Origin of the sequence: Streptomyces sp. Ag109_O5-10 (genome assembly GCF_900105755.1) — a bacterium.
Lineage (GTDB): Bacteria > Actinomycetota > Actinomycetes > Streptomycetales > Streptomycetaceae > Streptomyces.
Genome location: NZ_FNTQ01000001.1, coordinates 1643413 through 1757778, shown reverse-complemented (window position 1 = coordinate 1757778; position 114366 = coordinate 1643413). Strand labels below are relative to the sequence as shown.

Below are 114366 nucleotides of genomic sequence, written 5' to 3'. Positions count from 1 at the left end.
TACGACTACTCGCACCACGGACGCAGCGGCAACCCCGACACCGAGTTCGTGCCCGACGAGATCGTCGACCGCTTCTGCGTCATCGGCCCGGCGGAGAAGCACATCGAGAAGCTGACCGCCCTGCGCGAGCTGGGCGTCGACCAGTTCGCCGTCTACGACATGCACGACGCACAGGAGGCCACCATCGACGCGTACGGGACGAAGGTCATCCCGGCCGTCAACGGCTGACCCCCTCCTGCCAGTTGGTCTCCCCCTTCCCGCCGTCCCGGGAAGGGGGTCAGGGCGCATCCCACGCGTACCCCCCCGCCCCGCCCCGCCCGCACGGCCTCTCTCCCGTCCCGCCTCACCCGATTGGCCTGCCCATGACCGACACCGCTCCCACGGCCATACCGATGTCCGGCCAAGTGACCACCTCCGACGGGCGCGTCGAGCTCGCCCCGGACTCCCCGCCGCCGAGTGGTCCGTACGCCAACGAGGACCTGCTGCCCGTCCCCGTCGTCAAGCGCACCTGGACCACGTACAACTTCTCCGCCCTCTGGGTCGGCATGGCCCACAACACGGCGTCCTGGACCCTGGCCTCCGGGCTCATCGCGGTCGGCATGGACTGGAAACAGGCCGTGTTCACCATCGCCCTCGCCAACCTGATCGTCCTCGTCCCGATGCTGCTCACCGGGCACGCCGGACCCAAGTACGGCATCCCCTTCCCGGTCTTCGCCCGCGCCTCCTTCGGCGTGCGGGGAGCCAACCTCCCCGCCGTCGTACGGGCGTTGGTGGCCTGCGGCTGGTTCGGCATCCAGACCTGGATCGGCGGCGAGGCCATCTACTTCCTGGCCGGCAAGCTGATCGGCGACAGCTGGGCGAACGCCTCGCACATCGGCGGCTACGCCTGGACCATGTGGCTGTCGTTCGCGCTCTTCTGGGTGCTCCAGGTCGCGATCATCTACCGGGGCATGGAGACGATCCGCCGCTTCGAGAACTGGGCCGCGCCCTTCGTCATCGTCGGCGCCGTCGTGATGCTGATCTGGATGAGCAACAAGGCCGGCGGTCTCGGCCCGCTCTTCGACCAGCCCTCCAAGCTCGGCTGGGGCGGCGGCTTCTGGAAGATCTTCTGGCCGTCCCTGATGGGCATGATCGGCTTCTGGTCGACGCTGTCGCTGAACATCCCCGACTTCACCCGGTACGGCAGGAGCCAGAAGGCGCAGACCTGGGGCCAGGCGCTCGGCCTGCCCACCACCATGACCCTCTTCGCCTTCCTCTCCGTCCTGGTGACCTCCGGCTCGCAGGCCGTCTACGGGCAGCCGATCTGGGACCCGGTCCAGCTGGCCGCCAAGACGGACAACGTGGTCGGCCTGCTCTACGCCCTGGTCACCGTCCTCGTCGCGACCCTCTCCGTGAACATCGCGGCCAACCTGGTCTCGCCCGCCTTCGACTTCTCCAACATCGCGCCCAGGAAAATCAGTTTCCGTACCGGCGCGCTGATCACCTCGGTCCTCGCGGTGCTGATCTTCCCGTGGAAGCTGTACTCCGACCCGCAGGGCTACATCTTCACCTGGCTCGGCCTGGTCGGCGGTCTGCTCGGCACGGTGGCCGGCATCCTCGTCGCCGACTACTGGGTCCTGCGCCGCACCCGCCTCGACCTGACCGACCTGTACCGCACGGGCGGCCGGTACTGGTACGACGGCGGCTGGAACTGGCGGGCCGTCGTGGCCTTCCTCGTCGGCGGCGTCCTCGCGATCGGCGGTGCCAGCTTCAAGCCGCTGATCGACGGCCGGCCCGTCCCGGCCCTGTCCTCGCTCGCCGACTACGGCTGGGCGGTCGGCCTCGGCACGTCCCTGGTGCTGTACCTGGGCCTGACCGTGCTGGTGCGGCCCAAGGAGGCGTGAGCAGGCGGCGCGGCGTGCGTGCGAAGGGCGGCCGGTCCGGCTACCGGCTGCCCTTCAGCGCGGTCACCGCGGCCTTCGCCGCCTGGATGGCGCCCTTGTTGATCACGTCCGTGCTGGGCGCCTTCTTGTTCTCGAAGTCGCTGCCGTTGTAGGTGACGACCACCAGCGCGTTGGAGACCTGGGCCATCACCACGCCCTCGCGGGTCTGCTGCTTGTCCTCGGTGGTGAGGTTCACCACCGAGTAGCCGCTGTCGCCGAGCCCCGGCACGGCCCCGCCGCCGCTCTTCTCCGCGACCCGGTCCTTGTACTCCTTCGCCGCCGCCGCGTTCGTGTCCATGATCTCGAAGGAGACGTCGAGCCAGCGGTAGTCGTAGCCCTTGAGCGCGTTCCACGAGCAGGTGCGGCGCAGCTTGGTGTCGGTGGAGGGGATCTCCTTGCCGGCCGTCTTCGCGCCGGGCACCAGCGACTTGACGGTGGCCACCGGGATGCTGCCGCAGGGTGCGGGAGCGGCGGAGAACGCCTTGGTGGCGTCCGTGGAGGCGGCGGACGTCGACGGGGAGTCGCCCGCCGACTGGCCGGCCCCCTGCTGGGCCGAGGTGTCACCTGAGGTGTTCGTGGACGTCGTCGTGTCCGGGCCCGACGCCATCACCCAGCCCGCACAGGCGAGCACGGCGACCGGCGTCAGGCGCGCGGTGAGGGCGAGCGGCAGTGGAAGAGAACGCAAGTCGCACTTCTCGCTGGGGGACGGTGTGCGGAGTGGTCCGCACGGCGGACGGGACGCCAGTTTCACACGAGTCCCTGTGGGGCGGAAGTGGAATCCGTACCTTGCCTGTGGGCCGGGTACGGCGCGCTGTTGACAGCGGCCGTGGGCCGTCCCCCTACATCCGGAATGTCGCGCGTCCGCGGTCCCTGTACATCCGGAATGTGGTGACTGCATCCGGCCCCGAGGGTGACCGGAGTCACCGTCGGGCCCGTCCGGCACTCAGTCGCGCGAGTTGCCGAACAGCAGCCGGTAGCCGACGAGGAGGACCAGGGAGCCGGCGATCGCGGCGCCCCACGTGTAGAGGTCGAAGAAGTGCCTCTCCACCGGGCGGTCGAGGAAGCGGGAGGAGAGCCAGCCGCCCACGAAGGCGCCCGCGATGCCGATGAGGGTGGTGCCGATCAGGCCACCCGGGTCGCGGCCGGGCAGCAGGACCTTGGCGATGGCTCCGGCGAGGAGGCCCAGGACGATCCAGCCGATGATGCCCACGTTCGTTGTCCTCCGGTACGGGTGCTGCCTGACGGGCGCCGCCCCTCCGTGGGGTGCCGCCCCGCAGAGTTGCGTTGTTGCGCAAGCTTAGGAACGGGGGCGGTCGCCGGTATACGCCTGACGCCGAGCCGTCGATGATCTGTCACGCGCCCATGACAATGCGGAGAACACGTGGCGGACATTGCGGGGAGGCGTTGCGGGGTGCCGTGACCGTACGCCTACACTGAGTGGGCACCTGTGCCGAGGCGGTGAGGGGGAGGGATCGGGCCGTGGGGGAGAACAGCGACGGCTACACGGACCCCTCCGACGGGGTGCTGACGGAGGCGGCCGCGGTGTTCGGGCTGCTCGCCTCACCGGCCAGGCTGCACATCATGTGGGCGCTGTCCCAGGGCGAGAGCGACGTGACGCGCCTCGCCGACCGGGTCGGTGGCGCGCTGCCGGCGGTCAGCCAGCACCTGGCCAAACTCCGGCTGGCCGGTCTGGTGCGGTCCCGCCGCGAGGGTCGCAGGCAGGTCTACTACGTGGATGATCCGGACATCGTGACCGTGGTGCGGGTGACCGTCGGGCAGCTGACCGCGCGCTCCCACCAGGCACCGGTGCCGGTGCGGCGGTTGTACGAGGCCGGCGTCTGACGGAGCGGGCCCGGGCCCGGTGCGCGGGGGCGGACGGCAGGTGTGTCCTGGAGGTTTCATGAGATGCCTCACCTGTGAATTCGGGTGGGGTTTGTGCTGTCGGGGCTTTGGGTTTGTTAGATTGCGCAATCACGCAACCCAAATGGGCCCACCTCGCGGCTGCCCTTGACCCGCCGCGGACGCCCGACCCGCCCGACCGTACCCGCAGACGGACCCGACCGTTCATGGGAGTGGAAGATGACCGACCCGTGGGACGGCCCGGGAGGCCAGGCCACACGCAGCCGCACCGACCGGGTGCCCGGACAGCGTGGGGCCCTGCCGGACGGGACGCGGCCGACCGGCGGCCGGGCCGCCGCCCGGCAGGCGGCGAAGACCCGCGGTGGCAGAGGGGGCTCCCGGCGGGCGAAGCCGACGGGGCGCGGCAGGCGGGTGCTGAAGATCCTGGGCCTGTGCACGGCGGTCCTCGTCCTGGTCACGGCCGGCGCGGGCTGGTGGTTCTACGAGCACCTCAACGGCAACATCAACAGCGTCTCCCTCGACGGCAAGGGCGGCACCGAGAAGGCCGACGCGTTCGGCCGAACCCCGATCAACATCCTGGTGATCGGCTCGGACGGCCGGACCAGCTCGGCCGACTGCAAGCTCGGCGGCGGCTGCAGGCACACCGGCGTCCAGACCGGCAACGGCAACGCCGACGTGGAGATGGTCGTCCACATATCCGCCGACCGCTCCAACGCCACGGTCATGAGCATCCCGCGTGACACCATGGTCGACGTCCCCGCCTGCAAGGACAAATCGGGCGGCGAGTCCACCTCCGGCTACTACGGCCAGGTCAACAGCGCCCTCCAGTACGGCGCGGCCTGCCAGGTCGCCACCGTCCACCAGCTCACCGGCGTCCCCATCGACCACTTCGTCAAGCTGGACTTCTCCGGTGTGGTCAAGATGTCCGACGCGGTCGGCGGAGTCTCCGTCTGCGTCAACAACAACGTGTACGACACCTACTCGCACCTGAAGCTGTCCAAGGGCAGCCACACCCTCAAGGGCGAGGCCGCGCTGGAGTTCGTCCGGTCCCGGCACGGCTTCGGCGACGGCAGCGACCTCGGCCGTACCGTCTCCCAGCACATCTTCCTCAGCGCGATGATCCGCAAGTTCAAGAGCGCGGGCACCCTCACCGACCCCACCGCGGTCTACAGCCTCGCCGACGCGGCCACCAAGGCGCTCACCGTCGACGACGAACTCGACAGCGTCAAGAAGCTGATCTCGCTCGCGGCCGACGTGAACAAGGTCCCCACCAAGCGGATGACGTTCACCACCATGCAGACCGCGCCCGACCCGAACAACAGCAACCGGGTGGTGGTCGGCGCGGGAGCCAAGGACCTGTTCGCCACCATGGCCAACGACCAGTCGCTGACCACCAGCTCGGGCAAGAAGTCGTCGGCGGCCTCCGCGGCCGCGAGCGCGAAGCCGACGCCCACCGCGACCGTGCCCGCCTCCCAGATCGCCGTGACCGTCGAGAACGGCACCGACATCACGGGCCGCGCCTCCGCCATCGCGAACTCCCTGATCTCCCAGGGCTTCAGCACCGGCACCAGCACGGCCAACGCCCCGAACTCCGCGAGCGCGACCACCCTGACCTACGGCAGCGGCGACAAGGCCGAGGCCCAGACCGTCGCCAAGGCCCTGGACATCCCCGCCTCGCACATCAAGTCGGGCTCCGGCACCGGCGTGGTCCTGGTGATCGGCAGCGACTGGAGCAGCGGCACGTCCTACCCGGCCAGCTCCGGAGACACCAAGGCGGCCGTCGCCAACGCCAACGCCTCGACCGCCGACGACACCAAGACCTGTGCCAAGGTCAGCCAGTACAAGACGGTCAGCCTCAACGGGATCCCGATGACTCCGTCCCAGGCGTACGCGGCGGCGAGGAACAAGCCCGACTCGGACAAGTGACGGGGAGAGGCGAGCCCCCGGAGGGGGTTCGCCTCGCCACGGCCGTGAAAGCATGTAACCGCCAGACACCTGGCCCGGCCGTGCGCACAGCGAGGTGACAGATGCAGTTCACCACCCGTCCCACCCTCCAGGGCACCTTCGGCATGGTCTCGTCCACGCACTGGCTGGCCTCCCAGTCGGCGATGGCGGTCCTGGAGAACGGCGGGAACGCGTACGACGCGGCCGTCGCCGGCGCCTTCGTCCTGCACGTGGTCGAGCCGCACCTCAACGGGCCGGCCGGCGAGGTGCCGATCCTGCTCGCCCCGGCCGGCGGCGAGGTGCGGGTGCTGTGCGGACAGGGCGTGGCCCCGGCGGGCGCGGACGTCGCCCATTACCGGAGCCTCGGCCTGGACCTGGTCCCCGGCACCGGGCCGCTGGCCGCGGCCGTACCCGGCGCCTTCGACGCCTGGCTGCTCCTGCTGCGCGACCACGGCAGCAAGCCGCTGGACGAGGTCCTGAGGTACGCCATCGGCTACGCCGAGCACGGGCACCCGGCCGTGGAGAACGTCGGCGCCACGGTGGAGAGCGTCCGCAGGCTGTTCGAGACCGAGTGGACGTCGTCGGCGGAGCTCTACCTGCCCGGCGGCCGCGCACCCCGCCCCGGCGAGCTGCTGCGCAACCCCGCCCTCGCCGACACCTGGAAGCGGCTGCTCGCCGAGACCGCGGGCGCCGGGGACCGCGAGGCACGCATCGACGCGGCCCGCGAGGTGTGGCGCACCGGCTTCATCGCCGAGGCGCTGGTGCGGCAGGCCGCCCGCCCCACCATGGACACCAGCGGCACCCGGCACACCGGCACCCTCACCGCCGCCGACCTGGCCGGCTGGTCCGCGGGCTACGAGAGCCCGGTCTCGTACGACTGGAACGGCTGGACCGTGTGCAAGGCCGGCCCCTGGAGCCAGGGCCCGGCCCTGCTCCAGCAGCTCGCCCTGCTGCCGCCCGAACTGCCCGAGTACGGCTCGGCCGACTACGTCCACCTCCTGATCGAGGGCTGCAAGCTCGCCATGGCCGACCGCGAGGCCTGGTACGGGGACGCGGCCGAGGTACCGCTGGCCGAGCTGCTCTCGGACGCCTACAACGCCGGACGGCGGGAGCTGATCGGCGCCAAGGCCTCCGACGAGCTGCGGCCGGGCAGCCCCGGCGGACGCGCGCCCCGGCTGCCCGGGTACGCGCGCGTGGAGGCCGCGAGGAAAACCGCCTTCGACCCGCTCGGTGCCGGTGAGCCGACGGTCGCGCAGGTCGCCGCCGACGGCACCACCCGGGGCGACACCTGCCATCTGGACGTCGTCGACCGATGGGGCAACATGGTCGCGGCCACGCCGAGCGGCGGCTGGCTCCAGTCCAACCCCGTCGTCCCCGAGCTGGGCTTCCCGCTCGGCACCCGGCTCCAGATGGCCTGGCTGGAGGAGGGACTGCCCAACTCCCTCACGCCCGGCAGGCGCCCCCGAACCACCCTCACCCCGTCGCTCGCCCTGCGCGACGGCGTCCCGGTGCTGGCCTTCGGTACGCCCGGCGGAGACCAGCAGGACCAGTGGCAGCTGCACTTCCTCCTCGCTGTCGCGCTGCGCGGCGAGGTCCGCGGCGGCCTCGACCTCCAGGGCGCGATCGACGCCCCGAACTGGCACAACGACAGCTTCCCGAGCTCCTTCTACCCCCGCGGCCGGCGTCCCGGGAGCGTGACCGTCGAGTCCCGCACGGACGACGAGGTCGTGGCGGAGCTGCGGCGGCGCGGCCACGACGTGACGGTCGGGCCGGGCTGGTCGGAGGGCCGCCTGTGCGCGGTGGCCCGGGACCCGGAGAGCGGGGTGCTGTCGGCGGCGGCCAACCCGCGCGGGATGCAGGGCTACGCGGTGGGACGCTGACGCGGGTCCGCCGGCCCGGTGCGTCCGCCGACGGCCCGCCGATCGTCGGCACCGCCTGTTCGTCCGTATTCCATGTGCCGTACATCCGACGCGTGGGGATTGTTGTCAGTGACGCGTGCTCTCATGGAGGCATGATCGAAGCAACGGAGACCATCGACGAGTTCCTCCTCCAGCACGCCGGTGACGTCGAGGACGTCATCCGCAAGGCCGCCCGGACCGAGATCCTGCCCCGCTGGCGCCGGCTCGCCGACCACGAGGTCGACCAGAAGAGCGGCCCGCACGACCTGGTGACCGACGCCGACCGGCTCGCCGAGCGGTACCTCACCGCGGAGCTCGGCGCCCTCCTGCCCGGCTCCGTCGTGGTCGGCGAGGAAGCGGTGCACGCCGACCCGGAGACCTACGACGCGCTCCAGGGCGACGCGCCGGTGTGGATCGTCGACCCGGTCGACGGCACCCGCCAGTTCGTGCGCGGCGAGGACGGCTTCTGCACCCTGATCGCGCTCGCCCACCGGGGCGTCCTGCTCGCCTCCTGGACCTACGCCCCGGCCCGCGAGCAACTCGCCACCGCGGTACGGGGGAAGGGCGCCTTCCTCGACGGCGAGCGGCTGCTCTCCGGCGCCCCCGCGGGGGACCGGGACCTGCGGATCGCCACCTCCCACCCGGACTACACGACCGACGCGCAGAAGCGCGCGCTCTTCCCGCTGTGGACCGACGGCTTCGCCCCGCGTCCCTGCGGCTCCGCGGGCCTGGAGTACCTCGCCGTCGCCCGGGGCGAGTTGGATGCCACCGCGTTCAGTTGGGAGGCGGCCTGGGACCACGCCGCCGGGCTGCTGCTGGTCGAGGAGGCGGGCGGCGCCCACCTCACGATCGCCGGCGAGCCGTTCCGGATCACCGGTGGCAACGCCCTGCCGTTCACCGCGGCCCGCGACGCCGCCACCGCCCACCGGATCGTGGACCTGCTGCTGAACCCGCACTGGTGACCCGAGCGGGGGGAGTGTCAGTCCCCCGGCATATCCTGAACCCGAGTGGCCATCGGCTGACGAAGGGGTCCGAAGGTGCCGTCGATGCTCGATGCGGTCGTGGTGGGGGCGGGGCCTAACGGGCTGACGGCCGCCGTGGAGCTGGCCCGGCGCGGATTCTCCGTGGCGCTCTTCGAGGCGAAGGACACCGTGGGCGGCGGCGCCCGCACCGAGGAGCTCACCCTTCCCGGCTTCCGGCACGACCCGTGCTCCGCGGCCCACCCGCTCGGCATAAATTCGCCCGCGTTCCGCGCCCTGCCCCTGGAGCGCTACGGCCTGACGTGGCTGCACCCGGACCTGCCGATGGCGCACCCCTTCCCGGACGGGAGCGCGGCCGTCCTGGCCCGCTCCGTCGCCGAGACCGCGGCCTCCTTCGGGCCCCGTGACGCCGGCACCTACCGCAGGCTGGTCGAGCCGTTCCTGCCCAGGTGGGACACCCTGGCCCGGGACTTCATGTCCCTGCCGCTGACCGCGCTGCCCCGCGACCCGGTCACCCTCGCCCGGTTCGGCCTCGCCGGGCTGCCGCCCGCGGCCCTGGTGATGCGCCGCTTCCGCGACGACCGGGCCCGCACCCTCTTCGCCGGACTCGTCGCCCACGTCATGGCCCCGCTCAGCGGCTTCGCCACCGGCGCCGTCGGCCTGGTCTTCGCGCTCGCCGCGCACGCCCGCGGCTGGCCGGTGGCCGCCGGCGGCTCCCAGGCCATCTCCGACGCCCTGGCCGCCTACCTGACGGACCTCGGCGGCGCGATCCACACCGACTACGAGGTCAAGCGCCTCGACGACCTGCCGCCCGCCCGGTCGTACATCTTCGACACCTCGCCCACCGCCCTGGCCCGCATCGCGGGCCTCGGTAACTACTACCGGGACTACCGGTACGGACCCGGTGTCTTCAAGATCGACTACGCGCTGGACGGGCCGGTCCCGTGGACGGCACCCGAGGCCCGCCGCGCCGGGACCGTGCAGATCGGCGCGGACAGCGCGGAGATCGGCACCGCCCTGCGCGCCGCCTCCCGCGAAGGCCGCGCTCCCGACCGGCCGTTCATGATCACCGTGCAGCCGAGTGTCGTGGACCCGACCCGCGCCCCCGGGGACCAGCACGTCTTCTGGGCCTACGCCCACGTGCCGAACGGCTGGAGCGGCGACCTCACCGAGGTGATGGAGCGTCAACTGGAGCGCTTCGCCCCGGGGTTCCGCGACCGCGTGCTGGCCCGCGCCACCGCCGGCCCCGCCGAACTCGCCGCCCGCAACGCCAACTACGTCGGCGGCGACATCGGCACCGGCGCGGTCTCCGGCCTGCAGATCATGCTCCGCCCCAAGCTCTCCCTGTTCCCGTACGCCACCCCGCATCCGGCCGTCTTCATCTGCTCGTCGGCCACCCCGCCGGGACCGGGCGTGCACGGCATGTCGGGGCACAACGCGGCGAAGGCCGTGTGGAGGAGGTTGCGACAGTCATGACCCGTATCACCCTCGTCCAGGGCGACATCACCCGGCAGAGCGTCGACGCCATCGTCAACGCGGCCAACTCCTCCCTGCTCGGCGGCGGAGGCGTCGACGGCGCCATCCACCGCCGCGGGGGCCCCGCCATCCTCGAGGACTGCCGCAGGCTGCGCGCCTCGCACTACGGCAAGGGCCTGCCCACCGGCCAGGCCGTCGCCACCACGGCCGGCGACCTGGACGCCCAGTGGGTCATCCACACCGTCGGCCCGGTCCACTCCCCGAGTCTGGACCGCTCCGAGCTGCTGGTCTCCTGCTACCGCGAGTCCCTCCGGCGCGCCGACGAACTCGGCGCCCGCACCGTCGCGTTCCCCGCCATCTCCACGGGGATCTACGGCTGGCCGATGGACGACGGCGCCCGGATCGCCGTCGAGACGGTCCGGGACGCGGACACGACCGTCGAGGAGGTCCGGTTCGTGCTCTTCGACGAGCGGGCCTACGAGGCGTTCGCCCGGCAGCTGCCCTGACGGCACGGCACGGGGTGCCGTCGCACCGCCCGCCCCGCACCCTGGACGGCAGGGAGGCAGCAGGGAGAGGAGCAGGCGATGCCGGCCAGCGGGCGGAGGCCGCACAACGGGTCCGGAACCAGCGGGTCCGGAACCAGCGGGCCCGGCACCAGCGTGCCCGCCGTGTCCCGGTGGCGCTCGCGGACCGCGCGTCTGGTCGGCGCCGCGCAGGCCGCGCACCGGCGGGCGGAGACCCGCTTCCCGGTCGTCACGCACCTCGCCGAACGGCTGGTGTCCGTGAACATCTTCGACACCGCCACCCGCCTGGCCGCGCAGTGCTTCCTGACCGCCGTCCCGCTGCTCTTCGTCTTCGCCGCCTACGCCCCACCGGTCGTCCGGGACCAGCTGCTGCACTCCCTGCGCTCGGCCTTCGGGCTGTCCGGCCCGGTCGACACCGGAGTCCAGCAGCTGCTGCAGCCGCCGAACGAGGAACTGCGGCAGACCACCGGCGTGATCGGCGGCCTCATGGCGCTGATCTCCGCCACGGCCGTCAGCCGGGCCGTGCAGCGGCTGTGCAAACGCGCCTGGCAGATCCCCCGCGGGGGCACCCGGATCGCCCCGTGGCGCTGGGTGGCCTGGCTCGTCCTGTGGATCGGCGCCCTGCTCCTGGAAGGCGCCCTGCACAACGGCTTCGGCCTGGGCGTCTGGCTGGGCGTCCCGGTCACCCTCGTCTGCCAGACCGGCCTGTGGTGGTGGACGCAGCACCTGCTCCTCGGCGGCCGGATCGGCTGGCGGCCGCTGCTGCCCGGCGCCCTGATCACGGCGGCCGCCCTCACCGCGCTGAGCGCGACCGCCCAGCTGTACCTGCCGCGCGCCCTCGACCGCACCGTCGCCGAGTACGGCTCCCTCGGCTCGGTGTTCGTGCTGCTCTCCTGGCTGATCGTGGTCTGCCTGACCGCCACCGTCAGCGTCAGCACCGGCGCGGTCCTCGCCCAGGAGCCCCTCCTCGCCGACCGCCTCGGCAGCCCGCCGCCCCGCCGGGACCCGGAAGCGCCGGCGTCCTGACGCCCTGCGCGCCGGCCGCAACACTGGGATCCTGATCGTGCGGAGCGCCGACCACGGCCGACCGGACACGGGAGGTGATCTCTGTGGCCGCGAGGGACGACAGCGCACGGGGAGCGGCCCTCGGGTACGCCGACCCCCTGGGGGAGCCGTTTCTGCGCACCCGGTTCGCCGTACCGGCCAGACCCGCCACCTTCGTCCGCAGACCCAGGCTGACCGCACACCTCGACCAGGCCCTCGACACCCCGCTGACCATGGTCAACGGCGCGGCCGGCGCCGGAAAGACCCTCCTCGTCGCCGACTGGGCGGCGCGGCTCGGCCGACCGGTGGCCTGGCTCACCAACGAGGCGGGCGACCAGGGCCCCGGCGTGTTCTGGGCCTATGTCCTGCACGGCCTGTACGGCGCCGGAACACCGCCGCCCGCCGGGACCTTCGGCGCTCCCGGAGGCCCGTGCACGGTGGACCACCGGCTGCTGGCCCGCCTCGCCGACGAGCTGAGCGGACGCGACCGGCCCGCGATCCTGGTCCTCGACGAGTTCGACCGGCAGACCGCCCCGGAGACCGCCGAGCAACTGGAGTTCGTCCTGCACCACGCGGGAGCGGGCCTGCGGCTGATCCTCGTCACCCGCACCGAACCCCTGCTGCCCCTGCACCGCTACCGCGCGGCGGCGGCCATCACCGAGATCAGGAACCAGGAGCTGGCCTTCACCCCCGAGGAGGCGGGCGACCTGCTGGCCCGGCACGGCCTGCGGCTGTCCGCCGACGCCGCCCGCGCCCTGGTCGAGCGCACCCGGGGCTGGGCGGCCGGCCTGCGGCTGAGCGCCATGGCCGCACAGCAGAGGGCCGACCCGGAGACGTACCTCAAGGAGTTCGAGGCCGGCCACGGCACCATCGCCGACTTCCTGCTCGCCGAGGTGGTCGGCCGGCAGCCGCCCGAGACGCAGGACCTGCTGCTGCGGGTCAGCGTCCTGGACCGGTTCGGGCCCGAGCTGGCTCAGGCGCTGACCGGCCGCCCCGACGCCGGTCCGCTGCTGGCCGGGCTGTGCCGGCAGAACGCCTTCGTCGAGGACCTCGGACACTCCTGGTACCGGCTGCATCCGCTGTTCGGGGAGATTCTCCGGGTCCATCTGCGGGCCCGCTCCCCAGGGCTCGAACCCGAACTGCACCGGCGCGCCGCGTGGTGGCTGCGGGCCCACGGAGCCGTACCCGAGGCGCTGGCCCACGGCGCGGCGGCGGGCGACTGGGAGTGCGCCGCCGGCACCCTCGTCGACGACCTGGGGATCGGCCGGCTCCTCACCGGCCCGCGCGCGGACGACCTCACCGGGCTGTTCTCCACGCTGGGCACGGAGGCCACCGGGACGGCCGTGGAGCTGGTACGCGCGGCCCGCGGGCTGGCCGAGTACGACCTCGACCGCGCACTGGCCCACCTCGGCCGTGCGGCGGAGAGCCCCGCCACCGGAGCGGCCGCCGCCCCGGCCCGGCTGAGCCTCGCGCTCCTGGAGTCCCTGGCGGCGAGGCTGACGGGCTCGCCGGACAGGGCCGAGCAGGCGATGGCCGCGGCCGCCCGGCTGCGCCACGAGGTGCCCGCCCGCCTCCTCGCCAGGCATCCCGAACTCACCGCCCTCCTCCACACCCACCTGGGCTCGGCGCGCCTCTGGGCCGGGCACTTCGACACGGCGCGGGCCGCCCTGACCGAGGTGGCCGAGCTCCCCGGTGACGCCCTGACCGAACTGCCCCGGGAGGACAGCCTCGGCCATCTGGCGCTGATCGACTACCTCGACGGCCGGCTCGACCGTGCGGAGAGCCGGGCACTGGTCGCGGCCGAGGCGACCCGCAGCTGCGGCGGGCGCCCGTTCCCCGGCGCCGGCCTCGGCCAGCTGGTGCTGGCCGCCGTCGCCGTCGACCGCGACGAGCTGGAGCGGGCCCGGGCCCTGCTGGACGAGGCCGCCGAGTCCGGCCCCGGTCCCGGCGCGCCCGACCCCGTGACCGAGGCCTGCCGCGCCCTCGCCGACGGCCGGCTGCGGCTCGCCCTCGGCGACCGGGCCGCCGCCACGCACGCGGCCGGCCCTGCCCTACGGACGCACGTGGGCTCGCCCTGGGCCCGGGCGAGCACGGCCCTGGCCGCCGCGGCCGTCCTGCTCGCCGAGGGCCGGACCGGCACCGCCGCCGAGGTACTGGACGGGATCGACGGCTTGCCCGGGCCCCTGTGCGCCGCGGAGGCCGCGTGGGTGCGGCTCGCCGCCGGCCACCGCGAGGAAGCCCTGGAGGCGGCCGACCTGCTGTGCGCGGACGCCCGGAGCGGCCCCGGCGTCACCGTCCGGGCCACCCTGGTGCGGGCCCGCGCGGCGGCCGAGGCGGGGGACCCCGGCACCGCCCGCAAGCTGCTCGCCCGCGCCCTCCTGGAGGCACGCCGGGACCGGCTGCGCCGCCCGTTCCTCGACGCCGGGCCGGGGATCCGCCGCCTCCTGGACACCCCGCCGCTGCACGGCCTGGCAGCGGGCTGGCTCCACGGCGACGGCCCCGGCGCCGGTTCCCCGCCGCTGCTCGTCGAGGAGCTGAGCGAACGCGAGCGCGAGGTCCTCGGCCGGCTGGCGCAGATGATGTCCACGCAGGAGATCGCCGCCGACCTGTACGTCTCCGTGAACACGGTGAAGACGCACCTCAAGAGCATCTACCGGAAACTGGGCGTCGGCCGGCGCGGCGACGCGGTGCGCCGGGCCCGCGAGCGCGGACTGCTCTGACCGGTTGCCCGTCCCGGCCCGGTTCACCTGTGCCGGGTGAGGCCGGCCGGTGGCCGCGGGGGCAGGATCACGGAACGGACGGACCGCAGCAGACCCGCGGCGGGAGACGGCTCATGCGCTACGAGATCCGCGTCGAAGGGACCATGTCGGAGACGCTGACCCGGGCCTTCCCGGAGATGGAACACGTGACGATGTCCGGCGAGACGGTCCTGTTCGGTCCCGTCGTCGACGAGGCGCATCTGTACGGCCTGCTCAACCGCTGCCAGTCGCTGGGGCTGCGGGTCGTCGAGATGCGGCGCCTGCCGGAGTGACCGGGCCGCGGTCCTGCCGGCCGCGCACGATCACCCGCACCGGGTGAGGAACCCCGGCGCCCGCCGTGCGCACGCTGGGACGGCAGGGCCCGGCCGACCGGCCGGCGCCGTGGACGGAGGACGTACATGAGCGCGCAGACCTACCTCGCATACGACTATCCGCTGCTGAGCGCCTTCTGGACGATGTTGTGGCTCTTCCTGTGGATCATGTGGCTCGTCCTGCTGTTCCGGGTCATCGTGGACATCTTCCGCGACGACTCGATGGGCGGCTGGGCCAAGGCCGGCTGGCTCGCCCTCTGCATCGTCGTCCCCTTCCTGGGCGTCCTCGTCTACGTGATCGCCCGCGGCAAGGGGATGGGGCAGCGGGAGATCGCCCAGGCCCGGGACCAGCAGAAGGCGTTCGAGTCGTACATCCGGCAGACCGCCAAGAGCGGCCCGGGTCAGAGCAGCAGCGTCGACGAACTGGCCAGGCTCTCCGAGATGAAGTCCCGCGGTGACATCTCGGACGAGGAGTTCCGCAGGGCCAAGGCACTGGTCCTGAGCGACTACGGGCCGGCCGAGCGCTCCGGCTCCGGCTCGGTGCCCACCGCCCACGGGCGCTGAGCATCCCCCTCCGAGAACGAATCGAGGCAGCCCCATGACCGCCACACATCCCGCGCACCACCCGCGCCAGCACACCGCCAAGATGGCGTGGGCCGGCGGACTGACCGCCTTCGCCGCCGTCATGCTCATGATCGCCGGACTGCTCGCGGTGTTCCGGGGCATCATGGCGATCGCCCAGGACGACGTCTTCGTCACGACCCCCAACTACGTGTTCAAGTTCGACCTCACCAGCTGGGGCTGGATCCACCTGGTCCTGGGCGTGATCGCCGTGGTGGTCGGCATCGGCCTCCTCCAGCCGGCCATGTGGGCCCGTGGCGCCGGGGTGGCCATCGCCGCGCTGGTGATCATCGCCAACTTCCTGTCCCTGCCGTACTACCCGGTCTGGTCCGTCGTGATGATCGCGCTCTCCGGGTTCATCATCTGGGCGCTCTGCGTGGCGCGCGGCGACGGCTCCGCGGACACGACGGGCACGGACCTGCGCTGACGGTCCGGCCCATGCCGTCTCCCTCGTGCGGGACTCCGCTCAGGCCGGGTCCCGCACGATGATCCGCGCCGGCACCGGTGCCGGTCCCACCGTGTCCAGCCCCGGCGCGGCCCGCGCGGCCGAAGCCGACCGTGGCGCGCGAGACACCGCCGGCGGCACCACGTCGTTCAGCGTGCCCCTCCCGGATCCGCTCACCGGCCGGCCCCGGCCCCGGCGTGCGGCCGCCCGGTCCCGGTGGCACCGGGCGGGACCAGATGGGCCCGCGCCGCACGGCGGAACGCCGGGCGCAGGGGATGCCGGTCCCCGGTCCGGGCGGCGAGTACCACCTGGAGCGGGACCGCGTCCTCGATCGGCACGGCGACGATGTCCGGCCGCAGGCCGCCGCTGAACCCGGCCGGCGCCAGCGACACCACCTCACCGCTGGCCACCAGCTCCAGCTTGTCCTCCAGGGTCTCCACCAGGGCGCCCAGGTTGGTGTGGCCGGGGGGATTCGCGCCGGTCCGGTCGGCACCGGTGAACCGGGGGAGCGGCTCGTCGGCGAAGTCGGCGAGGGTGACCGAGTCCCGGCCGGCCAGCCGGTGGCCGAGCGGCACCAGGAGGACGCGCGGCTCGTCGTAGAGGACCGTGATGTCCAGGCCGTCGGCGGCGAACAGGAACCGGGTCACCACCACGTCGACCCGGTGGTCGAGGAGCGCGGCGCGCGGTTCGTTCCAGTCCACGTGCAGGGTGCGGACGTCGGCCTCCGGGTGCCGGTGGCGCAGTTCGCGTACGGCCGGGGTGACGATCTGGTGGGTGGTGTAGCCGACGGTGAACGGGCCGTGCCCGGCGGCCGAGCGGGCGCTGGCGGCGGCCCGGGCGGCGGTCCGCAGCAGCTCCCTGGCCTGCGGCAGGAAGGTCTCCCCGGCCTCGGTGAGCCGGGTGCCGCGCGGGGTGCGGTCCAGCAGCCGGACGCCCAACTCCCGCTCCAGCCGCCGGATCTGACGGCTCAGCGACGGCTGCGCGAGATGCAGTGCGTCGGCCGCGCGGCCGAAGTGCAGCTCCTCGGCGACCACGGTGAAGTAGCGCACCAGGCGCAGTTCCAGGTCCACCGGCGGTACGAAGGCATCGGGCACCCCTCGACTCTACTCCCGGCGCTCTTGCTGTCGCCGCGGTGAGCTGCGGTCATGACCGTACGGTCATCACCGGGTACGGAACAGGTCTTGGACCCGGCACCGGGGCCGGACGCAGGCTGAGGTCGTCCCAGCACATCCACTCTCCACGAGGTGATCTGTCATGCGTGTGTTCGTCACCGGCTCCACCGGGTTCATCGGCAGCGCGGTGGTCCGGGAACTGCTCGGCGCCGGCCACCAGGTGCTCGGCCTCGCCCGCTCGGACGCGGCCGAGGCGGCCCTGAAGGAGGCGGGAGCGGAGGCGCACCGCGGCGACCTGAACGACGTCGACGGGCTGCGGGCGGCCGCGGGAGCGGCGGACGGGGTCATCCACACGGGGTACAACCACGACTTCTCCGACATGCCCGGCGCCCTTCGTACCGAACTCGACGCGCTGGAGGCCCTCGGTGACGCGCTCGCCGGGTCCGGCCGGCCCCTGGTCGTCACGTCGGTGACCGGCCTTCTCGCTCCCGGGCGCCTCGGCACCGAGGAGGACGGCCCCGACCCCGCGGGCCCCGGCGCCCACCGGGCGAAGGCGGAACGCTCCGCCCTGGCCCTGGCCGACCGCGGGGTGCGGGTGTCGGCGATCCGGCTCCCGCAGGTGCACGGAGCGGGCGACCACGCCTTCGTCCCGTTCCTGATCGGCATCGCCCGCGACAAGGGTGTCGCCGCCCACCTGGGGGACGGCACCAACCGCTGGTCGGCCGTGCACCGCCTGGACGCCGCCACCCTCTACCGCAAGACCCTGGAGACGGCCCCGGCCGGGGCCGTGCTGCACGCGGTCGCCGACGAGGGGGTCCCGCTGCGCGGCATCACCGAGGTCATCGGCCGCCGCCTCGACGTGCCGGTCGTGTCCCTCGCACCGGAGGAGGCGGCCGGCCACTTCGGCTGGATGGCGGCCTTCGTCGGCAACGACAACCCCACGTCCGGCGCCGCCACCCGCGAGCGGTACGACTGGCGGCCCGTCCAGCCGGGCCTGCTGGCCGACCTCGACCAGGACCACTACTTCGCCTGACGGCCGCAGCGCCTCCCGATCGTCGGGGACCCGGCGGTCAGCGCACCTTCGTGTCGGATTTCCGCCAGCATCGGTCACCCCCGGTGGCCGATGCTGAAGCCATGCAGAAAGGGATGCACCTCGACCGCGAGCACTGCGTACGGGCCGTGCAGTCGAAGGACGCACGGTTCGACGGCTGGTTCTTCACGGCCGTCCTGACCACCCGCATCTACTGCCGGCCCAGCTGCCCGGTGATACCGCCCAAGCCCGAGAACATGACGTTCTACCCGAGCGCGGCCGCCTGCCAGCAGGCCGGGTTCCGGGCCTGCAAGCGCTGCCGGCCCGACACCAGCCCCGGCTCCCCGGAGTGGAACCAGCGCGCCGACCTGGTCGCCCGGGCCACGCGGCTGATCGCCGACGGGGTCGTCGACCGTGAGGGCGTCCCCGGCCTCGCCGCCCGCCTCGGCTACAGTCCCCGGCAGATCGAACGCCAGCTGCTCGCCGAACTCGGCGCCGGCCCGCTGGCCCTGGCCCGCGCCCAACGCGCCCAAACGGCCCGGCTGCTGATCGAGACCACGGCGCTGCCGATGGCGGAGGTCGCCTTCGCGGCCGGGTTCTCCTCGATCCGCACCTTCAACGGCACCGTCCGCGAGGTCTTCGCGCTCTCGCCGACCGAACTGCGCGACCGCCGCCCCAGGTCGGCCCGGCTCGCCCCCGGCACGCTCACCCTCCGGCTGCCCTTCCGCGCCCCCCTCAACCCCGACAACCTCTTCGGCCACCTCGCGGCCACCGCCGTACCCGGCGTCGAGGAGTGGCGGGACGGCGCCTACCGGCGGACCCTGCGGCTGCCGTACGGCCACGGCATCGCCGCCCTGACCCCGAAGCCCGACCACATCGCCTGCCGGCTCACCCTCAGCGACCTGCGGGACCTGCCCGTCGCCATCAGCCGCTGCCGGCGCATGCTCGACCTGGACGCGGACCCGGTCGCCGTCGACGACCAGCTGCGCAGGGACCCCTTCCTCGCCCCGCTGGTCGACAAGGCGCCGGGACGGCGGGTGCCGCGCACGGTCGACGAGGCGGAGTTCGCCGTCCGGGCCGTACTCGGGCAGCAGGTCTCCACGGCCGCCGCCCGCACTCACGCCGCCCGCCTGGTGACCGCACACGGCACCCCGGTGGACGACCCCGAGGGCGGCCTCACCCACCTCTTCCCGTCCCCCGAGGCGCTCGCGGACGTGCCGCCGGACTCCCTGGCGATGCCCCGCACCCGCCGCACCACCTTCACCACCCTCGTCCGCCAACTCGCCGACGGCACCCTCCACCTGGGCGTCGAGAGCGACTGGGCCGAGGCACGGGCCCGGCTCCTCGCGCTCCCCGGCTTCGGCCCCTGGACCGTCGACGTCATCGCCATGCGCGCCCTCGGCGACCCGGACGCCTTCCTCCCCACCGACCTCGGCATCCGGCGCGCCGCCCAGGAGCTGGGCCTGCCCGGCACCCCGGCCGCGCTCACCGCCCGCGCGGCGGCCTGGCGCCCCTGGCGGGCCTACGCCGTCCAGTACCTGTGGGCGACCGACAGCCACCCGATCAACTTCCTGCCCGTGTGAAGGAGTTCAAGGACATCGCCGTGAAGAACCACACCGTGACCGACAGCCCCTACGGCCCCCTCACCCTGGTGGCCGAGGACGGCACCCTCTGCGGCCTCTACATGGAGAACCAGCGCCACCGCCCGCCCGAGGAGACCTTCGGCGCCCGCGACGACGCCCTCTTCACCAAGGCCGAGGAACAGCTGACCGCCTACTTCGCGGGCGAGCTGACCGAGTTCACCGTCGAACTGCGCCTGAACGGGACCCCGTTCCAGCGCAGCGTCTGGGAACAGCTGTGCCTGATCCCCTACGGCGAGACCCGTTCCTACGGCGAACTCGCCGCAGCCCTGGGCAACCCCCAGGCCTCCCGCGCGGTCGGCCTCGCCAACGGCCGCAACCCCGTCAGCATCATCGTCCCCTGCCACCGGGTGATCGGCGCCGGCGGCAGCCTCACCGGCTACGGCGGCGGCCTGCCCCGCAAGCAGCGCCTGCTCGACTTCGAACGGGGAGCAGGCCTCTTCTGACCGGCTCGGGACCGGCGTCTAACCGGCCTGCAGCTCGGCGAGCAGCTGCGGCAGGGCGGTGCCGATCGGCTCCCGGACGATCTCGTCGGCCCGGTCGTCGTACGGCGTCGGCTCGGCGTTGACGATGACCAGCCGGGCGCCGCGGTCGGCGGCGACGCCCGCGAGCCCGGCGGCCGGCTGGACCTGGAGGCTGCTGCCGACGGCGACGAAGACCTGGCACGCCTTGCTGATGGCGAGGGCGTCGCCGAGGACGACCGGGTCGAGCCGCTCGCCGAACATCACGGTCGCCGACTTGAGGATGCCCCCGCACTCCAGGCACGGCGGGTCCTCCTCGCCGGCCTCGACCCGGGCGAGCGCGTCCGCCATCGGCCCCCGGGCACCGCACTTCGTGCACACCACGCTGCGTGCGGAGCCGTGCAGTTCGAGCACCTTGCGGGCGGGCATCCCGGCGAGCTGGTGCAGCCCGTCCACGTTCTGCGTGATCACCCGCACCGGCGTCCCCGACCGCTCCAGCTCGGCGACCGCCCGGTGCGCCGCGTTGGGCTCGGCCATGAGCGCGCGGTTCTGCCGTCGCATCTGCCACGACCGGCGCCGGATCTCCGGGTCGCCCATGTAGTACTCGTACGTCACGAGCTTCTCGGCCTCGGGATCCTTGCGCCAGAGCCCGTTGGGACCGCGATAATCGGGGATCCCAGAATCGGTGGAGATCCCTGCGCCACTCAGGATGGCTACGAGAGGCTTGTTCATGCGCCGAGAGTAGGAGTCATACCCGCTTGGGGCGAACGGATATCCAGCACGCTACGTGGTCATTGACTGCGGGGTGTATCCGCAGATGGATACTTGGCCACAAGTAGGCAACAGCGGCAAGAAGTTGCTGCCGCTGACGGTCAAGAAGGATGCTCCGGCCAGCGGACACGCTCACTGCCGTGAGTGAGGCGTTGCGGCGGATCGTGGAGGCCCTGGGGGACGGCGACGAGGAAGAGGCGGCTGCCGTCCTGCGGGCGCTCGGTGCTCGGAGTGGGCGGCAGGGGATCGTGCGGGAGACGCAGCGAATGCCCCTGCCGCAGCCTGGAGGCTCTTTGGCCGTCCATTGCGAGGTGGAGTGGGCCTGAGGGGCTGGCGTCCCCGAGACGGCCGTCTACGACTGCTCGTACCCTCGGGTGGTTGCTGCCCGGCAGAGGAGGGGAGCGACTTCTACCGGGCTGAGCTGTGCCCCCAGAAGTATCCACGAACGGGGGAGCCTCCTGCCGAACCGGCATCGGGCTGGCGTCGGAAGTAGCGGACAAGTAGTCGACGGCGCGAGCCCTGGTAGTTGGTGAGGGCGAGCCGTGGCACAGCAATTCGTTCGGTGCTATGGCTCGACTCCCCCGCGTAGTCCCCACACATCCAGGCCTGAGTAGATGAGGGCCGTGCGACCCCGGGAAACGAGAAACACTCGGCTTGAAGGCCGGCCCGCCGGTGCACGACGACCTCGTACGGATGTCAGGCCGGACCGACGTGCATGGGGCGCATCATTTCGTTGTCCTCGTGCGTATCCGTCGCTCTCCTCCGTGTTCGCCCCGCCGTGCAGGTGAGTGACGACGGGAACCGGTCCGCCGTACGGCCCGGGTGTCGAGGTGAACGTGGGTCGGGAGTCCCGCCGCTCGACCCCGCCCGGTGGGTTCGCCCAGTGGAGTGCGGGATCGACCGGGAGGAGATGCGGCAGATATCCGCCGTTGGTGTCGACCAGTTGATTGACCCACCTGACCTGGACCGCTCTTCCGTACCGGGCTTCGATGGTGAACGCGGGATAGTGGAACGTTTCGGGATGCCCGGTCGAGCCGTACCCGAACACCGTTGTGGCCGGCATGCCCGGGGGGAGCACCTGCTGCCGGAACTGCCGGATGCCGATCGTGTAGATGTCCCGGCCGGCCCGGCTGTCCAGCGGCATGACGGGCGGTATCACAAGTTCGGCCACGTACTTCCGTATCACCGCCGGATCGAGGACTTCTCCTTCCGCCGACGAAGCGCGTGGCATCACCGTACCGGGAACGGAGAAGAGAGACGTTCCGCCCGCCAGAGTGGCCTGAAGCACGAGCCTCCTGCTGATCACTGGGCTTCTCACCTCGACTCAGGTCACCGGAGCACAGCACCAGTGGCCTCCGGGCCGGGCCCTCGACGGGCGCGGATCCGTTCGCGTTCGGCTGCCGGTTACCGACGATCGTCGCATCGTCCCGGTGCACGCGCATGACGATCACCGGCCGCCACGGAACGCACTGAGCCCCGCGATCACGGCGTTGCCGGCCGGCTGGTCGAGCACACCTGCAGGCCTGGGAAGCCCGTTGGAGGTTTCGATGGGACGTCCTGCTCTGGTCCATGAGGGTGATGCCGCAACCCGGCGTCTCGCTCCGCGCCTCCGGACGCAGTGGGCAGCCCACCCCGGCCAGCGGCTTCTCCTGCAAGCTGACTCGCACGCTGGACGCCCCAGCCGTGAAGGCGTGGCGGGGACGTACCCGGCAAGCCCGCGCCCACGGCCATGACCATGTAGCTCGACGAGCACCCTGGATCACGCAGCAGACCGGAGCACGCCCGGTCCTATCCACGGCCGACCGGCTGAGCAGTTCAATCCGACGAGGTCCACCCCCACACGCGCCGCCTCTGCTCGTCAAGCGGCACGAGCGCGGTGCAGTCCGCCCCGGTCGAGCAGGTCACGCTCGGCACCGTGTCCGGGCCGGTGTGCAGTTCGACGTCGCCGGCGCACCGCAGATGGATACTTGGGTACAAGTAGGCCCGACCGGCGAGAAGTTGCCGCCTCTGACGGTCAAGAACGCTGGTCAGGCGCCTGCTTCGAGTGGTCACGAGCACTGACGTGAGCGAGGCACTTGATCGGGCGGTTGAGGCGCTGGCGGGGGTGAGCAAGGACGAGTTGGCTGCTGCGCTGGCTGCGGTCGGCGCTTCGGTCCCTCGCCCGTCAGCGCCGCTGACGTCCCCTCGGACGCCATTGCCGGGCCCTGGACGTGCCCCGCCCATCGTCTCCGAGGTGGAGTGGGTCTGAGGGGTCCTCTCCAAGTTGTGTTCGACCGTGTGACCCGTTGAGCCCTCTGCCTGTTTGGGAGGGGGCTCATTGGCGTTTTGGGCCGGATTCGCGTACAACCTGCAAGAATTCGCTCGCCTATCCTCCGGCATCCTTCGAAGGGGATGCTTTACCCCGTTTGCGACGATCACCCATCTGATGGGCGGGTTGCCGGCCTAGAGCGCCTGTGCGATGTCGTGATCAATCGGCTGCCTGCAGGAGATCTCCGAGCCAGATCATCGAGGCGCGCGGTTCCAGGCCGGCGAGGTAGCTCTCGGGCGCCTTGTCGAAGCGTGTGGCGATGCCGCGCCAGTCCTTTCGGCAGGGTCCTCGCCGGACCGTAACGACTCACCGCTCCTGGCTCCGACTCTTGACCGGCTGGCGGACCTGGGGCCGCTGCCCGACGACATCACGGTGCACCTCGACGCCGGCTACGACTCGGACAAGACCCGCGCCGAACTCACCGCGCGCGGCCTGCGCGGCCGCATCGCGCACAAGGGCGAGAAGGCACCGATCCGGGCGAGCCGGCGGTGGCACATCGAGCGCACCCGCGCCTGGCAGAACGTCTTCCACCGGCTCGCCCGATGCTACGAACGCCGTGCCGCAGTCATCGACGCCTTCTTCGACCTCGCTGAGACGGTCATCACCGTCCGTAGCTTGCTCCGCAGGGCGCGGACAAGCCACCGCTGTGACAACCTCCCGAACCGACCCCCGTGAGTACGCACCTGTCTGCGCTACTACTAAGGCCAGTTGATAAGGTAGCCTTAGTATATGAGTGATGATCTGAACGCGGACGCAGTCGCCTCAGCCCTGCTGGCGAGTATCAGCGTGCTGGTGCGACGGGTGCGCCACGTGCCGGTCGAAGGCGGGCTGACGATGCCCGAGCGGGCCGCCCTGTCGCAGCTGAAGCGTTCCGGCCCCACCACCTCCTCGGCGCTGGCCCGGGAGGCGCAGATCACCGCACAGGCCATGGGAGCGACGCTCAGTGCGCTGCAAGGCCGGGGCCTGGTCGAACGCCGCCGGGATCCGAACGACGGCAGGCGCGTGGTGCTCACGGTGACCGACGCCGGTCTGCAGGCGCTGAAGGACAAGCGCAACGCGCGGATCGAACTCATCGCCCGGGCCCTGACCGGCGGCACCTTCACTCCGACGGAGCTGGGGCAGCTCGCAGCGGCCGCGCCACTGCTGGAGCGGCTAGCCCGGAACATCTGACGCCGACGGAACCACGAGAAAGCCAAGCTGATGACGGATCCCCCCGAGCCGCACGCCCCGCACCGATCCGCCGATGACGACCGCTACAAGTGGATCGCGCTGACGAACACGACCGCCGCGGTCTTCATGTCCGCGCTGGACGGCTCCATCGTGCTGATCGCCCTGCCGGCGATCTTCCGCGGCGTGCACCTGGACCCGCTGGCTCCCGGAAACATCGGCTATCTGCTGTGGATGATCATGGGGTACCGGTTGGTTCAGGCCGTCCTGGTGGTCACGGTGGGCCGGCTGGGAGACATGTACGGCCGGGTCCGGACCTACAACTTCGGGTTCGCGGTCTTCACCGTTGCCTCGATCCTGTTGTCCTTCGATCCCTTCGACGGCGGCCACGGGGCGATGTGGCTGATTGCCTGGCGACTGGTGCAGGCCGTCGGCGGATCGATGCTGACAGCGAACTCGGCCGCAATCCTGACCGACGCCTTCCCCAAGGAGCAGCGCGGCTTTGCCCTGGGCATCAACCAGGTCGCGGGGCTGGGCGGTATGTTCATCGGTCTGGTCGCCGGTGGTCTGCTGTCGGCCTGGGACTGGCGGGCGGTGTTCTGGGTGAACGTGCCCGTCGGCGTGTTCTTCACGCTGTGGGCCTACCGCACCCTGCGCGAAACCGGCAGGCGTGGCGGCGGGCGGATCGACTGGTGGGGCAACATCACCTTCGCGGTGGGCCTCAGCGCGGTCCTGATCGCGGTCACCTTCGGCCTGCAGCCTTACGGCGGGCACACCATGGGCTGGACCAACCCGCTGGTGGACGCGCTGATAACCGGCGGACTGCTCCTCCTGGCAGCGTTCGTCGCCATCGAGAACCGCGTCTCGGCGCCCATGATCCAACTGGGTCTCTTTCGCCTACGGGCCTTCAATTTTGGCAATCTGGCGGGCCTGGCCATATCGATCGGCCGCGGCGGGATGCAGTTCGTACTGATCATCTGGCTGCAGGGCATCTGGCTTCCGCTGCACGGCTATGACTACAGCGCCACGCCGCTGTGGGCGGGCATCTTCATGCTGCCGCTGACTGCAGGTTTCCTCGCGGCCGGCCCGGTGTCCGGTTATCTGTCCGACCGGATCGGCTCCCGGGGCCTGGCCACCGGCGGCGCGCTGCTGTTCGGCGCCAGCTTCCTGGGCCTGATGCTCCTGCCGATCGACTTCAGCTACTGGATCTTCGCCGTGCTGATCGCCCTCAACGGGATCGCCAGCGGCATGTTCGCCTCCCCCAACTCCTCCTCGATCATGGGCAGCGTGCCCGCACACCTCCGCGGTGTCGCCTCCGGCATGCGTGCCACCTTCCAGAACTCCGGTACCGCCGTCTCGATCGGCGTGTTCTTCTCCCTCATGATCGCCGGACTGGCCGGCAGCCTTCCGCATACCCTCGCTGCCGGCCTGCAACAGCAGGGCGTACCGGCCCGGGTCGCCGCCCAGGTCGGCAGCCTGCCCCCGGTCGCGTCCCTGTTCGCCGCCCAACTGGGCGTCAACCCGACCCAGCACCTGCTCCAACCCAGCGGCGCGCTGGCCCATCTGACCGCGGCGCAGCAACAGGCCCTGACAGGACGCGAGTTCTTCCCCAACCTGATCTCCGGGCCCTTCCACTCCGGCCTGGTCGTCGTGTTCGCCTTCGGCGCCGTCCTCGCCTTCCTTGCCGCGATCGCCTCCCTGCTGCGCGGCAGCGGCACCACCCCCGCCGCCAGGACCCCGGAACCGCAAACTGCCGCCACCGGCGACGCCATCGCCCCTGCGATCGACGGCCGGAACGCGGGCGCCGCCGGCTGAGACCAGCAGCGCCCCGGACCCGGCAACCAGCCGACATCCACAGGAGAAACACCCTTGGCATTGACAACGATCGACCCCACGCCCGCGCTGGTTGTGATCGACCTGCAGAAGGGCATCGTCTCGGCCCGCACCGACAGTCCGGTCACCGCCGCCGTCAAGCAGGCGACCGACCTCGCCACCGAGTTCCGGCGGCACGGCCTGCCCGTGGTCCTGGTCAACGTCACCGGACGCGCGCCGGGGCGCACCGAGGCCGGACGGCGATCCGGGAGCAGCGCCGCACTGCCGCCCGGCTGGGCCGATCTCATCGACGAACTCGACGTCCAGCCGACCGACCATCTGATCACCAAGCGGCGGCGCAGCGCGTTCCACGACACCGGACTCGACACCCTCCTGCGGGACCTGGGCGTCACCCAGGTCGTGCTTGCCGGCATTTCGACCAGCTCAGGCGTTGAGTCGACCGCGCGCTCGGCCTCCGACTACGGCTACCACGTGGTCCTGGCCACCGACGCCATGACCGACCCTGACGCCGACGCCCACCGCCACAGCGTCGAACGCGTCTTCCCCAAACTCGGCGAGACCGCCACCGCCGCCGAGATCACCGACATGCTGGAGACCACGCGATGACCCTGCTGGGCCGACTCCTGAGCAACCGCAGAGCAGGCGAGAACCACCTGGCGTGGAATCTGCCCAGCCTGCAAGGTCCCGAGCTGCTGACCCTCACCAGCCGGAACTTCGACGACGGTGCTGCCGTGCCGCTGGAGCACTGCGCGAAGCACATCGGCGGCGACGACCGGTCCCCCCACCTGGCCTGGACCCCGCCGCCGGCCGACACCGCGCAACTCCTCCTGGTCGTCGAGGACATCGACGTTCCCATGGCCAACCCCGCCGTGCACTGCGCAGCCCTGATCGACCCGTCCTGCGGGCACCTGGAACCCGGTGCCCTCAACGCCCGGCAGCCGGCCGCCGAGGTGCAATTGCTGCGGTCCACCATCGGACGCGGGTACCACGGGCCCGCACCCATCAAAGGCCACGGTCCGCACCGCTACGTCTTCCAGCTGTTCGCCCTCTCCACCCCCGTGGACAGCACCCTTGGCACAACACCAGTGGACCGGGCCCGGCCCCGCACCCTGCTGCCCGCCATCACCGCATCCGTCCTCGACCGCGGCCGCCTGACCGGCACCTTCGAACGCTGAGCCCAGGCCCGGGCCCCACACAGGCAGTGTGCCCCGGGGCTGTCCGCTCTCCGACTCAACCGGAGAACGGGCCCTGTCTCACATTCGGTGGTGACGGAGCGTGCTGTTATCCGAGGAGGATGCGGTGCCGGAGCAGGGTGAAGCCTGCTCGTCCGTGCATCTGGCGCGCGATCCGTTTGGTCTTGGTGTTGACGCCCTCGGTGGGGCCGTTGCTGTACGGAAGCGTGAGCCCGGCGATCACGGCGTTGATGTCCCGGTCCAGGCCCCGGGTGAAGGCGTGTAGGTGGGGCAGGTCGGCTGTTCGGACTTGGGCGATCCAGTGCGTGAGCGCATCGGCGTTGTCGGTGTGTGGCGTAAGGAGCGGGGCGAAGTCTCCGATACATGCCGCCAGTTGGGTCATCTCGGGGCAGGCGGCGGTGAGCTTGGCCAGGAGCTCGTGCTGCTCGGGCTTGAGGTTGTCGGGTCTGGTCAGCAGCATCCGGGCGAGCCGGCGCGGCGAGATGTGGCTGCGGTCGGCGTCCGCGCGGCCTTGGTTGATGTACTTGTGCAGAAGGTTCAGGCAGCCCGTGAAGCCGAGAGCCTTGATCTCTTCGAAGAGGTGCTGGACGGGGACGCCGGGGTCTTCACTTCGGCGTTTGCGAAGGTGCTCGCGGTAGGGGTCGACGAGGCTGGCGCGGTACCTGGGGACGCGGAGCATGCGCTCGGGCCGGTCGGCTCTGGCGTAGCGTTTGACGGTGTTCAGGGCCAGTTGCAGGCGGCGGGCGCATTCGAGCAGGCCCACGCCCTTCTCGAGCAGGCCATGAACCTGATGCCAGCGTTCGAGGGTGGTCTGGGCGCGGGGCCCGTCGTAGATCGGCGCGTCCAGCACGGTGGCCCAGCAGGCACTGTGTGCCTTCACTTCGTTCAGGGCGGCTTCACACAGGTTTTTCCATAAATGCCAGCGATCACCGACTTGCACCGCGTCAGGCAGAGCACGGCGGATGGCCTCGGCATAGGTCGCCGAGCCGTCACGGCACACGACCTCGATGCCCGGATGCCCGCGCAGCCACGCTTCTAGCGTGTCGGCCGTGCGGTCGGGCAGCACGTCGATCCGCTCATGGGTCTCGGCGTCGATCACCACGGTGGCATAACGGTGCCGCCGGCGCAGTGCGAAATCGTCGACGCCGATCACGCGGGGCACGCGCCCGGTGGGTAACGGGATGCGCAGCAGGGTGCGCAGGGCCGTGTGACGGGACAGGCCCACCGCGAGTATCGCCAGCAAGCGTGATCCCGCCCGGCCCGCTAACTCTTTGACCACGGCCTTGACCTGCCTGGTCAGACGAGCGGTACGTCGCTGGTATCGCTCCAGTACCCCGGGCACCTGTTCGCGGAAGGTATGGCGGCAGCCCCGCGTGGGACACACCAGACGCCGCACCCGCACACGGACCACCACCCGTCGCCCGTCGACCGGAACGTCGGCCACAGTCCGCCAGTGATAGCCGTGTACCCGTCCCGACGAGACCCCGCACACCGGGCAGACCGCGGTGTCCAGCGGCGTCCGGGCCCGCACCACGATCCGCTCACCCTGGTCGACCACATCCTCCATGACCAGTGGGAACAGACCCGAAAACACCGTCTGCACAAGCTCGTTGACACCTATCACATGAATGTCAACGACCCTGACAACTCTCCGTCACCACCGAATGTGAGACAGGGCCGGAGAACGGACAGCCCCGGTGCCGCCTGACGCCGAGACGCTGCCCGGCGGACCGAGGCTCCCTTCCCGTCAACGCCGAGGCGGCCAGGCGTGCACTGCGTGTCGTGGTCGCTGGAACGTGATCACTTAGCTTGAAATTAACCTTCAGTGATCGTTTGGTGGTCGAGTCGTTCACCCACATGGGAATCTTCCGGACATGACGACGACCTCCCTTTCACGTTGTGTGATGTGGGATGTGGGATGTGGTACGCGGTACGCGCCGACGGCCCGGGTCAGGTGTTCGCACACGCACGCGCGATGTCAGCAGACGAAAAGTGGGCATGTGCGTATGGGTGAATGTTCGCAATGCCCGGCCGAAACCATCGCGAGCGGAGACCTCGACAGCGTCCTCCGTGCTGTGCAGACCGCCGGTAGCGACGTCACGGCTGTGGTCACACCTGACGTGCGTACCCCGTTTGCTGACCTGATGGTTCCTCGTTTCACCATTGTCTCGCCGTGAAACCTCGGGCCCCTCTCTGACATCGTCGGGTGAGACCGCCTGCTCCTAGGTGCCGTCGTGCTCGTGTGTCCGGTGCGCGTTGGGTTGGTCACCCCAGGCGAGCACTGGTTGATCGCCCGCGAATAGGGGAGTTGGTACGGGCATGGCGGTTGACGCCGCTGTGCGGCGCGAGAGCGACCACGGTCGGAACGATGCCTCCGGCGGGGGTCGGCCTCGGTTTCCCCCGCGCGCGGGTACGTTTCACGTCTGCCCCGTCGCAAGATGAGCTGCGGTCGTGAACCTGACTGCCTAGGCCTCGACGCATTGAAACGAAGCCTTGGGCAATTTCCCTGAGAGTTCGAGCCGCAGATGGATACTTGGCCACAAGTAAGCAACAGCGGCAAGAAGCTGCTGCCGCTGACGGTCAAGAACGCAGCTCAGTCGCCGTCTTCGAGCGGTCACACGCACTGAGGTGGGCGAGGCACTCGCTCGGGTGATGGAGGCGCTGGCGGGGGCGAGTGAGAACGAGGTGGCGGCTGCGGTCGGCGCTTCGGTCTCTCGCTCCTCGGCGCCACCCGCATCCTCGTGGACCCCATTGCCGGACCCTGGAAGTACCCCCGACATCGTTTCTGAGGTGGAGTGGGTCTGACGCTGCTCCAGGCTCTAGGTCGCTAGGGATCTGCTGTCGGCAACGATGCTCGGGTGCTGCGCTCCGCTTTCGGGGAGAATGGCCGGTGAAGTGCACTGCGCACTGTCGGGCGGCCACGATGAGCGAGCACAGTCAACAACGCACGGCGCAGTCGGCGCCCAGACTGCGCCTGGGCGCCGAGCTGGAGCGGATCGCTGAGCAGCTCAAGGCACTGGCTCGGGCCCAGGACGAATTGCACGACCTGTACGAGGCCGTCCTGGGTCGGGAGGTGGAGCTGTCCGTTGTGCTGGAGTTGATCGTTTCCACCGCCATGCAACTGGTCGGTGCGCGCTGTGGTGCGCTCGGCGTGCTGGACGAGCAAGGTGACAGCCTGGCCCTGTTCCTTCCGGTGGGTCTGTCGGAGCAGGAAAGGGCTGGCCTGGCCGGGGTGGAGCTTCCTCGTGGGCGTGGCCTGCTCGGGCATTTGATCAGCCATCCTGTGCCGCTCCGTGTCGACGGCATTACCCTGCATCCGGACTCGGCAGGCTTCCCGCCCGGCCACCCGCCCATGCGGAACCCGCTGGGCGCCCCGATCACGGTCCGCGCGAAGATTTACGGAGATCTGTATCTTTCCGAGCGGATCGACGGACGCCCATTCGACGACCGTGACGAAGGCCTGATCGTCGCCCTGGCCGGCGCTGCCGCCCTGGCCATCGACGATGCCCGTCTGTATGAGAAGACCAGGCACGATGCCGAACGGTTCCAGCGTCTTCTACTGCCATGCCTGCCTGACCGCCTGGAGCCCTTCGACGCTGCCGCGGCTTACCACGCTGCCAGCACCCCCGACCATGTGGGCGGGGACTGGTACGACGCCCTGTTGGTGCCCGACGGAGCTTGCGCCGCCGTCATCGGTGACGTCGTCGGACACGACCTCCAGGCGGTCGCCGCCATGGCTCAGACCCGCAGCATGCTGCGTGCCCTGCTCTACGATCGCCGTACCTCGCCCAGCGCTGTCCTCGCGCACCTCGACCGCACCCTCCAGGCCATCACGGACAGTCCCGTGACCACCGCGTGCCTTGCCCGGATCGAACCCGCGCCGTCGGCCGGTTGGACGTTGCGCTGGAGTACTGCAGGACACCCTCCGCCTTTGGTGATCACCCCCGATCGCCGGGCCGGCCACTTGCTGGCGGATCCTGACCTGCCCCTCGGCGTCGACAGCACTGCACGACGCCACAACCACGCCCATCTCCTTCCCACCGATGCCACAGTCGTCTTCTTCACCGATGGGCTCGTCGAACACCGTCACCACTCACTGGAGGCAGGCTTGCAACGGCTCGCCGACGTCGCTGCCGCCCACGTCGACCTGCCCGTGGCCGACCTCGTCCGCGTCCTGATCGAGGAGCACCCCAGCGACGGACACGACGAGACGGCAGTGCTCGCCCTCCGAGCTCCGCAGGTCCGATCTTCGAGGCCAGACAAGTAACGAGCTGGTGCGTGATAGCGGGTGAGGTGTCGTGCCAGGCAGGTGGCATGATCCCGCTGTGGCGATCACGGTCAATCGGTCGGTGTTGGCGCATCGACTGGTCACGGGGATCTCTCGGCGTCATCTTGCTTGCCTGGTCGAGGAGTTGGCCGTGCCGTGGCAGGCCGGGGTCGAGGGTCGTCGCCATGCCGCGCGAGGTGGGGCCCGGAAGCGGGCTGAAGGGGCCGGCGCCCGCCACCAACTGGTGTTCGTCGACCGGCTGATGGCCACGCTTATCCATTTGCGGCACGACCTGCCGCACTCGGTGCTGGGACTGCTGTTCGGCGTCGACCGTTCCACCGTCACCCGCGCGATCGGAGAGGTGCGCACGCTCCTGGCCGAAGGGGGGTGCGCGGTCCCGGACAGCCCTGGCCTGCGTCTTCGGACACTGCCGGATGTCTTCGCTTATGCCCAGGCCGAGGGCATCGAGCTGTGGCTGGACGCCACCGAGATCCAGGTCCCTCGGCCGCCTGCCAGCCGCGGCGGGCGGCGAGCGTTCGTCTCCGGCAAGAAGAGGCAGAACACGATGAGGGCCACCGTCATCGCCGACCACCTGGGCCGCACTTTATGGGTCGATGCCCTGCGACCTGGGCGGATGCATGACGCGACCGCCGCACGCAACGAAGGTGTCGGGATCTGCTTCCAGCACTCTCCCGATGTCGAGATCCTTCTGGACGACGGCTACCTCGGGCTCCGTCGTGATCACCCAGGACAGGCGGTGACACCGCCCCGGAAAGGCAACAAGATCAGTCCGCCCGAGGTCCTCGAAGCCCGTCGGCGAGCCCGCCACCGACACTCCTCGAAACGCATCACCGTCGAACACGCCCTCGCCGACCACAAACGCTGGAAACAACTGACGCGCTGGACCCACCGACGCGAGACCCTGCCCGCCACCTACCGAGCCATCGCCAGCCTCGTCTCCGACCGCACCACCGGCTGACAACAGCCACGACCGGGAGAAACACACCTCGCCCGCTATCACGCACCAGCTCGTAACTGATCGTTTCAGAATGAGGTCTGGAGGCGGCGGAGGCATATGAGTCTGCAGGCCAGGTCGAGTAACCCCTGCTGGAGGTCGGCCCGGCGTTCGTAGCGGGTGCGGAGCCGTTTGAACTGGTGCAGCCAGGCGAACGCGCGCTCGACCACCCAGCGGACCTTGCCCAGTCCGGGGCCGTGGGCGATGCCCCGTCGGGCGATCATGGGTTTGATGCCACGATTCCACAGCAGGCGGCGGTACTTGTCGAAGTCATAGCCCCGGTCGGCCTACAGGCACCGGGGTTTGCGGCGAGGGCGCCCCCGAGCTCCCCGAATCGGCGGGACCGCGTCGAACAGGGGCAGGAGCTGGGTGACGTCGTGTCGGTTGCCGCCAGTGAGCGTCACGGCGAGTGGGGTTCCGTGGCGGTCGACGATTAGGTGGTGCTTGGAGCCGGGGCGGGCGCGGCCGACGGGTGAGGGGCCGACGCGGTCCCCCCTTTGAGGGCCCGGACGTGTGATCCGTCCACTGAGTAGTCGTCCAGGTCCAGCAGGTCGGCGCGGCGCAGTTCGGTCAGCAGGGCGGCGTGCAGGCGTGACCAGACGCCGGCCTCGGTCCAGTCCCGCAGCCGACGCCAGGCCGTCACGCCGGAACAGCCCACGGTCTCCGCCGGGACATCCCGCCAGGCGACACCGGTCCGCAGCACGAACAGGACGCCGGCGAGTGCTGTCCGGTCAGGAACACGCAACCGCCCGGCATGCCAATGGCGTCGTTCGGGAGGGGGTGGCAGCAACGGGGCCACCCGATCCCGCAGGTCGTCCGGAACAAGATCAGCACGCACCCGGACACCTTGCCGACCGAGATCGTCGAGTACAAGACCCGCGGCACGGTGGGCCGGTCAGCCCGCCCGGTGGCCGTTCTCCAGCTCGGCGGTGCCCGCGCCCTCGGTCAGGACGTCCAGTGCGGTAAGGACGCGGCGGCCCAGCGAGCCCGGCAGATGGGCGGCCAGTTCCTCCCGCGGGACCAGCCGCCAGGACAGCAGCTCCGCCTCCTGCAGCCGGATCGCTCCGAGGTCGGCGTCGGTGACGACCCCGCCGTCGTACAGGTAGGCGACGATCGGCGGACGGCCGGTGCCGTGCACCCAGTCCACCGCCAGCAGCCGGCCCATCTCGCGGTCCAGGCCGATCTCCTCCAGAGTCTCCCGGCGGGCGCCCTGGCGCGGGGTCTCCCCGTCGTCGGACTCGACGGTCCCGCCCGGCAGCGCCCAGCCCTCCCGGTAGTTGGGCTCGACGAGCAGCACCCGTCCCTCGGCGTCCCGGATGAGCGCGGCGGCCCCGGCGAGCACGCGGGGGAGGCTCGCGATGTACGCGGCGTAGGCGTCAGTCGTGGTCACCCGGGAAGCGTAGCCAGTGCGGACTCGGCGCCGGTCCCGGCGAGGCGTACGGTGCGTGCCGCCAGGTCGCTGATGCGGGCCCCGTCGAAGCCGAGGACTGCGCTGCGGACCGTGTCCTCCAGGGGGTCCCGCCACTGGGCCGGTACGGCCGCCGCGCCGGTCAGCACCCCGGCCACCGAGCCCGCCGTCGCCCCGTTGGAGTCGGTGTCCAGGCCGCCGCGGACGGTGAGGGCGATGGTCCGGGTGAAGTCCCCCTCGCCGTACAGCAGGCCGGCGGTGAGCACGGCCGCGTTGGGGACGGTGTGGATCCACCCGAGGCCGGCGGTCTCGGCGGCGACGGTGGTGAGGGTGTCCTCCCAGCTCATCCGGGCCTCGTACAGGGAGACCACCCGGCGCACGGTCCGGGCGAGGCGGCAGCTCGCCGGTACGACGGTGAGCGCGGTGTCGATCGCCTGCCGTACGGTCGGCGCGGTGAACGCCGCGGAGATCAGCGCGGCGGCCCACATCGCGCCGTACACCCCGTTCCCGGAGTGCGAGAGGACCGCGTCCCGGCGGGCCAGGGCGGCGGCCCGGTGCGGGGCGCCCGGGCAGGTCCAGCCGAAGACGTCGGCGCGGATGAGCGCGCCGATCCACTCCTGGAAGGGGTTGTCGTAGGTGGCGGTGAGCGGCGGTTTCAGCCCGTTGACGAGGTTGCGGTAGGCGGCCCGTTCCGCCGTGAAGGTCTGGTGGTACGGCAGCCGTTGCAGCCAGAGCTCGCCGACCTGTTCCGTGCTGAAGCCGAAGCCGTGGGTCTCCAGGAGGTGCAGGCCGAGGATCGCGTAGTCGACGTCGTCGTCGCGGCAGCTGCCGTGGATCCGGCCGCGTACGCACTGCCGCCACTCCGGGCGCAGGGCGAGCGCGTCGCTCTCGTCCGCGGGCTCGGGGAGGTAGTCGGTGAGCGGCAGGGCGCCGGCCCGCCGCAGGTAGCCGTCGATGCGTTCCCGGGTCCACAGGTCGCCCCGCTCCACCGGTTTGCCGAGCATGTTGCCCGCGATCCGGCCGAGCCAGCCGCCGAGCACGCGGTCGGCGACGTCGGGCCCCAGACTGGTCATGGCTGAGGTCTACCCGTTTTCGCAGGCGGTTCCCAGCCCCTTCCCAGGCTTCGGGCGGGGCATGACGGCAAGGGGGTCCTCCGGTTAAGGTCACAGCGGCGCGACTGGCCTTGACGTGCGCGAGGCCCGGAGAGCAAGGGGATACAGGTGACACAGCGTGTGCTCATCGCCGCGGACAAGTTCAAGGGCTCGCTGACGGCCGTGGAGGTCGCCGCGCGGGTCACGGCGGGGCTCAGGCGGGTCGCGCCCGGCGCCGACGTCGAGGCGCTGCCCGTCGCGGACGGCGGGGACGGCACGGTGGCCGCGGCGGTCGCGGCCGGATTCGAACGCCACGAGCGGGAGGTCGCCGGACCGCTGGGGCAGGAGGTCACCGCCGCGTTCGCGCTGCGCGGCGGCACCGCGGTCGTGGAGATGGCCGAGGCGAGCGGTCTGCAGCGGCTGCCCCGCGGTGTCTTCGCGCCCCTGACGGCCTCCACGTACGGCTCCGGGGAGCTGCTGCGGGCCGCGCTGGACGCGGGCGCGCGCACGATCGTCTTCGGGGTCGGCGGCAGTGCCACGACCGACGGCGGGGCCGGGATGCTGTCGGCGCTCGGCGCCCGCCTCCTCGACGCGGACGGCGAACCGGTGCCGCCGGGCGGCGGCGGCCTCGCCGATCTGGCCCGCGCGGACCTGTCGGGTCTTGACCCGCGGCTGTCCGCCGTCGACCTGGTCCTCGCCAGCGACGTCGACAACCCGCTCACCGGGCCGAAGGGCGCGCCGGCCGTCTACGGCCCGCAGAAGGGGGCCTCGCCGGACGACGTGGAACTCCTGGACGCCGCGCTGGCCCACTTCGCGAAGGTCCTGGAGACCGAGGCCGGTCCGCGCGCCGCCGAGTACGCGGTCGCGCCGGGGGCGGGGGCCGCCGGGGGCATCGGGTACGGCGCGCTGCTGCTCGGCGCCCGTTTCCGGCCCGGTATCGAGGTCATGCTCGACGTCCTGGGCTTCGCGCCCGCGCTGGAGCGGGCCACGCTGGTGATCACCGGTGAGGGCTCCCTCGACGAGCAGACCCTGCACGGCAAGGCGCCGGCCGGGGTGGCCGCGGCCGCGCGTGCCGCCGGCAAGGAGGTCGTGGCGGTCTGTGGCCGCCTCGCCCTGCCGCCGGAGGCACTCGGCCGGGCCGGGATCCGCCGTGCTTACCCGCTCACCGAGGTCGAACCGGACGTGGTGAAGTGCATCGCGGACGCCGGGCCGATCCTGGAACGGGTCGCCGAGCAGATCGCACGCGACTTCCTGACCTGAGGGCGCCTAGTCCAGCGGGGTCAGGAGCCCGTCGTCGTCCCGGTAGAAGCTGCCACTCGTCTGGTCCTCCACCCGGTGCTTGTCGAACCACTGCATGGACATGTGCTGGACCACCTTGGCTGGGCGTTCCCAGACCACGGAGTGTCCCGCGTCGGCCAGCTCGAACATCAGCTTCTTCGACCCCGGGATCGCCTTGTACAGGCTAGGGACGGAGAACGTCAGGACATCCGGAAGGGGCGGGGTCGGCGGGGTGTTGGCCGTCCGGTCCATCTCGCCGTAGACGATCATCACGGGCACCCGGTCACCGAGGATGTACGTGCCTGAGGCGTCCTTGAGCGGAACGGTGTGGTTGTTCCAGCCCCACCAGTAGGAGTTCCGGTACCGAAGGACGCCCTCCGCGGTGCCCCCTGGCGGTATCGGTCCCCAGGTGCTACCCAGGGCGTCGTTGGCCATCATCGCGTCCCACACGATGTCTCCCATGTCGGGTTCCCGCTGGAGCGGGCTGGCCTGCTCCTTGTCCCAGCCGATCTTGAAGCCGGTCTTGCTGGCGACGTGCATCGGGAAGCCGAACGTGAGGGCTGGCGTGGACAGGGGCAGTGCCGCGGCTTCCGACGGACGTGCGAACGGATTCATGGCGTCGCCGGACCAGCGGCCCTTGGGCGGGAACATCGGGGCGAGCAGGAAGAGGCTCTTGACGTTCTCGGGGTGCTTGAGAGTGTAGGGGCCCATGACAAGGGCGCCGGCGGACCAGCCGATGAAGTCGATCGGGCCGGTTGTACCGGTCTGGGTCTTGATGAACTTGACCACTGTGTCGACTTCCGCCTCCTCGCTCTCGGAGTTGCCGAGCTGGTACCCGTACGGCGGTGGGCATTTGGCTGAGAGCGGGTTGGGCACGAGGACCGACTCCTGCTGGGCTGGGTTGGCGTTGCAGGGCTGGTCCATCGGCAGCGGCCGTGGTGTCCGCCCGCTGCCCTGGAGGTCCATCAGGAACACGTCGAAGCCGTGCTGGGCCAGCTGCTGTGCCCAGCTGTACCGGATGTCGGAGCCGCCCGAACCGGGAATCACGAGGTCGAAGCCCGCGACCGCAGGCACGCTCCGGCCGTGAAGCATCAGCACGGGAGGCTGCTGCGGACCACCGGTCTTCCGGTACTCGCGCACGAACAGCTGCACCGTTTGGCCCGGATTCGGTGGGATCATCGGGAGCGTCGAGATGTGCGGCACGGAGTGGTCTTTCACCGTGAGTGAGGGCATTGGGGTCCTCCTGTTCGAAAAGAGGGGCCGCCCCCATCCCCCGCATTGGGGCAAACCCCGGTAAAGTTCAGCCCAATTCCACCGTCCTCCCCGGTCTCGCCCTGCGCAACTCGGCCGCAGCCCGGGGTGGTTGACCGGTCAAAGGCCACCTCCGTGTGCCCTTGAAGCCGAAACGGGTGTGGCCCGAGCCTCGAAGGCTCGGGCCACACCCGTTTCACGTTCCGGCGAGCGTCAGGGCAGTTGCGCCGCCCGCGCCTCGCGCCTGTTGTCGCGGAAGTTGTTCACCCGGCGGGCCGTGGCGAACAGCGGGATCACCGCGCCCATCACCAGCTGCAGCGCGCAGCCGGTCTGGAGGAGGAGCTGGCCGCTGGGCGCGTCGAAGGCCCAGGAGACCAGGAGCCCCATCGACAGGACGATCCAGGCCAGCATCGCGACCGCGAGGCGGCCACGGGGCTTCGGGTACTCCACCCGGCTCACCATCAGCCAGGCCGTGCCCAGGATGGCGAGCAGCGTCGCCACGAAGGGGAGCTCCAGCAGGACGATGGAGACGACCGTCAGGGCACCGAAGGGGCTCGGCATGCCCTGGAACATGCCGTTCGGCGGGGTCACGCAGCTGAAGCGCGCCAGCCGCAGCACCACCGCCAGCAGCACCACCACCGCTCCGACCGCGGCCACCTTCTGGTACGCGTCGTCGGCGACCATGCCGTAGACGAGCACGAAGTACGCCGGCGCGAGGCCGAAGCTGATCAGGTCGGAGAGGTTGTCCAGCTCCGCGCCCATGGGGGAGGAGCGCAGCTTGCGCGCCACCAGGCCGTCGAACAGGTCGAAGACCGCCGCGCAGAGCATGAGGATGACCGCGGTGGCGGCGCTGTGGCGCGCCATGCCGGCCGACTGGTCGTCCCCGGTGAGGTGCGGGATCAGGATGCCGGTGGTGGTGAAGTACACCGCCATGAAGCCGCAGGTGGCGTTGCCGAGCGTGAGGGTGTCCGCTATCGAGAGGCGGAGAGAGAGCGGCATCTCCTCCTCGTCGTCGCCGATCTGGTCGGCCTCGGGCACCCAGCCCGCCTGGGTCTCAGGATCAATCACGGTCAATGCGAGTCACCCCAGCCACGGTCTTCTGGCCGACCTCGACCGCGACGTCCACGCCCTCCGGCAGGTAGATGTCGACACGCGAGCCGAAGCGGATCAGACCGATGCGGTCGCCCTGCTCGACCTTCGTGCCCTGCGGGACGTAGGGGACGATACGGCGGGCCACCGCGCCGGCGATCTGGATCATCTCGATGTCGCCGAGTTCGGTGTCGAAATGCCAGACTACGCGCTCGTTGTTCTCGCTCTCCTTGTTGAAGGCGGGAACGAAGCCACCGGGGATGTGCTCCACCGACGTCACCTCGCCCGCGAGGGGCGCGCGGTTGACGTGGACGTTGAGCGGGCTCATGAAGATCGCGACCCGGGTGCGTCCGTCCTTCCACGGCATGATGCTCTGCACCACACCGTCGGCGGGGGAGATGACGCGGCCCTGGGCGATCTCACGCTCGGGGTCGCGGAAGAACCACAGCATGCCCGCCGCGAGCGCGGTGGCGGGCAGGGCGACGGCCTTGGCGGCGCCGGAGCGACGGGCGCGCAGGAGGCTGACGGCTGCGGTGGCGACGGTCGGGAGAAGCCACGGCGATGCTCCGCGCGCGAGGCGTACGCCGGCCAGGCTGTCTCGATGTGCAGAGGTTTGGCTGTGGGGCATGGATGACCTTCGTAGCGGATGATGCCGCGCGGGAATTGGGGACGGCGGCTTTCCGGGATCGTACCGGTCGGGGGCCACAACTGGGCAAGCCAGGAAGCCGAGTCGGCGGCCGAAGACCGTTGACGGGGTGTGATCTTCTTCTCGAAGAAAACACCCCGTACCGGGACAATCAGCCCTGGAATCGATACTCTTCGAGCAGCCTTCGCCCGATGATCATTTTCTGGATCTCGGCGGTACCTTCGCCGATCAGCAACATCGGCGCCTCACGGTAGAGACGTTCGATCTCGTACTCCTTGGAGAAGCCGTAGCCGCCGTGGATCCGGAAGGCATCCTCCACGACCTCCTTGCAGTACTCGGAGGCGAGGTACTTCGCCATCCCGGCCTCAAGGTCGTTTCGTTCCCCGGAGTCCTTTTTGCGTGCCGCGTTGACCATCATGGCATGCGCGGCCTCGACCTTGGTGGCCATCTCCGCCAGCTTGAACTGGATGGCCTGGTGCTGGGCGATCGCCTTGCCGAAAGTGTGACGCTGCTGGGCGTACCGGACGCCCAGCTCGAACGCACGCTGCGCGACACCGCAGCCACGCGCCGCCACGTTGACCCGGCCGACCTCGACGCCGTCCATCATTTGGTAAAATCCTCGGCCGGTGACCCCACCGAGCACCCGATCGGCCGGGATCCGCAGCCCGTCCATGATCAGCTCGGTGGTGTCGACGCCCTTGTAGCCCATCTTGTCGATCTTGCCCGGGATCGTGAGACCGGGGCGCACCTCACCGAAGCCGGGCTCCTTCTCCACCAGGAAGGTCGTCATCGACTTGTGCGGGGCCGTGCCCTCGGGGTGGCCTTCGTCACTCCGCACCAGGACGGCCACGAGGGAGGACGTGCCGCCGTTCGTCAGCCACATCTTCTGGCCGTTCAGGACGTACTCGTCGCCGTCCTTCACCGCCTTCGAGGTGATGGCGGAGACGTCCGAGCCGAGGCCCGGCTCCGACATCGAGAACGCGCCCCTGATGTCGCCGGCCGCCATCCGCGGCAGGAAGTGGTCCTTCTGCTCCTGCGTGCCGTGCTGCTTGAGCATGTACGCCACGATGAAGTGCGTGTTGATGATCCCCGAGACGGACATCCACCCGCGGGCGATCTCCTCGACGCACAGCGCGTACGTCAGGAGGGACTCGCCCAGGCCGCCGTACTCCTCGGGGATCATCAGGCCGAACAGGCCGAGCTCCTTGAGACCGTCGACGATCTGCTGCGGGTACTCGTCGCGGTGCTCCAGCTCGGTGGCGACCGGGATGATCTCCTTGTCCACGAAGTCGCGGACGGTGGAGAGGATCTCCTGCTGGACGTCGGTCAGACCGGCGGTCTGGGCGAGACGGGCCATCGCTTACTTCCCCTGTTCCTTCAGCTCGGGGCGGCCCGGCTGCTCGCCGCCGCGCTCCTTGATGTACGTCTCGGTCGGCACCATCACCTTGCGGCGGAAGATGCACACCAGCGTGCCGTCCTGCTTGTAACCCTTGGTCTCGACGTGGACGATCCCGCGGTCGTCCTTCGACTTCGAGGGCCACTTGTCGAGCACGGTCGTCTGGCCGTAGATCGTGTCGCCGTGGAAGGTCGGCGCCACGTGCTTGAGCGACTCGATCTCCAGGTTGGCGATCGCCTTGCCCGAGATGTCCGGCACGGACATGCCGAGCAGCAGCGAGTAGACGTAGTTCCCGACCACCACGTTCCTGCCGAAATCCGTCGTCCTCTCGGCGTAGTTCGTGTCCATGTGGAGCGGGTGGTGGTTCATGGTGAGGAGACAGAACAGGTGGTCGTCGTACTCCGTGACCGTCTTTCCGGGCCAGTGCTTGTACGTCGCCCCGACCTCGAACTCCTCGTACGTGCGTCCGAACTGCATCGCGCTCACGCCTCCGGGATCTCGAACTTGGACGTGCGCTGCATGCCGGCGGCCCGGCCCTTGCCGGAGATGACCAGGGCCATCTTGCGGCTGGCCTCGTCGATCATCTCGTCGCCGAGCATCGCGGAGCCCTTCTTGCCGCCCGCCTCGGACGTGTAGTAGTCGTACGCGTCCAGGATCAGCTCGGCGTGGTCGTAGTCCTCCTGGGACGGCGAGAAGATCTCGTTGGACGCCTCGACCTGGCCCGGGTGCAGCACCCACTTGCCGTCGAAGCCGAGCGCGGCGGCGCGCTGCGCGACCTCGCGGTAGCCGTCGACGTTGCGGATCTGGAGGTAGGGGCCGTCGATCGCCTGGAGGTTGTTGGCGCGGGCGGCCATCAGGATCTTCATCAGGATGTAGTGGTAGGCGTCCGCCGGGTAGCCGGGCGGCTGCTCGCCCACGACCAGCGTCTTCATGTTGATGGACGCCATGAAGTCGGCCGGGCCGAAGATGATCGTCTCGACGCGCTGGGACGCGGTGGCGATCTCGTTGACGTTGTTGAGGCCCTGCGCGTTCTCGATCTGCGCCTCGATGCCGATCTTGCCGACCTCGAAGCCCATGGTCTTCTCGATCTGGGTCAGCAGGAGGTCGAGCGCGACCACCTGCTGCGCCGTCTGCACCTTCGGCAGCATGATGCAGTCGAGGTTCTGCCCGGCGCCCTCGACCACGGTCACGACGTCACGGTACGTCCACTCGGTCGTCCAGTCGTTGACCCGCACCACGCGCGTCTTGCCGGTCCAGTCGCCCTCGTTGAGGAACTTGACGATGGTGTGCCGCGCCCCGGGCTTGGCGAGCGGCGCGCACGCGTCCTCCAGGTCGAGGAAGACCTGGTCCGCCGGGAGACCCTGGGCCTTCTCCAGGAAGCGGGGGTTCGAGCCGGGCACGGCCAGGCAGGAGCGCCGCGGGCGGAGCCGGTTGACAGAGGGAAGGTGTGCGGCGTAGCCGCTCGTTGGAGGGGTGGTGGCGGGCGACGGGCGGGCGGTCATGCGGGGACCTCCAGGGGGTCGAGCTTGTTCGCTTTCCGGATCTCGTCGACGATGCGGCCGATGATTCCGGTGATGTCGAAGTCCTTCGGGGTGAAGACCGCGGCCACTCCGGCTTCCCTGAGCTGCTCGGCATCACCGTTCGGGATGATGCCACCGGCGATCACCGGTATATCTGTGGCACCGGCCACACGGAGTCGTTCCAGGACGTCCGGGACCAGCTGGGCGTGCGACCCGGACAGGATCGACAGGCCGACCGCGTGCACGTCCTCGGCCAGGGCCGCGTCCACGATCTGCTCGGGGGTGAGGCGGATGCCCTGGTAGACCACCTCGAAGCCGGCGTCCCGGGCGCGCACCGCGATCTGCTCGGCGCCGTTGGAGTGACCGTCGAGACCCGGCTTGCCGACCAGGAAGCGGAGCTTGCCGCTGCCCAGGTCGCGCGCGGTGGCGTCCACCCTGGCCCGCACCTCGGCCAGCGCCGAGCCCGGCTCGACGGGGACCGCGATCGGAGCCGAGGAGACCCCGGTGGGTGCCCGGAACTCGCCGAACACCTCCCGCAGCGCGCCCGCCCACTCGCCGGTCGTCACGCCCGCACGGGCGCACTCCAGGGTGGCCTCCATGAGGTTGCCGGTGCCCTTGGCGGCCTCCTTCAGCCGCTCCAGGGCCTTGCAGGGCCGGGGGTGGTTGAACGGCGGCTGGTAGCGGGTGTCGCGCCAGCGCCCGATCGCCTCGACGACCCGCGCCTCGACCGCCGGGTCCACCGTCTGGATCGCGGTGTCCAGGTCGGCGGTGAGCGGGTTCGGCTCGGTGGTCTCGAAGATGTTGACGCCGACGATCTTCTCCTGGCCGGACTCGATCCGGCCCCGCCGCTCGGCGTGCGACGCCACCAGCTGCGACTTCAGATAGCCCGACTCGACGGCCGCCATCGCGCCGCCCATCTCCTGGATCCGCTCCATCTCCGCGAGCGAGTCCTCGACCAGCTGGGCGACCTTCGCCTCGATGACGTGCGAGCCCTCGAAGATGTCGTCGTACTCCAGCAGGTCGCTCTCGTGGGCGAGCACCTGCTGGATGCGCAGCGACCACTGCTGGTCCCAGGGCCGGGGCAGGCCGAGCGCCTCGTTCCAGGCGGGGAGCTGCACGGCACGCGCGCGTGCGTCCTTCGACAGCGTCACCGCCAGCATCTCCAGGACGATCCGCTGGACGTTGTTCTCCGGCTGTGCCTCGGTCAGCCCGAGGGAGTTGACCTGGACGCCGTACCGGAACCGGCGCTGCTTGGGGTCCTCGATGCCGTACCGCTCGCGGGTGACCTGGTCCCAGATGCGGCCGAACGCGCGCATCTTGCACATCTCCTCGACGAACCGGACGCCGGCGTTCACGAAGAAGGAGATGCGGGCGACGACGTCGCCCATGCGCTCCCGCGGCACCTGGCCGCTGTCGCGCACCGCGTCGAGGACGGCGATCGCGGTGGACATCGCGTACGCGATCTCCTGGACCGGCGTGGCGCCCGCCTCCTGCAGGTGGTAGCTGCAGATGTTGATCGGGTTCCACTTCGGGAGGTGGGAGACCGTGTACGCGATCATGTCCGTCGTCAGGCGGAGCGAAGGCCCCGGCGGGAAGACGTGCGTCCCCCGGGACAGGTACTCCTTGACGATGTCGTTCTGCGTCGTCCCCTGCAGCTTGGTGACGTCCGCGCCCTGCTCCTCCGCGACGACCTGGTAGAGCGCCAGCAGCCACATGGCGGTGGCGTTGATCGTCATCGAGGTGTTCATCTGCTCCAGCGGGATGTCCTGGAACAGCCGGCGCATGTCACCGAGGTGCGAGACGGGCACGCCCACCCGGCCGACCTCGCCGCGGGCGAGGATGTGGTCGGGGTCGTAGCCGGTCTGCGTCGGCAGGTCGAACGCCACCGACAGACCCGTCTGGCCCTTGGCGAGGTTGCGCCGGTACAGCTCGTTGGACGCCTCGGCCGTGGAGTGCCCGGCGTACGTGCGCATGAGCCACGGCCGGTCCTTCACACGTGCCCCGTCGGCGATCTGACGCTCAGTCATCTATGACCTCGGGTGTCTCAGATGTTGCGGAAGCGGTTGATGGCGTCGAGGTGCTTGGCGCGCATCTCCTTGTCGCGCACGCCGAGGCCCTCCTCGGGGGCGAGGCACAGGACGCCGACCTTGCCCTGGTGCAGGTTGCGGTGCACGTCGTAGGCGGCCTGGCCGGTCTCCTCCAGGGAGTAGACCTTCGACAGGGTCGGGTGGATCTTGCCCTTCGCGATCAGCCGGTTGGCCTCCCAGGCCTCGCGGTAGTTGGCGAAGTGCGAGCCGATGATCCGCTTCAGGGACATCCACAGGTAGCGGTTGTCGTACTCGTGCATGTAGCCCGAGGTGGAGGCGCAGGTGGTGATGGTGCCGCCCTTGCGGGTGACGAAGACGGAGGCGCCGAAGGTCTCGCGGCCGGGGTGCTCGAAGACGATGTCGATGTCCTCGCCGCCGGTGAGCTCCCGGATGCGCTTGCCGAAGCGCTTCCACTCGCGCGGGTCCTGTTCCTGCTCGTTCTTCCAGAACTTGTAGTCCTCTGCGTTGCGGTCGATGATCGCCTCGGCGCCCATCGCCCGGCAGATGTCCGCCTTCTGCGGCGAGGACACGACACAGATGGGGTTGGCGCCGCCGGCCAGCGCGAACTGGGTGGCGTACGAGCCGAGCCCGCCGCTCGCGCCCCAGATCAGGACGTTGTCGCCCTGCTTCATGCCGGCGCCGTTGCGGGAGACCAGCTGGCGGTAGGCGGTGGAGTTGACCAGGCCCGGGGCCGCGGCCTCCTCCCAGCTGAGGTGGTCCGGCTTGGGCATCAGCTGGTTGGACTTGACGAGCGCGATCTCGGCGAGGCCGCCGAAGTTGGTCTCGAAGCCCCAGATCCGCTGCTCGGGGTCGAGCATCGTGTCGTTGTGCCCGTCGCTGGACTCCAGCTCCACGCTCAGGCAGTGCGCGACGACCTCGTCACCGGGCTTCCAGGCGTTGACGCCGGGGCCGGTACGCAGGACGACGCCCGCGAGGTCGGAGCCGATGATGTGGTACGGCAGGTCGTGCCGCTTGGCCAGCTCGTTCGTACGGCCGTAGCGCTCCAGGAAGCCGAAGGTCGACAGCGGCTCGAAGATCGAGGTCCACACCGAGTTGTAGTTGACACTCGATGCCATGACGGCGACCAGGGCCTCGCCCGGGCCCAGCTCGGGCAGGGGGACCTCGTCGAGGTGGATCGACTTGCGCGGGTCCTTGTCGCGGGTCTCCAGGCCCGCGAACAGGTCCGTCTCGTCCTTGTGCACGGTGATCGCACGGTACGACTCGGGAAGCGGCAGGGCGGCGAAGTCGGCCGGCGTCGATTCCGGCGACTGGATCGCGTCCAGAATGGCCTGAGTGGTCACGGTGTTGCCTCCGGCGGTACGCGCCCCCGAGGGAAGGGGCGCTGAGGGTTACGTCGGTGCTGCTGAGGGTTTCCAGAGAGGTGCCGTCGGTTCGGCGGGGGTGGTGCTTCGGCAGCGCTTTGTGGCGCGGGAGGTTGCCTGTGACGCAGGCGTCCGACGGGTGGGCCGATCGGCTCACCGGGACAGGCCGGACCCCTTGAAGGTATGACACCGCGTGTCAGGTCGCAAGGCACTGAGTGCCAGGAATCGCTCTCAGATGAAATCTTTACGTAACAAATGAGCGATGATCGATCAAACCTACTGGCGAGTAGGGGAAAATGGGCCGTCTTGTGGGAGACGTCCGGATGTCAGGGGCGGGCCGCGAGGCGTGGCTCACAGAGGCTGCGTGACGCATGCGTCAGGGCGCGGCCGACGAGGATTCAGCCCGTCCGGCGTTCGAGGACGCGCGGCGGAGCCGCGGTTCTGTGACCACGGCTCACCATCGGCGTCGCGTTACGACCGCTCCTTCAGCGCCTGCTCGATCGTGCGCATCACTTCGTCGAGCGGCGCATCGGTCCTGGCCACCGTCACCAGCACCTCCCCCTGCGAGGCGACCGAGGCCGGCGCGGCCGGGCGGGGCGCAGCCTCTCTGCCGGCCCCGATCCCGTTCCCGAACGTCTTCCGGACGATCGCGAAGGCGTGGTCCAGCTGCAGTTCGACGTCCCCCTGCCCGCCCGCCCGCAGCCAGCGCCGCAGCACGTGGTTGTGGGCGGTGACCACCGCGGACGCCGCGACCTCGGCCAGCAGCGGGTCGTCGTTCGCGTCGTCCGCGTGGGCGTGCTCGTCGAAGTGGCCCAGGAGATAGCGGGTGAAGAGACGCTCGTAGCGGGCCACCGACGCGATCTCGGCCTCGCGGAGGGTGGGTACCTCGCGGGTGAGCTTGTAGCGGGCGACCGAGATGTCCGGCCGGGCCGCGTACATCCTCATGACTTCCTTGATGCCGCGGCACACCGTGTCGAGCGGGTGCTCGTGGGCCGGGGCCGCGTTCAGCACGGCCTCGGCGCGGATCAGGGTGTCGTCGTGGTCCGGGAAGATCGCCTCTTCCTTGGAGCGGAAGTGGCGGAAGAAGGTGCGGCGGGCCACCCCGGCCGCGGCCGCGATCTCGTCGACGGTGGTCGCCTCGTACCCCTTCGTCGCGAAGAGCTCCATCGCGGCGGCCGCCAGCTCCCGGCGCATCTTGAGCCGCTGGGCCGCCGCGCGGCTGCCCGCGGCGCTCTCCGGCGCGTCGGGCGTGGCGGGGGTACGTGAGGACTTGGCGGGCTGGGACATGACCCGAACGTACTGCATGTGCGCAGCTTGATGCGCAGGTCCGGGGTTTCCCCCGCCCGCGACGGGCGGGGGACCGCAGGGCCGGGCGGGCGGGGGACGGCCGCCCGGGTCGAGCAGTCCGCCCCAGTCCTGCTCGTCCCGGAACCAGTCGCCGACGCCGTCAGCGGCGGGCATATTCGCGGAAGCCACGGCCGGTCTTGCGGCCGAGGCAGCCCGCGGCCACCAGGTGCTCCAGGAGCGGCGCGGGTGCGAGGCCCGGGTCGCGGAACTCCCGGTGCAGCACCTTCTCGATGGCGAGCGAGACGTCCAGGCCGACCACGTCCAGGAGCTCGAACGGCCCCATCGGGTAGCCGCCGCCGAGCTTCATCGCCGCGTCGATGTCGTCGAGGGAGGCGTAGTGCTCCTCGACCATCTTGATCGCGTTGTTCAGGTACGGGAACAGCAGCGCGTTCACGATGAACCCGGCCCGGTCCCCGCAGTCGACGGCGTGCTTCCGGATGCGGCCGCAGACCTCGCGGACCGTGGCGTGGACGTCCTCGGCGGTGAGCACGGTGCGGACGACCTCGACCAGCTTCATGGCCGGCGCCGGGTTGAAGAAGTGCATGCCGATCACGTCCTGCGGCCGCGAGGTGGCACGGGCGCAGGCGACGACCGGCAGCGAGGAGGTGGTGGTGGCGAGCACCGCGCCCGGCTTGCAGACCTTGTCCAGGGCCTGGAACAGCTGCCGCTTGACCTCCAGGTCCTCGGCGACCGCCTCGACGGCCAGGTCGACGTCCGCGAAGGCGTCGTACGAACCGGCCGGGGTGATCAGGTCCAGGGTCTGCGCGGCCGCCTCGGCGGTCATCCGGCCCTTGCCGACGGAGCGGTCCAGGGACTTGCCGATGCGGGCCTTGGCGGCCTGCGCCTTCTCCTCGCTGCGGGCGGCGAGGACGACCTCGTACCCGGCCTTGGCGAAGACCTCGGCGATCCCGGAGGCCATGGTGCCGGAGCCGGCGACGCCGACCGAGCGGACCGTGCGCCCCGGGGTGGGCGCGGCGCCGTCCAGCGGGGTCAGCGCGTCCCGGACCACGGCGGGGCTGCCAGGGGCCTCGTAGGAGTAGAAGCCGCGGCCCGACTTGCGGCCGGTCAGGCCCGCCTCGCTGAGCTGTTTGAGGATCGGGGCGGGGGCGTGCAGGCGGTCGCGGGACTCGGCGTACATGGCCTCCAGGACCGTACGGGCCGTGTCGATGCCGATCAGGTCCAGCAGGGCGAGGGGGCCCATCGGCAGGCCGCAGCCGAGCCGCATCGCCGCGTCGATGTCCTCGCGGGAGGCGTACTTCGCCTCGTACATCGCGGCCGCCTGGTTGAGGTAGCCGAACAGCAGGCCGTCGGCGACGAAGCCGGGGCGGTCGCCGACCGCGACCGGCTCCTTGCCCAGTTCGATCGCCAGGTCGGTGACGGCGGCGACGGCGCCGGGCGCGGTGAGCACCGAGGAGACCACCTCGACCAGCTTCATCGCCGGGGCCGGGTTGAAGAAGTGCAGGCCGAGGACGCGCTCGGGGCGGGCCGAGTCGGCGGCCAGCCGGGTCACGGAGAGCGCGTTGGTGCCGGTGGCGAGGATCGTCTCGGGGCGCACGATGCCGTCCAGCTCCCGCAGGACCTGGTGCTTGATCTCGTACGACTCCGGGACCACCTCGATGACGAGGTCGGCGTCGGCGGCGGCCGTCAGGTCGGTGCCGACGCGGATCCGGGCGAGGGTGTCGGAGCGCTCCTGCTCGGTCAGCCTGCCGCGCGCCACGGCGCGCGCGGTGGCGGCCTCCAGGGCGGCGAGGGACCTGCCGGCCTGCGCCTCGCTGATGTCGATGCCGATCACCTCGCGGCCGGCCGTCGCCAGGACCTCGGTGATACCGGTGCCCATGGTGCCGAGGCCGACGACGGCGATCGTCCTGAGCGGGGACAGGGAAGGGTCGGACTGGGGAGTGGCCATCGCGGGACTCCAGGAATGAGGGTGACGACTGGAAACGCGCCCGGGTGCGCCGAGGGGCGCACCGGGTGCGGAGAGGGCTGCGTGAATGCGGGTGGTGCCGGGCTGCGAGCGCACACGCCCGGTGCTGCCGCCACGGGCGCGCACACGCCCGGCGGCGGCGGATTCCGACCGGCCCTGTCCCGGAGCCGGGTCGTACTGCGGTACGAGGTACCGAACCGACCTGCTTACTCACGACGGCTGCGTCACCAAACCGGCGTGAGCGTTACTGCGAGTGGGTGACTCGCTCGATTGAGCTTAACCGGCGGGTAACGAGCGCGCCAGCCCTCCGAGTTTGTGATGTACGTCCCTCGCCTGCCGCAACCCCTCTACGCTGGGCTTCGTGGACGAAGAGTTGCGATCACTCACGGAGCGTTTGCGGCAGGAGTCGCAGGGGACGGCTGCCTTCGACCGGCTCCTGGCCACCGAGGACCACGGCGAACTGGCGGAGGTGCTCACCGCGGCGGGACAGCCTCTGTGGGCCAGGGAGCTGGCCGCGTTCCGGCTGGGGACGGCCGGTGACCCGCGGGCCTTCGAGACCCTGGTCCTCCTGCTCAACCACCGCGACCCGCCCCGCTGCGTCTCCGCCGCCCACGCCCTCGCCCGCCTCCGGGACCCGCGCACCGCCCGCGCGGCCGCCGCCCTCGCCACCAACGAACTCCGCGTCGCCTACGCCCTGCAGCCCGTCCGGCTGCTGGTCGAACTCCGCGCGCCCGAGTCCGTGCCGGCCCTGATCACCACCCTGGAACGCCGGCTGCGCCCGTACGACCCCTACCGCAGGGTCGCCCTGGCCTGTGTGGACGGCCTCGGCACCCTCGGCGACACCCGCGCCCGCCGCGTCCTGACCGAGGCCCTGGCCCACCCCACCCTCGCCGAGGCGGCGGTCCAGGCCCTCGCCCGCATCCCTAGGCAGAGGTGACGCCCGGCTCCCTGACGTACCGCACCTCGGGCACCGGCACCCCGTCGACCTCGTACGGCTCCTCGACCCCGTCGGCCGTGAAGCCCGCGAGCTCGTAGAACCGCCGGGCGCGCGCGTTCTCCCTGAGCACCCACAGGTACACCCGCGGGTGCCCGGCGCACTGCTCCAGGACCGTCGCGAGCAGCGCCCGCCCGGCGCCGGTGCCGAGGTGCGCGGCGTCCACGTAGAGGGCGTACAACTCGGCGTCCCCGGTGCGCACTTCACCGTCCCGGTACGGCCCGTGCGCCGCCCACCCGACGATCGTGCCGCCCCGCTCGGCCACCAGCTCGGTCACCCCGTCCCGGCCGTCCAGGAACCGGGCCCTGCGCCGCTCGGCGTCCCGCTCGACGCTGAGCCCGTCGAGGAACGGCTGCGGCATGAGGCCCCGGTAGGCGTACTGCCAGCCCCGGACGCGTATCTCGGAGACCCGGTCGCAGTCGGCGAGGGCCATCGGGCGGATACGGAGGGAGCGGCCGTGCGGCGAGTCGTCGGTCATGACGGCACCCTAGGCCCGGGGAGCGGACGGCCCCGCCCGCCCGGGATTCGGTGTCAGGCCGCCACCACCGCCGGCGCCTCGAACTCCGTCAGGAACTGCGGGCCGACGGGACGTCAGGACCGGCTCAGCCGCGGAAGCCCAGCAGACCGTGCAGGGTCGAGCCGCGGGACGACGTCGAGGCCGCCTTGGCAGTGAGGGGCTTCGGGTCGGGCGTCTTCGCGCAGACCGCGTCGACGGAGCCGGCGCCGTGCGGGACCGTGCCGTCGGCCAGGTAGGCGGCGAGGTGGCCGTCCAGGCAGGTGTTGCCGCTGAGCGTGATGCCGTGGTTGCCGCCGCCCTGCTCCACCACCAGGCGGGAGCCGGCCAGCAGACGGTGGACGGTGACGCCGCCCTGGTAGGGAGTGGCCGCGTCGTCCGTCGCCTGGAAGAGGAGGACCGGCGGGAGCCCGGCATTGGCGATGTCCGTCGGCCGTAGCGCCTTCGTCGGCCAGTAGGCGCAGGACGCGTTGTACCAGGCGTTGTTCCAGACCATGAACGGCGCCTTCGCGTACGCCGCCCAGTTGTCCTTGCGCCACTGGTTCCAGTCCCGCGGCCAGGAGGAGTCCCGGCACTGGACGGCCGCGTACACGCTGTAGCCGTTGTCGCCGGACGCGTCGACGGCGGCGAAGTTCTGGTACGCCTCGACCAGGGCGGCCGTCTTCCTGCCGTTGACGTAGGCGGAGAACGCGTCGGCCAGGTAGGGCCAGTAGCCGTTGTAGTAGCCGCCGGGGATGAAGGTGTCCTCCAGCTCCGAGGCGCCCACCTTGCCGCCGGCCGGCTTCTTCGCCAGTGCGGCCCGCATGGCGTACCACTTGGCCTCGACCTTCTCCGGGTCGGTGCCGAGCTTGTACGTCGAGTCGTACTTGGCGATCCACGCCATCAGGGCGCGCTGGCGGTCGTTGAACGCGTAGTCCTGGCTCAGGTTGTCGTCGTACCAGACACCCGTGGGGTCGACGATCGAGTCCAGGACCAGGCGGTGGATCCGGTCCGGGTGCAGTTTCGCGTAGACCGCGCCCAGGTAGGTGCCGTAGGAGTAGCCGAAGTAGCTGACCTGCCGGGCGCCGAGGGCCTGGCGGATCGAGTCGAGGTCCTGTGCGGCGTCGACCGTGTCGAGGTACGGCAGCAGGCGCTCGTACTTCTTGCCGCAGGCCGCCGCGAAGGACCGCACCCGCTCGAGGTTCGCCTGTTCGAGGGCGGGGGTGGCCGGGACCGAGTCGGGGCGCACCGGGTCGAAGTAGCCGGGGGCGCAGTCGATCGCCGGGGTGCTCTTCCCGACGCCGCGCGGGTCGAAGCCGATGACGTCGTACCGGGCGGCCACCTTCTTGGGCAGCGTGGACGCCACGAAGCCGGCGAGGGCCAGCCCGCTGCCGCCGGGGCCGCCGGGGTTGACCAGCAGCGGCCCCTGAGAGGCCGGCGCGGTGTGCGGGACGCGCGAGAGGGCGAGCGTGATCTGCCGCCCGCGCGGGTTGCGGTGGTCGAGGGGCACCTTGACCGAGCCGCACTGCAGCGTCGGGTAGTCGGTGGTGCCGCACTTCTTCCAGGTCACCGGGGAGGCCTGGACGGGGGCTCGGGTGGCGGCGGTCGCGGGCGGGACGGTGAACGAACCGGCGACGACGGCGGCGACGGCGCACAGCACGGCTGCGCGTGTTCGCATGGGTCCTCCCAGGACGGAGGGGAGCGGACCGCACGTGCCACGGTCCTCGCCGCATCGTCCCGGAAACGGGGCCCGGAAGAACGCATTCTGACGATGAATGACCCAATTGGTCCGAGGGTTGCGCCCGAACGCCCCCGGCCCGCGACCCGGTCAGAGCAGGGTGAGCTGGGTCGGCTCCGGCAGCGCGGGCTCCTCCTCCGCCGGCGGGACCGGTATCCGGCGGGCGGTGCCCGCGCGGTTCGGCCCGATGCCGTACTCCTCGGCCAGCTCGTGCACCTGACGGGTGATCCGGCGCTGGTACCACTTGGGCGCGTAGGCGCCCTCCGCGTACAGCCGCTCGTAGCGCCGGACCAGGTGCGGGTGGTGGGCCGCGAGCCAGCTCATGAACCACTCGCGGGCGCCCGGCCGCAGATGCAGCACCAGGGGCGTCACCGAGGTGGCCCCGGCCGCCGCGATCGCCCGCACGGTGGCCCGGAGCTGGGCCGGGTGGTCGCCGAGGAACGGGATCACGGGTGCCATCAGGACCCCGCAGCCGATGCCCGCCTCCGCGAGGGCGCGGACCACGTGGAGCCGGCGCTCGGGGGCCGGGGTGCCCGGCTCCACGGTGCGCCACAGCTCGGGGTCGACGAAGCCGACCGAGACCGAGATGCCGACGTCCGTGACGTCCGCCGCCCGGCGCAGCAGGTCCAGGTCGCGCAGGATCAGGGTGCCCTTGGTCAGGATCGAGAACGGGTTGGCGTGCTCGGTGAGGGCGGAGATGATCCCCGGCATCAGCCCGTAGCGGCCCTCGGCGCGCTGGTAGCAGTCGACGTTGGTGCCCATCGCGATGTGGTCGCCGAGCCAGCGGCGCGAGCCCAGCTGGCGGCGGAGCAGCTCCGGGGCGTTGACCTTGACCACGATCTGGGTGTCGAAGCCGATCCCGGTGTCCAGGTCCAGGTAGCTGTGGGTCTTGCGGGCGAAGCAGTACACGCACGCGTGCGTGCAGCCCCGGTACGGGTTCACCGTCCACTCGAACGGCATCCGCGAGGCGCCCGGCACCCGGTTGATGATCGACCGCGCCCGCACCTCGTGGAACGTGATCCCCCGGAACTCGGGCGTGTCGAAGGTCCGGGTGGTGACCGCGTCCGCGCCGAACAGCGCGGTGCCGGCCCGGCCGTGATCGGCCTCCTCGGTGAGGTTCTCCCAGCGCATGACGCCTCCTCGGTAGCACTGCCCACAGAATAGAACATCTGTTCCCATGATCGTGCGAACGATCTGTGGAGACCGCGCGAACGCCGTTTCCGATCACGTTTCCGATCGCTTGGGCACCCCGATTTGGGCGGCCGGGCGCCGGGGTGGTTGGCTTGGGGCAACCCCGAGAACTCAGGTGCTGGAGGAAAGCGATGGCGCAGGTCGAGGCCACCACGGAGCGGATCGTCGGCGCGGACGCGGAGACGGTGTTCGACGCGATCGCCGACTACAGCGGCACGCGCGCGAAGCTGCTCCCCGAGCACTTCAGCGAGTACGAGGTGCGCGAGGGCGGCGACGGCGAGGGCACCCTCGTCCACTGGAAGCTGCAGGCCACCAGCAAGCGGGTCCGGGACTGCCTCCTGGAGGTCAGCGAGCCCACCGACGGCGAGCTGGTCGAGAAGGACCGCAACTCCTCCATGGTCACCACCTGGCGGGTCACCCCGGCCGGCGAGGGGAAGTCCCGGGTCGTCGTGCACACCACCTGGCAGGGCGCCGGCGGCATCGGCGGCTTCTTCGAGAAGACCTTCGCGCCCAAGGGCCTCGGCCGGATCTACGACCAGGTGCTCGACAAGCTCGCCACCGAGGTCGAGAAGTAGTACCGGTTCACGTACCGGTTCACACGGAGGTGAGCAACCTCCCGATGAACAGCGGGTGTTGGCTCCCTCACCGGTTCGGGTGGATCTCCGGATCGGCCGGTCTCGTGCCGTAACTCGTCGCGCTTGCTCACAGTTGTCGCCCTACGGGAAATAAGGCGGCAATTGTGCGCAGGCGCGACGAGGGGAGCGGTACGTGGGCGGAACGACGCTGGTGCAGTACGAGGAGCCGGCCGTGGTGCCCGCGGACGTCCCCGTGCCGGAACCCGCCCCGGTCTCCGGACTCGGGCCGCGCCGCACCCGGCTGGTCTTCTGCGGGCTGATGCTCGCCCTGCTCCTCGCCGCGCTGGACCAGATGATCGTCGCCACCGCGCTGCCGAAGATCGTCGGCGAGCTGCACGGCCTCGACCGGATGTCCTGGGCGATCACCGCCTACCTGCTCACCTCCACCGTCGGCCTCCCCGTCTACGGCAAACTCGGCGACCTCATCGGCCGCAAGGGTGTCTTCCAGTTCGCGATCCTCGTCTTCGCCGTCGGCTCGGCGCTGGCCGGGCGGGCGCAGAACATGGACCAGCTGATCGCCTTCCGCGCCCTCCAGGGCGTCGGCGCGGGCGGGTTGATGATCGGCGTGCAGGCGATCATCGCCGACATCGTGCCGCCCCGGCAGCGCGGCCGCTTCATGGGCCTGATCGGCGCCGCCTTCGGCCTCGCCTCGGTCGCCGGGCCGCTGCTCGGCGGCTACTTCACCGACCACCTCTCCTGGCGCTGGTGCTTCTACGTCAACGTGCCCTTCGGGCTGGTCACGCTCGCCGTCGTCACCGTCGTGCTCAAACTGCCGAAGCCGAAGGTCCGGGGCCGGTTCGACGTGGTGGGCACGCTGCTGCTCGCCGCCGCCTCCACCTGCCTTGTGCTGCTGACCAGTTGGGGTGGGACGGAGTACGACTGGGGCTCGCGCGTCATCCTCGGTCTTGGCGCGGGCGCGCTGGTCGCCGGAGTGCTGTTCGCCGTCGCCGAGCACTACGCCGCCGAACCCCTCATCCCGCTGCGGCTGTTCCGGGACTCCGTCTTCAACGTCACCGGCCTGGTCGGACTGGTCGTCGGGGTCGCCCTGTTCGGCGCCGCCAGCTACCTGCCGACCTTCCTGCAGATGGTCGACGGCGCCTCGGCGACCGAGTCCGGGCTCCTGATGCTGCCCATGATGGGCGGGATCGTCGGCGCCTCGATCGTCGCGGGACAGCTCATCAGCCTCACCGGCCACTACCGGATCTACCCGGTGCTCGGCGGCGCCGTGTCCGCCGCGGGCATGTGGCTGCTGTCCCGCCTCGAAGTCGACACCCCGCGCTGGCAGTACAGCATCTGGATGGCAGTCCTCGGCGCCGGGATCGGCATGGTGATGCCGGTGCTCGTCCTCGCCGTGCAGAACTCCGTCCGGCCCGCCGACCTCGGCACCGCCACCAGCGCCAACAACTACTTCCGGCAGATCGGCGGCAGCGTCGGCGCCGCCGTCTTCGGGACCCTCTTCGCCGACCGGCTCACCGACGCCCTGCACAGGCGTCTCCCCGTCCGGGCGGGCGCGCGCCTGCCCGACCCCGAGTCCCTCACCCCGCAACTCGTCCACGCGCTGCCCCCGGCGCTGCGCGACGCCTACATCCGCGCCTACGCCGACGCGATGCCCAGGATCTTCCTCTACCTGGTCCCGGTGCTCGTCCTCGGCCTGCTCGTCGCCTGCTTCCTCAAGGAGAAACCGCTGGTGTCCCATCCCACCGCCGAAACGTCACCGGCAGCCGCCGGCACCCCGATCCCGCAGGCCCGGTCGCCCCACACCGGCGCCGGGATCCCCGTCTGCGGCACGGTGCAGCACCCCGACGGGACCGTGGTGCCGCGCGCCGCGCTCACCCTCATCGACGCCGTCGGCCGGCAGATCGGCCGCGGCGCCAGCGCCGAGGACGGCCGGTACGCGCTGGCCACCCCGGGCTCCGGGTCGTACGTCCTGATCGCCGCCGCCGGCGGCCACCAGCCGCAGGCCGTCACCGTGACGGTCGGCGAGCGGCCCGTCGAGCTGGACGTCGTCCTCGGCGGCGCCGGACGGCTCGCGGGCAGCGTGCTCACCGCCGACGGCACCCCGGTGCGGGACGCCACCGTCACCCTCACCAACGTGCACGGCGAGGTCGTCGCCAGCGTCCGCAGCGGCCGTGAGGGCGGCTATGTGATCAGCGAGCTGGTGGCCGGCGAGTACACCCTCGCCGGCAGCGCCCCCGCCTTCCGCCCGGCCGCCCTCCCGGTCACCGTCCAGGCCGCCCGGGAGACCCGGCAGAACGTCGAACTCGCGGGCGGCGCCGTGCTGAAGGGCACCGTGCGGGCCGGCGGCGGACGGCCCGTGGAGGACGCGCGGGTGACCCTGCTCGACGCCGCCGGGAACGTCGTCGACACCCTCACCACCGGCGCCGACGGAACGTTCCGGTTCGTGGACCTGTCCTCGGGCGAGTACACGGTCATCGCCGCCGGCTACCCGCCGGTCGCCACCGTCCTCCAGGTCGCGGGCGGCGGGCGCACCGAACGCGATCTCCAGCTCGGCCACGAGGACTGAGGGCGCGGAGCGGCCAGGGCACGGTGGACGCGGTTCGCGCGCCGCACGGGGGCGCGGACCTGCGCGCCGGTGCGATCAGGTGAAACCAATTCCAGGATTGCCACACATCGCAACGGGGGCCCACCGTACGGTAGTGACGGGCGGCACAGATCTTTTGCGGAGCCGTGGGGAGAGAGGGCCTGGGCCATGGACCAAGGCAGCGAGCGGGACACGCATCCCGGCCTCGGTGCTGGGGACGGTGTGTCCGGCCGCATCCCCCTGGCCGTGGTCGTCGTCGACCGCGACGGCGACGTCTCGCACTGGAGCACCGGCGCCCGGCGGCTCTTCGGCGCCGCCAAGGAGGACGCCATCGGCCGCTCCGTCCTCGACCTGCTGCCCGTCTCCGGCGCCCTCCCCGAGGACGACGAGATCACCCCGTACGGCGCCTACGCGGCCTACGACGGACTCGGCCCCGACCTGGAGTCCTCCCTCGACGGACGGCTCAACTTCCCGGCCGCCGGACGCGCCCGGCTCACCGTCTCCGACCGCGACCGCGCCGACGTGCTCTGGTGGGCGTACCCGCTGGTCGGCCCGGGCAACGAGCGACTGCTGGTGCTCGCCGCCGACGCCGAGCGGCTGCGCCGGGCCGAGCGGGACGAGGGGATCGCCTTCGAGCGCATCGCGCCCGGCTTCGCCCTGCACACCGACTTCCCCGGCGCGGAGGAGCTCGCCCGCAGGCTGCCCGAGATCCTGCCCAGCATGAGCGTCGACGAGAGCGCCCGGATCGTCGCCCAGGTCCTCGAACTCGGCTACCCGATCCTGGAGTTCAGCCAGAACGACCGGGTGCCCGTCACCCCCGACTGGGGCGTGGCCCGGCGCACCGAGCGGATGGCCCGCCGCGAGCGCGCGGCGCATGTCGCCGCGCAGGGCCTCCCGGTGCCCGCCGAACTCGCCGACGACGAGGGCGAGGACCTGGAGTACGCGGCCGTCCGCGAGCGCCTCGAGTTCCTCACCGAGGTCAGCGGGAAGATCGGCACCTCGCTCGACCTGTCCCGCACCATCGTCGAGGTCAGCAGAGCCGTCGTCCCCCGCTTCACCGACGTCGCCGGCACCTACCTGCGCGAACAGGTCGTCGCCGGCGAGGGGTTCCCGGACGGTGTGCCCGACACCACCACCATGTGGCACCGGGTCGCCCTGGAGCACACCGACGAACCTGGCCGCTGGGACGACGTCGTCCCGGTCGGCGAGGCCATGCCCTTTCCGGCGCACACCCCGTTCTTCCAGTGCATGACCACCGGCGAACCGGTCCTGGTGCCGCGGATCAGCGTGGAGATGGGCCACGCCATCGCCTCCCAGTTCGAGAAGCGCGACATCCGGCCGCTGATCACCGGCCGCTCGATGCTGGTCGTGCCGCTGAAGGCGCGCGACGTCGTGCTCGGCTTCATGATCCTGCTGCGCCACCCCGAGCGCGAGATGTTCAACGACATGGACCGCGTCACCGGAGCCGAACTGGCGGCCCGCGCCGGGCTCGTGCTCGACAACGCGCGCATGTACACCTACCAGGAGAGCGTCGCCGAGACCCTCCAGGACAGCATGCTGCCGCACATCCCGCCGCGCATGGCGGGCTGCGACATCGCCACCCGCTACCTCCCGGGCACCCTGCTCGGCCGGGTCGGCGGCGACTGGTTCGACTCCGTGAAACTCCCCGGTGCCCGCACCGCCCTGGTGGTCGGCGACGTGATGGGCCACGGCCTCAACTCGGCCGCGATGATGGGCCAGTTGCGGACCGCCGTCCAGACCATGGCGGCCATGGACCTGCCGCCCGCCCAACTCCTGCGCAATCTCGACGACCTGGCCCAGCGGCTCGGCGACGGCTACCTCGCCACCTGCCTCTACGCCGTCTACGACCCGATCGGGAGCGAACTGCACCTCGCCAACGCGGGCCACATCCCTCCCGTACTGGTCCGCGCGGTCGACGGGCGCAGCGAACTCCTGGACCTGCCCACCGGCGCGCCCATCGGCGTCGGCGGGGTCGCCTTCGAGTCGCTGCGGGTGCGCGTCGAACCCGGCGACCGGCTGGTCATGTGCACCGACGGACTGGTCGAGATGCGCGGTGAGGACATCGGCGTCGGCCTCGCCACCCTCTGCGAGTCCGCCGCCCACCCGGCCGCCTCCATGGACGACGCCTGCGACACCATCATCCGTGCCCTGAACACCCGGGGCGGCCGCAAGGACGACGTCGCCCTGCTGATGGCCCGGCTCAACGGGATCGAGCCCGAGGACGTCGCCGAATGGGGGCTCGCCCTCGACCCGGCCGAGGTCCGCCGGGCCCGCGCCGTCGTCCGCGAGCAACTGCACGACTGGGGCCTCGCCCGGCTCGCCGACCCGGCCGAACTCATGGTCAGCGAACTCGTGACCAACGCCGTACGGCACTCCCACAGCCGTCCGGTCCAGCTCCGGCTGATCCGCGGCGAGACCCTGCTGTGCGAGGTCGACGACGACGATCACACCCTGCCGACCCTGCTCGGCGTCGACCCCGCCGCCGAGACCGGACGCGGACTGCGGGTGGTCTCCACGCTGGCCCGGGAGTGGGGAACCAGCCGTACGGCCGCCGGGAAGACCGTCTGGTTCGAACTCACCGCACCCCGCCGCTGACCCGGGCACCCACCGCAGACCAGGGGGCGCACGTACGTCGAACGAGGAGTGAAGGAACGCGCCAGGTGCTTGTGGCCGAAACCCACGCACGGTAGACCGTACTGGCCCGTCACTTACGGCGGGTCATATACGGCTGCATCCTGGGGAGTTGGGCCATGGGCGTGACGAGTCGGTACCGCAGTGCCTGGGAGGGCTTCTGGCGCGAGGCGTCCGAAGAACCGGGGGCGGTGTTCTGGGACGCCGAACCAGCCGTCACCGCGGCCCTCCACGTCGCCCTCTTCGAGCCCCACCTCACCGACCCCGGTCTGCCCCTGGTCGACCTGGGCTGCGGCAACGGCACTCAGACCCGCTTCCTCGCCGACCGCTTCCCGCGCGTCCTCGGCACCGACATCTCCGAGGCCGCCCTGGACCACGCCCGGCACGCCGACCCCGGCGGACAGGCCGGCTACCGGTCGCTCGACGCGGCCGAGAAGAGCGAGGCCCAGGCCCTGCACGCGGAGCTCGGCGACGCCAACGTCTACATGAGGGGCGTCCTGCACCAGTGCGAACCCGACGACCGGCAGCCGGTGATCGACACCATCGCCACCCTCGTCGGCAGCCGCGGCCGGGCCTTCCTCGTCGAGCTCTCCGAGGCCGCCCGGCCCGTCCTCGGCGGCCTCGCCCAGAGCCCGTCGGGACCGCCGCCCAAGCTCGCCCCGGTCTTCCGGCACGGCATCGCCCCCGGCGAGGTCGCCGACGCCGCGGTCCCGGAGTACCTGCGCAACTCCGGCCTCACCGTCCTCGCGAGCGGCGAACTCCCGCTGACGACCACCGAGACCACGCCGGACGGCGAGCGGATCGTCCTGCCGTCCAAGTGGGTGCTGGCCGGGCGCCAGAACTGAGGGAGCGGACCGGACGGCGGCCGACCCGCCGTCCGCACCGTGGCCCCGGCCACCTCCGGCGCGTAACGTGACGGTCCATGAAGATCCTCATCAGCGCCGACATGGAGGGCGCCACCGGGGTGACCTGGCCCGGCGACGTGCTGCCCGGCGCGCCGCAGTGGGAGCGGTGCCGGCCGATGTTCACCTCCGACGTCAACGCCGCCGTCCTCGGGTTCTACGACGGCGGCGCCGACGAGGTCCTCATCAACGAGGCCCACTGGAGCATGCGCAACCTGCTCCTGGAGCAGCTCGACGAGCGTGCCCAGATGATCACCGGCCGCCACAAGACGCTGTCCATGGTCGAGGGCGTCCAGCACGGTGACGTCGACGGCATCGCCTTCATCGGCTACCACACCGGCGCCGGCATGGAGGGTGTCCTCGCCCACACCTACCTGCCCAACTCCGTCACCGGGGTCTGGCTCAACGACGTCCGCGCCAGCGAGGGCCTGCTCAACGCGCACGTCGTCGCCGAGTACGGCGTCCCGGTCATCCTGGTCACCGGCGACGACCTGGCCTGCGAGGACGCTCTCGGCTACGCGCCCGAGGCCCGCAAGGTCGCCGTCAAGGACCACGTGTCCAGGTACGCGGCCGTGTGCCGGACACCCGCCCGCACCGCCGCCGACATCCGTGCCGCCGCCAAGGAGGCGGCCGCGCTCGCGGTGCGCCACGAACCCGTGACCGGCGGACCGTTCACCGTCGCCCTGGAGTTCGACGCCGAGCACCTCGCTCTCGCCGCCACTGTCGTCCCCGGCGTGGACCAGGTCGGCGAGCGGAAGGTCGCGTACACCGAGGGGACCATGTACGACGGCATCCGTACCTTCAAGGCGGTCACCACGATCGTCTCGGCCGCGGTGGAGGAGCAGTATGGCTGACCAGCAGGCACTCGACGAGGTCGTCCGGTTCACCTCCGAGCTGATCCGGATCGACACCAGCAACTTCGGCGGCGGCGACTGCCGGGAGCGGCCCGCCGCCGAGTACGCGGCCGAGCGGCTCTCGGAGGCCGGCCTGGAGCCGATCCTCCTCGAGCGGACCGCGGGGCGCACCAACGTCGTCGCCCGCGTCGAGGGCACCGACCCCGCCGCCGACGCGCTGCTCGTCCACGGCCACCTCGACGTCGTCCCCGCGCAGGCCGCCGACTGGAGCGTCGACCCCTTCTCCGGGGAGATCCGCGACGGGGTCGTGTGGGGGCGGGGCGCCGTCGACATGAAGAACATGGACGCGATGATCCTGGCCGTGGTCAGGGCCTGGGCGCGAGAAGGGGTACGGCCGCGGCGGGACATCGTCGTCGCGTTCACCGCCGACGAGGAGGCCAGCGCCGAGGACGGCTCCGGGTTCCTCGCCGACCACCACCCCGAGCTGTTCGAGGGCTGCACCGAGGGCGTCGGCGAGTCCGGAGCCTTCACCTTCCACGACGGCACCGGACGGCACCTCTACCCCGTCGCCGCCGGGGAGCGCGGCACGGCCTGGCTCAAGCTCACCGCGCGCGGCCGGGCCGGACACGGCTCCAAGGTGAACACGGAGAACGCGGTCACCCGCCTCGCGGCCGCCGTCACCCGCATCGGCGAGCACCGGTGGCCGCTCCGGCTCACCCCGACGGTCTCCGCCGCCCTCACCGAACTCGCCGCCCTCTACGGCATCGAACCCGACCTCACCCAGGTCGACCTGCTCCTCGACAAGCTCGGCCCGGCCGCCCGGCTGGTCGAGTCCACCATCCGCAACAGCGCCAACCCGACCATGCTGAACGCCGGTTACAAGGTCAACGTCATCCCCGGCGAGGCCGTCGCCTTCGTCGACGGACGCTACCTGTACGGCACCGAGGACGAGTTCCGCGCCACCCTCGACCGCCTCACCGGCCCCGACGTCGACTGGGAGTTCCACCACCGCGAGGTCGCCCTCCAGGCACCGCTGGACTCGCCGACGTACGCCCGGATGCGGGCCGCCGTCGAGGAGTTCGCCCCCCAAGGGCACGTGGTGCCGTACTGCATGTCGGGCGGCACCGACGCCAAGCAGTTCTCCCGGCTCGGCATCACCGGCTACGGTTTCGCCCCGCTCGAGCTCCCCGAGGACCTGGACTACCAGGCCCTGTTCCACGGCGTCGACGAACGCGTCCCCGTCGAGGCCCTGCACTTCGGCGTGCGGGTCCTTGACCGCTTCCTGCGCACGGCATAGCACGGCACAGTCGAGGAGGAGAGAACGTGGAGACGAAGGCGTACGGTTCGTGGCCCTCACCCGTCGACGCGGCCCTGGCGGCGGCGCACGACGGCTTCGCCGAGTGGGTGGGCTTCGTCGGCGACGAGCCCTGGTGGACCGAGCCCCGGCCGGCCGAGAAAGGCCGCCGGACCCTGGTCCGCGGCTCCACCGGTGAGTCCGTGCTGCCCGCGCCGTGGAACGTGCGCAGCCGGGTCATCGAGTACGGCGGACGGCCCTGGGCCGGTGCCGTACCCGACGGCGACGGGCAACCGTTGCTGGTCTTCGTCCACTTCGACGACCAGCGGCTGTACCTCTACCGGCCAGGCGAGGCACCCCGTCCGCTGACTCCGCCCGGACCCCGCTGGGCCGACCCGCAGTTGCTGCTCGACCGGGGCGAAGTCTGGTGCGTTCTGGAGGAGTTCACCGGAGACGCGCCCACCGACGTGCGCCGGGTGCTCGCCGCCGTGCCGCTGGACGGCTCGGCCGCCGGCGACCGGGCCGCGGTACGCGAACTCTCCGACGGACGGCACCGGTTCGTCACCGGCCCGCGCCTCTCGCACGACGGACGCCGGGCCGCCTGGCTCGCCTGGGACCACCCGCGGATGCCGTGGGACGGCACGGAGCTGCTGGTCGGCGAGGTCGGCGCGGACGGAACCCTGGACGCGGTGCGCACCGTGGCCGGCGGTCCCACCGAGGCCGTGGCCCAGGTGGAGTGGTCCGCGGACGACCGGCTGCTGTACACGAGCGACCGCACCGGCTGGTGGAACCTGTACCGCGACGACGAACCGCTGTGCCCGCGCGAGGAGGAGTTCGCGGGACCGCTGTGGCGGCTCGGCCAGAACTGGTTCGCCCCGCTGGACAACGGGATGATCGCCGTCCTGCACGGCCGTGGGGCGATGACCCTCGGCATACTCGATCCGGAGACCGGCGAGATCGCCGACGCGGCCGGGCCGTGGACCGAGTTCTCCGCCACCCTCGCCGTGCACGGCACCCGCGTGCTCGCGGTCGGCGCCGGCCCGCGCACCGCCCACGAGGTCGTCGGACTCGACACCGCCTCCGGGCGCGCCCGGGTCGTCGGCACCCCGCACCGGGACGCGGTCGACCCCGCCTACTACCCCGAACCGCAGGTCCGCACCTTCGCGGGACCCGGCGGCCGCGAGGTGCACGCCCACATCCACCCGCCCCACCACCCCGGGCACACCGCCCCCGAGGGCGAGCTGCCGCCCTTCGTCGTCTGGGCGCACGGCGGCCCCACCAGCAGGACACCGCTCGTCCTCGACCTCGCGATCACCTACTTCACCTCCCGGGGCATCGGGGTCGCCGAGGTCAACTACGGCGGCTCCACCGGGTACGGGAGGGCGTACCGGGAGCGGCTGCGCGAGCAGTGGGGCGTGGTCGACGTCGAGGACTGCGCGGCCGTCGCGCTCGCCCTCGCCGAGGAGGGCACCGCCGACCGCGCCCGGCTCGCGATCCGCGGCGGCAGCGCCGGCGGCTGGACCACCGCCGCCTCCCTGACCGGCACCGACGTCTACGCCTGCGGCACCATCTCCTACCCCGTCCTCGACCTCACCAGCTGGGGCGCGGGGGAGACCCACGACTTCGAGTCCCAGTACCTGGAATCCCTGATCGGCCCGCTCGCCGAGGTACCCGAGCGGTACGTCGAACGGTCGCCCAGCGAGCACGCCGACCGGCTCACCGCGCCCTTCCTGCTGCTCCAGGGGCTGGACGACGTGATCTGCCCGCCCGCGCAGTGCGAACGTTTCCTCGCCCGGCTCGACGGCCGCCCGGTGCCGCACGCCTACCTCACCTTCGCGGGCGAGGGCCACGGCTTCCGGCGCGCGGAGACCCTGGTCCGCGCGCTGGAGGCGGAGCTCGCCCTCTACGCTCAGGTGTTCGGGCTGGACGTGCCCGGAATTCCCGAGCTGGAGCTGGTGAAGTGACCGAAGTGGCCGAAGTGACCGCACTGACGAGGCCGGCCAGGCTCTCCGCCGGAGCCCGCGTCGCCGTCGTGGCGCCGAGCGGGCCGGTGCTGGAGGACCGGCTCCAGGCCGGCCTCGACATCCTCCGCGGCTGGGACCTCGACCCGGTGGCGGCACCCCACGTGCTCGCCACGGACGGCGAGCTGGAGTACCTCGCGGGCGCCGACGCCGAGCGCGCGGCCGACCTCCAGCGGGCCTGGTGCGACCCGTCCGTCGCCGCCGTCCTCTGCGCGCGCGGCGGCTTCGGCGCCCAGCGCCTCGTCGACCTGCTCGACTGGGAGGCGATGCGCGCGGCCGGCCCGAAGGCCTTCGTCGGCTTCAGCGACGCGACCGTGCTGCACGAGGCGTTCGCGACCCGGCTCGGCCTGGCCACCCTGTACGGGCCGGTGGCCGCCGGCGCCGACTTCGTCAAGAGCACCGAGGCGCAGGAACACCTGCGGGCCACCCTCTTCGCCCCGGAGACGGTCCGCACCATCCGCTCCCGGGGCGCGGCGCTGGTCGGCGGCCGGGCCACGGGGGTCACCGTAGGCGGCTGCCTGCGGCTGCTCGCCACGGGCGTGGGCACCCCGCACACCCACACCGGTCTGCGGGGCGGCCTGCTCCTGCTGGAGGACGTCGGGGAGGCGCCGTACAGCCTCGACCGCAGCATCACGCAGCTGCTGCGGTCCGGCCTGCTCGACGGCGTCGCCGGGATCCTGCTCGGCTCCTGGGACCGGTGCGGACCGTACGAGCGGGTACGGCCGATGCTCCTCGACCGGCTCGGCGGCCTGGGTGTGCCGGTGCTGGAGGAGTTCGGGTTCGGGCACTGCGAGGCGGCCCTGACCGTCCCGCTCGGTGTGACCGCCGAGCTCGACGCGGACGCGGGCACGCTGACCCTGCGGGAGCCGGCCCTGCGCTGAGCCCACCCGCCCCGGAGGCCGCTGCGCGTAGGGTGTCGGGATGCCGCACACCGCTTCCCGCTATCTCGCCGCGGGCCCCCGCGTGGGGATCCGCCCGTACACCTACGAGGACGGCGCCGAGTTCATCGCCCGCGCCCGGGAGAGCAAGGACCTCCACCAGCCCTGGCTGTTCCCGCCCACCACCGACGCGGCCTACGCCGGCTACGCGGGACGGCTGATCGAGGACCGCAGCAAGGCGGGATTCCTGGTGTGCGAGAAGCAGGGCGGGGAGCGCGACGGGTCGATCGCCGGGTTCATCAACATCAACAACATCGTCGAGGGCGGCTTCCAGTGCGGTGCCCTCGGCTACGGCGTGTTCGCGCACGCGGCCGGGCGCGGGCTGATGCGGGAGGCGATGGGCCTGGTCGTGGACCACGCCTTCGGGCCGATGCGGCTGCACCGGCTGGAGATCAACGTGCAGCCCGGCAACGCCGGGTCCATCGCCCTCGCCCGCGGTGCCGGGTTCCGGCTGGAGGGCTTCTCGCCGAACATGATCTACATCGACGGGGCCTGGCGGGACCACGAACGCTGGGCGATCACGGCGGAGATGCGGGCCGGCCGCTGACCTCCGCGGCGGCCTTTGCGCAATCCTGACCGGCAGCTCCCCTGGTCAGCTCACCCGGTGCCGGGTTCCATGGTGATCGTGACGAGGATCCGACGTGAGGTACTGACCCTGCCCGCGGCGGAGCTCGGCCCGGACAACCCGCTGCCGCCGCTCCGCCTCCTCGATGAGACGCACCGCGTCGACGAGCGTGACCGGGAGGATCTGCCCCGGGACATGGCCCGGCAGCTCGGCCACGAACCGCTGCGCAGCCTCCTCCCGGTACGGCTGCGCGACGGCTACGGCAGAACCCGCACACCTCGCGAGTTCGACGCCCTGGTGATCGAGAACGACCGCCTGCGCGCCACCGTCCTGCCCGGCCTCGGCGGCCGGGTCGCCTCCCTCGTCCACCTGCCCACCGGCCGCGAACTCCTGTACCGCAACCCGGTGTTCCAGTCGGCCAACCTCGCCCTCAACGGCGCCTGGTTCGCCGGCGGCATCGAGTGGAACATCGGCGCCACCGGCCACACCACACTGTCCTGCACCCCGCTGCACGCGGCCCGCGTCCCCGCCCCCGACGGTGGCGAGATGCTCCGCCTGTGGGAGTGGGAACGGCTGCGCGACCTGCCCTTCCAGGTCGACCTCTGGCTGCCGGACGGCTCCGACTTCCTGTACGCCGGCGTCCGCGTCCGCAACCCGCACGGACACCCGGTGCCCGGCTACTGGTGGTCCAACACGGCCGTACCGCAGGACCGCCGGATCGTCGTCCCGGCCGAGGAGGCCTGGGAGTTCGGGCCCGAACGCCGACTGCACCGGGTGCCCGTTCCGGAACACGGCGCCCAACCCCTTTACCCGGCCGACTGGTTCTACGACATCACGGACGGCCGGCGCCGCTGGATCGCCGCGCTGGACGACGACGGCCACGGCCTGGTGCAGACCTCCACCGACGAACTGCGCGGCCGGAAGCAGTTCGTCTGGGGATCGGGCCCCGGTGGCCGGCGCTGGCAGGAATGGCTCGGCCCACCCGGCACCGGCGGCTACCGCGAGATCCAGGCCGGACTGGCCCGCACCCAGCTGGAGCACGTCCGCCTCGACCCGGAGAGCGAGGTGTCCTGGCTGGAGGCGTACGGTCCGCTGTCCGCTCCATCGCCGAAGAGCGTCGAGGAGCGGCTCGAACGCGCCCTGCCGCGCGCCGAGCTGGACGCCGCCCACGCCGCGTGGAAGCCGTACGCCGACACCGAACCAGGCGAACTCCTCGCCACCGGCTCCGGCTGGGGCGCCCTCGAAGTGCTGCGCGCCGACTGGAAGCTGCCCGGTACGCCGTTCCCCGAGTCGACGCTCACCGAGGAACAGGCGCCCTGGCGGGAGCTGTTGCGCACCGGCACCCTGCCCGAACCCCGCCGGGTGCGGCCGCCGGGACCGACCCTGGTCGCCCCGCACTGGCGGGACATGCTGGAGACGGCCCCCGCCACCCCGCACACCGAGTACCACCTGGGCGTCGCCCAGTGGCACGCCGGCGACCGCGCCCAGGCCGTCCGCAGCTGGGAGCGGGCGCTGCCGCTCGCCCCGTCGCTCTGGCCGCTGCTGCGCTGCCTGGCCGTCGCCGACCAGGAGCACGGGCAGTACGAGCGGGCCGCGGAACGCTACGCCGACGCCTTCGACGACCTGTGCCGGGAACGCCGCGACGACGGCGAGACCTGGACGGCGGCCTGCGCGGCACTCGGCCGCGAGGCCGTCGAGGCGCTGCTGCGGGTACGGCGGGCCGCGGACGCCCGCGCCGTCTGGGAGGCGCTGCTGCCCGCGGTCCGGGAGCGCGGCCGGTTCCGGCTCCTGGAGGCGGAGCTGCTGCTCGCGGAGGGGCGGCCGGCCGCGGCCCGGGCCGTCTTCGACGCCGGGTTCGAGGTGGCCGACCTGCGGGAGGGGTCGGACGCGCTCGGCCGGCTGTGGGCGCGGCTCGGGGACGAACCGCTGCCCGCCCGGTACGACTTCCGGATGCGGCCGCCGGGCCTGTGACCGGTACCGGTCCGGTCCCGGTTCAGCTCCGCTGCTGGTCCACGTACTCGAACAGCGAGCCGTCCGGGTGCATCGCGAGCAGGTTGCGGCCGGCGGGCGTGGCCACCGGCCCCGCGAGGATGCGGGCGCCGAGGTCGTCCAGCAGCCGGTGGGCCGCGTCGACGTCCCGCACCGCGATCGTCGCGGCCACCTTGCGCAGCACCTCCAGCTCCGCCTCCGGCCCGCTCATCAGAAGGAACGAGCCGACCGCGGCGACCTGGACACCACCGCGTTCGAACCGCTGGGCTCTGCCGCCGGAGAGGCGTTCGTAGAACGGGATCGCGGTATCGAGGTCGTCGACGCAGATGCGCAGAGAGGCGCCCAGAATCTCCATGGCCACGAGCCTAGTTGCCGCGCGCCGGGATGGTGTCGCCTCCGGTGGTCCCCTGTTACGGCACTTGCGGTCCGGGTACCCGCACTCCATGGAACACCTGGATCATCTCGAACATCTGGACAAGGATCTCGTTGACGAGCTGGCACAGGTCGCGCGCGAGACCGTACGGGACGAACTGCGTGAACAGGGCCGCAAGCGGCGGCGGGCCGCCGTGCTGTACGGCGCGTCCGGCGCGGTCGCCCTGTACGCCGGGGCCGCCGTGGCGCTGGCCGTGGGGCTGGCGTGGGCGATCCTGCTGCCGGCGTGGGCCGCGGCGCTGGTCACCGCGGTGATCCTGGGCGCGATGGCCTATGCGCTGCGGGAGGCGGGGCGGCCGAAGAGGCCGCACGCACCCCACCGGGTGATCGGAGGGACGGCGCCCGGGGCACCGCCCAGTGGGCTGGGGCTGCCGTATCCGCCGATTCCGGCGGAGCCGCCGCATGTGCGGGGTATGCCGGCTGCGGATCCGGAGCCGCCGCACCACCGGAGCTGACGGGGGAGTGCCGTATGCGTCCCCGCACGGGGCCGGTGCGGCCCGGCGGGGGCGGGTCGCGCAGTTCGTGCCCCTGACGGCGCGCTTTCGGCAGGCGGCGTTTCAGAGTCTTGCCTACGGTTACGTGGGTGGCCTTGGACCTCGTCGTATCCCCGGAGGCGCACCGTGAGCCGTCGACCCCGGATCGTGATCGTCGGCGCCGGCCTCGCGGGGTGTCGCGCGGCCCGTACGCCGGCGCGACCGGCCAGGGGGCGTGCCGAGATCACCCTGGTTGACCCCACCGACTACTTCCCGTACCTGCCCCCGCTGCCCCAGGTCGCCGCCGGGATCCTCGCCCCCCGGGGGACCGCCGGCCCGCTGTCCGGTGCCCTCCACGGGGTGCGGACCGTGCTGGGCGAGGCCGGCCGGATCGACCTCGACGGGCAGACCGTGCACCGGACCGACCCGGAGGGCGCCGCCGGCAGCCCCGGCTACGAACGGCTGCTGCTGACCGTCGGCAGTGTCGACAAGAAGTCGCCCGTCCCCGGCGTGGCCGAGCACGCGTACGGCTTCCGGGGGCTGCCCGGGGCGCTCTACCTCCGGGACCATGTGATCCGGCAGATCGAGCCGGCCGCCGTCGCCCCCGACGCCGACCTGGGTGCCGCGCGCTGCACCTTCGTCGTAGCCGGTGCCGGGTACACCGGGACCGAGCTCGCCGCCCAGATGCGGATGCTCACCGTCGACCTGGCCCGCCGCAACCGGCTGCCGCACGGCGTGCGGCAGCGCCGGCTGCTGCTGGACGTGGCGCCCCGGGTACTGCCCGGGATGGACGAGAAGCTGTCCCGCACCGCCGACCGGGTGCTGCGCCGGCGCGGGGTCGCGTCCACGCCGATGGCCGCGCAGGGTCGCGCCGACCTGCTGCTCGACGCCGTACTGCCGCGCCAGGGCGTCCAGCCGGGCCTCGTGCGGTCCTGGTCGATGCCGCTGGACACGGCGTCGCCCGAACTGTCGACGGCCCCCGAACCCGTCACCGACCATCCTCCGGAAGGAGCCTCATGAACACCGCCGAACTCGTCGAACTCGCCCAGCAGTTGCGCGTGGACAGCGTGCGGGCGGCCGCCGCGGCCGAGTCCGGGCACCCGACCTCGTCGATGTCCGCCGCCGACCTGATGGCGGTCCTGCTCGCCCACCACCTGCGCTACGACTTCGAGCGGCCCGACCACCCCGGCAACGACCACTTCATCCTTTCCAAGGGCCACGCCTCGCCGCTGCTGTACGCCGCCTACAAGGCGGCCGGTGCCATCGACGACGCCGAACTGCTCACCTTCCGCAAGCTGGGCAGCCACCTGGAGGGGCACCCGACCCCGCGCCGGCTGCCGTGGGTGGAGACCGCCACCGGCTCCCTCGGCCAGGGCCTGCCGGTCGGGGTCGGCATCGCGCTGTCCGGGAAGCGGCTGGAGCACGCCCGCTACCGGGTCTGGGTGCTGTGCGGCGACAGCGAGCTGGCCGAGGGCTCCGTGTGGGAGGCCGCCGAGCACGCCGGGTACGAGCACCTCGACAACCTCACCGCGATCGTGGACGTCAACCGGCTCGGCCAGCGCGGCCCCACCCGGCACGGCCACGACCTCGACGCCTACGCCCGCCGCTTCCAGGCCTTCGGCTGGCACACCGTGGAGATCGACGGCCATGACGTGGACGCCATCGACCGGGCGTACGGGGAGGCCGCGTCCACCGCCGGACAGCCCACCGTGATCCTCGCCCGCACCCGCAAGGGCCGCGGTGTCGCGGCCGTCGAGGACCGCGAGGGCATGCACGGCAAGCCGCTGCCGGACGCCGAGGAGGCCGTCGCCGAACTCGGCGGGACACGCGATCTCCACGTCCACGTGACCGAGCCGCCGGCGGCCCGCGCGCTGCACTCGGTGCCCACGGGCGCGCTCGAACTCCCGCGCTACGAGCGGGGAGAAGAGGTCGCCACCCGGGACGCCTTCGGCAAGGCGCTCGTCGCGCTGGGCCACGCCCGCGCCGACGTGGTCGCGCTGGACGCCGAGGTCGGCGACTCCACCCGCACCGAGCTCTTCGGCAAGGAACACCCCGACCGCTACTTCGAGTTCTACATCGCCGAACAGCAACTCGTGGCCGGCGCCGTCGGCATGGCCGCCCGCGGCTGGGTGCCGTACGCCTCGACCTTCGCCGCCTTCCTCAGCAGGGCCTACGACTTCGTCCGGATGGCCTCCGTCAGCGGCAGCGGGATCAACCTGGTCGGCTCGCACGCGGGCGTCTCCATCGGACAGGACGGGCCCTCCCAGATGGGCCTGGAGGACCTGGCGATGTTCCGCTCGGTGTACGACTCGACCGTGCTCTACCCGTGCGACGCCAACCAGACCGCCAAGCTCGTCGCCACCATGGCCGGGCTCGACGGCATCCGGTACCTGCGCACCTCGCGCGGGGCGAGCCCGGTGATCTACGGCCCGGACGAGGAGTTCCCGGTCGGCGGCAGCAAGGTACTGCGCTCCTCCGAGGAGGACCGGCTGACCGTGGTCGCCGCCGGGGTCACCCTGCACGAGGCGCTGAAGGCCGCCGACGCGCTCGCCGAGGACGGCATCCGGATCAGGGTCGTCGACCTCTACTCCGTGAAGCCCCTCGACCGGCAGACGCTGCGCATCGCCGCCGAGGAGACCGGCTGCCTGCTCACCGTCGAGGACCACCACGAGGAGGGCGGGCTCGGCGACGCGGTCGCGGAGGCGTTCGCCGACGGCAGGCCGGTGCCGCGGCTGGTGCGGCTCGCCGTGCGCACCATGCCGGGTTCGGCCGCCCCCGACCAGCAGCTGCACGCCGCGGGGATCGACGCCGACGCCATCGCGGCGGCCGGGCGCCTGCTGGTCGGGGAGGCGGTCGTGCGATGACCCCGGACGAGGTGCGGCCGGTACGGGTGGGCCGCCGGACGGTGCCCACGCACCGGCCCGACAAGGTGCTCTTCCCCGGCGACGGGGGCGGCGACGGCGCCGCGAAGGAGTACACCAAGGCCGACCTCGTCGACTACTACAAGTCCGTCGCGCCGTACCTGCTCCCGCACCTGCGCGCGCGGCCGCTGATGCTGGAGCGGTACCCCGACGGTCTGGACGGCCCCCGGTTCATGCAGAAGAACACCCCGGACCACTACCCGGACTGGATCGGGCGGGCCGAGGTCGCCAAGGAGGACGGGACCGTGACCCATGTGGTCTGCGGCGACACCGCCACTCTCGTCTACCTCGCGGACCAGGCCTGCCTCACCCTGCACCGCTGGCTCTCCCGCACCACCGCCCCCGACCGTCCCGACCGGCTCGTCCTCGACCTGGACCCGCCTGGTGACGACTTCGCCGCGGTGCGGGAGGCCGCCGGCTGGGCCGGTGAGCTGCTCGACCGGCTCGGACTGCCGGCGGCGCCCATGACCACCGGGTCACGGGGCCTCCACCTCGTCGTACCGCTGAACGGCCGGCACGACTTCGACGAGGTCCGCGGCTTCGCCCGGGACCTGACCGACCTGCTCGCCGCCGAGCACCCCGACCGGCTCACCACGGCCGTCCGGAAGGCCGACCGCGGCGACCGGCTCTTCCTGGACATGGGGCGCAACGCCTACGCCCAGACCGCGGTGGCCCCCTACACCGTGCGGGCCAGGCCCGGCGCCCCCGTCGCCGTGCCGATCACCTGGGACCAGCTCGCCGACCCCGCCCTGGACGCCCGTCGCTGGACCATCGCCGAAGCCGTCGACCAGGCCCGTACCAGGCCCTGGGCCGGCATCCCCGCCCGGGGCCGGGCGCTCGGGTCGGCCCGGCGGCGGCTCGACGCGTTGCGCGACGCATCCGGCCGACCGCACCGCGTCAACGGCCGGTTGTGAAGGTTTGACCCTGGAACCTCCGGCCACTCGGACCAGGAGGTGGTCATGACGAACACAAACGACACGTCTCAGACGCAGGATTCACGCAAAGAACGCAAGCGTGACGACGGACCCGACACGGCACCGGACCTGCCGAGCCCCATTGAGGTGCTGCGCCGGGCACGCGCCCAGCTCGCGGAGCTCACCGGTATGGCCGCCGAGTCCGTGTCGTCCTTCGAACAGACCGAGGACGGCTGGGAGTTGGCGGTCGAAGTCCTGGAACTGCCCAAGGTGCCCGACACCATGAGCCTGATGGCGAGCTATCAGGTCGAACTCGACCCGCAGGGACAGCTCACCGGCTACCGGCGCGTGAGCCGCTACGAACGCGGACGCGCCGACGCGCATAGGCCCGGCGGCCGCTAGGCCGCCGGCCGGTGCCCGCGGACAGGTCCCACGACATGGAAGAGGTTTGACTGGCATGACCGTTGTACCGGCACAGCAGACCGGCGGAGGTGGCAGCAGTGGCCTCTACGACGTGCTCGAACTCGTGCTCGACAGGGGGCTGGTCATCGACGCGTTCGTGCGGGTCTCCCTGGTCGGCATCGAGATCCTGAAAATCGACATACGGATCGTCGTCGCAAGCGTCGACACCTATCTGCGCTTCGCGGAGGCCTGCAACCGGCTCGACCTGGAGTCGGGCCCCCACAAGGACCCCGGCCTGCCCGACATCGTCGGCCAGGTCACCGAGTCCGGCGCCCGCGGCAAGTCGAAAGGCGCGCTCTCCGGCGCCGCCGAGACGATCTCGGACGCCTTCAAGCAGGCCCGCGAGGAGCACTCGGACTCGGGCGAGACCGAGTCCCGGCCGCGCACCCGTAAGGCCGCCCCGGCGCGTCGCAGGGAGAGGGAGGAACAGGAGTGAGTACGTACGTCTACGGCATCACGGCCGCCGCGCACCCCGCTCTGCCCGACGGCATGGAGGGAGTCGGGGACCCGCCGCGCCGCGTGCGCGTGCTCACGGAGGGTGAACTGGCCGCCATCGTCAGTGACGCGCCCGAAGGGCTCCGGCCCAAGCGCCGCGACCTGCTCGCCCACCAGAACGTGCTGGCGGAGGCCGGAGGCGGCGGTTGCGTGCTGCCCATGCGGTTCGGCAGCGTCGGCCCGGACGACGACACCGTCACCGGGGTCCTCGCCGAACGCGCCGACCACTACCTGGAGCGGCTGCGCACCCTCGAGGGCAAGGTCGAGTACAACGTCAAGGCCAGCCACGTCGAAGAGGCCGTGCTGCACCGCGTGATGTCGGAGAACCCCGAGCTGCGCGCCCTGGCCGAGGCCAACCGGAAGGCGGGCGGCGGGACCTACGAGAGCCGGCTGCAGCTCGGTGAGATGGTGGCGGGCGCCGTCAAGGTCCGGGAGGCCGAGGACGCGGGCGAGGTGCGGCAGGCACTGGAACCCGAGGCGGCCGCCGTCAGCGTGGGGCCGGAATCCACCGGCTGGCTCGTCAACCTGTCATTCCTCCTGGACCGGCACTCTGTCGAGACCTTCCTGGCAGGCCTCGAGCGGCTGCGCAGGACCCATCCGCATCTCGACCTGAGCGTCAACGGACCGCTCCCGCCGTACAGCTTCGTCGAACCAGGGCCCGCCGAACCGGCGGACAGCGCGGCCGGCGCGGCCGAGAAGTAGGACACCGAAGGAGCGCACCCATGGGATTGATCAAGGAGTTGCTGCTACTGCCCTTCGCGCCCGTGCGCGGCAGCGCCTGGGTCGTCGAGCAGGTGGTGCAGGAGGCGGAGCGGATCTACTACGACCCCGCCACCGTCCGGGCCGATCTGGCCCGGCTGGAAGAGCGACTGGAAGCCGGCGAGATCGACGAGGAGGAGTTCGACCGGGCCGAGGACGAGCTTCTCGACCGGCTGGAGATCGCCCTGCGTAAAGGCGCGGGGCACGGCAACGGGATGCATACATGAACCGCATCGGACTGGGCCTCGCGATCGGGGCCGGATACGTGCTGGGCCGCACCAAGAAGCTGAAACTGGCCGTCGCCGTCGGGTCGTTGGTGGCCGGTAAGAAGCTGAACCTGACCCCGAAGGGGGTGCTCGACCTGGCCAACCAGCAACTGCGCGACAATCCGCAGTTCAAGGAGATCGGCGACCAGCTGCGCAAGGATCTGCGCGGGGTCGGCAAGGCCGCCTCCGGCGCCATGGTCGATCGGCAGCTCGGCGCTCTCGCCGACCGGCTGCACGGCCGTACCGCCGAGGTGCGTGACCAGCTGGCGGGCGTCGTGCCCGACACCGGCGGCGGCCGGGACGACGAGGAGCCGGAGGAGGACCAGGAGCCGGAGGAGGACCAGGAGCCGGAGGAGGACCAGGAGCCGGAGGAGAGGGCCGGGAGCGACAAGGCAGGAAGCGACACGGCCGAGGACGACCGCGAGGAGGGGTCCGACCGGAAGGCGCCGGCCCGCAAGGCCCCCGCGAAGAAGGCCCCCGAGAAGCCACCGGCGAAGAAGGCGTCCGCCAAGTCGCCTGCCAGGAAGGCGCCGGCGAAGAAGGCGGCGCAGGGCCGGGCGCCTGTCAAGAAGACGGCCGGCCGGGCCCGGCCGAAGGGAGGCGGTGACCGATGAACAGCGGACCGCTCACGGACGCGGCTCACTCCGAGGCCGCGGAACGCCTGAAGGCGGAGGTACAGGAGTACCTCGCTGCCCAGACCGAACGCTTGCTGGCGGGCGCCGGGCGCAAGCTCGGCGACGCCACGGGGAAACTCACCGACATCGCCGAGGGCAACAGCCCCGGCTTCGGCAAGCTCGCACTCGACGCAGGCCGCAAGGTCGCGGAAGGCAAGGGTCCGGTGCGCTCCGCACTGGAGCTCGGCCTGACCCACGCCAAGGACACCGTCATGGACAAGGTGAAGAACCTGGGGGGCGGCAAGGGGAAGGGCAAGGGCAGCGGGCAGAAGCCGACCGTCATCATCGAGTCGGTCGACGTCGGCGTGCCGGTGCGCACGGCCTACGACCAGTGGACCCGCTACCAGGACTTCAGCACCTTCGCCAAGGGCGTGAAGAGCGCCAGCCGTGCCGACGACACCTCGTCGGACTGGCAGGGCAAGATCTGGTGGTCCAGCCGGAGCTGGAAGGGCAAGACGGTCGAACAGATCCCGGACTACCGCATCCAGTGGTCGGCGCAGGGAGCCAAGGGCAGCCACAAGGGCGTCGTCACCTTCCACCGGCTCGACGACAACCTCACCCGGGTGCTCCTGGTGATCGAGTACTACCCGAGCGGTTTCTTCGAGAAGACCGCCAACGTCTGGCGCGCCTCGGGCCGCCGGACCCGTCTCGACCTCAAGCACTACGCCCGCCACATCTCCGTCAAGGGAGAGGTCGACGACGGCTGGCGGGGCGAGATCCGCGACGGCGAGGTCGTCCAGAGCCACGAGGACGCGGTGGCCGAGGAGGAGGAGAAAGAGGCCGAGGAGCAGAACGAGGACGAGAACGCCCCCGAGGACGAGGCGGAGGACGAGAACGCCCCCGAGGACGAGGAGTCGTACGAGGACGAGGACGAGGAGCCCTACGACGAGGCGGAGGACGCCGAGCAGGGGGAGGATGAGGAGTACGAGGCCGAGGGCGAGGAGGAGCCCGAGGGCGAGTACGAGGACACCGACACCGAGGAGACCGAGGACGAGGAAGAACCGGAGGACGAGGAAGCGTACGCCGGTTCCCGGAGCCGTCGATGACGATGGCCGGCCGGCTGCCCGAGCCCTACGGACGGGACGGCGGGGGCTCCAACCTCGCCGACATCCTGGAGCGCGTCCTGGACAAGGGCATCGTCATCGCTGGTGACATCAGGATCAACCTGCTCGACATCGAACTGCTCACCATCAAACTCCGCCTGATCGTCGCCTCCGTCGACCGGGCGAAGGAGATGGGCATCGACTGGTGGGAGCACGATCCCGAGCTGTCCACCCGCGCCCGGCGCGATCAGCTCACCCGGGAGAACCATGAGCTGCGGGAGCGGCTGGCCGCCCTGGAGGCACTTGAGGCCGGCCGCGGGCAGCGCCAGGAGGAGGACAGATGACCGCACAGGGCGGGCTCCGGTACGTGTACGCCGTCTGCCGTCCGTTCGAGGCGGCTCTCCAGGCCCAGCTCAGCGGTGTGGGCGGGAGCCCGCCGGGGTTGCTCAGGCACCACGGTCTGGTCGCCGTCGTCAGCACGGTCCCGGAGGGCGACTTCGCCGAGGGGCCGCTGCGGGACCATCTGGAGGACCTGGACTGGCTGGCCGCGACCGCCCGTGCCCACCAGGGTGTGATCGACGCGCTCACCACGGTCACCACGCCGCTGCCGCTCAGGCTGGCCACGGTCTTCCGGGACGACAGCGGCGTGCGGACCATGATGGAGGACCGCGAAGCCGACTTCCTGCACATCCTCGACCGGCTGGAAGGGCGGGTCGAGTGGGGCGTGAAGCTGTACGCCGACCCGCCCGAGCAGGCGCCCGCGCCCGTCGGCCGGCCCGCCAGTGGGCGGGACTACCTGCGGCAGCGGCGGATGAGCACGCGTGCGCACGAGGAGAAGTGGCGGGCCGCCGAGGAATTCGCGCACACCCTGCACGAGCGGCTGTCCCGGCGTGCCGAGGATTCCCGGCTGCACCCTCCGCAGAATGCGGCCCTTTCCGGGGTGTCCGGGCGGAACCTGCTCAATGCCGCCTATCTGGTGTCCCGAGCGGATTCCGAGGAATTCGTGGAACTGGTCGACCGTACGAAGGACGAGGCGCCGGAAATTCGGGTGGAACTCACGGGGCCCTGGGCGGCCTATTCCTTCACCGAGCCGACCACCGAGCCCACGAAGCCGGCGGAAGCGGGGGAGCAGCGGTGACCGTCGTCGAACGCCGTCAGGTCGCCCTGGTGGACCTGCTCGACCGGCTGCTGGCCGGCGGGGTCGTCATCACCGGTGACGTCACCCTGCGCATCGCGGACGTCGACCTGGTGCGCATCGATCTGAACGCGCTGATCAGCTCGGTCAACGCTCAAGTGCCGGCACCCTGGGGGGAGGAGACGTGAGCGAACATCGCAACCGGCTGGACCTCGAACCGGACACGGTGGAGCGCGACCTGGTGAAACTGGTGCTGACCGTGGTGGAGCTGCTGCGCCAGCTCATGGAACGGCAGGCACTGCGCCGCTTCGACACCGGCGACCTCACCGAACAGCAGGAGGAGCGCATCGGGCTCACCCTGATGCTCCTGGAGGACCGGATGGCCGAGCTGCGCGACCGCTACGGACTGCGGCCCGAGGACCTGAACCTGGACCTCGGGCCGCTGGGACCGCTGCTGCCGCGGGACTGACTCCGTCACCGGCGGGGGGCGTCACCACCTGTACCAGCGACCCCTGCCGCCTGTGCCGGTCGTGCCCCGGACCAGGAATCCGAGAAGCCAGATCACCAGTACGGCGAGCGCGATCCACCAGAGTATTTTCACTGCAAATCCGGCCCCGAAGAGAATCAGGATCAGAAGCAGCACCAGCAGGATGGGAACCATGATGTGAACCTCCTGTGCAGCGAGTTTCCCCGAACCCGCGGAACAGGCTCACTTACGGCAGAGAATTTCTCCGTGCAGTACGGCGAACCAGCCGTCCTCCCGGCCCGCCCACTCCCGCCAGGCCGCCGAGACCGCCGCCAGCTGCTCCGTGGTCGCGTGACCGCCCTCCGTGGCCCGCTCGGCGTAGGCGGAGGCGACCGTGCGGTCCGCCCACAGCCCGCCCCACCAGGCCCGCTCCTCGTCCGTGCTGTACGTCCAGGTCCCGGAGCCGGCCGTGATGTCGCTCAGCCCCGCCGCCAGCGCCCAGGACCGCAGCCGCCGTCCGGCGTCCGGCTCGCCCCCGTTGGCGCGGGCCACCCGCCGGTACAGGTCCGACCAGTCGTCCAGTCCCGGCACCGCCGGGTACCAGGTCATCGCCGCGTAGTCCGAGTCGCGTACGGCGATGAAACCGCCCGGCTTGGCGACCCGGCGCATCTCGCGCAGCGCCTGCACCGGATCGCCCACGTGCTGGAGCACCTGGTGGGCGTGGACCACGCAGAAGGTGTCGTCCGGGTAGTCCAGCGCGTGCACGTCGGCGACCGCGAAGTCCACGTTCGTCAGCCCGCGCCCGGCGGCCGTCGCGCGGGCCTGCTCCAGGATGCCCGGCGCGTGGTCGACGCCGGTCACGTGGCCGTCGGGGACCAGCGCGGCCAGGTCGGCGGTGATGGTTCCCGGTCCGCAGCCGATGTCCAGGATCCGCATGTGCGGCTTGAGTGAACCGAGCATATAGGCGGCGGAGTTGGCGGCGGTGCGCCAGGTGTGGGAACGCAGCACCGACTCGTGGTGACCGTGCGTGTAGACGGCGGTCTCCTGTGGTTTCGACATGGCCCAGCCCCTTCGCTCACACCGGCGGACGGGGCCGGACCGCCCCGTCCCGCGGTATCCGCAACGCTACGCCCGCATGTCGAATGATGAGACCCGTGTTTTACGATGTGGACTGACGAGCCGTCAGTGCGGCCGGTAGACGGTCAGCGCCGCCGGCAGCTTGTCCACCCGCACCTCGCCCTTCACGTCGATGACCTCACCGTCGTACGCCAGCGGGGTACCGGTCTTGAGGCCGGTGAGCCGCAGCCGGCGCACCCGCACCTCCGCGTGCGCGGGGGAGCGGCTCAGCGCGCCCGCGACGGCCGCCGACAGCAGCCGCAGCGCCGGATGCCGGCCGCCGTGCACCACCCGCACGTCCAGCAGCCCGTCCGCCAGGTCGGTGCGGCGGCCCGGGGTCACGCCCATCCGGTGGTAGACGCAGTTGCCGACGAACAGCAGCCACAACGGGTGCGCCGAGCCGCCGAGTTCGACCTCCTGCGGATGCTGGTCGGTGCGCAGCACGCGCACCGCCGCCAGCACCTCGGCGGCCCGGCCGCCGAGGCGGTGCGCCCAGCGTTCCCGCTCGCGCACCAGCTCCGGATACACGCCGAGACTCAGCGTGTTGAGGAAGATGCCCTCCCGGTCGTCGCTGGTGAAGCGGCCCACGTCCACCCGGACCGCCTCGCCCTCGCGCACCGCGCGGCCCAGGCCCCGGCCGTCCTCCACGCTCAGGTCGTAGGCGAAGTGGTTGAGGGTGCCGCCGGGCAGCACCGCGAGCGGCAGGTCGTGGTGCAACGCGGTCCGCGCGGCCACGTTCACGGTGCCGTCGCCGCCGCACACACCGAGCGCCCGCGCGCGCAGCGCGGCCTTCTCCAGCTCGGCGGTCACCTCCTCCGGTTCGCACTCCACCAGTTCGGCCTTCGGCAACTCGTCGCGCAGTGCCCGGACCCGGTCCGAACTGCCCGAAGCCCGGTTGGCCACCACCACGAGGCCCTCCCCGTCGGGCAGCGCCGGCGCGTCGGCACGGGGCTTGGGCGGCGGACCGATCTGCGCCCGGGTCGGCACCAGCCGCCGTACGACGAACGCGGCACCCAAGCCCAGGGCCGCGCCCGCCACCACGTCGCTCGGGAAGTGGACACCCGTGTAGACCCGGGACATCGCCACGGAGAACGCCACCGGCGCCACCACCGCGCCCCACCCCGGGGACTCCAGGGCCACGCCGGCCGCGAACGCCGCTGCCGACGCGGCGTGACCGGACGGGAAGGAGGTCGTGATCGGCTGCCGCTTGAGGTGCCGTACGGCCGGCACCGGGTCCAGGGCCGGGCGGGTCCTGCGCACCGACCGCTTGCCGAGGGTGTTGATGGTCAGGGAGGCGAGGGTCAGCGAGGCCAGGCCGCGGGCGGCGGCCCGGCGGGCGCGGGGCGTGCGGGACGCGGCCACCGCGGCCGCCGTCGCGAACCACAGCACCCCGTGGTTGGCGCTGCGGCTCAGCCGGGGCAGCACCGGCTCGGCGAACGGCCAGTTCCGGTGGGCGGCCGCCTCGAACAGCTTCAGGTCCAGCGAGAGCAGCCGGTCGCGCAGCGCGTGCCGGCCCGGCTTGAGGACGGTCAGGTCAACATCAGGGCTCATGCCGGTCCGGTTACCCTGAAGTGGCTGTTTCCTGCCGTTTCCCGGTGCGGTCGAGTGAGAGGAACCTCCCGGATGCGCCTGCTCCTCGTACGTCACGGGCAGACCCCGACCAACGTCGACTTCCTGCTCGACACCGGCGTACCGGGCCCCGGTCTGACCGCGCTCGGCCGGCGGCAGGCGGCGGCCCTGCCCGCGGCCCTCGCCGACGAGGACATCGAACGCCTCTACGTCTCCACGCTGACCCGCACCCAGCTCACCGCCGCGCCGCTGGCCGCCGCCCGCGGCCTCACCCCGATCGTCCGCGACGGCATCCGCGAGGTCTTCGCCGGCGACCTGGAGCTGCTGCCCGGGCACACCGACCGCGGCCAGGAGTACATGCGGACCGTGTTCGCGTGGGCGGCCGGCGACACCGCGCTGCGCATGCCCGGCGGCGACACCGGGGCCGAGACGCTGGACCGCTACGAGGCGGTGATCGCCGAGGCCGCCGCGAGCGGCGCCGGGACGGTCGCCATGGTCAGCCACGGCGCCGTGATCCGCCTGTGGACCGCGGCCCGCGCCGACAACGTCGACGTCGCCTACGCCGCGGCCCGCCCCCTCGACAACACCGGCGTCGTCGTCCTGGAGGGCTCCCCGTCCGACGGCTGGAAGGCGCTGTCCTGGGAGGGCGCTCTCGTGGAGCCGGCGGGGGCGAGCGGGCCTGCGGGGGAGCCGGTGGAGTAGGGGCCGGCGAGGAGTTCCGGGTGCGGCCCGGTGGGGGCTGGTCGCGCAGTTCCCCGCGCTCCTTACGGGGCGCTCACCGCAGCGCCCCTTACTTTTGGGGGCGCGGGGAACTGCGCGAGCAACCACGACGCACCCGCGGCCGAGGACATCGGGCAGATAACGGTTTGCCCCAGGTCGCAGGCGCCCCGCAGAATCCTTCACCATGGGACATCTGGAAGCCGCGCATCTCGAGTACTACCTCCCCGACGGGAGGGCCCTGCTCGGCGACGTGTCCTTCCGGGTCGGCGAGGGCGCCGCCGTCGCCCTCGTCGGGCCCAACGGCGCCGGCAAGACCACCCTGCTGCGGCTGATCTCCGGCGAGCTGAAGCCGCACGGCGGCACCGTCACCGTGAGTGGCGGTCTGGGCGTGATGCGCCAGTTCGTGGGCTCCGTACGGGACGAGACGACCGTACGCGATCTCCTCGTGTCCGTCGCGCCGCCCGGCATCCGCACGGCCGCCCAGGCCGTCGACAAGGCCGAGCACGCCATCATGACCGTCGACGACGAGGCGGCCCAGCTGAAGTACGCCCAGGCCCTCGCCGACTGGGCCGAGGTGCGCGGCTACGAGCACGAGACCCTGTGGGACATGTGCACCATGGCCGCGCTCGGGGTGCCGTACGAGAAGGCCCAGTGGCGGCAGGTGCGCACCCTCTCCGGCGGCGAGCAGAAGCGGCTGGTCCTCGAGGCGCTGTTCCGGGGCACCGACGAGGTGCTGCTGCTCGACGAGCCGGACAACTACCTCGACGTGCCCGGCAAGCGCTGGCTGGAGCAGCAGCTGAAGGAGACCCGCAAGACGGTCCTGTTCGTCTCCCACGACCGTGAACTCCTCGCCCGCGCCGCCGAGAAGATCGTCTCCGTGGAGCCCTCGCCGACCGGTGCCGACGCCTGGGTACACGGCGGCGGCTTCGCCACCTACCACGAGGCCCGCCGCGAACGCTTCGCCCGCTTCGAGGAGCTGCGCCGGCGCTGGGACGAGAAGCACGCCCAGCTCAAGAAGCTGGTGCTGAGCCTGCGTCAGGCCGCCTCCATCTCGCACGAGTTGGCGTCCCGGTACGCGGCCGCCCAGACCCGCCTGCGCAAGTTCGAGGAGGCCGGGCCGCCGCCGGAGCCGCCGCGCGAGCAGGACATCAGGATGCGCATCAAGGGCGGCCGTACCGGCGTACGGGCCGTGACCTGCGCACAGCTCGAACTCACCGGCCTGATGAAACCCTTCGACCTGGAGGTCTTCTACGGCGAACGGGTCGCCGTCCTCGGCTCCAACGGCTCCGGCAAGTCGCACTTCCTGCGCCTGCTGGCCGGCGAGGAGGTGGCACACGAGGGGCAGTGGAAGCTGGGCGCGCGCGTGGTCCCGGGGCACTTCGCGCAGACCCACGCCCACCCCGAGCTGGAGGGCCGGACCCTGCTGGACATCCTGTGGACGGAACACTCCCAGGACCGCGGCGCGGCGATGTCCCGCCTGCGCCGCTACGAACTCACCCAGCAGGCCGAACAGAACTTCGATCGGCTGTCGGGCGGCCAGCAGGCCCGGTTCCAGATCCTGTTGCTGGAGCTGCAGGGCGTGACGGCACTGCTCCTGGACGAGCCGACCGACAACCTGGACCTGGAGTCCGCCGAGGCCCTCCAGGAGGGTCTTGAGGCGTTCGACGGCACGGTGCTCGCCGTCACCCACGACCGCTGGTTCGCCCGCTCCTTCGACCGCTACCTGGTCTTCGGCAGCGACGGCCGGGTCCGCGAGACCGCGGAGCCGGTGTGGGACGAGCGCCGGGTGGAGCGGGTGCGGTAGGGCCGGGCGGCGGGCCGGCCCCCAGGGAGGCCCGCGCGGCCGGATGTTCGTACAGTGGAGGCAGGAATCCGGACCGCCGGGACCCACACGACGAGCGGGGTACCACCATGACCGGAGTCGACCCCAGCCGGCTGGACGACCAGCAGCTCATGAAGGAGCTGGAGACCATCCACCGGACGCGCCACGACACCCTGCTGTACGGCTCGAACGACGCGCTGCGCGCCCACAACGAGCGCATGGCCCAGCTGGAGGGCGAGTACCTGCGGCGTAACCCGCGCCGTGTGGTCGCCGCCGGCCGGACCCGGGAGGGTGCCCGGGAGCGGAACTGCGCCGAGACGGCGACGCCGGGCGCCGCGGCCGGCTGAGGCCACGGCGCCCTGGTTCCGGCCTACCGGATCGCGGGCTACTCGGCGAGGACGTCTAGGAAGGCCTCGCAGAACGCCTTGAGATCGTCCGGCTTACGGCTGGTGACCAGCTTGTTCGGGCCGCTGTCGCAGACCTTGACCTGCTCGTCGACCCAGGTGCCGCCCGCATTGCGGATGTCGGTCCGCAGACTCGGCCAGGAGGTCAGCGTCCGGCCGCGCAGCACGTCCGCCTCGACCAGGGTCCACGGCGCGTGGCAGATCGCCGCGACCGGCCGGCCGCCGTCGAAGAAGTCCTTCACGAACGCCACGGCCTTGTCGTCCGTCCGCAGGAAGTCCGGGTTCGCCACCCCGCCGGGCAGCACGAGCGCCCCGAACGAGTCCGCCGACGTCTCGCCGACCACCTCGTCCACCGGGAACGTCTCCGCCTTGTCCAGGTGGTCGAAGGCCTGGATCCGCCCCGACTCCGTCGACACCAGCACCGGCTCGTGCCCGGCGTCGGAGACCGCCTTCCACGGCTCGGTCAGCTCCACCTGCTCGACGCCCTCGGGCGCGGACAGAAAAGCGACACGCATGATGCTTACTCCCTTCCGAGGCGCACCGGCGGGTGGGGGCCCGCCGGTGCGCGCCTTGGTCCATTCTCCGGGCCCGGCTCACTTCCCGCCGGTCACCGCCTCGGCCAGCGCCAGCAGGCTGCCGTAGGTTGCCGAGCGCGGCAGCCGGGAAACCCGCTCGACCAGGATGTCGGGGGCGTTCCTGCGCCCCAGCACGCCGGCCAGCTCGCGCGCCGCCGCCGGGAAGTCGTGCCGGGTCAGGTACCTGGACAACTCCAGACGTACGCTCTCCGGCGCCGGCTGCTCACCGGTCCCCGGCATCAGCGCACCGCGGTACACCTCCGGATCGTCCTCGGCCGGCGGCTCGGGGTCGTTCCAGTCCTCGGTGCGCGTCGGATGCCCGGACCGGAGCAGGCCCTGGAGCTCGTGTTTCATCTCTTCGTCCCGGTGCACGTTCAGCCGGGCACTGCCTCGCTGCATGTTCTCCCTCCAGGTACGTCAGGGGGTGCGCACCGCGTACCCGGGGACAGGTGACCGACACGGGGATCTGCCCGGCCGTTTCCGACCCGCCGCGACGGGGCCGTGACGTCACCCGAAAGGGGAGGCGTGTCCCGCGAATGGGTCCGGCCGCGCGCGGCCCCGCGCGGGCCGGGCTGTGATGGCTGCGGGGGTACGGGCCCCGTGCCTCCGAGTCGTCCGTGCAAGGAGCTCCTCCCATGCGCCGCAGCGTTCGCACCCTGTCCGTCGCCGTCCTGGCGGGTGCCGCGTTCGGCGCCACCGGCACGGCCGCCGCGGCCGCCGGCCACGCCGCGGAGACCGGCTCCGGCGGCACCCGGCCCGGCGCCGTCGTCACCGTCCCGGCGACCTGCGCGACGGCCGCCGACGGCCGGGCCGGCGGGCAGGCGCCCGCGCAGACCGCCTCCGGCGACCGGCCGGCGACCTACACGGAGGGTGACGCGGCCGCGGGCGGCGTCGCCGGGGACAGGGCGGGTGCCGGGCCGGACGGCACCCGCACCGTCGACGGGACCTGCCCGACGGCGAGCGGGCAGCAGGGACAGGCCGCAAACGCGCGGTCGGCCGTGACGCCGGACGGCGGCGGTACGGCTTCCGCTGGAGACGGCGGCCCGTTCCTCCAGAGCGGAGGCGGGTCCCCGCCGGAGGCAGGCGGCGGGGCTGTGCCGGAGGTCGGCGGCGGGGCCGTACCGGAGACCGGGGGCGGGGCCGTGCCGGAGACCGGGGGCGGAACCGTGCCGCGGATCGACGATGGCGCGGTGCCCCCGGTGGACGGCGGGACCGTCACCGGCGGGGACGTCGGCACGGCCCCGCGCGTGGACGACGGAACCGCCCCTCGCGGGGACGACGGCATGTCGGCCCGCGACGACGAGGGCGGCGGCGTCCGTGGGGACGTCGGCACGGCCCCTCCCGGTGATCGTGGGGACGACGGCACGGCCCTCCACGGTGACCGTGGTGAAGGTGATGCGGCCGCCCGCGGTGACGTCGGCGCCGCGGACCCCCGTGGAGATGAGGGCGGCGTCCCGCACGGGAGCGGCGAGCGACCCTGTTCCGGCGGGCAGCAGTCGTGCGGAGGCGGCGGGGGCGTTGACGGGCAGGAGTGCGGCGCGGCCCGGGACGGTGACGGCGCCTGCGCCGCGACGGGTGTGCAGCACGGGGTGGCGGCCGGGGACGGGGGCGCCTACAACACGTCCGTACCGGCGCTGGTGGCGGGCGGGATGCTGATCGCGGCCGCCTGCTGCGGCGCCGCGTACCGACTGTGGGGCGGGCGGGCGTACCGGCTGTGGGCCGGGAGGTCCGGCGCGGACGGGTGACCGGGTCGCCGCCGGGTACCCGGAGCGACCGCTCCGGCACCGTACGCACGACCCGGACCGGACAGCACACGGCACCACGGACTGCGCGGAGGCGGAGATGCGGCGGACGGATCCCGGGGCCCACGGACCGGCGGACGGCGGCTCCGCGCGGGAGCGCGGACCGGTGTCACCGGAAGGCCACGGACCCGTCCGCTACGGCCCGCCCCTGCCCGACGACGGGCTGCCCGTCCTGCCCGAGCTCGCCGCCGTCCTGGCCGCCGCCGCGAACCTGGGCGCGGAGGAGCCCGTCGGCGGCGGACCGGCGCTGCTGGACGCGGCCCGCGGCTACTGGGAACGCCGCGGGCTGTCCGCGCCGCCAGGCCGGGTGACCGCGGGCCCCGGCGCCCCCGCCCTGCTCCTCGCGCTCACCGCCGCGCTCGGCGGCGACGTCCTCGTGCCGCGTCCCTGCGCCGCCTGGTGGGCGCCGTACGCCCGCCTCCTCGGCCGGCCCGTCTTCCACGTGGCCACCCCGGCCGAGTCCGGCGGCGCCCCCGACCCGTACGCGCTGCTGGAGACCGTGCGCCGGGTCCGGGACGAGGGCGGCGACCCCCGGCTGCTCGTGCTCTCCGTCGCCGACGACCCCACCGCCACCGTCGCCCCGCCCGAACTGCTGCACGAGACCGTGGAGGCCGCGACCGGCGCGGGACTGCACCTGGTCAGTGACGAGACCTGGCGCGACACCCTGCACGCCCCGGACGCCACGGTGCTGCTCAGCCCCGCCGAGATGCTCCCGGACCGGGTCACCGTCGTCACCGACCTGGCCGGTGCCCTGCTGCCGGCCGGCTGGCCCGCCGCCGTCGCCCGGTTCCCGGAGGGCGCCACCGGCAGGGCCCTGCACGCGCGCGTGCTCGACATCCTCACGGCGCTGGGCGCCCGCCTCGCCGGACCGGTCGCGGTCGCCGCGAGGTACGCGCTCGACGAGCCCGGGCCCGTCACCGCGCGCCGGGAGGCCGTCGTACGGCTGCACGCGCGCGTGGCCGCCGCCGTGCACGTCTCGGTCGTCGCCGGCGGCGCCCTGGCCCGGCCCCCGCAGGCCGGCCGTCACCTGTACGCCGACCTGGAACCGCTGCGCGCCGCGCTCGACGCCCACGGAGTCGGCGACGCACAGGAGTTGGAGGACTTCCTCACCGCCCGCCTCGGCATGCCCGCGCCCGGCGGCCACCGCTTCGGCGACGACCTCGGCGCGCTGCGCGTCCGGCTCGCCACCGGCCCGCTGCTGGGCGGCACCGACGCGGAACGCCTGGAATGCCTCACGTCACCCGCACCGTTGGAACTGCCGCACGTGCAACGCGCGTTGATGTCCTTGGGGTCGGTACTCGACGATCTCCGCGACGACGCTCAGCGATGGGAGCCTCCTCGATGACGCAGCAGACGCATGAGCCAGGGTCCACGACGACTGCCACCACGACGCCCGTCACCACGACGACTGCCACGACCACCGGCGAAGCCGCTACCGCCACCCGCACGCCGCCGTTCCCGCCGCTCGCCGAACCCCGCCCGCTGGGCGAACTCCGAGTCTGGCCGCGGACCTTCCACGACCGGCTGACCGCCCCGCTGCCCGGCCTCAAGGCCATGGCCCGGTTCGCCCGCGAGGGCTCCGTCCGCCCCGGCCGGGAGGGCCTCGCCGACGTCGGCCGGCTGCCCTGCGAACCGGGCCCGCTGCCCGGCGCGGACGTCGACACCGTCGCCGTTACCTGGGCGGGACACGCCAGTTGGGTGGTCCGGACCGGCGGTCTGACCGTCCTCACCGACCCGGTCTGGTCCCGCCGCATCCTCGGCACCCCGGCCCGCGTCACCCCGGTCGGTGTCCCCTGGGAGACCCTGCCGCGCGTCGACGCGGTCGTCATCAGCCACAACCACTACGACCACCTGGACGCCCCCACCCTGCGCCGCCTCCCGCGCGACACCCCGGTGTTCGTGCCGGCCGGTCTCGGCCGCTGGTTCCGGCGCCGCCGCTTCACCACCGTCACCGAGCTGGACTGGTGGGAGGCGGCCGAACTGTCCGGGGTCCGCTTCGACTTCGTCCCCGCCCACCACTGGTCCAAGCGCACCCTCATCGACACCTGCCACAGCCTGTGGGGCGGCTGGGTCCTCACCGCCCCCGACGGCGGCCGCGTCTACTTCGCCGGCGACACCGGCTACGGCCACTGGTTCTCCCGCATCGGCCGCCGCTACCCCGGCATCGACCTCGCCCTCATGCCCATCGGCGCCTACGACCCCCGCTGGTGGCTCAGCGACGTCCACCTGGACCCCGAGGAGGCGGTACAGGCGACGCAGGACCTCGGAGCGAGGCGGATGGCCCCCATGCACTGGGGCACCTTCATCCTCTCGGCGGAGCCGGTCCTGGAGCCGCTGACCCGGGTGCGGGCGGCCTGGGAGAAGGCGGAGCTGGCCCGGGAGGACCTGTGGGACCTGCCGGTGGGCGGGTCGAGGGTCCTGGAACGGACCTCACTTCGGAGCGCCGCCGACTAGAGCGCCCTCCTGGGGGCGCGGGGAACCGCGCGGCCGGCCCCCACCCGCCCGCGGCTACGCACGCACCGCACCACCCCGAACCCGCCGCCACACACCGGGCGCCACACTGATGACGACGGTCAGCCCCACCGCCGCCACCACCCCTTCCCACGGCTCCGGAAACAGCGACCCGCCCAGAATCCCGATCACCTGATACGTCACCGCCCACGCCAGGCACGCCGCCACGTTCCCCCGCGCGAACCGCCGCAACGGCCACTCCGCCAGCAGACACGCCAGCATCACGGGTATCCGGCCGGCCGGCACCAGCCGGGACAGCACCAGCACGGCGACCCCGTGCTCGGCCAGCTTCCCCTGCGCCTGTTCCAGCCGTTCCTCCGGCGCCCGCGCCCGTAGCGCCTCCAGCCACCGCGACCCGTTCTTCGACCGCAGCCCCCGCCGTCCCAGCCAGTACAGCGCCGCGTCCCCCAGGAAGGCCGCCAGCGACGCCGTCACGAACACCAGCACCAGCGCGAACGGCGCCGTCTGATGGAACGCCACCACCGCCGCCGAGCTCACCAGCGCCCCCGTCGGTATCACCGGCACCAACGCCCCGATGAGCACCAGCAGGAACAGCGTCGGATACCCGATCGCCTGCTGCGCGGACTCGGTCGACGACGAGGTCGCCGCGGTGGAGCCGGCGGCGGCCGCCATGACCACCAGCAGTCTCACCGCGCGACCTCCAGCCGCACGCTCTCCCCGTGGCCGAGCCGGTGCACCGCCACGTGCGGCGCGTACTCGGCCGCGAGGCGCACGAACTCGTCGCCGGGCGTGTGGAACTCGTGCGGGCGCACCCCGTCCATGCCGATCGGCCAGTACGTCCCGTAGTGCACCGGCACCGCGCTGCGCGGCGCCAGCCGCGCCAGCGCGCGTGCCGCCCGCCCGGCGTCCAGGTGGCCCTCCCCGAGGTACGGGCCCCAGCCGCCGACCGGCAGCAGGGCCACGTCCACCGGCCCGACCGCCGCGGCCATCTCGTCGAACAGCCCGGTGTCCCCGGCGAAGTACGTCCGCGCCGCGCCCTCGACGACGTACCCGAGGGCGGGCGAGCGGTGCGGTCCGAGGGGCAGCCGGCGGCCGTCGTGCAGCGCGGGGACGGCCCGTACGAGGAGGGGGCCGACGCGTATCTCGTCCCCGACGCCCACCTCGGTGATCCGCAGCTGACGGAGGCGTCGGAGCGCGGGGACCGCCCGTGGTGCGCCCCGGGGCACGAGCAGGCGCGTGCCCGGGGCGAGCCCGGCGAGCGAGGGGACGTGCAGATGGTCCGCGTGCAGGTGGGAGACGAGCGCGAGGTCCGCGCGGCGGGCCGCGGGCGGCGGCGGGGCGCCCCGGCGGCGGCGCAGGTGGGCGAGCCGGCGCGCGAACAGAGGATCGGTGAGCAGGCGTACGCCCGAATCCTCGATCGTGCAGGTGGCGTGACCCCACCAGGTGATCTCCACCGGCACCTCTTTGCCTCCTTCGCGCGACTCCCCGAAGCCTACGTGCAGGAGTAGGGTCGGCGGCGAAACCCGGAGGTGAGGGGGACGCCATGGGACAGGTACGGGGTGCCTCCGGCGGGCTCGCGCCGGTGCGGGTGACCGCGATCGCGAGTCTGACGCCCTTGGAGGACCTGGAGATCGACCCCTTCCTGGTCGACTCCCGCAGCCAGCACGCGATGTGCGCGCGCTGGGCCGTGGAGCACGGCTACGTCATCGCCCGCGAACTCCTCGTCCGCGGCCTGCGCCCCGACCACAGCGCCCTGTGGGCCGGCGTCCGGCCCGGTCTGGACGTCTTCGTCGCCCCGAGCAGACGGGTCCTGGAGAGCGCGCTGTCGTCGGTCGAGGACTTCATGGCGGAGTGCGCGAGACGCGGTGTCCGGGTGGAGACGGTGGGGCGGGCCGAGCCCTGCTACGACGCCCAGATGAAGGCCCGCGTCCACCGCAGGCTCTCCATGCCGACGGCGGGTTACGACGGCCGGTAGGGCCGGAACCGCCGAGCGGCGGAGCCGCGCCGCGCCCTGCCGGCCGGGCAGCCGTGGCCACGGCGCCGCCGGCCCCCGCCGGCGTGGCTGAGCACCGCCGCGGCGGATGCGGAGTGCCGACACCGCACGGCCTTGTCGAGCGCATCGGGTCGCCTGCGTGCGCCGTGACGGTGCGCGGCCTCCGTGGGGGGTTCGGGGGGAGGGGGGCCGAGACCGCGCTGGATTGTCCAGAGCGTCGGGGTGCCCGCGTCCGCCGCGAGGGTACCGCCCCCCACCGGGGCGGCTGGTGCTGCCCAACGCACCCTGGTCGACCGCTTCCGGGCCGCCCCCGTGTGACAGTGTTGACGCGAGCAGACCCGCATCCGGCGGGGGCGCGGACGTGAGGTCGGTGGGGCGTGCGGTGGCGGGGCGTGCGGTGGCGGCGGGTCGTCAGTCAGGTCGGGCGGAGCGTCACGGTGTGGGCGGTGTCCACCGTCACCATGCTGGTCCTCGCCGGTCTCCTGCCCGACTTCCAGCTCCAGTCACCCGACGGTGACAGCGCGACCCGCATCGCGATGACCGCGGCCTTCGGCGCCGGTGCCTTCGGTGTGCTCTCGGCCGTCGTCTGGCCCCTTCTTGTACGGCTCCTGCTGCTGGTCCCCGCCCTCGTCCTCGGCCTGCTGGTCTTCTTCCTCAACGGCTCCCTGCTCCTCCTCGCCCTGCGCATCAACCCCTCCGGGCAGAGCGAGGCCGCACCGGAGACCGCCGTGATCGTGGCCGCCGTGATGTCCGCCGTCGCCTCCGCCACCGGCGGTGCCCTCGCCGTCCGCGACGACGACGCCTACCGCCGCCGGCTCTCCCGGCTCGCCACCCGCCGCCGCAGATCCCACCCGCCCTGCCGGGCCACCCCCGGCACCGTCTTCCTGCAGCTCGACGGCGTCGGCCACGACGTCCTGACCGCCGCCGTCGCCAAGGGCCTGATGCCGACCGTGGCCGGCTGGCTGGGCGCGGGCGGGGCACCACCCACCCACCGGCTCACCCCCTGGCGCACCGACTGGTCCAGCCAGACCGGTGCCAGCCAGCTCGGCATCCTGCACGGCTCCACCTTCGACGTCCCCGCCTTCCGCTGGTACGAGAAGGACAGCAGCGAGGTGATGGTCTGCAACCGGCCGACCAGCGCCGCCGAACTCCAGCGCCGGGCCACCGAGCGCACCGCCGACGGGGGACTGCTCTCCCTGGACGGCGCCAGCCGTGGCAACCTCTTCGGCGGCGGCGCCGACGAACAGGCCCTCGTCCTGTCCATAGCCACCCGCCGCCGCGGCCGGGAGAACCGTTCCCGCGCCGGTTACTTCGCGTACTTCGCCGACCCGGCCAACGCCGTGCGCACCGCGCTCTCCTTCTTCGCCGAGGTCGGCCGCGAGATCGGCCAGTCCACCGCGGCCCGGCTCCGCAAGCAGCGCCCGCGCGTCAAACGGGGCGGCCTCTACCCCTTCGTCCGCGCCTTCGCGACCGTCGTCGAACGGGACGTCGTCGTCGCCGCGGTCATGGGAGACCTGCTCGTCGGCCGCACCGCCGTCTACGCCGACCTGGTCGCCTACGACGAGGTCGCCCACCACTCGGGACCGCACAGCCGGGACGCCGAGAAGGTGCTGCAACGCCTGGACCGCGCCCTCGCCCTGATCGAGAAGGCCGCGGAACACGCCCCCCGCCCGTACCGGATCGTCGTCCTCTCCGACCACGGTCAGAGCCCCGGCGAGACCTTCCACACCCGCTACGGACTCAGCCTCGGCGACCTGGTCCGGGCCGGCTGCGGACTGCACGTGCCGCGCAGGGCCGAGCGCACCCACAGCGGCACGGAGGCACGGGCCGCCGTCCGCGCGGCGCTGCGCAGGCCGGTCGAGGAGGGCGGCGAGAAGCACCGGCCGACCCGGCACTCGGAGCCGGTCGTGCTCGCCTCCGGCAACCTCGGCCTGGTCTCCTTCCCTGACGTGCCGCACCGCATGACCAAGGAGGAGCTGGACGCCCGCCACCCCGCGCTGCTCACCACTCTCGCCAACCATCCCGGCGTCGGGTTCCTGCTGGTGCGCAGCGAGGTGCACGGCGGGGTGGTGCTCGGCGCGTACGGCGCGGAGATCCCGCTCGACCGGCTGGACGGCCACGCGGGGCCGCTGGCCGTGTTCGGGGCGGGCGCCGCCGACGCGGTGCGGCGGACGCACTCCTTTCCGCACACCGCCGACATCATGGTCAACTCCTGGTACGACCCGGAGAGCGGCGAAGTCCTCGCGTTCGAGGAGCAGATCGGGTCGCACGGGGGGTTGGGGGGCGCGCAGGGGCGGCCGTTCCTGTTGTCGCCGGTCCGTGTCTCCGAGCCGGCAGGGGACGGAGAAGAGCTCGTGGGGGCCGAGGCCGTGCATCGAGTGCTGCGGCGGTGGCTTCAAGAGGCGGACGGGCCGCAGGTTCCCTTGTCCGCGGAGGGGGAGAGGGCCGCGTAGCCGGTCGGGTGCGGATGGGTGGGGGCTGGTCGCGCAGTTCCTCCCCAGCCTTCGGCCGGTGGTACCCCCGGCGCCCCTGTCGGAGCGCGTCCTCACCGGCGAATAATCGGCTGCGTTCCTTCCGCTCCCGGCTCACACTGTTCGAGTCGCACCTCTCTCGGACTTCCCCAAGGAGCAGCCTCTTGCAGGCAGCCGTGACCGTCACGCCCTCTCGCATTCCCGAGCTTCTTCTCGGTCTCGCCACCGTCCGGCCCGTGTTCATCTGGGGGGCGCCCGGCATCGGGAAGTCCTCCCTGGTGCGGGAGTTCGCCGAGTCGCTCGGGCTGGAGTGCGTGAGCCTGCTGGGCACGCAGCTCGCGCCCGAGGACCTCATCGGGGTCCCGCAGATCCGGGACGGGCGGTCCGTGTTCTGTCCGCCCGAAGCGATCGCCCGGGACGAGCCCTACTGTCTCTTCCTCGACGAGTTGAACGCGGCCACGCCCGACGTGCAGAAGGCGTTCTACTCGCTGATCCTCGACCGGCGCATCGGGAACTACGAACTGCCCAAGGGCTCGATCGTCATCGGCGCCGGCAACCGGGCCACCGACAACGCCCTCGCCCGGCCCATCGCCTCCGCGCTCGTCAACCGGCTGACCCACGTCCACCTGGAGGCCTCCGCGCACGACTGGCTCGCCTGGGCCGGGGCGGCCGGCATCCACCCGTGGATCCTGGACCACCTCACCGACCGGCCCGACCACCTGTGGTCCAAGCCGCCGAAGACCGAGGAGCCGTTCTCCACCCCGCGCTCCTGGCACATGCTCTCCGACGCCCTGCACTCCTTCGGCCGTGACCTGGACGAGGAGACGCTCAAGGTACTGGCGCACGGCACGCTGACCCCCGCGCACGCCACCGCCTTCTGCGGATACGTCAAGATCGTGCGCAGCCGGTTCGGGATCGAGGCCATCCTGAAGGGGGACGCGGGCTGGCCGCCCCGGATCGAGGACCGCGACCTGCTCTACTACCTCGCCGAGTCGTTCCGGGGGCGGCTGGTCAAGGAACTGCCCGTCGACAAGGAGCACATGTCGGCGAACGGCCGGCAGACCGCCTACCGGGCCAAGTCGCTGCTGGTGCAGCTGGCCGAGATCTCCGTCGAGGTCGCCCAGACCGTCATCGCCTCCGACGCCGACGGCAACCCCGTCCTGCCGGCCTGGTTCCTGATCGAGGCGGCCCGGGACATGCCCCGGCTGGTGGAGGCCCGGCGATGAGCCGGGCCGCCGCCGCGCGCAAGAAGAAGGACCCCGCCGCCGAGAACTTCGCGGCTGGTGTGGAGCTGCTGCGGGCCAATCCAGCCCTGCGGGCCGTGGAGTTCACGATCTGCCGGCACGAGAAGTGCGAACTCGCCCCCCAGCAGGGGCTGGTGCGCGCGGACTCCGACGGCGTGCTGCACGCGCACGCCACCCGGCTGGCCGAACCCGCCGAATGGGCCTGGGCGCTGGCGCACTGCACCATTCATCTGGGCTTCGGGCACCTCCCGGCCGCCACCGGGCCGCGTGACCAGCCCGACCGTTACGATCTCGCCGCCCGCTGCACCGTCGTCAACCGCTTCCTGGAGACCTTCCCGGTCGGCGAGGCCCCCGACCACCTGCCCGCCTCCTACCCGGAGGGCGACGAGGAGCGGCTCGCCGCCGGCTGGCGCCGGACCGGTGGCATCCCGGCAGCGTACGAGCGCGGGGGGACGAACGGCGGCGAGCCTGACCAGCTCCTCCTCTCCTGGAACAAGTGGGCCGGGCAGGTGCCCGACTGGCAGGTGGGGTTCGCGCACGCGCTGACCCGCACCATGTCCCGGGCGATGGACCTGGCCGGCGGCCGCCGCACCTCCATGTCCGGCCCGCCCACTCCGCTGCGCCCCTGGGAACAGGCGCTGAGCTGGTTCGTCTCCTCCTACCCGCTGCTCGGCGGCATCGCGGCCGGCATCAGGCTCGTCGCCGACGCCGAACTGGCCCGCGCCCACGACATCGCCGTCGCCGCCGTCAACCCCGAGGCCGGCGAGATCTACGTCAACCCGCTGCGGACCATGAGCGACGAGGAGTGGCGGTTCGTCCTCGCCCACGAGATGCTGCACGCCGCCCTGCGCCACGGCGACCGCCTCGGCGTCCGCGACCACTACCTCTTCAACATCGCCTGCGACTACGTCATCAACGGCTGGCTGGTCGAGATGCGCGTCGGCACCATGCCCGAAGGGCTGCTGTACGACGCCGGGTTGAAGGGGCTGTCGGCCGAGGAGGTGTACGACCGGATCGCCGTCGACCTGAGGCGGATGCGGCGGCTCGCCACCCTGCGCGGCAAGGGACGCGGTGACGTGCTGGGCGCGCCGCTCGGGCAGCCCGGCGCCTACGTCGACCTCGACGAGTTCTACCGGCGCGGACTGTGCCAGGGGCTCGACCTGCACCAGACGCAGGACCGGGGGCTGCTGCCCGGCGGGCTGGTCGAGGAGATCCGCGCCCTCAGCCATCCGCCGCTGCCCTGGGACGCCCGGCTCGCCCGCTGGTTCGACGAGTACGTGCCGCGCCCGGAGGCCGTACGGTCGTACGCCCGCCCCTCGCGCCGGCAGTCGTCCACCCCGGACATCCCGCGCGCCGGCCGGTACTTCCCGCCCGAGGAGGTCGCCCGCTGCACCTTCGGCGTGGTCCTCGACACCTCCGGCTCCATGGACCGCACCCTGCTCGGCAAGGCCCTCGGCGCGATCGCCTCCTACGCCGAGGCCCGTGACGTACCCGCCGCGCGTGTCGTCTTCTGCGACGCGGCCCCGCACGACGCCGGCTACCTCCCGACCACCGACATCGCCGGCCGGGTCCGGGTGCACGGCCGCGGCGGTACGGTCCTGCAGCCCGGCATCGACCTGCTCCAGCGCGCCGACGACTTCCCGCCCGCCGCGCCGGTCCTGGTGATCACCGACGGCTGGTGCGACGTCCTGCGGGTGCGCCGTGAGCACGCCTATCTGATCCCGGACGGACGTCGCCTGCCGTTCACCCCCCGTGGGCCGGTCTTCCGGGTGCGGTGAGCCCTGATGTGATCGGATGGGGGCGAGCGAACCGGTTCATTCGCCTTCATCGCCGAAAGGAACAACCGTGGCTACCACGCGCACCGCACACACCGTCTGGGAAGGCAGCCTGACCGAGGGCAACGGTGTCATCACCTTCGACTCCTCCGGTATCGGCGAGCAGCCCGTCACGTGGGCCTCGCGCTCCCAGGAGGCGAACGGCAAGACCAGCCCCGAGGAGCTGATCGCGGCCGCCCACTCCAGCTGCTTCTCCATGGCGCTCTCGCACGCCCTGACCGGGGCCGGGACCCCGCCCACCAAGCTGGTCACCAACGCCGACGTCACCTTCCAGCCGGGCACCGGCATCACCGGCATCCACCTGACCGTCGAGGGCACCGTCCCCGGCCTGGACGCGGACGGCTTCGTCGCCGCCGCCGAGGACGCCAAGAAGAACTGCCCGGTCAGCCAGGCCCTGACCGGGACCACGATCACCCTGGACGCGAAGCTCGCCTGACCGTCCCGCCCGCCGCGCTGCCGCGCCCCCTCGTCCGAGGGGGCGCGGCAGCGTCGTTCCCGGGGTCCCCGGCATTGACAACGGCTCGCTCAAGTTTTGTGCTGGAGTCGGGGAAGCGCCCGGGCGGAAAGGGGACGGACATGGCACGTGCGGTCGGTATCGACCTCGGTACGACGAACTCGGTGGTGGCCCTGCTGGAGGGCGGTGAGCCCACCGTCGTCGCCAACGCCGAGGGGGCGCGCACCACGCCGTCGGTGGTGGCCTTCGCGAAGAACGGCGACGTGCTGGTCGGCGAGGTCGCCAAGCGGCAGGCGGTGACCAACGTGGACCGCACCGCCCGCTCGGTCAAGCGGCACATGGGCGACGCCGCCTGGCGGTTCCCGGAGAGCGGGAGCGTCGACGGCACCCGGTTCCGGGCCCAGGAACTGTCGGCGCGGGTGCTGCAGAAGCTCAAGCGGGACACCGAGGCCTACCTCGGCGAGGACGTCACCGACGCGGTGATCACCGTCCCCGCCTACTTCGACGACGCCCAGCGGCAGGCCACCAAGGAGGCCGGGGAGATCGCCGGCCTGAAGGTGCTGCGGATCATCAACGAGCCGACGGCCGCCGCGCTGGCCTACGGCCTGGACCGGGGCGAGGAGCAGACGGTCCTCGTCTTCGACCTCGGCGGCGGCACCTTCGACGTGTCGCTCCTGGACATCGGCGACGGCGTGATCGAGGTCAAGGCCACCAACGGCGACACGCACCTGGGCGGCGACGACTGGGACCAGCGGGTCGTCGAGCACCTCGTGAAGCGGTTCAAGGGGCAGTACGGGATCGACCTGAGCAACGACAAGATGGCCGTGCAGCGGCTGCGCGAGAGCGCCGAGAAGGCGAAGATCGAGCTGTCGTCGTCGACGGAGACGTCGATCAACCTGCCGTACATCACGGCCTCCGCGGAGGGGCCGCTGCATCTGGAGGAGAAGCTGACGCGGGCCCAGTTCCAGGAGCTGACCGCCGACTTGCTGGACCGCTGCAAGAAACCCTTCCACCAGGCCGTCAAGGACGCGGGCGTGCAGGTGTCGGCCATCGACCACGTCATCCTGGTCGGCGGGTCCACCCGGATGCCCGCCGTCACCGACCTGGTCCGTGAACTCACCGGCAAGGACCCGCACAAGGGGGTCAACCCGGACGAGGTGGTCGCCGTCGGCGCGGCCCTCCAGGCGGGAGTCATCCGCGGTGACGTGAAGGACGTGCTGCTGCTCGACGTCACCCCGCTGTCCCTGGGGATCGAGACCAAGGGCGGCATCATGACCCGACTCATCGAGCGCAACACCACCATCCCGACCCGGCGTTCGGAGATCTTCACGACCGCGGCCGACAACCAGCCCTCGGTGGGCATCCAGGTCTACCAGGGCGAACGTGAGATCGCCGCGTACAACAAGAAGCTGGGCGTCTTCGACCTCACCGGCCTGCCGCCCGCACCGCGCGGGGTGCCGCAGATCGAGGTGGCCTTCGACATCGACGCGAACGGGATCATGCACGTCTCGGCGAAGGACCTGGCGACCGGCCGGGAGCAGAAGATGACCGTGACCGGCGGCTCCGCCCTCCCCAAGGACGACATCGACCGCATGATGCGGGAGGCCGAGCAGTACGCCGAGGAGGACCGCAAACGCCGCGAGGCCGCGGAGACCCGGAACCAGGCCGAGCAACTCGTCTACCAGACAGAGAAGTTCCTCCGGGAGAACGAGGAGCGGGTGCCCGGCGGCACGAAGTCCGAGGTGGAGGCGGCGATCACCGAGCTGAAGGCGCTGCTCGAACGGGACGCCGACACCGGGGAGCTGCGGCAGGGAGTGGAGAAGCTGGCGACCGTGAGCCAGCAGATGGGGCAGGCCATGTACGCCGGTGCCTCCGGCGGTTCGGCCGAGGAACAGCGGGTGCCGGAGGGCGAGGAGGAGGGGGTGGTGGACGCCGAGATCGTGGACGACGAGAGGGACCGGGGTGCGGCCGGGTGAGGCACCGCCGGGCTGCGCCGTCGTGGCTGAGCGCCGGTGCGGCGGGAAGGGTGGTGTGGTTCGGGGCGGGGGCTCGGTTGTCTCGGTTCCCGCGACCGGTACACCGGGTACGGGCGGAACAGGTACTGCACCGGGGCGCTGAACGTGTGCACCAGGCGGGTGCAGGGGACCAGGCCGATGGGGAGGGCGCAGGCGACGTACGGCAGGGCGCCCCACAGGAAGGCGGTCACGGGCGCACTCCGCCGGGCGGGGCCGGCAGGGCGGCGCAGACCGCGTCCAGGACACACGCGTAGGGGGTGCCGAAGTCGGTCAGCCTGCCGCGGAGTTGCGTCAGGCAGTCGCGGTGCTCGGTGAGGAGGTCGGTGTTGCCGGTGCGGGCCGTGAACTCCAGGACGGCGGGGAGGAAGTCCGGCAGCTCCTCGCCGGTGAACTCCATGCCGTACGCCTTGTAGAGGTCCTGGAACCGGACCAGGGACATGCCCCGGCGGCTGGTGTCGCCGTCCCGCCACCAGCTGAGGTAGAGGGTGTGCCGGTTCTTGAAGTCGAAGACCTGCACGTAGTGCGCGGCCAGCTCCTGCGGTGGGGTCACCGTCGCGTGGTCGGTGAACTCCCGCAGTTGCGGGGCGGCTTCGCGCAGCAGCGGCAGCCGGGCGACGAAGTCGTCGTCCGGGTAGGTCAGACAGAGCGCCGCCGCCTGGTAGAACACCGCGTCCGAGGGCATCAGTCCTCCTTCGCCTCGTCGGGAGTGCCGGCGGTCTGCCGTCCGCGCAGACCGTGGAAGTTCCGCACCGACACCACAGGGAGCAGTTTCCGCCCCGAGTCCTGGCCGTAGGGGCCGTCGCCGCCCATGCCCGGGCCGCCGTCGAAGTCGAGGCTGCACCCGTCGGGCAGCGCCGACTCCTCCAGGCGGCGGGCGTCGCCGACGGCCGCCGTCGGGATCACGTACCGGTCCTCGTCCCTGGCGATCGCCAGCAGCCGGTACATCGTCTCGATCTCCTCCGGCCGCATCCCGACCGCGGAGCCGATCGCCGGGTCCGGGTCCTCGCCCAGGTTGAGCGCCCGCATGTGGGAGCGCATCGCCGCGAGCTTCTCCAGGCAGGCGCGGACCGGGGCGGGGTCGCCCGCGCTGAACAGCTCGGCCAGGTAGCCGAGGGGGATGCGCAGGGTGTCGATCGCGGCGAACAGGTTGCCGGCGTCCTCGCCGTCGTGACCGGTCTCGGCGAGCGCGTCCACGACGGGGGACAGCGGCGGGATGTACCAGACCATGGGCAGCGTGCGGTACTCCGGATGCAGCGGCAGCGCCACCCGGTACCTGCTGATCAGCGCGTGGACGGGGGAGCGGCGGGCCGCCTGCGTCCAGTCGTCCGGGATGCCCGCCGCCGCGCAGGCCCGCCGCACGGCCGGGTCCTCCGGGTCGAGGAAGACGCCCAGCTGGGCCTCGTACAGCGCCTTCTCGTCCTCGGTCTCGGCGGCCGCCGTCACCTTGTCGGCGTCGTAGAGGACCACTCCGAGGTAGCGCAGCCGGCCCACGCAGGTCTGCGAGCAGACCGTCGGCAGGCCGGCCTCGATCCGCGGGTGGCACAGCGTGCACTTCTCGGCCTTGCCGGTGGCGTGGTTGAAGTAGACCTTCTTGTACGGGCAGCCGGTCACGCACGCCCGCCGGCCCCGGCACCGGTCCTGGTCGACCAGCACGATGCCGTCCTCGGTCCGCTTGTACATCGCCCCGGATGGACAGGAGGCCACGCAGGACGGGTTCAGGCAGTGCTCGCAGATGCGGGGGAGGTAGAACATGAAGGTCTGTTCGAACTCGAACCGCACCTTGTCCGAGGCGTGCTGACGGGCGCGCTCGACCATCGGGTCCGGGTCGCCGTGGGCGGGGGCACCGGCCGGGCCGTCGTCCCGGTTCGAGGACCACCCGGTCTTCGTGGGCTTGCCGTCGAGCCGGGAGACCGGGCGGGCCGCCGGGCGGTCGTCGCCGAGCGGGGCGTCGGTGAGGTTGCGGTACTCGTACGTCCAGGGCTCGTAGTAGTCCTTGATCTCCGGGAGCGCGGGGTGGGCGAAGATCCCGGCCAGCTTGTGCAGCCGGCCGCCCGCCTTGAGCTTGAGCGCGCCCCGCCGGTTCAGCTCCCAGCCGCCGCGCCACCGCTCCTGGTCCTCGTAGCGGCGCGGATAGCCCTGGCCGGGGCGGGTCTCGACGTTGTTGAACCAGACGTACTCCATGCCCCGCCGGTTGGTCCATGCCTGCTTGCAGCTGACCGAACAGGTGTGACAGCCGATGCACTTGTCGAGGTTCATGACCATCGCGATCTGGGCCATCGGGCGCATCAGTACTCGACCTCCTGGGCACGGCGCCGGATCACCGTCACCTCGTCGCGCTGGTCACCCGTCGGGCCCACGTAGTCGAAGGCCCAGGACAGCTGGGCGTAGCCGCCGATCAGATGCGAGGGCTTGAGGACCGGTCGGGTCGGCGCGTTGTGGATGCCGCCGCGCATGCCGGTGGCCTCCGTCTTCGGGACGGCCACCGTGCGCTCCTGGGCGTGGCGCACGTACACCGTGCCGGCCGGCATCCGGTGCGAGACGACCGCGCGGGCCACCACCACACCGTTCCGGTTGACCGCCTCCACCCAGTCGTCGTCCCCGACCCCGATCGCGTCCGCGTCCTGCGGGGACATCCAGATGTTCTGGCCGCTCCCGGAGAGGGCCGGCACGAACAGGTTGTCCTGATACTCGGAGTGGATCGACCACTTGCCGTGCGGGGTGAGATGACGCACCGTCACCTCTCGCTGCCCGTCGGGACCGATACGCGGCTCGTCGAACAGCTTGTGCACGTCCAGCGGCGGCCGGTACACGGGCAGCGCCTCGCCGAGCTCGTGGATCCAGTCGTGGTCGAGGAAGAAGTGCTGGCGGCCGGTGAGCGTGTGCCAGGGCTTGAGGTGCTCGGTGCTGAGGGTGTACGCCGTGTACCTGCGGCCGCCGGACGCGCTGCCGGACCACTCCGGCGAGGTGATCACCTGGACCGGCGCGGCCCGCGTGTCCGCATACGTGACCCGCTTGCCCTCGTGCTCGGCGGTCAGGTGGGCCGTCTCCTGCCCGGTGCGTTGCTCCAGGGTGCGGAAACCCTGCGTGGCGAGACGGCCGTTGGTGGTGCCGGAGAGCGCGAGGACCGCGTCGGCCGCCTTCACCGCCGTGTCGAGCGAGGGACGGCCCTGGAAGCCGACCCCGTGCGACTCCCGCAACCGCGCGACCTCCTGGTCCGGCCTGAGGACGATCCCCTTGGCGGGCAGCCCCAGCTCCTCCACCAGCGGGCCGAGCGCCGCGAACTTGCCGCCGATCGCCGTGTAGTCCCGCTCCACCACGCTCAGGTTCGCCATGGTCTCGCCGGGCACCGGCTCGCACTCCCCGCGCTTCCAGTCCCGCACCACCCCGCCGGGCTGGGCGGTCTCGCCCGGGGTGTCGTGCTGCAGCGGCACGGCCACCAGGTCCCTGCGCATCCCTAGATGCCGCACGGCCAGCCCGCTCAGCCGCTCCGCGAGCGCCTTGAAGATGTCGAAGTCGGTGCGCGCCTGCCAGGGCGGGTCCACGGCCGGGGTGAGGGCGTGCACGTGGGGATGCGTGTCGGTGGACGACAGGTCGTGCTTCTCGTCCCAGGTGGCGGCCGGCAGCACGACGTCGGAGAGCAGGGTGGAGGAGGTCTGCCGGAAGTCGAGGGAGAGCAGCAGGTCGAGCTTGCCCTCGGGTGCCTCGTCCCGCCAGGTCACGTCCCGAGGGCGCCGCTGCGGGGCCGCCTCCTCGGCACGCAGGGAGGAGTGCGTGCCGAGGAGGTGCTTGGTGAAGTACGCGGCGCCCTCCGCCGAGGAGCCGAGGAGGTCGGCCCGCCAGAGGGTCAGGACGCGCGGCCAGTTCTCCGGGGCGTCCGGGTCCTCGCACGCGAACTTCAGGGTCCCCGCCTTGAGTCCGGCCACCGCCCCGGCCACCGGGTCACCGGACACCTCGCCCAGTTCGAGCGGATTGCGGTCGAAGGTCGGGTACGACGGCGTCCACCCCGCACGGACCGACAGCGCCAGGCAGTCGGCGCCGGTCATCCCGGCGAACCTGCCCGCACCCAGCGGCGAGGCCAGGAGGTCGGCGCCGAACCGGTCGTAGCGCCACTGGTCTGCGTTCAGGAACCAGTAGGCCGTGCCGATCATCCGGCGTGGCGGCCGGGACCAGTCGTCGGCGGTGGCCAGGCAGGCCCAGCCGGTGACCGGACGGCACTTCTCCTGGCCGGCGTGGTGCGCCCAGCCGCCGCCGTTGCGGCCCTGGCAGCCGGTGAGCTGGAGCAGGGCGAGGAAGGCGCGGTAGATGGTCTCGGAGTGGAACCAGTGGTCGGTGCCGGCGCCCATCAGGATCATGCAGCGGCCCTTGGAGCGCTCGGCGGTCCGCGCGAACTCCCTGGCGATCTCGACGCACTTGGCGGCCGGGACCGAGGTGTGCCGCTCCTGCCAGGCGGGAGTGCCCGGGGCGTCGGCATCCTCGTAGTGGGTGGGCCAGCCGCCCGGCAGCCCGTGCCGCCACACGCCGTACTGGGCGAGCAGCAGGTCGTGGACGGTCGTCACCAGCGGGCCGTGCGCGCCGCCGAGGCGGGTCGCCGGCACCCCGCGCCGCAGGACGCCCCCGCTGCCCCGGCCGTGCCCGCCGCCGGCGGTGTCGAAGCGGGGGAGCAGCACCTCCACCCCGGCCGCGACCTCACTGCCGTACAGGGTCAACTGCGGTTCGATCGCGCCGAGTTCGAGGTTCCAGCGCCCCTTGCCCGAGTCCGTCCAGCGGAAGCCGAGGGAGCCGTTCGGGACGACCGCGCGGCCGGAGGCGGCGTCCAGGACGACCGTCTTCCACTCGGCGCCCTCGCCCTGCTGCCCGAGGTCGGTGGCGCGCAGGAACTTGCCCGGCACGTACGCGCCGTCCCGCTCGGTGAGGGTCACCAGGAACGGCAGGTCGGTGAACTTCCGTACGTAGTCCGCGAAGAACGGCGTCTCGCGGTCGACGAAGAACTCCTTGAGGATCACGTGGCCCATCGCGAGGGCCAGCGCGCCGTCGGTGCCGGGGTGCGGGTGCAGCCACTCGTCGGCGAACCTCGCGTCGCCCGCGCGGTCCGGGGAGACCGCCACCACCTTCTGGCCGCGGTAGCGGGCCTCCGCCAGCCAGTGCGCGTCCGGGGTGCGGGTCACCGGGACGTTCGAGCCCCACATCATCAGATAGGCCGCGTCCCACCAGTCACCCGACTCCGGCCCGTCCGTCCGGTCGCCGAAGACCTGCGGCGAGGCCAGGTCCGCGTACCCGTCGTGGAACGACAGCATCGCAGCGCCGATCAGGGAGTGGTAGCGGGCGCCGGCCGCGTGCGACACGATCGACATCGCGGGGACGGGGGAGAGACCCGCGATCCGGTCCGGGCCGTACGTCTTGATCGTGTGCACCTGCGCGGCGGCCACGATCTCCAGCGCCTCGTCCCAACTCGCCCGCACCAGGCCGCCGCTGCCGCGCGCCCGCTGGTAACGGCGGCGGCGCTCCGGGTCGTTCTGGAGGTCCGCCCAGGCCAGCACCGGGTCCCGCAGCCGCCGCCTGGCCTCCCGGTACATCTCCAGGAGCACGCCCCGGACGTAGGGGTGGCGCACCCGGGTCGGCGAGTACGTGTACCAGGAGAACGCGGCCCCCCGCGGGCAGCCGCGGAACTCGTACCCGGGACGGTCGGAGCCGGCCGACGGGTGGTCCGTCTCCTGGGTCTCCCAGGTGATGCTCCCGTCTCTGACGTACGCCTCCCAGCGGCACGAGCCGGTGCAGGTCACCCCGTGGGAGGAGCGGACCACCTCGTCGTGGCTCCAGCGGTCCCGGGAGAAGGCGTCCGTCTCCCGGCCGCCGGTCGGGGTCACGCTGTGCGGACCGGGCGCGGGCGTGCCCGGCCGGAAGAACCGGGCGGCGCTCAGCAGCGCCGCGCCCGGCTCCTTCGGCGGTGTCCGCGTGTCGGTCACGTCCGCTCCCTCGCTCACCCGTCGCTTCGACGCTAGGGGCGGGCCCGGGAACGCACCTGTTCAGGGCGCCCGGACGGGTCAGACCTTGCGGGCGACCGGCCGTACACCGGCACGGCGCCCTCCGCCTGGACGGCCACGTCCGCCGGCTCCGGACGCCGGCCGGAGACCGGGATCACCCCCGGGCCGAGCAGCTCCAGGCCGTCGAAGAAGCGGTGGAACGCGGGCAGCGAGCGCGGGTGGAAGGGCGTGCCGCTGCGCCGGAAGTTCACGGCCGCCCGCTCGACCGCCTCCGGGCTGAGGTCCGGGGTGACCGGTCGTGCACCCGCGCCGGACGCGGCCGGCTCGTGCCGATCGAGGTCGGGGCGGGCTCGGCTGCGCTCACAGCCTGTGCTCCTCGGATCAGGGGCTGTCGGTCGCGGTACTCCCGCTCAGCTTGCCGTTTAACCATTTGTAGTGGTTCGTCGGGGCTTGGTGCCCTTCTTGTGGTGGGCGGGCCGGTCGTACGCCTCGCCGGTGGTCAGGACTCTGCCCACTTCGTAGCGGGCGGCGGGCCGCTGATTCCTGCGGCCGGGCGGCCGGCCAGGACCGGGGTGGGTGGGTTTCGGCGCTTGCGCTGGTGAGGGTGTCTTCGTGTGCAGGTTCCGGAACCCGCGCCGGACGCGGGCGGGGGTGAGCTTGCTCGGTTCCGCCGGCTTCTCCCAGGGATGGCGGAGATCGGCGACGAGCGGGCGGGCAAGGCGGAGCTGGGTGTGGGCGGCGATCACCAGCCAGGTCCAGCGGTCGGCCGCCGCCGAGTCGCGCAGGCGGGGCCGGGTCCAGCCGAGGGTCTGCTTGAGCAGACGGAAGGTGTGCTCCACGTCGAAGCGGCGGAGGAACGCCTGCCAGCAGCGGTCGACGTCGGCCGGGCTGGCACCGGTACGCGACCACCACAGCCAGACCGGCCGGTTCGCCCCGCCGCTGGGCAGCTTCTCGACGGCGAGCCGGATCACCGTGCCTTCGAGGAGCGGCAGCTCGCCGTCGTGTTCCAGCCATGCCGCCCGGCGGGTCAGCCGGGGGTGAAGCCGGTCCCAGGCCCGGGCCGTAGCGGTGCCGTAGCGGCGGGTCGCGGTGGTGGTGACCGCCTGTTCGGTGCCCCAAGTGGCGGGGTCGCCGAACACGAACTCGCCGACGTGCTTGGGCGGCCGGCCCCCGGCCGGATTCGCGGCGGCGAACTCCGCGCGGCTGGGCGCCGGGCGGCGCATCACCCGGTCCGAACGGAGCCGGCCGAGAACCTGCACCGGCAGGTCGCTGAGCAGGTGTGCGATCCGCGGGGCGTCGTAGCCAGCGTCCATCACCACGAGCACCTCCGGATCGCCCGACGTCCACTGCCCCGCGCCGATCAACCGGGTCACTACGTCGCGGAGTTGGGCAGCGGTGGTAGCCGCGACGTCGGCGCCGGGTTCCAGCCGCACCGCGTCCAGCACCGCCGTCCACGACGTTCGCCCGGTCTCCAGCGCGACCACGAACGAGTACGGCCAGCCCGGGATCATCTGGTGCTTGGCGTCGCCGCGGCCGAAGGTGTGGCAGAACGAGCGGTCCGGGCAGGTCCCGGCGTCCGGCCGCAGCCACGGCGAGACGTCCACCGCCAACACCAGGCGGCCGTCGGCGGCCCGCGGCAGCGGCAGGCCGGCGAGCTCCGACCGCAGCCGATCGACGTCCACCCGGCCCCGGTTCAGCGCGCCGTACAGGGCACCGTGCCCGCGCCGGTGCTCAGGTGCGAGCGCCAGGCCGACCAGGGTCTTCACCGGCCCGTCGCTGCACAGCACCGCGTCCGTCAGCTCGAACAGCGCGTCGCGTCGCCCGAGCAGGCAGTCGTAGAAGACCCCCCGGAAGCGTGACAGTTCCGCCAACGGCTCGCCCCGCACACCCTGCTGCACCACACTCATCACTGCGGCCTTCGCATCAAGTCCTGTACCTCTCAGACCGAGTTCAGGATCACGCGAAGGCCATGCCCACGTCCCGGAGACACCCGAACGAGTGATCACCGGGTCCGCCGAACGTAGGTCAGGGTCTGCTCGCGCCGTCAGCGTCGCGAGCCCACGGGTCGTCGTACTCCATCGGATCAGGCTGTTCCGGGTGGAGCATCCTACGCAGGCAGCGCTGCAGCCCCGTCTCGCCGGATCCGCCAACGGCGGCCATCCAGGGCAGGGCGTCCATGGTGCGGGCGCGCTCGTCGGTGGCGAGACCGTCGAGGGCTACGCGCAGGTCTTCGGGAGCGGCTTCGTCGGTGAGGCAGAGCCATCCGATCGCGGCGGCCAGCCGGACTTCGGGGGCTCGGGTGTGGTCCTGCCAGTACTCGCGCAGCAGGACGGTGGTCGGCGAGTGGGGGCGGGCACGGGTGATTTCGGCGGTGGCGAGGAGCAGTGCGGCACAGACGTCCGGGGCCGGCTCGGCGGCGAACCGGGCGCGGAGGGCGGTGCGGACCGTGCCGTGGAGGTCGGTGACGGTGGCCAGGGCGTAGGCGGCACGGATCCGGGTCGTCGGGGCAGGGTCGTGCAGCAAAGGCAGGAGGAGGGCGGCGTCGGCGGTAATGGCGGCCCGGGCTGCGGCGACCGACCAGCCCGCCGGGTACCCGGTCACCTCGGAGCCGTAGTCGTCGTAGTCGTCCTGCCGGGGTCCAGTGCGGTGGAGCAGCAATTCGGCGCGGGAGGCGACTCCGAAGTAACGGGCGCGGGCCGGGGCGGGCACCTCGGCGAGCGCGACGGTGCGGTGAGGGTGGTGTAGGTCGGCGGCGATCCGGATCAGGAACGCAACGGCGAGTGCGGCAGCCGCCCGCATGTCGTTGGCGCACATGCCGCTCACCACACCCACGCCGGCGGGGACGGGCGGCCCACCGGCGCGGAGCAGGCGGACGGCCTCCCGGACCTGGTCCCCCTGCGGGAAGTTCTCCCAGGGGACTTCGTCCAGTAGGAATCTGTCCTTGGCTTCGGGGCGGACCGCAGCCGCCACCGCGCGCACGTCGAACGGCCCGTCCGCGAACGAGGACAGCTCTGCCCCGTTCACCAAGGCCCGGCACATCGCGTACGTCGGGTCAGTCCGCCAGTCGCTCATGCCCTGTCTTCCGCCGTCGAGTCCGATCGGAGCAGATCATGCCCGAAGGGACCGACATCGATGGCGGGGCACTTCCCTGACTCTGTTCGGGAACGCGCTGCTGCCCCGGACAGACCGCGCGAACGCGTAATCGTCAGGCTCACCTGTTCGCAGCTGGACGTTAAACGGCAAGCTCAGAGCTTGTCGCGGTACTCCCGCAGCAGCTCCTCGGTCCGCTGTGCCGAGGCCGCGCGGGCCGTCATGTGGTCCAGGACCTCCAGGTGCGCCCCGACCTCGTCGCGGGAGTCCAGGTACAGGGCGCCGGTCAGGTACTCGGTGAAGACCATGTCGGGCAGCTCGGGCTCGGCGAACCGGAACAGCGTGAACGGCGCGTACGTGCCGGGGTGCGGACCGCTCGCGAACTCGGCGAGCTGCAGGGTTATCCGGTCCCGCTCGACGTAGGCGAGGAGCTTGTCGACCTGGTCGCGCATCACCTCGGCGTCGCCGGCCGGGCGCCGCAGCACCGTCTCGTCCATGATCACCCACAGGTGGGGCGGATCGTCCTGCTCCAGCAGCCGCTGCCGGGTCATGCGCAGCGCCACGTGCCGTTCCACGGCCGTGGGATCGCTGTGGCCGATCGTCCCGGACTCCATCACGGCCCGCGCGTACGCCTCGGTCTGCAACAGGCCGGGGAGGAAGTGCGGCTCGTAGGAGCGGACGACCCGGGCGGCGCCCTCCAGGCTCACGTACAGGCTGAACCAGTCCGGCAGCACGTCGTGGAACCGCTGCCACCAGCCCGGCTGGTTGGCCTCCTCGGCCAGCCGTATGAACGCGGCCTGCTCCTCCTCGGCCACCCCGTACGTGTCCAGGAGCACCTGGATGTACGGGATCTTCAGCGCGACCTCGGCCATCTCCATCCGCCGCACGGTCGCCTGGGCCACCCGCAGGACCCGCGCCGCCTCGTCGCGGCCCAGGCCGGCCGCCTCGCGCAGTTCCTGCAGCCGCTTGCCGAGCACGACCTGCCCCACTGTGGGCGCAGCACGCCGTTCACTCACGCCACGCCTCCCCAACGTGCCCAAGTACGGGGAGCAGTGTGTCACGCGATGCCGCGTCGCACACCTGGTCGAGGGAACTGCTTCCGTCAACTTGCCAACGAGTGCAGGTACTTGGTGGTGGCCGGGTCCGCGGGCAGGAACGTCTCGATGGCCAGTTCGGCGACCGTCACGTCCATCGGCGTGTTGAACGTCGAGATCGACGACACGAACGACAGCACCTGCCCCGCGTGCTCGATCCGCAGCGGCAGCGCGAAGTACGCGACGGGCCGGCCGGGTCCGCCGGGTTCCGCGTCGTCCACGTGGGCCGGCACCGGATAGGCGGCGACCTCTTCGTACAGCTCCCGCAGCGCGTCGGAGCGGTGCAGCGCGATCTGGCGTTCCATCTGTTCCAGCAGGTGCCCGCGCCATTCCCGGAGGTTGCGGATGCGCGGCGCCAGCCCCTCCGGGTGCAGGGTCAGCCGCATCGCGTTCGGGGCGGGCGCGAGCAGCGACTCCGGGACGCCCTCCAGGAGCATGGCGATACCCCGGTTGGCGGCGACCACCGTGTACATGGCGTCCACGACCAGCGCCGGATACGGCTCGTAGCCGCGGATCAGCCGCTCCATGCCGTCGCGCAGCGCGTCCAGCGCCGGGTCGTCCAGCGGGGTCTCCGGGTAGTGCGGCGCGTAACCGGCCGCCAGCAGCAGCGCGTTGCGCTCCCGCACCGGTACGTCCAGGTGCTCGGCCAGGCGCAGCACCATCTCCTCGCTCGGCCGCGACCGGCCCGTCTCGACGAAGCTGATGTGCCGGGCCGAGGAGTCGGCACGCAGTGCCAGCTCCAGCTGGCTCACCCGCCGCCGCTCCCGCCACGCGCGCAGCAGCGGGCCGACGCCCTGGCCGTCGGGGGCGTTGGTGCGGGAGGGGACGGGGCCGGAGGCGACAAGGGTCATGCCGACGACCGTAGCCGACGGCGATGACCGACGGCCGTGACCGAGGATCGTGACCGAGGACCGTGGTCGACGACCGGACACGCGACCGCGCGGCGCGGCCCCGGCGGCCCGTCCGTGGCAGGCTGAACGCAGCCACGCCCACGTCACTCGACGAAGGTCCCCGGGAAGGAAGCCGCACCATGGCCGTCGCACCGCTGTCGCAGCAGGAGACCGAGGACCGGCTGGCCGAGCTGCCCGGCTGGTCGTTGGACGGCGACCGGCTCGCCCGCGCCTACCGCCTCGACTCGCACTTCGCCGCCGTCGCGCTGGTCGTGCACATCGCCCGCATCCAGGACGAACTCGACCACCACTCCGACCTCACCCTCGGCTACCACACCGTCAGCCTCACCGTGAACACGCACAGCGTGGGCGGCGCCGTCACCGCCAAGGACTTCGAACTCGCCCACAGGGTGGAGGACATCGCCCCAGGCCACGGCGCACACTGAGCCGTGTGCTCGACTACGACAAGGAAGCCGGGGCCTACGACGCGACACGCGGCGGCGAGGCCCGCGCGGCGGCTGCCGCGGCGGCCGTTCTCACCCTGATCCCCGAAAATCTCGGCAGCGCCGCCCGCCCCGCCCGGCTCCTCGACCTCGCCTGCGGCACCGGCATCGTCACGCGCCGGCTCGCCGCCGCCCGCCCGGCGCTCCAGGTCACCGGAGCCGACCGCGCACCCGGCATGGCCCGGATGGCGGCGGCCCGGCTGCCGGGATCGGTCCTGCTCGCCGACAGCCGCCGACTGCCCTTCCCCGACGGCACGTTCGACGCCGTCACGACCGTCTGGCTGCTCCACCTCGTAGCGGACGGCACCGAGGTCCGCGGGATCGTCGCCGAGTGCGCGCGGGTGCTGCGGCCGGGCGGGGTGTACGTCACCACCGTCGACAAGGCCGCCGCGCACGACGTCGGCAGCGACATCGACGCCGTCCTCGCCGACCGCCCGCGCCGCCCGGCGTCCGACGCCTGCGCGGACGTCGCCGCGCACGCCCGCGCGAGCGGCCTGCTGCCCGCAGGGCAGGCCGCCTTCACGGGCGTCGGCCAGGGCCGCAGCCCCCGCTCCACCCTCGCCGACCTGCGGCGCGGCTGGTTCACGATGCTCCCGCCCGACGACCCCCGCGCCGAGGGCTTCGCCGACCGGCTGGCGGCCCTGCCCGACCAGGACCGCCGCCGCCCCGACCCCCGCTTCGCCGTGCGGGCGTTCAGGAAACCGGCGGCCTGCTGAAGTCCGTCGTCCAGCTGGTAGCCCAGGTCTCCCCGCCGTCCACCACGAACGCCCGCTCCCAGCGCGGGCCGCCGGGGGAGACCCCCGATCACACGAACCGCACCCGGACCACCCTTCCCTCGTGTGTGCCGTCACCGTTGAATTCCCCGCGGCCGCCGTCGAACCGCCCGACGACCGGCGGGAACAGAGACAGTCCGGTGCGCTGCCGAACGCGCCGCTGTCGGGGCACTGGTTCTCCGCCCGGTTCCAGCGGCTGACGGCCGACGCCTATCCGCCGTCGTCGTGATGATCGGCTGAGCCGGGTTCGACGCTGCCCGCCGTAGGTGGCTGGTCGCGCAGTTCCTCCCCCAGCCTTCGGCCGGGGGGACCCTCAGCGCCCCTTCGAGGGCGCGGGGGTCAGGCCCCGGCGGATCGCGTGCTCCACCGCCGAGTAGGCCCCGTCCGGCCGCTCCAGCTCGTAGGGAGCGGCCGGCATCAACGGCGGCTGTGCCATGAAGCGGGGGCGGGTGCCGTGGTGCGGCTGGGCCGCGTGGACCAGGAAGGGGTGGCAGAGGTAGACGTCACCGGGACGGCCGGTGGCGTACGCGAGGGGGCGGTGCGCGGAGGCCTCGACGACCTCCGGGGCGATGTCCAGCATCGAGACGCCCTCCTCGCCGTACGGCTCCAGGACCGCCGGGATGTCGAGATGCGAGCCGACGCGGATCCGGGTGGGCGCGTCCTGCTCGGTCACCTCGGAGAAGAGGAACAGCATCAGCAGGGCGCGGTCACGGGAGCGCAGGTTCGTGTGGTACCAGCGGGTCTCCACGCCGTCCGGGAGGTAGCTGCCCTCTATGTGCCAGCCGGCGTCGTCGGGCTCCTCCGGGTGCGGGAACCGCAGCGGGAAGCTCCCCAGCGAGTACCGGGGGACCCAGCGGCCCTCGCCGACCAGCAGATCGAACGCCCGGTGCAGTGCGCCGGAGTTGGCGGCCGCCGCGAACGGGCCCTGCGCCATGCCGCCCACCCACACCACGGGGTCCTTCCAGGTGCCCGGATCCTCCGGGTCGTACCCTGTCTCCCGCCACAGCAGCCGGGCGCAGTCCTCGGCGACACGCGGTGGGAACGCGCCCTCGATCTTCACGAAACCGTCGGTCAGGAAGCGGTCCACCAGCTCGTCGTCCACCCGGCCATCCTGGACCGTCCGCCTTGCCGTCCGCATCCGGATTTTTGCCGTACCGGCAACAGCACTGGCCTGCTGGCGGTGTGCCGTCGCATCCTGGCGGCACGCGGACGAGAGGCTGACCCCATGGCGCACCACCACCACACCACGGACACCCACCGGCACACCCGCACCCACGACCACGGTCACGCCCACTCCGGCACCGACCTCGACTGGGCCGAGATGGCCGGACACCTGGAGTCGCAGGCGGAGCTCTTCGCCCCCCTCTACGAGAGCGCGCTGGGCTGGCTCGGCAAGGAGGTCACCGAGCCGGGGCTGATCGTCGACGTCGGCAGCGGGCCGGGGGTGGTGTCGTGCCTGTTCGCCGAGGTGTTCCCGGGCGCGCGGGTGCTGGCCGTGGACGGCAGCGAGCCCCTCCTGGACCGGGCCCGTGCCCGTGCCGAGCGGCTGGGCGTGGCCGACCGCTTCGGCGTGCTCGCCGGTGAACTCCCTGGTGTGCTGGACGAGTTGGACTATCCGGCCGACCTGCTGTGGGCCGGGCACAGCCTCCACCACCTCGGCGACCAGCGGGCCGCGCTCACCGCCTTCGCCGAGCGGCTGGCGCCCGGCGGCACGCTGGCGATCCTCGAAGGCGGCCTGCCCGGCCGCTTCCTGCCCCGCGACATCGGCATCGGCCGCCCCGGGCTCCAGGCCCGCCTGGACGCGCTGCAGGAGGAGTGGTTCGCGCGGATGCGCGCCGAGCTGCCGGGCTCGGTCGCCGAGACCGAGGACTGGCCCACGCTGCTCTCCTCCGCCGGCCTGAAGTACGCGCGTACCCGCAGCTTCCTGATCGACCTGCCCGCACCCGCCTCCGACCGGGCCCGCACCTACGCCGTCGAGATCTTCGCCCGCTTCCGCGACACCCTCTCCGACGACCTCCACGCCGAGGACCGCGCCACCCTGGACCGCCTCCTCGACCCCGCCGACCCGGCGAGCCTGCACCGCAGGCCCGACCTGTTCGTCCTCGGCGCCCGCACGGTGCACACGGCGGTACGGCCCGTCTGAAACTGTCCCGCACTCGACACCCGGGGCGGCCCGGCCGGGCTCAGGAGCCGTCGGAGCGGGAGGCGTGATCGGCCGCTGCCCGTACGGCCGGGATCAGGTCCGCGACCCGTTCGAGCTGGTCGCGCTGGGCGGGCAGGCCCAGGGCGCCGAGGCGTACGACGAGGTGCCGGACGCCGGCGGCGACGTACTGTCCGAGACGCTCGCGCACCTGCCCGGCGGAGCCTGCGACGACTGCCTGGATCTTCTCCAGTTCCTCCAGCGGCATGCCGTACGTGGCCCGTGCGTAGCCGTCCAGTGCTCGGCGGCCGGTCTCGATGTCGTCGTCGATCCGTACCGAGACGAACAGTGCGGGGGTGATGTCCGCGGCGGAGCGTCCGGCGTCGGCCGCTGCGCGGTGGATGCCGCGGAGGCCGGACGCGTAGTCGGCGGGTTCGGGCGGGTAGGGCAGCCATCCGTCGTACATCCGGCCGGTACGCGCCAGCGCCGCGGGGGTGGCGCCGCCGAGCCAGACGGGCGGGCCGCCGGGTCGGAACGGCCTGGTCATGGGCGGGATGTCGGCGAATCTGAGGATCTCGCCGTGAAAGGCACCGGCACCGTCCCACAGGGCCCGCCACAGGGCGACGGTCTCGTCCAGGCGGGCGAAGCGTCTGCCCCACGGCAGCTCGGACAGGGCGTAGAGGGGCCGTCCGAAGCGGCCGGGGAAGCCGGCGCCGACGGCCACGGTGAGTCGGCCACCGGACAGCAGGTCGATCGAGGCGAGGGCCTGCGCTGCCTGGACGGGACGGCGGAGGAAGGGCATCAGTGCGGCCGTCCCCAGCGTCACGTTCTCGGTCGCGGGAGCGAGCGCGGCCAGCATCGTGAGCGCCTCGATGCGCGGGCTGACGAGGGAGTCGTTGACGAAGAGCGAGGAGAAGCCCAGGCGTTCGGCCCGGCGGCCGAGGGCGACCAGCTCGCGAGGGTCGTCGGCCGGGCCCCACTGGGCGGTTCCGGTCGGAAGCAGCACACCGATGTCCATGGCGGCGATGTTCACGGGCGCTGTGAACGGGGGCAATTCCCTGCGGGGAATGGTCTCGGCGCTCCGCCGCCGTTAGAACAGGCGCGTGGACTTCTCCCGTGCGCTCCGCGAACGCCGTACCCGCCGTCATCTCAGCCAACTCGACCTGGCGCTCCGGGCGGGCACCACCCAGCGGCACCTCAGCTTCATCGAGTCCGGCAGGTCCGTCCCCGGCCGGAACATGGTCGTGCGCCTGGCCGAGTCACTGGAACTGCCGCTGCGGGAGCGCAACGAACTGCTGCTGGCCGCGGGATACGCACCCGCCTACCCCGAGAGCGCGTTCGACGACCCGGCGCTGGCTCCCGCACGCACGGCGATCCGCCACATCCTGCGCGGGCATCTGCCGTATCCGGCGCTGGTGGTGGACCGGGGCGGTGACCTGATCGCCGCGAACACCGCGTTCGACCTGCTCACCGAGGGAGCGGCGCCCCGCCTGGTGGGCGAGGGCACGAACGTCTACCGCCTCGCCCTGCACCCCGACGGCCTGGCTCCCCGCATCGTCAACCTCGCCGAATGGGCACGCCACATCCTGGCCGGCCTCGGGCACCTGGAGGAGCT

101 protein-coding genes and 5 pseudogenes (2 of these 106 cut by a window edge) are annotated in these 114366 nt (G+C 72.1%); 66 read left to right on the top strand and 40 right to left on the bottom strand.

The annotated features are described in order from the left end of the window. Nucleotides 1–228: the 3' end of a TIGR03842 family LLM class F420-dependent oxidoreductase gene (locus BLW82_RS08045; protein ID WP_093498169.1), read on the top strand. Its footprint begins 792 nt before the window's first position; the window shows 228 of its 1020 coding nt (coding positions 793–1020); its start codon lies off the left edge, out of view; it ends in the stop codon at nt 226–228. 134 nt (nt 229–362) lie between these two features. Further along, a complete protein-coding gene (locus tag BLW82_RS08040; protein ID WP_093498168.1) occupies nt 363–1883 on the top strand; it encodes an NCS1 family nucleobase:cation symporter-1 in 1521 nt (506 codons plus the stop codon). Between the two features lie 40 nt (nt 1884–1923). Here BLW82_RS08040 and BLW82_RS08035 read toward each other — a convergent pair whose 3' ends face one another. Both BLW82_RS08035 and BLW82_RS08030 read right to left on the bottom strand, forming a co-directional pair. Beyond that, nucleotides 1924–2607 carry a hypothetical protein gene (locus tag BLW82_RS08035; RefSeq protein WP_093498167.1) on the bottom strand — a complete coding sequence of 228 codons (684 nt, stop codon included), beginning with the start codon at nt 2605–2607 and terminating at the stop codon, nt 1924–1926. Nucleotides 2608–2865: 258 nt separating this feature from the next. Next, nucleotides 2866–3132 carry a GlsB/YeaQ/YmgE family stress response membrane protein gene (locus BLW82_RS08030; RefSeq protein ID WP_093498166.1) on the bottom strand — a complete coding sequence of 89 codons (267 nt, stop codon included), beginning with the start codon at nt 3130–3132 and terminating at the stop codon, nt 2866–2868. A 269-nt stretch (nt 3133–3401) separates the two neighbouring features. Here BLW82_RS08030 and BLW82_RS08025 point away from each other — a divergent pair, with 269 nt between their 5' ends. The 11 genes from BLW82_RS08025 to BLW82_RS07975 all read left to right on the top strand — a co-directional run bounded on the left by BLW82_RS08025 (nt 3402) and on the right by BLW82_RS07975 (nt 15766). Then, the gene (locus BLW82_RS08025) at nt 3402–3764 is read left to right on the top strand and encodes an ArsR/SmtB family transcription factor (RefSeq protein WP_093498165.1); all 363 of its coding nucleotides are present in this window, start codon (nt 3402–3404) and stop codon (nt 3762–3764) included. Between the two features lie 237 nt (nt 3765–4001). After that, on the top strand, nt 4002–5708 hold the full coding sequence (locus BLW82_RS08020; protein WP_256215700.1) for an LCP family protein: 1707 nt from the start codon (nt 4002–4004) through the stop codon (nt 5706–5708). A gap of 101 nt (nt 5709–5809) precedes the next feature. Further along, on the top strand, nt 5810–7606 hold the full coding sequence (locus BLW82_RS08015) for a gamma-glutamyltransferase family protein (protein ID WP_093498164.1): 1797 nt from the start codon (nt 5810–5812) through the stop codon (nt 7604–7606). A 131-nt stretch (nt 7607–7737) separates the two neighbouring features. After that, nucleotides 7738–8586 (top strand): inositol monophosphatase family protein, encoded by an 849-nt coding sequence (locus BLW82_RS08010; RefSeq protein ID WP_093498163.1) that lies wholly within the window; start codon nt 7738–7740, stop codon nt 8584–8586. An 84-nt stretch (nt 8587–8670) separates the two neighbouring features. Beyond that, a complete protein-coding gene (locus tag BLW82_RS08005; protein ID WP_093498162.1) occupies nt 8671–10080 on the top strand; it encodes a phytoene desaturase family protein in 1410 nt (469 codons plus the stop codon). Next, complete coding sequence (locus BLW82_RS08000; protein ID WP_093498161.1) at nt 10077–10586, top strand: O-acetyl-ADP-ribose deacetylase; 510 nt, start codon at nt 10077–10079, stop codon at nt 10584–10586. The genes BLW82_RS08005 and BLW82_RS08000 overlap by 4 nt, the downstream gene beginning before the upstream one ends. A 162-nt stretch (nt 10587–10748) precedes the next feature. Continuing rightward, the gene (locus BLW82_RS07995) at nt 10749–11630 is read left to right on the top strand and encodes a YhjD/YihY/BrkB family envelope integrity protein (protein WP_256215699.1); all 882 of its coding nucleotides are present in this window, start codon (nt 10749–10751) and stop codon (nt 11628–11630) included. 74 nt (nt 11631–11704) lie between these two features. After that, entirely contained in the window at nt 11705–14368 is a 2664-nt protein-coding gene (locus BLW82_RS07990; RefSeq protein ID WP_093498159.1) for a winged helix-turn-helix domain-containing protein, read from the top strand. A 113-nt stretch (nt 14369–14481) separates the two neighbouring features. Next, nucleotides 14482–14679, top strand: a complete 198-nt coding sequence (locus BLW82_RS07985) for a hypothetical protein (RefSeq protein ID WP_093498158.1) — start codon at nt 14482–14484, stop codon at nt 14677–14679. A gap of 126 nt (nt 14680–14805) precedes the next feature. Further along, nucleotides 14806–15282: an SHOCT domain-containing protein gene (locus tag BLW82_RS07980; protein WP_093498157.1), complete on the top strand. Its 477-nt coding sequence runs from the start codon at nt 14806–14808 to the stop codon at nt 15280–15282. A 34-nt stretch (nt 15283–15316) separates the two neighbouring features. After that, a complete protein-coding gene (locus BLW82_RS07975) occupies nt 15317–15766 on the top strand; it encodes a DUF7144 family membrane protein (RefSeq protein WP_093498156.1) in 450 nt (149 codons plus the stop codon). Between the two features lie 191 nt (nt 15767–15957). Here the strand turns inward: BLW82_RS07975 and BLW82_RS07970 are convergent, their stop codons facing one another. Further along, entirely contained in the window at nt 15958–16878 is a 921-nt protein-coding gene (locus BLW82_RS07970) for a LysR family transcriptional regulator (RefSeq protein ID WP_256215697.1), read from the bottom strand. 160 nt (nt 16879–17038) lie between these two features. Here BLW82_RS07970 and BLW82_RS07965 point away from each other — a divergent pair, with 160 nt between their 5' ends. The 3 genes from BLW82_RS07965 to BLW82_RS07955 all read left to right on the top strand — a co-directional run bounded on the left by BLW82_RS07965 (nt 17039) and on the right by BLW82_RS07955 (nt 20012). Beyond that, complete coding sequence (locus tag BLW82_RS07965; protein ID WP_093498155.1) at nt 17039–17929, top strand: SDR family oxidoreductase; 891 nt, start codon at nt 17039–17041, stop codon at nt 17927–17929. A gap of 113 nt (nt 17930–18042) precedes the next feature. Further along, nucleotides 18043–19509 (top strand): AlkA N-terminal domain-containing protein, encoded by a 1467-nt coding sequence (locus tag BLW82_RS07960; RefSeq protein WP_093498154.1) that lies wholly within the window; start codon nt 18043–18045, stop codon nt 19507–19509. Between the two features lie 20 nt (nt 19510–19529). Beyond that, nucleotides 19530–20012, top strand: a complete 483-nt coding sequence (locus BLW82_RS07955; RefSeq protein ID WP_093507914.1) for a methylated-DNA--[protein]-cysteine S-methyltransferase — start codon at nt 19530–19532, stop codon at nt 20010–20012. A gap of 18 nt (nt 20013–20030) precedes the next feature. On the opposite strand, the gene BLW82_RS07950 is transcribed toward BLW82_RS07955, so the two are convergent. Beyond that, nucleotides 20031–20759, bottom strand: coding sequence for an SIR2 family NAD-dependent protein deacylase (locus BLW82_RS07950; RefSeq protein WP_093498153.1), 729 nt, complete (start codon nt 20757–20759; stop codon nt 20031–20033). A gap of 2619 nt (nt 20760–23378) precedes the next feature. On the opposite strand from BLW82_RS07950, the pseudogene BLW82_RS07940 reads away from it, so the two are divergent. The 5 genes and pseudogenes from BLW82_RS07940 to BLW82_RS07920 form a co-directional block, all read left to right on the top strand. Beyond that, a pseudogene (locus BLW82_RS07940) lies at nt 23379–23781 on the top strand (transposase); the annotation flags it as partial. Nucleotides 23782–23835: 54 nt separating this feature from the next. After that, nucleotides 23836–24276 carry a MarR family winged helix-turn-helix transcriptional regulator gene (locus BLW82_RS07935; protein WP_093498151.1) on the top strand — a complete coding sequence of 147 codons (441 nt, stop codon included), beginning with the start codon at nt 23836–23838 and terminating at the stop codon, nt 24274–24276. 30 nt (nt 24277–24306) lie between these two features. After that, entirely contained in the window at nt 24307–26088 is a 1782-nt protein-coding gene (locus BLW82_RS07930; RefSeq protein ID WP_093498150.1) for an MFS transporter, read from the top strand. A 54-nt stretch (nt 26089–26142) separates the two neighbouring features. Continuing rightward, nucleotides 26143–26712, top strand: coding sequence for a cysteine hydrolase family protein (locus BLW82_RS07925; RefSeq protein ID WP_093498149.1), 570 nt, complete (start codon nt 26143–26145; stop codon nt 26710–26712). After that, complete coding sequence (locus BLW82_RS07920) at nt 26709–27281, top strand: YbhB/YbcL family Raf kinase inhibitor-like protein (RefSeq protein WP_093498148.1); 573 nt, start codon at nt 26709–26711, stop codon at nt 27279–27281. The genes BLW82_RS07925 and BLW82_RS07920 overlap by 4 nt, the downstream gene beginning before the upstream one ends. 106 nt (nt 27282–27387) lie before the next feature. On the opposite strand, the gene BLW82_RS07915 is transcribed toward BLW82_RS07920, so the two are convergent. Beyond that, nucleotides 27388–28866, bottom strand: coding sequence for an ISL3 family transposase (locus BLW82_RS07915; protein WP_371131312.1), 1479 nt, complete (start codon nt 28864–28866; stop codon nt 27388–27390). 1356 nt (nt 28867–30222) lie between these two features. Here BLW82_RS07915 and BLW82_RS07910 point away from each other — a divergent pair. Together BLW82_RS07910 and BLW82_RS07905 are read left to right on the top strand one after the other, a co-directional pair. Then, complete coding sequence (locus BLW82_RS07910) at nt 30223–31566, top strand: PP2C family protein-serine/threonine phosphatase (protein WP_093498146.1); 1344 nt, start codon at nt 30223–30225, stop codon at nt 31564–31566. 58 nt (nt 31567–31624) lie between these two features. Next, on the top strand, nt 31625–32545 hold the full coding sequence (locus tag BLW82_RS07905) for a transposase family protein (protein WP_218162357.1): 921 nt from the start codon (nt 31625–31627) through the stop codon (nt 32543–32545). Nucleotides 32546–32610: 65 nt separating this feature from the next. Here BLW82_RS07905 and BLW82_RS07900 read toward each other — a convergent pair. From BLW82_RS07900 to BLW82_RS07890, 3 genes and pseudogenes are all read right to left on the bottom strand, one after another. After that, nucleotides 32611–33419 (bottom strand): annotated as a pseudogene (locus BLW82_RS07900) (IS5 family transposase). Nucleotides 33420–33476: 57 nt separating this feature from the next. Next, nucleotides 33477–33971 (bottom strand): NUDIX domain-containing protein, encoded by a 495-nt coding sequence (locus BLW82_RS07895; RefSeq protein ID WP_093498145.1) that lies wholly within the window; start codon nt 33969–33971, stop codon nt 33477–33479. Next, the gene (locus BLW82_RS07890; RefSeq protein ID WP_093498144.1) at nt 33968–35062 is read right to left on the bottom strand and encodes an ADP-ribosylglycohydrolase family protein; all 1095 of its coding nucleotides are present in this window, start codon (nt 35060–35062) and stop codon (nt 33968–33970) included. Before BLW82_RS07890 ends, BLW82_RS07895 begins: the two co-directional genes overlap by 4 nt. 141 nt (nt 35063–35203) lie before the next feature. On the opposite strand from BLW82_RS07890, the gene BLW82_RS07885 reads away from it, so the two are divergent. Beyond that, nucleotides 35204–36340 carry a glycerate kinase gene (locus BLW82_RS07885; RefSeq protein ID WP_093498143.1) on the top strand — a complete coding sequence of 379 codons (1137 nt, stop codon included), beginning with the start codon at nt 35204–35206 and terminating at the stop codon, nt 36338–36340. A 6-nt stretch (nt 36341–36346) separates the two neighbouring features. Here the strand turns inward: BLW82_RS07885 and BLW82_RS07880 are convergent, their stop codons facing one another. From BLW82_RS07880 to BLW82_RS07835, 10 genes are all read right to left on the bottom strand, one after another. Beyond that, nucleotides 36347–37537: an alpha/beta fold hydrolase gene (locus BLW82_RS07880; RefSeq protein WP_371131478.1), complete on the bottom strand. Its 1191-nt coding sequence runs from the start codon at nt 37535–37537 to the stop codon at nt 36347–36349. 285 nt (nt 37538–37822) lie between these two features. Next, nucleotides 37823–38647, bottom strand: a complete 825-nt coding sequence (gene pssA, locus BLW82_RS07875) for a CDP-diacylglycerol--serine O-phosphatidyltransferase (RefSeq protein WP_093498141.1) — start codon at nt 38645–38647, stop codon at nt 37823–37825. Between the two features lie 22 nt (nt 38648–38669). Next, nucleotides 38670–39326, bottom strand: coding sequence for a phosphatidylserine decarboxylase (locus tag BLW82_RS07870; protein WP_093498140.1), 657 nt, complete (start codon nt 39324–39326; stop codon nt 38670–38672). A gap of 169 nt (nt 39327–39495) precedes the next feature. After that, nucleotides 39496–40701 (bottom strand): acyl-CoA dehydrogenase family protein, encoded by a 1206-nt coding sequence (locus BLW82_RS07865; RefSeq protein WP_093498139.1) that lies wholly within the window; start codon nt 40699–40701, stop codon nt 39496–39498. Nucleotides 40702–40704: 3 nt separating this feature from the next. Further along, nucleotides 40705–41217, bottom strand: a complete 513-nt coding sequence (locus BLW82_RS07860; protein ID WP_093498138.1) for a MaoC family dehydratase — start codon at nt 41215–41217, stop codon at nt 40705–40707. Nucleotides 41218–41222: 5 nt separating this feature from the next. After that, complete coding sequence (locus tag BLW82_RS07855; protein WP_256215696.1) at nt 41223–42242, bottom strand: HpcH/HpaI aldolase/citrate lyase family protein; 1020 nt, start codon at nt 42240–42242, stop codon at nt 41223–41225. Next, nucleotides 42239–44287, bottom strand: coding sequence for a protein meaA (locus BLW82_RS07850; RefSeq protein WP_093498137.1), 2049 nt, complete (start codon nt 44285–44287; stop codon nt 42239–42241). Before BLW82_RS07850 ends, BLW82_RS07855 begins: the two co-directional genes overlap by 4 nt. A gap of 17 nt (nt 44288–44304) precedes the next feature. Continuing rightward, nucleotides 44305–45648, bottom strand: a complete 1344-nt coding sequence (gene ccrA / locus BLW82_RS07845; protein WP_093498136.1) for a crotonyl-CoA carboxylase/reductase — start codon at nt 45646–45648, stop codon at nt 44305–44307. Between the two features lie 492 nt (nt 45649–46140). Next, a complete protein-coding gene (locus BLW82_RS07840) occupies nt 46141–46956 on the bottom strand; it encodes a TetR family transcriptional regulator (protein WP_218162356.1) in 816 nt (271 codons plus the stop codon). 160 nt (nt 46957–47116) lie between these two features. Then, nucleotides 47117–48922 (bottom strand): 3-hydroxyacyl-CoA dehydrogenase family protein, encoded by a 1806-nt coding sequence (locus BLW82_RS07835; RefSeq protein ID WP_093498134.1) that lies wholly within the window; start codon nt 48920–48922, stop codon nt 47117–47119. Nucleotides 48923–49301: 379 nt separating this feature from the next. Between BLW82_RS07835 and BLW82_RS07830 the strand changes: the two genes are divergently transcribed. Further along, nucleotides 49302–49877 (top strand): adenylosuccinate lyase, encoded by a 576-nt coding sequence (locus BLW82_RS07830; protein WP_093498133.1) that lies wholly within the window; start codon nt 49302–49304, stop codon nt 49875–49877. On the opposite strand, the gene BLW82_RS07825 is transcribed toward BLW82_RS07830, so the two are convergent. From BLW82_RS07825 to BLW82_RS07815, 3 genes are all read right to left on the bottom strand, one after another. Then, nucleotides 49864–50412, bottom strand: a complete 549-nt coding sequence (locus BLW82_RS07825; RefSeq protein ID WP_093498132.1) for a GNAT family N-acetyltransferase — start codon at nt 50410–50412, stop codon at nt 49864–49866. The two genes, BLW82_RS07830 and BLW82_RS07825, sit on opposite strands and share 14 nt — an antisense overlap. A 124-nt stretch (nt 50413–50536) precedes the next feature. Continuing rightward, nucleotides 50537–52105, bottom strand: a complete 1569-nt coding sequence (locus tag BLW82_RS07820) for an alpha/beta hydrolase (protein WP_093498131.1) — start codon at nt 52103–52105, stop codon at nt 50537–50539. A 150-nt stretch (nt 52106–52255) separates the two neighbouring features. Then, nucleotides 52256–53296, bottom strand: coding sequence for an Rv2578c family radical SAM protein (locus tag BLW82_RS07815; protein ID WP_093498130.1), 1041 nt, complete (start codon nt 53294–53296; stop codon nt 52256–52258). Between the two features lie 191 nt (nt 53297–53487). On the opposite strand from BLW82_RS07815, the gene BLW82_RS07810 reads away from it, so the two are divergent. The 10 genes from BLW82_RS07810 to BLW82_RS07765 all read left to right on the top strand — a co-directional run bounded on the left by BLW82_RS07810 (nt 53488) and on the right by BLW82_RS07765 (nt 67730). After that, on the top strand, nt 53488–53931 hold the full coding sequence (locus BLW82_RS07810; RefSeq protein ID WP_093498129.1) for an SRPBCC family protein: 444 nt from the start codon (nt 53488–53490) through the stop codon (nt 53929–53931). Nucleotides 53932–54124: 193 nt separating this feature from the next. Continuing rightward, nucleotides 54125–56515 (top strand): MFS transporter, encoded by a 2391-nt coding sequence (locus tag BLW82_RS07805; RefSeq protein WP_093498128.1) that lies wholly within the window; start codon nt 54125–54127, stop codon nt 56513–56515. Between the two features lie 186 nt (nt 56516–56701). After that, nucleotides 56702–59149: an ATP-binding SpoIIE family protein phosphatase gene (locus tag BLW82_RS07800; RefSeq protein ID WP_093498127.1), complete on the top strand. Its 2448-nt coding sequence runs from the start codon at nt 56702–56704 to the stop codon at nt 59147–59149. Between the two features lie 155 nt (nt 59150–59304). Then, nucleotides 59305–60030: a class I SAM-dependent methyltransferase gene (locus BLW82_RS07795; RefSeq protein ID WP_093498126.1), complete on the top strand. Its 726-nt coding sequence runs from the start codon at nt 59305–59307 to the stop codon at nt 60028–60030. A gap of 77 nt (nt 60031–60107) precedes the next feature. Then, nucleotides 60108–60941: a M55 family metallopeptidase gene (locus tag BLW82_RS07790; RefSeq protein WP_093498125.1), complete on the top strand. Its 834-nt coding sequence runs from the start codon at nt 60108–60110 to the stop codon at nt 60939–60941. Beyond that, nucleotides 60934–62238 carry a M20/M25/M40 family metallo-hydrolase gene (locus tag BLW82_RS07785; protein ID WP_093498124.1) on the top strand — a complete coding sequence of 435 codons (1305 nt, stop codon included), beginning with the start codon at nt 60934–60936 and terminating at the stop codon, nt 62236–62238. The genes BLW82_RS07790 and BLW82_RS07785 overlap by 8 nt, the downstream gene beginning before the upstream one ends. A gap of 26 nt (nt 62239–62264) precedes the next feature. Then, entirely contained in the window at nt 62265–64199 is a 1935-nt protein-coding gene (locus tag BLW82_RS07780; protein ID WP_177232872.1) for an LpqB family beta-propeller domain-containing protein, read from the top strand. A 14-nt stretch (nt 64200–64213) separates the two neighbouring features. Beyond that, nucleotides 64214–65137: a S66 peptidase family protein gene (locus BLW82_RS07775; RefSeq protein ID WP_093507911.1), complete on the top strand. Its 924-nt coding sequence runs from the start codon at nt 64214–64216 to the stop codon at nt 65135–65137. Between the two features lie 40 nt (nt 65138–65177). Further along, nucleotides 65178–65741, top strand: coding sequence for a GNAT family N-acetyltransferase (locus BLW82_RS07770; RefSeq protein WP_093498122.1), 564 nt, complete (start codon nt 65178–65180; stop codon nt 65739–65741). Between the two features lie 69 nt (nt 65742–65810). Beyond that, nucleotides 65811–67730, top strand: coding sequence for a DUF5107 domain-containing protein (locus BLW82_RS07765; protein ID WP_093498121.1), 1920 nt, complete (start codon nt 65811–65813; stop codon nt 67728–67730). A 22-nt stretch (nt 67731–67752) separates the two neighbouring features. On the opposite strand, the gene BLW82_RS07760 is transcribed toward BLW82_RS07765, so the two are convergent. Beyond that, nucleotides 67753–68103 carry a VOC family protein gene (locus BLW82_RS07760; protein WP_093507910.1) on the bottom strand — a complete coding sequence of 117 codons (351 nt, stop codon included), beginning with the start codon at nt 68101–68103 and terminating at the stop codon, nt 67753–67755. 88 nt (nt 68104–68191) lie between these two features. Here BLW82_RS07760 and BLW82_RS07755 point away from each other — a divergent pair, with 88 nt between their 5' ends. The 14 genes and pseudogenes from BLW82_RS07755 to BLW82_RS07690 all read left to right on the top strand — a co-directional run bounded on the left by BLW82_RS07755 (nt 68192) and on the right by BLW82_RS07690 (nt 77791). Further along, nucleotides 68192–68635, top strand: coding sequence for a phage holin family protein (locus BLW82_RS07755; protein ID WP_093498120.1), 444 nt, complete (start codon nt 68192–68194; stop codon nt 68633–68635). A gap of 186 nt (nt 68636–68821) precedes the next feature. Further along, nucleotides 68822–69493 (top strand): annotated as a pseudogene (locus BLW82_RS07750) (NAD(P)/FAD-dependent oxidoreductase); the annotation flags it as partial. A gap of 176 nt (nt 69494–69669) precedes the next feature. Next, nucleotides 69670–71517, top strand: a complete 1848-nt coding sequence (locus BLW82_RS07745; protein WP_093498118.1) for a transketolase — start codon at nt 69670–69672, stop codon at nt 71515–71517. After that, a complete protein-coding gene (gene ligD / locus BLW82_RS07740) occupies nt 71514–72488 on the top strand; it encodes a non-homologous end-joining DNA ligase (protein ID WP_093498117.1) in 975 nt (324 codons plus the stop codon). The genes BLW82_RS07745 and ligD overlap by 4 nt, the downstream gene beginning before the upstream one ends. A 45-nt stretch (nt 72489–72533) precedes the next feature. Continuing rightward, nucleotides 72534–72890, top strand: a complete 357-nt coding sequence (locus BLW82_RS07735) for a gas vesicle protein GvpO (protein ID WP_093498116.1) — start codon at nt 72534–72536, stop codon at nt 72888–72890. A gap of 55 nt (nt 72891–72945) precedes the next feature. Next, on the top strand, nt 72946–73386 hold the full coding sequence (locus BLW82_RS07730) for a gas vesicle structural protein GvpA (protein ID WP_093498115.1): 441 nt from the start codon (nt 72946–72948) through the stop codon (nt 73384–73386). After that, a complete protein-coding gene (locus tag BLW82_RS07725) occupies nt 73383–74147 on the top strand; it encodes a GvpL/GvpF family gas vesicle protein (RefSeq protein ID WP_093498114.1) in 765 nt (254 codons plus the stop codon). The genes BLW82_RS07730 and BLW82_RS07725 overlap by 4 nt, the downstream gene beginning before the upstream one ends. 20 nt (nt 74148–74167) lie before the next feature. Beyond that, nucleotides 74168–74431 carry a gas vesicle protein GvpG gene (locus tag BLW82_RS07720; protein ID WP_093498113.1) on the top strand — a complete coding sequence of 88 codons (264 nt, stop codon included), beginning with the start codon at nt 74168–74170 and terminating at the stop codon, nt 74429–74431. Beyond that, entirely contained in the window at nt 74428–75084 is a 657-nt protein-coding gene (locus tag BLW82_RS07715) for a DNA primase (protein WP_093498112.1), read from the top strand. The genes BLW82_RS07720 and BLW82_RS07715 overlap by 4 nt, the downstream gene beginning before the upstream one ends. Further along, nucleotides 75081–76190, top strand: a complete 1110-nt coding sequence (locus BLW82_RS07710) for an SRPBCC family protein (protein ID WP_093498111.1) — start codon at nt 75081–75083, stop codon at nt 76188–76190. Before BLW82_RS07715 ends, BLW82_RS07710 begins: the two co-directional genes overlap by 4 nt. After that, on the top strand, nt 76187–76531 hold the full coding sequence (locus tag BLW82_RS07705; RefSeq protein WP_093498110.1) for a gas vesicle protein: 345 nt from the start codon (nt 76187–76189) through the stop codon (nt 76529–76531). Before BLW82_RS07710 ends, BLW82_RS07705 begins: the two co-directional genes overlap by 4 nt. Then, nucleotides 76528–77325, top strand: a complete 798-nt coding sequence (locus BLW82_RS07700) for a GvpL/GvpF family gas vesicle protein (protein ID WP_093498109.1) — start codon at nt 76528–76530, stop codon at nt 77323–77325. Before BLW82_RS07705 ends, BLW82_RS07700 begins: the two co-directional genes overlap by 4 nt. Beyond that, nucleotides 77322–77510: a gas vesicle protein gene (locus tag BLW82_RS07695; protein WP_093498108.1), complete on the top strand. Its 189-nt coding sequence runs from the start codon at nt 77322–77324 to the stop codon at nt 77508–77510. The genes BLW82_RS07700 and BLW82_RS07695 overlap by 4 nt, the downstream gene beginning before the upstream one ends. Continuing rightward, entirely contained in the window at nt 77507–77791 is a 285-nt protein-coding gene (locus tag BLW82_RS07690; RefSeq protein ID WP_093498107.1) for a gas vesicle protein K, read from the top strand. Before BLW82_RS07695 ends, BLW82_RS07690 begins: the two co-directional genes overlap by 4 nt. A 21-nt stretch (nt 77792–77812) precedes the next feature. On the opposite strand, the gene BLW82_RS07685 is transcribed toward BLW82_RS07690, so the two are convergent. From BLW82_RS07685 to BLW82_RS07675, 3 genes are all read right to left on the bottom strand, one after another. Beyond that, nucleotides 77813–77983, bottom strand: coding sequence for a hydrophobic protein (locus tag BLW82_RS07685; RefSeq protein WP_093498106.1), 171 nt, complete (start codon nt 77981–77983; stop codon nt 77813–77815). Between the two features lie 48 nt (nt 77984–78031). Further along, nucleotides 78032–78847, bottom strand: coding sequence for a class I SAM-dependent methyltransferase (locus BLW82_RS07680; RefSeq protein WP_093498105.1), 816 nt, complete (start codon nt 78845–78847; stop codon nt 78032–78034). Nucleotides 78848–78970: 123 nt separating this feature from the next. Then, nucleotides 78971–80455: a bifunctional phosphatase PAP2/diacylglycerol kinase family protein gene (locus BLW82_RS07675; protein ID WP_093498104.1), complete on the bottom strand. Its 1485-nt coding sequence runs from the start codon at nt 80453–80455 to the stop codon at nt 78971–78973. A gap of 72 nt (nt 80456–80527) precedes the next feature. On the opposite strand from BLW82_RS07675, the gene BLW82_RS07670 reads away from it, so the two are divergent. The 3 genes from BLW82_RS07670 (at nt 80528) to BLW82_RS07660 (ending at nt 83362) form a co-directional block, all read left to right on the top strand. Next, nucleotides 80528–81175: a histidine phosphatase family protein gene (locus BLW82_RS07670; RefSeq protein WP_093498103.1), complete on the top strand. Its 648-nt coding sequence runs from the start codon at nt 80528–80530 to the stop codon at nt 81173–81175. Nucleotides 81176–81377: 202 nt separating this feature from the next. Beyond that, nucleotides 81378–82997, top strand: coding sequence for an ABC-F family ATP-binding cassette domain-containing protein (locus BLW82_RS07665; RefSeq protein WP_093498102.1), 1620 nt, complete (start codon nt 81378–81380; stop codon nt 82995–82997). 107 nt (nt 82998–83104) lie between these two features. Then, nucleotides 83105–83362: a DUF6158 family protein gene (locus BLW82_RS07660; RefSeq protein WP_093498101.1), complete on the top strand. Its 258-nt coding sequence runs from the start codon at nt 83105–83107 to the stop codon at nt 83360–83362. Between the two features lie 38 nt (nt 83363–83400). Here the strand turns inward: BLW82_RS07660 and BLW82_RS07655 are convergent, their stop codons facing one another. Next, nucleotides 83401–83934 carry a type 1 glutamine amidotransferase domain-containing protein gene (locus BLW82_RS07655; protein ID WP_093498100.1) on the bottom strand — a complete coding sequence of 178 codons (534 nt, stop codon included), beginning with the start codon at nt 83932–83934 and terminating at the stop codon, nt 83401–83403. A gap of 78 nt (nt 83935–84012) precedes the next feature. Continuing rightward, nucleotides 84013–84393 (bottom strand): DUF2795 domain-containing protein, encoded by a 381-nt coding sequence (locus BLW82_RS07650; protein ID WP_093498099.1) that lies wholly within the window; start codon nt 84391–84393, stop codon nt 84013–84015. 236 nt (nt 84394–84629) lie between these two features. Between BLW82_RS07650 and BLW82_RS07645 the strand changes: the two genes are divergently transcribed. The 3 genes from BLW82_RS07645 to BLW82_RS07635 all read left to right on the top strand — a co-directional run bounded on the left by BLW82_RS07645 (nt 84630) and on the right by BLW82_RS07635 (nt 88250). Then, a complete protein-coding gene (locus tag BLW82_RS07645; protein ID WP_093498098.1) occupies nt 84630–85739 on the top strand; it encodes a hypothetical protein in 1110 nt (369 codons plus the stop codon). A 97-nt stretch (nt 85740–85836) separates the two neighbouring features. After that, on the top strand, nt 85837–87141 hold the full coding sequence (locus BLW82_RS07640) for an aminotransferase class I/II-fold pyridoxal phosphate-dependent enzyme (RefSeq protein ID WP_177232871.1): 1305 nt from the start codon (nt 85837–85839) through the stop codon (nt 87139–87141). Further along, a complete protein-coding gene (locus BLW82_RS07635; RefSeq protein ID WP_093498097.1) occupies nt 87138–88250 on the top strand; it encodes an MBL fold metallo-hydrolase in 1113 nt (370 codons plus the stop codon). The genes BLW82_RS07640 and BLW82_RS07635 overlap by 4 nt, the downstream gene beginning before the upstream one ends. Nucleotides 88251–88304: 54 nt before the next feature. Here BLW82_RS07635 and BLW82_RS07630 read toward each other — a convergent pair whose 3' ends face one another. Both BLW82_RS07630 and BLW82_RS07625 read right to left on the bottom strand, forming a co-directional pair. After that, nucleotides 88305–88940: a DedA family protein gene (locus BLW82_RS07630; RefSeq protein WP_093507908.1), complete on the bottom strand. Its 636-nt coding sequence runs from the start codon at nt 88938–88940 to the stop codon at nt 88305–88307. Between the two features lie 14 nt (nt 88941–88954). Next, the gene (locus BLW82_RS07625; RefSeq protein ID WP_093498096.1) at nt 88955–89728 is read right to left on the bottom strand and encodes an MBL fold metallo-hydrolase; all 774 of its coding nucleotides are present in this window, start codon (nt 89726–89728) and stop codon (nt 88955–88957) included. Nucleotides 89729–89811: 83 nt separating this feature from the next. Between BLW82_RS07625 and BLW82_RS07620 the strand changes: the two genes are divergently transcribed. From BLW82_RS07620 to dnaK, 6 genes are all read left to right on the top strand, one after another. Next, nucleotides 89812–90243 carry a hypothetical protein gene (locus BLW82_RS07620; RefSeq protein ID WP_093498095.1) on the top strand — a complete coding sequence of 144 codons (432 nt, stop codon included), beginning with the start codon at nt 89812–89814 and terminating at the stop codon, nt 90241–90243. A gap of 395 nt (nt 90244–90638) precedes the next feature. Beyond that, nucleotides 90639–92714: a phage holin family protein gene (locus BLW82_RS07615; protein WP_093498094.1), complete on the top strand. Its 2076-nt coding sequence runs from the start codon at nt 90639–90641 to the stop codon at nt 92712–92714. A 182-nt stretch (nt 92715–92896) separates the two neighbouring features. After that, nucleotides 92897–93958 carry an ATP-binding protein gene (locus BLW82_RS07610; protein WP_093498093.1) on the top strand — a complete coding sequence of 354 codons (1062 nt, stop codon included), beginning with the start codon at nt 92897–92899 and terminating at the stop codon, nt 93956–93958. Then, nucleotides 93955–95754, top strand: coding sequence for a vWA domain-containing protein (locus tag BLW82_RS07605; protein ID WP_093498092.1), 1800 nt, complete (start codon nt 93955–93957; stop codon nt 95752–95754). Before BLW82_RS07610 ends, BLW82_RS07605 begins: the two co-directional genes overlap by 4 nt. A gap of 67 nt (nt 95755–95821) precedes the next feature. Next, complete coding sequence (locus BLW82_RS07600; RefSeq protein WP_093498091.1) at nt 95822–96247, top strand: OsmC family protein; 426 nt, start codon at nt 95822–95824, stop codon at nt 96245–96247. A 140-nt stretch (nt 96248–96387) separates the two neighbouring features. Further along, nucleotides 96388–98241 carry a molecular chaperone DnaK gene (gene dnaK, locus BLW82_RS07595; RefSeq protein WP_093498090.1) on the top strand — a complete coding sequence of 618 codons (1854 nt, stop codon included), beginning with the start codon at nt 96388–96390 and terminating at the stop codon, nt 98239–98241. Nucleotides 98242–98297: 56 nt separating this feature from the next. Here the strand turns inward: dnaK and BLW82_RS44840 are convergent. From BLW82_RS44840 to BLW82_RS07550, 9 genes and pseudogenes are all read right to left on the bottom strand, one after another. Beyond that, nucleotides 98298–98420: pseudogene (locus BLW82_RS44840) on the bottom strand (respiratory nitrate reductase subunit gamma); the annotation flags it as partial. A gap of 47 nt (nt 98421–98467) precedes the next feature. Further along, nucleotides 98468–98962: a nitrate reductase molybdenum cofactor assembly chaperone gene (gene narJ, locus BLW82_RS07585; RefSeq protein WP_093498089.1), complete on the bottom strand. Its 495-nt coding sequence runs from the start codon at nt 98960–98962 to the stop codon at nt 98468–98470. Next, nucleotides 98962–100566, bottom strand: coding sequence for a nitrate reductase subunit beta (gene narH / locus BLW82_RS07580; RefSeq protein ID WP_093498088.1), 1605 nt, complete (start codon nt 100564–100566; stop codon nt 98962–98964). The genes narJ and narH overlap by 1 nt, the downstream gene beginning before the upstream one ends. Continuing rightward, on the bottom strand, nt 100566–104243 hold the full coding sequence (locus BLW82_RS07575) for a nitrate reductase subunit alpha (RefSeq protein WP_093498087.1): 3678 nt from the start codon (nt 104241–104243) through the stop codon (nt 100566–100568). Before BLW82_RS07575 ends, narH begins: the two co-directional genes overlap by 1 nt. Before the next feature lie 32 nt (nt 104244–104275). Beyond that, nucleotides 104276–104554, bottom strand: a pseudogene (locus BLW82_RS07570) (SAM-dependent methyltransferase); the annotation flags it as partial. Nucleotides 104555–104683: 129 nt separating this feature from the next. Continuing rightward, nucleotides 104684–106168 carry an NF041680 family putative transposase gene (locus BLW82_RS07565; RefSeq protein ID WP_093498086.1) on the bottom strand — a complete coding sequence of 495 codons (1485 nt, stop codon included), beginning with the start codon at nt 106166–106168 and terminating at the stop codon, nt 104684–104686. A 118-nt stretch (nt 106169–106286) separates the two neighbouring features. Continuing rightward, a complete protein-coding gene (locus BLW82_RS07560) occupies nt 106287–107333 on the bottom strand; it encodes a hypothetical protein (RefSeq protein ID WP_093498085.1) in 1047 nt (348 codons plus the stop codon). Between the two features lie 173 nt (nt 107334–107506). Then, entirely contained in the window at nt 107507–108367 is an 861-nt protein-coding gene (locus BLW82_RS07555) for a helix-turn-helix domain-containing protein (RefSeq protein ID WP_093498084.1), read from the bottom strand. An 86-nt stretch (nt 108368–108453) separates the two neighbouring features. Continuing rightward, on the bottom strand, nt 108454–109296 hold the full coding sequence (locus BLW82_RS07550; RefSeq protein WP_093498083.1) for a helix-turn-helix domain-containing protein: 843 nt from the start codon (nt 109294–109296) through the stop codon (nt 108454–108456). A 179-nt stretch (nt 109297–109475) separates the two neighbouring features. Here BLW82_RS07550 and BLW82_RS07545 point away from each other — a divergent pair, with 179 nt between their 5' ends. The 3 genes from BLW82_RS07545 to BLW82_RS44310 all read left to right on the top strand — a co-directional run bounded on the left by BLW82_RS07545 (nt 109476) and on the right by BLW82_RS44310 (nt 110840). After that, nucleotides 109476–109781 (top strand): 4a-hydroxytetrahydrobiopterin dehydratase, encoded by a 306-nt coding sequence (locus BLW82_RS07545; protein ID WP_093498082.1) that lies wholly within the window; start codon nt 109476–109478, stop codon nt 109779–109781. Between the two features lie 5 nt (nt 109782–109786). Then, nucleotides 109787–110554 (top strand): class I SAM-dependent methyltransferase, encoded by a 768-nt coding sequence (locus BLW82_RS07540; RefSeq protein WP_093498081.1) that lies wholly within the window; start codon nt 109787–109789, stop codon nt 110552–110554. Nucleotides 110555–110675: 121 nt separating this feature from the next. After that, nucleotides 110676–110840 (top strand): hypothetical protein, encoded by a 165-nt coding sequence (locus BLW82_RS44310; protein ID WP_177232763.1) that lies wholly within the window; start codon nt 110676–110678, stop codon nt 110838–110840. A gap of 84 nt (nt 110841–110924) precedes the next feature. Here the strand turns inward: BLW82_RS44310 and BLW82_RS07535 are convergent, their stop codons facing one another. After that, nucleotides 110925–111749, bottom strand: a complete 825-nt coding sequence (locus BLW82_RS07535) for a phytanoyl-CoA dioxygenase family protein (protein WP_093498080.1) — start codon at nt 111747–111749, stop codon at nt 110925–110927. Between the two features lie 87 nt (nt 111750–111836). Here BLW82_RS07535 and BLW82_RS07530 point away from each other — a divergent pair, with 87 nt between their 5' ends. After that, on the top strand, nt 111837–112754 hold the full coding sequence (locus BLW82_RS07530) for a class I SAM-dependent methyltransferase (protein ID WP_093498079.1): 918 nt from the start codon (nt 111837–111839) through the stop codon (nt 112752–112754). 40 nt (nt 112755–112794) lie between these two features. On the opposite strand, the gene BLW82_RS07525 is transcribed toward BLW82_RS07530, so the two are convergent. Next, complete coding sequence (locus tag BLW82_RS07525; RefSeq protein WP_305729064.1) at nt 112795–113778, bottom strand: LLM class flavin-dependent oxidoreductase; 984 nt, start codon at nt 113776–113778, stop codon at nt 112795–112797. A gap of 76 nt (nt 113779–113854) precedes the next feature. On the opposite strand from BLW82_RS07525, the gene BLW82_RS07520 reads away from it, so the two are divergent. Then, on the top strand, nt 113855–114366 hold the 5' portion of the coding sequence (locus BLW82_RS07520) for a helix-turn-helix domain-containing protein (RefSeq protein ID WP_093498078.1). Its footprint extends 271 nt past the window's final position; only the first 512 of its 783 coding nucleotides appear in the window; the start codon lies at nt 113855–113857; its stop codon lies beyond the right edge, outside the window.

Coding starts and splice junctions, on each gene's coding strand:
- BLW82_RS07560 (WP_093498085.1), bottom strand. CDS start 107,333: ATGAGCGACTGGCGGACTGACCCGACGTACGCGATGTGCCGGGCCTTG.
- BLW82_RS07950 (WP_093498153.1), bottom strand. CDS start 20,759: ATGAACAAGCCTCTCGTAGCCATCCTGAGTGGCGCAGGGATCTCCACC.
- BLW82_RS07820 (WP_093498131.1), bottom strand. CDS start 52,105: ATGCGAACACGCGCAGCCGTGCTGTGCGCCGTCGCCGCCGTCGTCGCC.
- BLW82_RS07640 (WP_177232871.1), top strand. CDS start 85,837: ATGCGGCGGACGGATCCCGGGGCCCACGGACCGGCGGACGGCGGCTCC.
- BLW82_RS07660 (WP_093498101.1), top strand. CDS start 83,105: ATGACCGGAGTCGACCCCAGCCGGCTGGACGACCAGCAGCTCATGAAG.
- BLW82_RS07650 (WP_093498099.1), bottom strand. CDS start 84,393: ATGCAGCGAGGCAGTGCCCGGCTGAACGTGCACCGGGACGAAGAGATG.
- BLW82_RS08015 (WP_093498164.1), top strand. CDS start 5,810: ATGCAGTTCACCACCCGTCCCACCCTCCAGGGCACCTTCGGCATGGTC.
- BLW82_RS07855 (WP_256215696.1), bottom strand. CDS start 42,242: ATGACCGCCCGCCCGTCGCCCGCCACCACCCCTCCAACGAGCGGCTAC.
- BLW82_RS07685 (WP_093498106.1), bottom strand. CDS start 77,983: ATGGTTCCCATCCTGCTGGTGCTGCTTCTGATCCTGATTCTCTTCGGG.
- BLW82_RS08040 (WP_093498168.1), top strand. CDS start 363: ATGACCGACACCGCTCCCACGGCCATACCGATGTCCGGCCAAGTGACC.
- BLW82_RS07930 (WP_093498150.1), top strand. CDS start 24,307: ATGACGGATCCCCCCGAGCCGCACGCCCCGCACCGATCCGCCGATGAC.
- BLW82_RS07790 (WP_093498125.1), top strand. CDS start 60,108: ATGAAGATCCTCATCAGCGCCGACATGGAGGGCGCCACCGGGGTGACC.
- BLW82_RS07755 (WP_093498120.1), top strand. CDS start 68,192: ATGGAACACCTGGATCATCTCGAACATCTGGACAAGGATCTCGTTGAC.
- BLW82_RS07645 (WP_093498098.1), top strand. CDS start 84,630: ATGCGCCGCAGCGTTCGCACCCTGTCCGTCGCCGTCCTGGCGGGTGCC.
- BLW82_RS07550 (WP_093498083.1), bottom strand. CDS start 109,296: ATGACCCTTGTCGCCTCCGGCCCCGTCCCCTCCCGCACCAACGCCCCC.
- BLW82_RS08020 (WP_256215700.1), top strand. CDS start 4,002: ATGACCGACCCGTGGGACGGCCCGGGAGGCCAGGCCACACGCAGCCGC.
- BLW82_RS07730 (WP_093498115.1), top strand. CDS start 72,946: ATGACCGTTGTACCGGCACAGCAGACCGGCGGAGGTGGCAGCAGTGGC.
- narH (WP_093498088.1), bottom strand. CDS start 100,566: ATGCGCCCGATGGCCCAGATCGCGATGGTCATGAACCTCGACAAGTGC.
- BLW82_RS07810 (WP_093498129.1), top strand. CDS start 53,488: ATGGCGCAGGTCGAGGCCACCACGGAGCGGATCGTCGGCGCGGACGCG.
- BLW82_RS07630 (WP_093507908.1), bottom strand. CDS start 88,940: ATGGCGGCCGCCGCCGGCTCCACCGCGGCGACCTCGTCGTCGACCGAG.
- BLW82_RS07785 (WP_093498124.1), top strand. CDS start 60,934: ATGGCTGACCAGCAGGCACTCGACGAGGTCGTCCGGTTCACCTCCGAG.
- BLW82_RS07815 (WP_093498130.1), bottom strand. CDS start 53,296: ATGCGCTGGGAGAACCTCACCGAGGAGGCCGATCACGGCCGGGCCGGC.
- BLW82_RS07605 (WP_093498092.1), top strand. CDS start 93,955: ATGAGCCGGGCCGCCGCCGCGCGCAAGAAGAAGGACCCCGCCGCCGAG.
- BLW82_RS07965 (WP_093498155.1), top strand. CDS start 17,039: ATGCGTGTGTTCGTCACCGGCTCCACCGGGTTCATCGGCAGCGCGGTG.
- BLW82_RS07705 (WP_093498110.1), top strand. CDS start 76,187: ATGACGATGGCCGGCCGGCTGCCCGAGCCCTACGGACGGGACGGCGGG.
- BLW82_RS07860 (WP_093498138.1), bottom strand. CDS start 41,217: ATGCAGTTCGGACGCACGTACGAGGAGTTCGAGGTCGGGGCGACGTAC.
- BLW82_RS07975 (WP_093498156.1), top strand. CDS start 15,317: ATGACCGCCACACATCCCGCGCACCACCCGCGCCAGCACACCGCCAAG.
- BLW82_RS07840 (WP_218162356.1), bottom strand. CDS start 46,956: ATGTCCCAGCCCGCCAAGTCCTCACGTACCCCCGCCACGCCCGACGCG.
- BLW82_RS07565 (WP_093498086.1), bottom strand. CDS start 106,168: ATGAGTGTGGTGCAGCAGGGTGTGCGGGGCGAGCCGTTGGCGGAACTG.
- BLW82_RS07735 (WP_093498116.1), top strand. CDS start 72,534: ATGACGAACACAAACGACACGTCTCAGACGCAGGATTCACGCAAAGAA.
- BLW82_RS07535 (WP_093498080.1), bottom strand. CDS start 111,749: ATGCGGACGGCAAGGCGGACGGTCCAGGATGGCCGGGTGGACGACGAG.
- BLW82_RS07915 (WP_371131312.1), bottom strand. CDS start 28,866: ATGGAGGATGTGGTCGACCAGGGTGAGCGGATCGTGGTGCGGGCCCGG.
- BLW82_RS07720 (WP_093498113.1), top strand. CDS start 74,168: ATGGGATTGATCAAGGAGTTGCTGCTACTGCCCTTCGCGCCCGTGCGC.
- BLW82_RS08000 (WP_093498161.1), top strand. CDS start 10,077: ATGACCCGTATCACCCTCGTCCAGGGCGACATCACCCGGCAGAGCGTC.
- ligD (WP_093498117.1), top strand. CDS start 71,514: ATGACCCCGGACGAGGTGCGGCCGGTACGGGTGGGCCGCCGGACGGTG.
- BLW82_RS07665 (WP_093498102.1), top strand. CDS start 81,378: ATGGGACATCTGGAAGCCGCGCATCTCGAGTACTACCTCCCCGACGGG.
- BLW82_RS07910 (WP_093498146.1), top strand. CDS start 30,223: ATGAGCGAGCACAGTCAACAACGCACGGCGCAGTCGGCGCCCAGACTG.
- BLW82_RS07980 (WP_093498157.1), top strand. CDS start 14,806: ATGAGCGCGCAGACCTACCTCGCATACGACTATCCGCTGCTGAGCGCC.
- BLW82_RS07715 (WP_093498112.1), top strand. CDS start 74,428: ATGAACCGCATCGGACTGGGCCTCGCGATCGGGGCCGGATACGTGCTG.
- BLW82_RS07545 (WP_093498082.1), top strand. CDS start 109,476: ATGGCCGTCGCACCGCTGTCGCAGCAGGAGACCGAGGACCGGCTGGCC.
- BLW82_RS07745 (WP_093498118.1), top strand. CDS start 69,670: ATGAACACCGCCGAACTCGTCGAACTCGCCCAGCAGTTGCGCGTGGAC.
- dnaK (WP_093498090.1), top strand. CDS start 96,388: ATGGCACGTGCGGTCGGTATCGACCTCGGTACGACGAACTCGGTGGTG.
- BLW82_RS07985 (WP_093498158.1), top strand. CDS start 14,482: ATGCGCTACGAGATCCGCGTCGAAGGGACCATGTCGGAGACGCTGACC.
- BLW82_RS07620 (WP_093498095.1), top strand. CDS start 89,812: ATGGGACAGGTACGGGGTGCCTCCGGCGGGCTCGCGCCGGTGCGGGTG.
- BLW82_RS08005 (WP_093498162.1), top strand. CDS start 8,671: ATGCTCGATGCGGTCGTGGTGGGGGCGGGGCCTAACGGGCTGACGGCC.
- BLW82_RS07635 (WP_093498097.1), top strand. CDS start 87,138: ATGACGCAGCAGACGCATGAGCCAGGGTCCACGACGACTGCCACCACG.
- BLW82_RS07870 (WP_093498140.1), bottom strand. CDS start 39,326: ATGCCCCACAGCCAAACCTCTGCACATCGAGACAGCCTGGCCGGCGTA.
- BLW82_RS07935 (WP_093498151.1), top strand. CDS start 23,836: ATGAGTGATGATCTGAACGCGGACGCAGTCGCCTCAGCCCTGCTGGCG.
- BLW82_RS07655 (WP_093498100.1), bottom strand. CDS start 83,934: ATGCGTGTCGCTTTTCTGTCCGCGCCCGAGGGCGTCGAGCAGGTGGAG.
- BLW82_RS07530 (WP_093498079.1), top strand. CDS start 111,837: ATGGCGCACCACCACCACACCACGGACACCCACCGGCACACCCGCACC.
- BLW82_RS07850 (WP_093498137.1), bottom strand. CDS start 44,287: ATGACTGAGCGTCAGATCGCCGACGGGGCACGTGTGAAGGACCGGCCG.
- BLW82_RS07835 (WP_093498134.1), bottom strand. CDS start 48,922: ATGGCCACTCCCCAGTCCGACCCTTCCCTGTCCCCGCTCAGGACGATC.
- BLW82_RS07760 (WP_093507910.1), bottom strand. CDS start 68,103: ATGGAGATTCTGGGCGCCTCTCTGCGCATCTGCGTCGACGACCTCGAT.
- BLW82_RS07920 (WP_093498148.1), top strand. CDS start 26,709: ATGACCCTGCTGGGCCGACTCCTGAGCAACCGCAGAGCAGGCGAGAAC.
- BLW82_RS08010 (WP_093498163.1), top strand. CDS start 7,738: ATGATCGAAGCAACGGAGACCATCGACGAGTTCCTCCTCCAGCACGCC.
- BLW82_RS07800 (WP_093498127.1), top strand. CDS start 56,702: ATGGACCAAGGCAGCGAGCGGGACACGCATCCCGGCCTCGGTGCTGGG.
- BLW82_RS07710 (WP_093498111.1), top strand. CDS start 75,081: ATGAACAGCGGACCGCTCACGGACGCGGCTCACTCCGAGGCCGCGGAA.
- BLW82_RS07865 (WP_093498139.1), bottom strand. CDS start 40,701: ATGGCCCGTCTCGCCCAGACCGCCGGTCTGACCGACGTCCAGCAGGAG.
- BLW82_RS07960 (WP_093498154.1), top strand. CDS start 18,043: ATGCACCTCGACCGCGAGCACTGCGTACGGGCCGTGCAGTCGAAGGAC.
- BLW82_RS07890 (WP_093498144.1), bottom strand. CDS start 35,062: ATGACCAGTCTGGGGCCCGACGTCGCCGACCGCGTGCTCGGCGGCTGG.
- BLW82_RS07770 (WP_093498122.1), top strand. CDS start 65,178: ATGCCGCACACCGCTTCCCGCTATCTCGCCGCGGGCCCCCGCGTGGGG.
- BLW82_RS07675 (WP_093498104.1), bottom strand. CDS start 80,455: ATGAGCCCTGATGTTGACCTGACCGTCCTCAAGCCGGGCCGGCACGCG.
- BLW82_RS07880 (WP_371131478.1), bottom strand. CDS start 37,537: ATGATCCCACCGAATCCGGGCCAAACGGTGCAGCTGTTCGTGCGCGAG.
- narJ (WP_093498089.1), bottom strand. CDS start 98,962: ATGCCCTCGGACGCGGTGTTCTACCAGGCGGCGGCGCTCTGTCTGACC.
- BLW82_RS07795 (WP_093498126.1), top strand. CDS start 59,305: ATGGGCGTGACGAGTCGGTACCGCAGTGCCTGGGAGGGCTTCTGGCGC.
- BLW82_RS07680 (WP_093498105.1), bottom strand. CDS start 78,847: ATGTCGAAACCACAGGAGACCGCCGTCTACACGCACGGTCACCACGAG.
- BLW82_RS07670 (WP_093498103.1), top strand. CDS start 80,528: ATGCGCCTGCTCCTCGTACGTCACGGGCAGACCCCGACCAACGTCGAC.
- BLW82_RS07700 (WP_093498109.1), top strand. CDS start 76,528: ATGACCGCACAGGGCGGGCTCCGGTACGTGTACGCCGTCTGCCGTCCG.
- BLW82_RS07765 (WP_093498121.1), top strand. CDS start 65,811: ATGGTGATCGTGACGAGGATCCGACGTGAGGTACTGACCCTGCCCGCG.
- BLW82_RS07825 (WP_093498132.1), bottom strand. CDS start 50,412: ATGACCGACGACTCGCCGCACGGCCGCTCCCTCCGTATCCGCCCGATG.